Below are 111,992 nucleotides of genomic sequence, written 5' to 3'. Positions count from 1 at the left end.
CGTAGTGACTCTGCAACGGCTGGATCCGCTCGGTGCCGAATCCCGCGCGCCCGGCCAGCCGGGTGACTTCGGCGGCCTGAGGCAACTGCCCGCCGGGGAATATCTCGCGTTTCACAAAGATATGAAACAAAGCGTCTTCACGGGTGACCGGGATGTTCATCCGCCGCATATCGTTGAGCGAATGTCCGATTATGGTGTGCAGTAGCATTCTGCCCTCCTCGGGCAGAATGCGACGACACTTCTCGAAGAAATCCGAATAGCGTTCGTGCCGGAAATGCTCGAAGGCCCCGATGCTGACGATCGCGTCGACATCGTCGTCGAACTCCTCCCACCCCTGGAGCCGCACCTCCGCGTTCTCGAGACCTCGGCGCTCGATCTGACCCACGACGTGATCGCGCTGGTTCCTACTGAGCGTCAGGCCGATCACCCGCACGCCGTAGCACTCGGCGGCGCGCAACATCGTTGCGCCCCAACCACATCCGATATCCAGCAGAAGCATGCCCGGTTGCAGGTCCAGCTTGCCGAGCGCGAGGTCGATCTTCGCCAACTGCGCCTGTTCCAGAGGAAGATCGGGCGGGTCGAAGTAGGCGCAACTGTAGGTCATCGACGGGTCGAGGAACAGTCGGTAGAACTCGTCGGACAGGTCGTAATGCGACTGCACATCCTCGTAGAACGGCTTCAACGCGGCCATAGAAGATCTCCCTGTGATCGAGACAGATTTCTGACTGCAAACAAAGCGGACGAACGGCCGAACTTTCGCACCCGCGGCACCGGACCGGCGTCGGGTCCGAGCCCCCCGTGATCACGGGAAGCGCACGTCGGTACTCGTGGAGGCAGCGTATACGTCGACATCGACGGGCAGGCCGATTTCCGCGAGAAGTTGCGAAACCGCCTGGAAACGCTCACGGAATTGCACAGTGCGCCAGTTCAGGAGCGCGGATCGGACGCAGCCACAGCCGCTGCGCCGGACCGGCAGGGAGTCTTTGTCAGGTCTCGTCCTGATCGACTCGCAGACGATCGTTGTCGGCACTGAGCTCGGCATTGACATCTTCGAGATCGAGGATGCGCCCGATGCCCGCGAGATTGACGCCCTGGGCGACCAGAGCCGTGATCCGGTGCAGGCGCGCGAGATCGTCGCCGCTGTAGCGCCGCGTCCCGCCACCGCTACGCACCGGCGTGATGAGACCGTGCTGCTCGTACAGCCTCAGGGTTTGCACGCCGATCCCGGCCAGCTCGGCGGCCACCGAGATCGCGTACACCGCATGCCCGGGATCGGGCAGCCGAGTCCCTTGCTGCTCACTTGTCATTGCGCCCCTCACTCCTGCGCTGCTATATCAGGTTTCCTATCGTAGCCTCTTGCACTGACCTTCCGACAGTGCTAAAACAAATCTATGCCAGATGGCAGAGGTTATCTGGAACGTACTACTACCGAGAATGGAGTGTGTTGGAGGTGGCGACCATGCTGATGCGTACCGATCCCTTCCGCGATCTGGACCGACTCACGCAGCAGGTGTTCGGCACTGCGGCCAGGCCCGCGGTCATGCCGATGGACGCTTGGCGCGACGGTGACGAGTTCCTCGTCGAACTGGATCTGCCGGGTATAGATCCCGAATCCCTCGACCTCGATATCGAGCGCAACGTCGTGACCGTTCGCGCGACTCGCCCCGCCCTCGACGGCAGCCGGTCGATGATCGCCGCCGAACGCTCCCGCGGGGTCTTCAGCCGTCAACTGTTCCTCGGTGAAGGTCTGGACACGGACAACATTCGCGCCGACTACACCGACGGAGTACTCCGACTGGTGATCCCGGTCGCGGAGAAGGCCAAACCCCGCAAGATCGAGATCGGACACAGCGACAACCGCCACGCCATCACCGTCTGACGCCGACGCCACGCTTCGTCGGACGATGCCCGCGGGTGGGTTCGAATCTTCGGACCCACCCGCTCACCGACGACATCGAAGGCCGTCCGGTCCACCACAGCACCTTTCGAACCCTCATTCCAGGAATGGCCGATCGTGACCACCGATGAAGCGGCGGGCCGCAACCCGACGGCGCCGCCATACAGACGCCTGACAGGCAGCTACCGTTTCTGGTTCGCCGACCAACGATGGGAATGGTCCGACCAGGTGGCGGCCCTGCACGGCTACCGGCCGGGCCAAGCCCGCCCGACCACCGAACTGCTTCTGGCGCACAAACATCCGGACGACCGCGCCGAGGTCGCCGACACTCTCGCCACGGTCGTCCGTACCGGACTTCCGTTCAGCAGCAGGCACCGCATCATCGACACCGCGGGGATCACCAGGCACGTACTGGTCGTGGGCGATCAACTGCGTGACGACGCCGGTGAGGTCGTCGGAACCGCGGGGTTCTACATCGACGTCACCGACAGCGTCCACGACCAACGCCGTGAAACCATCGACGAGATACTGCCCGACCTCGTCGCCGCACGGGAGGTGATCGAACAGGCCAAGGGCGCGTTGATGGCGATCTACGGCATCAACGCCGAACAAGCCTTCGATGTGCTGATCTGGCGCTCACAGGAAACCAACACCAAACTCCGCGCTCTCGCGGAGGAACTCGTCTCGGCGCTTCACGACTTCCACGGCGCGGAGGTCCACACACGCGCGCGCTTCGATCACCTGCTGCTCACGGTGCACGAACACACCGAAACGCACACTCCGCACTCCCAGAGAACACATCGCCACGACGGCCAGCGACGTCGGCAATCGATCGACAGGCAACACCGATAGCCGACAGCACGGGGTACCGGACATTCCGAAGTCGCCGGTGTTCATGCTCGCGCGGCGAAAGTATTTCGCGATTCGGAACCGAAAGTCAGCCCGCGAGGCGGTGCTCGACCGGCGCGGGTTCGCGCTGAGGCATATCGTCCGAACGCTCGGTTTCGAGCCCCATGACCCGTTTCCACCAGGTAGTCAGCGGGCTGGGATCGGGCCACACCACCACCGGGTCGTTCTTCTGGCCTGCGTTCGTGGTGATCTCGGTCGTCTCGCGCATATTCGCGTCCCTCGCTGATACTGGCCGGTGAGCCTCTACCACTCGTATCCCTCACCGATGAAACTTCGGCTGGACTGGCGTTCTACCCGCTCTTTTGGCGCTCAACCAGCATAGGCGGAAACTTTTCCCGCCGGACACGAATTCGCCACGCGCGCGAGGGTCCACCCACTCGTCGCGCCACCGGAACTCTCGTCTCGATACAACAGCGCGTCCGATGATTCATCGAGCCGACAGCGGGTATCCGCCTCGTGCGCGCGGGTCGACGCGGGTACACCGAAAGGTGCCACGCGGGCAGCGCCGCGAAACGCGCCTTTCATGATACCTTGCGTAACACATACTTGCGCTTCGCAATGGAGGTCTTCTGTGCTCGACGGTGTGCACCGGATGTCGCTGGCCCAGTCGGGTGGCGAGGGCGGCGGAGCCGCGTTGGATCAGGTCGCCGCCATGACCGCCGGTGCGGGCGTGATCGCGATCGCGCTGTTGTGGGTGGGCTATCTGCACCGTACCCGGCGGATCACGTGGTTGCGGCGACTCGCGGACGGTCTGGGACGGAAGTTCAACCGGCCCGGGTGGGTGGCGCTGCCGCTGACGATGTTCCTCGCGACGATCATGACCGCGCTGCTCGGCTTCATCTGGGATGTGAGCCTGCACGTCGGCAACGGCCGTGACGCGGGCCCGCTGGCCAATCCGGCGCACTATTTCATTCTCGTCGGGCTGTTCTTCCTCTTCACCGCGGGAATGTCGGCGATCGTGCTGCCGCTGGACGAGAAACCCGGCGCCGCCGCCGTCCGCATCACCCGCACCTGGTACGCGCCGGTCGGCGGAATCCTCCTGGCGGGCGCGGGGCTCTACGCGCTGGTCGGATTCCCGCTCGACGATATCTGGCACCGAATGTTCGGCCAGGACGTCACACTGTGGGGCCCAACGCATCTCATGCTCATCGGCGGCGCGGGACTGTCGCTCGTCGGCGTTCTGCTGCTCGAGTTCGAGGGCAGGAACAACCGGCCCGAACCGGATCGGCCCGACGGACGGTCGATGTGGCTGATCCGCGGGTTCGCCTTCGGCGGTCTGCTGATCGGATTGTCGGTCTTCCAGGTCGAATTCGATTTCGGGGTCGAACAGTTCCGGCTCGTTCTCCAGCCGATGCTGATCGTCGTGGCCGCATCGATCACCTTGGTCGCCGCCCGCATGACCCTGGGCCCGTTCAGCACGCTGGTCGTCGTCATTTTCGCCGTCGCGGTCCGCACCGTGGTCGCGGTACTCGTCGGCGGACCGATCATCGACGCGCCTCGCAATGTCTTCCCGCTCTACGTGGGCGCGGCCGTCGTGGTGGAACTGCTGGCGCTGGCCGCACCGCTGTTGCGTCGCCCGCTGTGGTGGGGCGCGGTGAGCGGACTGGGTATCGCGACGGTCGGGCTGTGGCTCGAATCCCGGTGGGTCGAGGCGATGTTCGTCGATCCGTGGCCCACGGCGATGTGGCCGGAACTGCTCGCCATGGCGGTGCCGGTCGGTATCGCGGGCGGGGTGATCGGCGCATTGCTGGCCACGGTATTGCTCGGACGGCCGTTGCCTCGGCCTCCGGTGCGCCGCGCCCTGGTCGTCGCCGCGGTCCTGATCGCGGCCGCGGCCACCACCAACGGGCTGCTCATCGAGGTGCCGGACAAGGCCGAGGCCACCGTCACGCTCAGCGACACAACACCTTCGGCGGGCGGACGGATGGTGCTCGCCGATGTCAGGCTGTCCCCCGGTGACCTCGTCGGCTCCGATCCCGAATGGATCCAGATCCTGTCGTGGCAGGGCGGGATCGGTGACGACAGTCCGGGTCGCGGTCTGGTCGTCGACCAACTCCGCCGGGTCGACGATGGGCACTACGTCTCCACCGAACCCGTTCCGGTACACGGATCGTGGAAGACCGTGCTGCGCGTGCAGGACGGTCGCCTCCAGGCGGCACTGCCGATCTTCATGGCCGCCGACCCCGGCATCGGGGCGCAGGAGGTCCCCGCGTCGACGACGTTCACCCGTCCGTTCGTCTCCGAGATCACCGTGCTGCAACGGGAACGCTCGTTCGACCATCCGTCCTGGCTGTTCGCCGCGGCGGGGCTGCTGGTGCTGCTGTGCAGCCTGCTGCTGGTGTGGGCGCTGTCGTGGGGCGCCGCCCGGATCAACGAGCGGTATCCGCACAGCGTCGCGACACCGGAACCGGTCGCCGGATGATCGCGGGCGAGGACCACGTCGACGTACTCGCCGATCATTCGGTCCTGCTCGCCATCCCGGCCTTCCTGCCCGCCCTGCTCGTGGTCGGCGTGGTGGTTTTCATCGCCGTACGCGACCGACGCGGCGACCACGACGACGAGCGACCCGACGACGCCGAAGACCGTGACGAGGAACTCCGATGACACTGCGACGCCGAGCCGCGGCGGTCCTGCTGGGCTGCCTGTTGACCGCGGGCTGCGCCGCCGCCGACCCCGCGGGAACCGAGTCCGCGACCACGACGGCACCGGGAGATCCGGCCTCGGTCGTGGTCGACGTGCGGATCGCCGCGGGCTCGGTGAGCCCGGTCGACCAGCGGCGTGAGGCGAAGGTCGGGCAACCGGTGGAGATCGTCGTCGACAGCGACACCACCGACGAACTCCACGTGCACGCGACCCCGGAACACACCTTCCCGATCGCCGCCGCGACCGGACAGCGTTTCCGTTTCACCGTCGACATCCCGGGACGGGTGGAACTCGAACTCCATCGCGCCCATCGCACGGTGGTGACGCTGCTCGTGCGCGGATGACCGTTCTGGCCCACGGGATCGGCGGGGCGAGCGACCTGCCGATCCCCCTGTCCTACGCGCTCGTCGGCGCGGCCTGGGCGCTGACGTTCTCGTTCGCGATCCTGCTCTTCGCGTGGCGGGAACCACGACTGGACCCGCGAAGTCCCGGAATCGCGCTGCCGCGGGTGCTGACGTGGGTCGTCGACGCGCCGATCGTGCGCGCGACCCTCTCCGCGCTCGGTCTGGCCGCCACGGCCGCGGTGCTCGCGGTCGCGTTCTTCGGGTCCTCCGATCCCGCCGACAACCCTGTTCCCGGCGTCGCCTACATCTTCGTCTGGGTCGGTGTCATGGTGGCCTCGCTGCTGCTCGGGCCGGTCTGGAAGGTGCTGTCCCCACCGCGCGCGCTGCACCGGCTCGTCTGCGGGCTGACCGGTCGTCCCCCGGAGCGCGGCCTGCTCCGCTGTCCGCGACGCTGGGGCCAGTGGCCCGCCGCGCTGGGGCTGTTCTCCTTCGTCTGGCTCGAACTGGCCTACGCCGACCCCGGCTCGGTGGCCGCGGTCACGACCTGGCTGGTGGGCTATCTCGTGGTGACCACCACGGGGTTGCTGCTCTGCGGCAGCGCGTGGTCGCGCTACTGCGATCCGCTCGAGGTCTACAGCACGCTGCTGGGCAGATCGAGCGCCATCGGCCGTGGCCGCGACGGCGAATTCGTCCTGCGGTCACCGCTGGACAACCTGGCGGGCACCCCCGCCCGAATCGGTTCGGTCGCCGTCGCCGCGACCCTGCTCGGATCGACCGCCTTCGACAGCTTCTCGACCTTCCCGTCCTGGCGCGCGCTGCTGGCCGACGCGGGCGGCGGTGAATTCACCGCGACCGTGCTGCGCACGCTCGGAGTCCTCGGATTCATCGTGATCGTCGGCGCCGGTTTCCATTTCGCGGCACAGGCCACCGGCGGGGTCTCCCGCGCCGAACGCGCGCGGCTACCCGCCCGGCTCGCCCACAGCCTCACCCCGATCGTCGCCGGATACCTCGTCGCGCACTATCTCACCTTCCTGGTGGAGAAGGGTCAGGCCACGGCCATCCTGTTCGCCGACCCGTTCCAGCGCGGATGGAACCTCGCCGGACTCGCCGACCGCGATGTCGCCTACCTGCTGTCCACGCACCCGGCCGTACTCGGCACGATCAAGGTGCTCGCGGTACTCACCGGCCATATCCTCGGCGTCGCCGCCGCCCACGACCGCTGCCTACGCCTGCTGCCGCCCTCGCATCGCCTCACCGGCCAGCTGACCTTGATGCTGCTCATGGTCGGTTTCACCTTCACCGGTCTCTACCTGCTGTTCGAGGCGTGACGCCGGAACGGGCGGCGCGGTGTGCGCGCTGTTTGCCCCCGTCGGGCCGGGGTAGATCCCCGTTGTCCTCGAAGCAGGTCGAAGGCGGCGCCCGAAGGGTTGAAGGTGATGTCATCTCCGGTCGAAATCTGCGACACCGACGGTGAGCCCGCGCGGCGGTCCGCGCCGACCGCCGTTGTGGTGGTGGTCCCCGCCCACAACGAGGAATCGCTGCTGTCGGGATGCCTGCGCTCGTTGAGACGCGCGGCCGGGGATGTCATGATCCCGGTACACGTCGTGGTGGCGCTCGATTCGTGCGTGGACAACTCCGCGCGACTGGTCCCGCCGACGATGTCACGGGTCTGGACCGAGGCCCGCAATGTGGGCGCGGCGCGTGCGGCGGGTTTCGCCTTCGCGGCCTCGGCATTCGGTAACGGCGGGCTCGAACGGCTCTGGTACGCGACCACCGACGCCGACTCGGCGGTGCCCTCGGATTGGCTGACCGCGCAGTTGTCGCATACCGACGAAGCCGACGTCACGGTCGGCACCGTCGCGGTGCGGTGGCGCGAACGTGACGAGCACGTGCGCGCGGAGTACGAGCGCCGCTACCGCCACCACCGCACCGCGGGCGGTCACCGACACGTCCACGGCGCGAATCTCGGATTCCGCGCCGACTGGTACCACCGCGTCGGCGGATTCCGGCCGATCAGCGACGGGGAGGATGTCGACCTCGTCGCCCGACTGGAGGCGGCGGGCGCGCGGATCGCCCGACCCGAGCAACCGGCCGTCCTGACCTCGGATCGTCTCGGCAACCGTGTTCGCGACGGGTTCGCCGGATACCTGAGCGGCCTGACGAGCGCGCCACCCGACTGCGCGTGAGGAGAACTGTGACCGAAACATCTGTGCACCACGATATTCCCGCCGACGAGGTGTCGCGGTGGCCGCTGCCCGGTTCGGGACGCACCGAAGCTCGATGGCAGGGGCTGACCGACCTCGCCCGCGCCGATGTCGTCACCGGCCGACTGGCCGAGGCGCACGCCGACGCGTGCGCGATCACCCACGAACTGCGTGCCGACTCGCCGCGACCGGGGCAACTGTGGGGCGTGTGGGCAGCCCAACCGCCCGCGCCGGTACTGCGGGCGAAGCCGCACGCCGACATCGCCCTGCTGTCGGGGCGCAAGATGTGGTGCTCGGGAGCGGGGATCTGCACACACGCGCTGGTGACCGCCGAAACCGAGGCGGGCGCGGCGCTGTTCGCGGTCGATCTGTCCGACCCCGGCGTCACCGTCGTCCCCGACACCTGGCACGGCGTCGGCATGAGCGGTACGGCGACATTCACCGTCGATTTCGACCGGGTGGCGGCGACGCCGGTCGCCGCACCCGGCGACTACGTGGCCAGACCCGGGTTCTGGCACGGCGCGATCGGTGTCGCCGCCTGCTGGTTCGGCGCGGCCGAGGCGGTCGCCGACAAACTCGTGAACGCCCCCGGCGCGGATCCCATCCGCGCAGCGCACCGCGGCGCCGTCGATGCCGCCCTGTACGCGGCGCGCTGCGCGCTGCGCTGTTCGGCCGCCGAGATCGATGCCGCCCCGGATGACATGCGCGCCGCCAGGATTCGCGCCAGGCGGGTGCGCGCGGTCGTCGAGGACGCGGCCACACTGACCATCGACCGGGTCGGTCGCGCGCTCGGCGCGGCGCCGCTGGGACAGGACCCCGTCCATGCACGGCGGGTCGCCGACCTCACCGTCTATCTCCGCCAGAGTCACGCCGAATACGATCTCGCCGACCTCGGATCCCTGGTCGGTCCTCGATGAGCAGTCAGCGATTCGCCGCGAGCGAGGTCTCCGATCCCGGCACACCGCTGCACGTGTGGCAGCCGTGGATCCGGCGTCTGCCCACTGTCGACCCCGCCGAATTCACCACGGCGCCTTTGCAGATCATCGCGCCGCATCCCGACGACGAAGTCCTCGGCGTCGGTGCGCTCGCCGCGTACCTCACCGACGCCGACGTCTCGGTATCGATCATCGCCGTCACCGACGGCGAGGCCTCCCACCCGGGCTCCCCCACCCGCACACCGGCCGATCTGGCCGCGGTGCGCCGCCAGGAATCCGAGCGGGCCGCCCGGGTGCTCGGCATCGACGACATCGCCTACCTGGGGCTGCCGGACGGGCGGGTCGGCGAGAACGAGGACCGGCTCGTCGCCCTGCTGAGCGAGCGGATCACGGTCGGAGCGACCGTGGCGGCGCCGCTGCGCGATGACGGGCATCCCGACCACGAGGCGACCGCGCGCGCGGCCGTCACGGCCGCACGCCGTCGTGGCGCCCGCGTCATCGAATATCCGATCTGGATGTGGCACTGGTCATTTCCCGCAGACCCCGCCATCGACTGGCCGCGCGCACGACGACTGGAACTACCGCCGACCACCGCCGCGCGCAAACGCGAAGCCGCCGACCACTTCCGGACCCAGACCCGGCCGCTGTCACCCCACCCCGCCGACCGCGCCGTGCTCCCGCCCCACGTACTCGAACGCCTCCTCGGAATGGACGAGGTCGTACTGCTATGAGTCCGCGCAGCGATCCGGAGTTCTTCGACGCCAAGTACCGGGCCGACCCCGACCCCTGGAATTTCGACACCGACTGGTACGAGATCCGCAAACGCACCCTGCTGCTGGCGATGCTGCCGCACCCCCGCTTCCGCTCCGCGCTCGAGCCCGGCTGCGCCAACGGACACATCACCACCGAACTCGCCCGACGATGCGACCACGTGACAGCGACCGACATCGCACCGCGCGCCGTGGAGTTGACCGGCATCCGCTGCCGTGACCAACCCAACGTCGAGGTCCGCGAGTGGGGACTGGGTCGAATGTGGCACTGGGAGAACATCTTCGATCTCGTTCTCCTCAGTGAAGTCGTCTACTATCTCCCCGCCGACGCGCTCACCCTCGCGATCGAGGACATGGCCTCCCATCTCCGGCCGCGGACCACCGTGGTCCTGTCCCACTGGCGTCACACCGAGAAGGACCACCATCTCGACGGCGACGAGGCGACCGGGATCGCGCTCGCCGCCTTCCCACACCGCTGCGTGGCCCGATATCTCGATGCCGATGTACGCATCGAAGTGGTCACCACGAACCCCTGAATCCGCCATGCGGACACCGACGGTGGGCACCTCACCGAACAGCCGACCGGACAGGTGATAGAACATCTGCGGCAGGTGGGAAGTTCTCGATCCCGACAGCGAACGGTAGGAACCGCGTGGACGATCATGATCTGGCAGCAGCGCTCGCCGATGAGGCCGGGAAATTGCTCTGCGATATTCGCGCGGAAGGTGGCGAGGTCGGCGACCGGCGCGCCAACGCGTTGCTGCTGGAACGGCTGGCTCGGGAGCGGCCCGACGACGCGGTGCTGTCGGAGGAGGCGCCCGACGATCCGATTCGCCTCACCCGGTCGCGGGTATGGATCGTCGATCCGCTCGACGGGACCCGCGAATACGGTGAGCCGCCGAGAGAGGACTGGGCCGTCCACGTCGCCCTCGCGGTCGACGGAGTGCCGGTCGTGGGCGCGGTCGCGCTACCCGCGGTCGGGCTGGTGTTGCATACCGGCTCGGCCCCCGTCGTTCCGGCAGCCGGTCCGGGACCGGTCCGGGTCGCGGTCTCACGGAGCAGACAGTCCGAGCAGGTGAAACACCTGGTCGACGCGCTGGGCGCGACCACGGTGCCGATGGGGTCGGCGGGGGCGAAGGCCATGGCCGTCGTGCGCGGTGACGCCGACGTGTACGCCCATTCCGGTGGCCAGTACGAATGGGATTCCTGTGCGCCTGTCGCGGTCGCGGCGGCCGCGGGGCTGCACGTCTCGCGCCTGGACGGGACGCCGCTGCGCTACAACCGCCCCGACCCCTATCTGCCGGATCTGCTCATCTGCCGACCGGAGTTGGCCGACAACGTCGTGGCGCACGTGCGGAGCCACTGATCCACGGCGACGAACCCGCGCGATGCCCGTTCAGACCAGGCCGCCGTTGATCCGAATATTCTGGCCGTTGACCCAGTGCCCGGCCGGACCGGCCAGGAACGCGACGACTTCGGCGATATCGGCCGGGGTGCCGAGCCGTTCGAGCGGCACCGCGGCGGCAAGTCGTGCCACGGTCTGCTCGTCTTTGCCGTCCAGGAACAGTTCCGTGGCGGTGGGGCCGGGCGCGACCGCGTTGACCGTCACGTCACGGCCGCGCAATTCGCGGGCCACGATCATGGTGATCGCCTCCACCGCGCCCTTGCTGGCCGCGTAGGCGCTGTATTCCGGGAACGAGGTGCCGACGACCGAGGTCGAGAAGTTGATGATCGCCCCGCCCGGGCGCACCCGGCGGGCGGCCTGCTGGTCGACGACGAAGGTGCCGCGGATATTGGTGCGATGCAGGTCGTCGAGTGCGGCCAGGTCGAAGTCGACCAGCGGGCCGAGCGCCATGCGGCCCGCGGCGTGCACGACCACGTCGACGCCGCCGAAGCTTTCCTCGGCGCGGTCGAACACGGCGGCGACGGCGACCTCGTCCGCGACGTCGGCCCGCACGGCGATCGCGGTACCGCCCTCGGCCGCCACGGCGGCGACCGCGTCCTCGGCGCCGGACTTGCTCCCGGCGTAGTTCACCACGACGCGGTACCCGTCCCGGGCCAACCGTTCGACGGTCTGCCTGCCTATGCCCCGCGATCCGCCGGTGACCACGGCGACCCGGTCGACGTACCGATCATCGGTCATCATGCGCCTCGTCTCTGTCGGTCGAACACGCGATTGCGGCCGGTCGATCGGTCCGATGCCCGGTGACCATTCTGCGCGTCGCGTCGGCGTCGGTCCACCTGTCGGGCGGCGAACGTTTCCGGGTCTCGCTCGCGAGTAGGGTCCCCCACGGGGATCACCTGTCCCCCGTGGACCCGGAGGAGGAGTGCCGCATCATGTCGCTGTTCGGGCGTGACTCCGAGCTGAAAGACCTGGCCGCACTCCTCTACGGTCCGCACGACCGCGGTGGCGCCCTGATCGTGGGCGAAGCGGGAATCGGCAAATCCGCGCTGGCGGAGGAGACGGTAGCGGCCGCGGCCGTCGCCGGGGTGCGGGTGCTGCGCACCGCGGGAACCGAAGCCGAGCAGCATTTCGGCTACGCCGGATTGCATCGACTGCTGCACCCGCTGCGCGGCGCGTTCGACACCCTGCCGCAACGCCAATACGACGCACTGGCAGCCGCTTTCGGTCTCTCGGACACCACGGGCGAGCCGAGCGTCTACCTGGTCGCGCTGGCCACGTTGACCCTGCTGGTCGACGCGGGCGCCGAGCGTCCGCTGCTCGTCGTCGCCGAGGACGTGCAATGGCTCGATTCGGCCACCGTCGAGGTGATCGCCTTCCTGTCGCGGCGCATCGACACCGAGCCCGTCGTCGTGATCGCCACACTGCGCGACGGCGGCACCTCGGCCCTCGACGACACCGGATTGACCCCGATACGTCTGGAAGGTCTGTCGGACGAACACGCGAGGACCCTGCTGAACGTCACCGCGCCGGGACTACCGCCGCCCGTCCGTGACCGGCTGCTCACCGAGGCGGCCGGAAATCCGCTCGCGCTGACCGAACTGGCGTCGGCCGCCGCCGATCTCGAGGAACTTCCAGCGGCGACACCCCTCACCGAACGGTTGCGCCGCGCCTTCACCGCCCGAGGTCTCGGACTCCCCGACCCGACCCGTTCGGCACTGCTCGTCGCCGCGCTGAACGACACCGATTCGATCGCCGAGATGCTGGCCGCGACCGCCGTCGTCGCCGGGTCCGCGCCGAGCGAACGCGAACTCCTCGCCCCCGCGATCGACGCCGGAATGGTCGCCGCCGAGGCCGGCGGCGTGACCTTCCGGCACCCGTTGATGCGGTCGGCGATCATCTCCTCGGCCACCGACGAGCAGCGCGGGCGGGTGCACTCGGCGCTCGCGGAGATCCTCGGTCACGCGCCGGACCGCCGCATCTGGCATCGGGCCGCGAGTGTGCCCGGTCCCGACGAACAGGTGGCGATCGAACTGGACGGCGTCGCCGAACGAGCCACACATCCCGGTGCGGCGGTCGCGGCACGGCACAGGGCAGCCGAGCTGAGCGCCGACGCGGGCCGACGCGTCGATCGCCTGCTCGAAGCGGCGGAAGCGGCGGTGCGGGCCGGGCGTCGCGACACTGCCGAACAGTTGGTGCGCACCGCGCGCACACTGTCCCCGACGCCGAGGCAGCAGGCCACCGCGCACTGGCTGCTCAGCGGATTCGAGGACGGCCTGCGCGAAGACCTCTCCCGCATCGGCGAATTGGCCGCACTGGCGAGTTCGGTCGCCGCCGAGGGCTACACCGACGCGGCGATGCGCATCCTGTGGGGCGCCGCCATGCGCTGTTTCTGGTCCGAACCGGGCACCGATATCCGTAGGAGACTGCTCGCTGTCGCCGACGACCTTCCCGTGCCCGACGACGATCCACGCCTGGTCGCGGTCGCCGCCTACGTCGCTCCCGTCGAGCGCGGAGCGCGCGTGCTGGGAAATCTGCGCGGGTTGGCCGCCGAGACCGGACGCGATCCGGAGGTCGACCGGTTCCTCGGCAGCGCGGCGTTACAGGTCGGCGCGTTCGACCTCGCCGCCCGTTTCGCGGCGGCGGCCGCACCGGGACTACGCGACACCGGACAGCTCGGGGCGCTGCCGCGCGCCCTCACCGTGCTGGCGTGGAGTTCGGCGCGCCTCGGCGATCTCGCGACCGCCGCGCCCGTCGCGGCGGAGGCCGAGGGGCTCGCCCGCGAGACCGGCCAACCGTTCATGCACGGGCTCGCCGTCGCGGTGCGCGCCGAGATCGCCGCGCTGCACGGCGACTACGCGCGGTCGGCGGCCCTGGCTTCGGACGCCGAACGAATCGGGCTCGCGGCGGGCGCACGGCCGGTGCTGGCCACTGTCGCTCTCACCCGAGGACTGGCGGCGCTGGGCGAGGGCCGATTCGACGACGCCTTCGCCGAATTGCGTCGGATGCACGACCCCGCCGATCCCGCCTACACACCGGCGCTGCGCTCGTACTTCCTCGCCGAACTGACCGAGGCCGCGGTGCGCGGCGGGCAGTCCGAGGCCGCGCGAGAACTGTTGGCCGAGCTGGAACCGACCACGAGGACGACACCCTCGCCCGCGCTGCACATCGGATTCCGCTACGCGCGCGCCCTGCTCGCCACCGAGGACACCGAGGACTTGTTCACCGCGGCACTGGCCGCCGACCTCACCGGCTGGCCCGCCGAACGCGCCCGGCTACAGCTGGCCTACGGCGAATGGCTGCGCAGGCAGCGCAGGGTGGTCGAATCCCGCGCCCGGCTGCGCGCCGCCAGGCAGACTTTCGACGCACTCGGCTTCGCCGCCTGGAGCGAGCGAGCCCGGCTCGAACTGCGCGGCGCGGGCGAGTCGAGTCCGGACCGCAGCGCCGACGCGGGCGAACGGCTGACTCCGCACGAATTGAGCATCGCGCGACTGGCGGCCCAGGGCCTGACGAACCGGGAGATCGGACAGCGACTGTTCTTGTCGCACCGCACCGTCAGCACCCACCTGCACCGGATCTTCCCCAAACTCGGCGTCAGCTCGAGGACCGATCTCGCCGCAGCGCTTCCCGTCCCGCCCGGCACGCCGCGACGACCTCACGCGGGTGAGGACGGGCGGTGACGCTCGAGGGGTGACGCTCGGGTGTGACTGCGTCATGCGACGTCACCCGTGCGCCCGCCGATGCCGTCGGCCGGTCCGGACCACCGTCCGGCACATCTCCGATGGGCTGAACAGGCACGTCGCCCGATTCCGATACTCGATGTCGACACGCCGGACACGACCGTGCCGTTCATCCGATCGGCCGCGACAGATGGCGAAGATACGTCATCGCTGCGTCATCCGACGGATTCGCCGAGGGGTTCGCGGGAGCGATGCTCGACAGGCATCCGGGCGCACCGCCCGGAATCGCAGACGACACAAGCCCGGTCCGACGACGCGGCCGCGGCCATCATCTCCGAGGAGCACGCCATGACCACCGTCCGTTTCCACCTCGTGTCGACCCTGTCCCCGGCCGAGGTCGTCCAGGTGCTCACCGACTTCGGACCCGCCCGCGCCGACACGTGGCCGACGATCGACGCCGACCATTTCGTCGTCCACGACCGCGGCGAGAACTGGGCCGAGGTCACCGAGGGCACCGCGGCGGCCTGGGAGCGCGCCCGCTACGAATGGGACCTGCCCCGGGGCAGCGTCACCGTCACGACCCTGGACTCCAAACTCTTCGGCGCGGGCGGCGGCTGGACCTTCCTGGCACGCGGCGAATCGGCGGGCACCCGGGTCGACGTCGAACTGACACGCACTCCACGCGCCGTCAAAGGCAAGGTGCTGGCGGCACTGCTGCCCCTGGTCGGCCCGTCCTCTCTGCGTAAATCCTTCGCGGGTCCGCTGCGCGCGGCCTGACACCCGATCGAAACACCCGGACAAGCCATCACCGGTTGGTGGCCCGACGAACGGAGAAAGTTGTGGCGAAAACATGGCTCGTCACCGGCACCTCACGGGGGTTCGGCCGCGAGCTCGCCCGAGCCGTCCTCGCGCGCGGTGACAACATCGTCGCGACCGCGCGGCGGCCGGAAGTACTGACCTTCGTCGGTGACAACGTTCGCACGTTCGAACTCGATGTCACCGACGCGAACGCGGCACACGCGGCCGTCGATTTCACGATTGCCGAATTCGGCGCCTTGGACGTGGTGGTCAACAACGCGGGGTACGCGAACAGCGCGCCCATCGAGGAGATGGACGACACCGATTTCCGGCATCAGATCGAAACGAATTTCTTCGGCGTGGTCAACCTCACCCGCGCCGCACTGCCTGTCCTGCGACAACAGCGCTCGGGGTGGTTCGTGCAATTCTCCTCCGTCGGCGGACGGGTCGGCGGCACACCGGGCATGGGCGCCTACCAGTCCGCGAAATTCGCCGTGGAGGGTTTCTCGGAGGTGTTGGCCAACGAGGTGCGGCCGTTCGGTGTGAAGGTCCTGATCGTCGAACCGGGAGCCTTTCGCACCGACTGGCAGGGTTCGTCGATGCGGTTGCCTGCCGTGGGAGCCGACTACGAGTCCACCGTCGGCGAGATCAACCGATACCGGCGCGACAACGACGGAACTCAGCCGGGCGATCCCGCTCGCGCGGCGAAGGTGATCATCGATGTCGTCGAATCCGACGATCCCCCACGACGACTTCTCCTCGGCGCCGGTGCCGTCGAGATGGCCCGCGAATCGTCCGTCGAACGCGCGGCGGAGGCGCAGAGGTGGGCGGCATCGAGCCGGTCCGCGGACTTTCCCGCCGCACAGTAGCGATCGGCGCGGAACTCGATCTCACCGTCCGCGGGGCGACGGCACCCGGTCCGCGCCGGAGTGCCGAGTTCGGTGGGTCGGTGGCCTCACGATGGGTAGGAGGTGGTAGACCATTGTTCCCCGAGGACTGGCTCCCGACCGAAGGTGATGTACACCTGCGTATCTGGCTGGACGAGATGTGCACCGACTACACGGCCAGTGTCGAGGCGGCCCGACATCTGATCCGCGACTGGTGGCGAAGGCGTTGGTGCACAATCGAATTGGTTCGATCGCCCCACGGCGTCCGTCGACCGTTCCCACGACTGCCGTACGAGCGACTGTTCCTCGAACCATGAGCGCACACCGGGCGGTCACACGGTGAACACGGTGGCGACGCCGGGGGTGGCACTCGCGGTCCTGTGCGCGGTCATGGTCGCGGCGACCGCCGTGGTCTATCGGGTGGCTCGCCTGGGATCGGTCACGGTGGCTCCCGGCGCCGCGCTGCGCGGGGCCGCCCAATTGACCGCGGTGGCGTTGATCCTGGCAGCGGCACTGGGGCAGCTGTGGTCTTCGATCGCGGTGCTGGTGGTGATGTTCGGCGCCGCGGTGGCGACCTCGGCGCGCAGGGCGGAGGCGGGATGGTCGGCGCTGTGGCTGACTCTCGCGCTGGGCGCCGGACTCACGGCCGTGCTACCGGCCATGTTGCTCAGCGGGGTGGTCCCGCTCGAGGGCGTCGCGCTGGTCCCGATCGGGGGAATCGTGCTCGGCGGCACCATGAGCGCGACATCGCTGGCGGCGCGGAGGGCACTGGACACGATCGAACAGCGTTGGGGCGAGGTGGAGGCCGCGCTGAGTCTCGGACTGTCCGAACGCGACGCACGACTGGAGGTCGTCCGCGCCACCGCCGCCGACGCGCTGCTGCCCAGCGTCGATCAGATGCGCACGGTCGGATTGGTCACGTTACCGGGCGCTTTCGTCGGCGTACTCGTCGCCAGCGGTTCCGCGACGCAGGCGGGAGCCGTGCAGATTCTGGTACTCGTCGGCCTGCTGCTCGCCCAGTCCTGCGCTGTCGCCCTGACAATCGAGCTGATCGCCCGAGTCAAGGTTCACCGCTGCGCGGCGCATCCCACCGTCCTACGCTGAGCAGCCCCGAGGAAACCGCCGCCCAGGACGGTGTTTGGGGCGCTTGTCCCCGGGTATCGCAGCGCGACACAGTCGAGCCGATCGGGATGAGCATGGCGAACAGGGAACTCACGGTCACGGTGACCATGGACGAACACGACTGGCTCCTGCTCGAACACGCTGCCGACTGCGCCGGAATGACGGTAGCGGCCTACATCAGTTGGAACGCTCGCCTCCTGGCCCAACAGGCACGGCCCGGTGCGAGCGCGGCGCGGCGATGCCTGCCCGCCCGCGCCCGGCGCGCTCGCACGGTCACCGACGAGACCGAGGGACAAGCATGGGCGCAATCGTTCTCCGAGCGTTTGACCCGCCGCACGGATCTCTACCGCGACGAACCGCACTGCTGATTCCGCCTCGTATATCAGAGCTACGTGGACACCCGGGATTACGCGTGTCACTCCGAAGTTGCCGTCGACAGCACCGTAATGATCTTCACCGAGGCCCGAAGCGCTCCGGCCGCAGTCGCCGACAGTGTGACCACCCACGCCGCCCGGCCCGACCCCTCGGCCGCGACCCACCCCGCTCCGGACGCGAAACCAATTGCCCCCACGGCACGTCGACCGGTCGGGGTGGGCTCCCGAACACGCGAATATCGCGAATGCGCCGCGATATGGGTATCAGTTACGATGATGCATCATGATTCACAGTCGCACAGCTGGCATTTCAGTTGCCAGGTGTTTACGGTGAATGGTGTTGGTATTCCAGCATTGCTCGATCTCTGGAAAGGAGGGCTTCATGGTCTTCACCCTTCGTGTACCGAGTGCCATTGCCCAAAGGCCCACCTGGTCACGTGTCGTCTCGATCCTCGGAAGCGCGTCCGCACCGCGGACTCCGTCGACGGCGAACGAATCCGCCCACGTCACGGTCGGTATTCGCGAGACCGCCGCCCACTGAGGTCGCACCGAGGGCCGCGCACGCGATTCGTCCGTGTGCCAGCCGAACTCGGGAATTCCGCGGCGCAGAGGCCGGGCGAGCCCCGCAACGGTGCGATCGCCGCCACGTCGACACCGCGTGACCTCGTCCCCACGAATCGCGACCCCGCTCGAACGATTCGAGCGGGGTTCGCGCATTTCACCGACCTCCGAACCGGGTTCCCCGCATTCGGCAGCTCCACGCCCCGACCTGTACCCGTACCGACGGCGTCGGTACGGCGCGACAATACGGTCGTACTAGGCGAACTCAGCCCACACGCCCGGATTACCGTGCCGACAGTGCCGTCTCGGAGCGCTCCCGCACATCGTTGCGTTCGATGCATCCACGCGCGCCGTGCCGATATCGACCGCGAAACCGGGCTCACCGAATGTCGAAACGATACCGAGACGTCACGATTCGGCATCGATGTCGTTGGCGCACCACGACATCGATCCGAACACGACCGGCACGACCCGGTTCTCGCTCGAACACCTCCCCGCCACCGGAGGTCGACCGTGCTCGCGGCCGCGGGACCTGTCGCCGCATGATGATTCGCCGCGGTCAGCCCGGACGTACGACTCCGGTTTCATAGGCGTAGATCGCCGCCTGCGTGCGATCACGCAGACGCAACTTGTCCAGGACGCGCCCGACGTGGGTTTTCACGGTCTGCTCGGATATGACCAGTTCCGCGGCGATTTCGGCGTTGGAGAGTCCGCGTGCGATCAGCGTCAGCACGGTGGTCTCGCGCGCGGTCAGTCGCGCGGGCGGGGCGAGCTCCGATCTGCGGCCGGGCGGGCGGCGGGCGATCTCGGCCAACCGAAATCCAGCGCCCCGACTCCCCGAGCAGCGGACCGATCAGATCCGGCAGGATCGGCACGGCGAGCATGATCGCCACCGCCGCGGCCGAGCCGCGCACGAGCGCGGTCGCGATAGCGCCGCCCGCCGACGCGTACCGTGCCCGTGGTCGGACGGTCGAGGTCCAGCATCATTCGCATGGTCGTCGATTTGCCTGACCCGTTCGGACCGAGAAATCCGGTCACCCTGCCCGGACCCACCCGGAACGTCACACCGGACACCGCCGCGGCGCCGCCGAAGACTTTCGTGAGATTGGTTGCCTCGATCACCCGGTCAACGCTAGAAAACCGGGAACGCGAGCACATCCCGCGCGGGAGTGGTTTCGCGGTCTCCCTCTCAGGTATCACGCGTGCCCGGTGCGCCGGTGGCTCGGTTCTCGGTGTCACGACGGGGGTTTCCCGCCCGTCCGGGCGGCACACCGGCGGATCATCGGCCGAAACCATGCCCGGGGACTTCGGTGCGCGCGGTAGCCTGTCTACAAGCGACTCCAGCAGAAGAGGCACTAACTTATGGGCGCCACAACGATTGCGCGACAATGCACTCTGTGTGAAGCACACTGCGGAATTCTGGTCAGCGTCGAAGACGATCGGGTTACCCGGATCGAGGGTAATCCCGACGATGTGCTGTCCAAGGGCTACATCTGCCCCAAGGCGACCGCGATGGGCGGACTGCACCACGATCCCGATCGATTGCGCACCCCGGTGCGCCGGGTCGGTGACGGATTCGAACCGATCGGGTGGGACGAGGCGTTCCGGGAGATCGGCCGACGTCTTCGCCGGGTGCGCGCCGAGCACGGAAACAGCGCCATCGGCATGTACCTCGGCAATCCCGCCGCGCACAGTTCGTCGGTGCTCTACGGCGGGCTGCTGCGCACGGTCCTGCTGACCAAGAATTTCTACACCGCCTCCTCCATCGATCAGTTCCCGCAGGAATTCGTGGCGTGGCGGATGTTCGGATCGAATGTGCTGATGCCGGTCACCGATATCGACCGCACCCACCGCCTGGTGGTGCTCGGCGCGAATCCCGCGGTGTCGAACGGGTCGATCACGACCATGCCCGGGGCCAAACAGCGCATCAAGGATGTCCGAGGTCGGGGCGGGACCGTGGTGGTCATCGATCCCCGGCGCACCGAGACCGCGCGCCTGGCCGACGAACACGTCGCGGTCACCCCGGGCGGTGACCCTTACCTGCTGCTCGCGATGCTGCACGTGCTCGTCACCGAGAAGTTGTGCGACGAGGGCAGGATCGCCGCCATGTGCTCGGGCTGGGGCGATATCAGGGCCCTGGTCGCGGGTTTCACGCCGGAACAGGCCGCCCCGCACGCGGGCGTCGACGCCGACACGATCCGCCGACTGGCACGCGATCACGCCGCCGCGCCGTCCGCGGTGATGTACGGCCGGATCGGGGTCTGCCAGACGGTGACCGGTACGCTCACCCACTGGCTCATCAACACCATCAACGCCGTCACCGGAAATCTCGACCGGCCGGGCGGGCAGATGTTCACCACACCGCCGGTGGACGCGACACGCTTCGGCAAATACCTGCCGGTCGCGCACGGGGCCTGGACCGATGATTCGGGCACGTTCAAATCGTTCCGGTCGGAACTGCCTGTGGGGGCGCTCGCCGATCAGATCCTCAGCGACGGCGACACCAAGATCCGCGCGATGATCACCTACGCGGGCAATCCCGTGCTCTCGACACCTCAGCGCGGGCGCCTCGCTTCGGCGCTGGACACGCTCGATTTCTACGTGGCCGTCGACATGTACGTCACCGAGACCAGCAGGCACGCCGACATCATCCTGCCGCCGATCTCACCCCTGGAACGCGAAGACCTCGACATCCTGATGCCGGTGTTCAGCGTGCGTAACAATCTGCGCTACAACCGACGGGTCTTCGCACCGCCCGCGGACGGCCTGGAGGACTGGGAGATCATGGCGCGGCTGGTGAGCGAGTTGCTGCCGCTGCCCGCCCGCGCGCTGACCACCCGGTTCGTGAACTCGCTGTTCGACAAGGTGAGTCCGCTGCGCCTGTCGGCCCTGGCGATCGCGGCCGGTCCGTACGGGGTATTGCGACGTGGGCGGTCGGGACTCACCGTCGCGAAGGTACGCGAGAGCGCGGGCGGCATCGATCTCGGACCGCTGCTGCCGAGGCTGCGCACGCTCATCGGCACCCGCGATCGCAAGGTGCGCTTGGCTCCCGAGGATTTCGTGACCGCGGCGGCGGCGCTCATCGACGCCGCGAGCGAGGAACCGGGCGCTGTCCACATCGCGGACGGATTCGACCTGAGACTGATCGGCCGCCGCCACCTGCGCAGCAACAATTCGTGGCTGCACAACATTCCGTCCATGATGAAGGGCCGCCCACGCTGCACCGCGCTGATGCATTCCGGCGACGCCGCCGATCGCGGACTCGACGACGGCGCACCCGTGACCGTCGCCTCGAAACACGGCGCCATCGTGGTGCCGCTGGAGATCAGTGACGACATCCGCCGCGGCACGGTGGCGATACCGCACGGGTGGGGTCACGCCGAACCCGGCGTCGGCTGGTCGGTGGCGGCGGCGCAGCCGGGCGCGAACGTCAATCTGCTGCACGATCCCGCGGCCGTGGACACCTTCTCCGGAAACGCGGCGGTCAACAGCACGTGGGTGACGGTGAACGCCGCGCCGTCGGAAACCGCGTCCACCGCCGTGGCCGCGGTGTCGACGATCGGGTGATCGTCACACCGTAGCCACGGTCACCCGGTAGCCGAGGCGGATCTCACGTCCGATATGGGCGCCGCCGAACAGATTCAGCCATCTGCTCGTGCCACCGCGCGGATCGGGCAGGTACGCGGCGCGCACCCATTCGACGCCGAACGGGTACCCGCCGGATGCGGCGGTGGCGGTACCCGTCATCAGTGACGCCTCGGCCCAGACCCGCGGCTCGTCGGCGTCACCGAGGAGCGGCGGCGCGTCAGGCAGGGCGAAACCGAACGAGTCGGCGGGCGCACCCGAGGACTGGAACATGATGCCGGTCACGAACATGCGCACGGTTCCGCTGTACACCAGACAGTCCGGCGTCAACTGGAGAGGCAGGGCGGGCTGCAGTTCGAAACGGAACGCCATGGGCCGACTGTACGACGACCAGCGGCGGCTGTCCGGACGAACACCCGCACCCGAAGCCGAATAGCGCACGGGGGCACGGTAACTCGCGATTCACCGCACCCGCGTGCCGTGGAACTCCAGGATCGCCTGCAACGTCTGCTCCGCGGCCTCCAACTGGGGATAGTGCCCGACCTCGGGCAGTTCGACCACGTCCGGATCCGGGATCAGTTCGCGATACCGCTCGACCATGTGCGCGCCGGATACCGGATCGAGCGATCCGTCGATCAGGCGTAGCGGCACGCTCGTCTCACGCAGCGCGCCCACCCAGCGATCACGATACTTCCTGCGTTCGGCCATGTATCGGATCAACTTGTGCCCGTTACGTTTTCCGCGCTTACTGCACCAGAGAATCCAGAACTGGGCGATGGCCTCGGCATCGGGTTTGGTCTCCGGGCCGAACACACTCGCCAGGCTGCGCGCGAAGGTGCGTTCGGAGCCGAGCACACCCACCAGCGGCCCGGCCGGGCCCGCGAGCAGTCGTTGCACCAGGCGCGGGCGATGCGTCTCCGGGAAGAGGCCGCCGTTGAGCAGGCAGACCGATTCGACGACGAGGGAATCGTCATCGTGGCCCCGGCGGTCCTCGGCGCGAGCGAGCAGTTCCTGCGCCACGGTGTCGCCGTAATCGTGCGCCAGGATGTGGTAGCGACCGATCCCGTGTTCGCGGAGCAACTGTTCGTGCAGGTCGGCCTGATCGGCGATGGTGTAGTCGTAGTTGCGGGGCTTGGCCGACCAGCCGAAGCCGATCATGTCCGCGGCGATCACCCGGGCGAATCGGGTGCACAGTCCCGGCCATATCGCGTGCCAATCCCAGGACGCGGTCGGGAAACCGTGGATACAGAGTAGGACGTCACCGTCGGTTCCGGTGCCGCCGTCACGCCAGAAGATCTGATGGCCGCGATGGGTGAATCGGCGTCCGGTAGCCCGCCAGGATGCGAATTCCTCCATTCTTGCCTCCTTGTATGTACCGACGCCGACTCGCGAAGATCATCGGCTCTGGAAGAATGCGACCGGTGCATGTCGCGATCGAGCTGGTTGCCCTCGTTGCCACGGCGACGGCCTTGGCGGCGCTCGCGCGGCGGTTCGGGATATCCGAACCGCTCGTGCTGACGCTCGCCGGGGTTGCCGCGTCGTATCTGCCGTTCGTCCCCGAGGTTCATCTCGATCCGGAGATAGTACTGCTCGGACTGCTGCCGCCGTTGCTTTATACGGCGGCGATCCGAACCTCGCTCGTCGACTTCCGTGCCGATATGCGCAATATCGCGCTGCTGTCGGTCGGACTGGTGTTGTTCAGCGCCTTCGCGGTCGGCGTCGTCGTGTGGTGGTTGCTTCCGGTGCCGTTCGCGGTCGCCGTCGCACTCGGCGCGGTCGTGGCCCCGCCCGACGCGGTGGCCGCGACGGCGGTGGCCCGACGGATCGGGATGCCGCGACGGATCGTCACCCTGCTCGAGGGCGAATCGCTGTTCAACGACGCGACGGCGCTGGTGACGTTGCGTACCGCCATCGCGGCCGCGGCGGGCACCTACGAGATGTGGCGCGCCGGCCTCGACTTCCTGGTGGCCGCGGGTGGCGGCGCGGCGGTAGGCGTCGCGGTGGCCTATCTGCTCGCGCTGTTGCGGCGGCGGATCTCCGATCCGGTATTGGACACCACGCTGTCGTTCCTCGCGCCGTTCCTGGCCTATCTGCCCGCCGAGGAACTGGGCGCGTCCGGTGTCATCGCGGTGGTGGTCTGCGGCATCATCCTCGGGCACAACGCCCCGGTCTGGCAGAGCGCGGCCTCACGTATCGCAGAACGCACCAACTGGAACACCATCCAGTTCATCCTGGAGAGTTCGGTCTTCCTCATCATCGGCCTACAGGTGCGAGCGATCCTGGAGGGTGCGTGGTCCAGTGGCCTCGATCGCGGCACACTCGTCGTCACGGCGGTCGCGGTGCTGGCGACGGTCGTACTCGCCCGTCCGCTCTGGATCTTCCCGTGGGCGCTGCTGTGGCGCGCGACCGGCAGCGACGACACACCGATGACGTATCCGGCGGTCGTGTCCTGGGCCGGGATGCGCGGGGTGGTCACCCTGGCGGCGGTCCTGCTGCTGCCCGAGGACACCCCGCAGCTTCCCGTCCTGAAGATGCTCGCCCTGGTCGTGGTCGCGGGAACGCTACTGCTACAGGGGACTTCGCTGCCGTGGCTGGTGCGGTTGCTGAAATTGCGCGGTCCGAGCCGGGCCGAGGACGCGCTACAGAAGGCGAGTCTGCTCCAGCAGGCGGTGTCGGCGGGGCTGGCGGAATTGGATCGGCGGATCACCCCGGAGACACCGGAAGCGGTCGTCCTGTCGTTGCGCGAGCGTGTCACCTGGCAGACCAATGCCGCCTGGGAGCGGCTCGGCCGGTCCGAATCCGAACAGGTGACACCGACCGCCGAATACCGTCGCCTGCGGTTGGCGATGTTGCGCGTCGAGCGGGAAACCGTACTGCGGGTGCGCGATTCGGGCACCCTCGACTACGAGATCCTGCAACATGTGCTGGCCAGGCTCGATCTGGAGGAATCCATGATCGACCGGTTCGACGAGGCCGACGAGGAAACCGCCGAGACGCTCAGCGGACCCGGTACGACGGAGAACTGCGAGCACCTGCTCGCCGCGCCGCTGTTCCTGCGCCAGGACGGCCCGGACGAATGCGCCGAATGCCTGGCCGAGGGCCTGGTCTGGGTACATCTGCGCATGTGCCTGACGTGCGGGCATATCGCCTGCTGCGATTCCTCACCCGGAAATCACGCGACCGCGCACTACGGCTCCACCGCGCATCCGGTGATACGCAGCGTGGAGCCCGGCGAAGCGTGGCGGTGGTGCTACGTGGACGAACTACTGGGCTGAACGCCTCGTAACCCGTTGTGCCACATCGATCGTCGTCCGGTCAGTGGCGCGCGTAGGAATAGATGAGCCTGGCGTATTGCGCGAGGAGCTGTTCCAACGACACGTCCTCGCCGCGCGCGGCGAGCTGCTGGTGGCCGACCAGCATCGCCATGCCGAGCGAGGTCACGACGGCGGTGGTCTCGTCGTCGCCCACGACGCCCTTGATCGCCTTGTGCACGGTGCGGCGACGGGATTCGTCGACCCGCTTGAGCGCCAGGCCGACCGACTCGTCGTTACCCGCCCACGCCCTGATGGCGGCCTCGGCCGCGTGGTGCAGGCCCGAGGCCAGATCCGACATCGCGCGGATGTCGTCGTCGGGGTTGCCTTGGTTGAACCGCAGCGTGCGCAGGATCAGGACCTGACGGTTCTCCCAGTGCTCGAGCAGCGCGTCGACGAATCCCTGCCAGCTGCCGAAGTGGTGGTAGAACGACCCGCTGGTGACGCCGAGTCTGCGGCACAGCACCCCGATATTGAGGCCCTTGAAACCGAGTTCGGCCAGCACCGCCAGTGCGGTGTCGAAGTACTGCTCCTTGGTGACCACTCGTGACATTCGGATGCCGTTCTGTGCGTGCGGACGAGGGCAGAGGCCCGAACAGTACCCCATCGTACTGTCCGCGTATTCACACATAACGAAATCGATGGTGCGCCTCGGGTGGGCGCCGAGTTAGCTGTTACCGGATGAAATACGCAGCGCCAGTGGACAAGAGGAGTCAATTTGTATAACAGAGCAATTGCTCTGTTATAGTCGTGCCATGCCACGCCCCCGGATCCACGACCCCGGCGCGGTCCTCGACGCCGCGGAGTCGATCGCCGTGCGCTCCGGACCGGCCGCCGTCACGATTCGCGCCGTCGCCCAGGCCACCGGCATGTCCAACGGCGCGCTTTACCACAACTTCGGATCCCGTGCGGAAGTGCTCGGCCACACCTGGTTACGCGCCGCGCGACGCTTCCTCGACGTGCAGACGGAGCTGGTCGAGCCGGACGATGCCGCCGCGCCTTCCGAGCGGCTGCACCCCGCCGATTCGCCCGACGCCGTCGTCGAGGCGATCGTCGCCGCCGCGCTGGCACCGGCGGTGTTCACCGAGCGATACCCGGATTCGTCCCGCCTGCTGCTCACGGTGTCGCGGGAACAGTTGCTCGACGAGGAACTCCCCGAGGCGCTCGCCGCCGAACTCGCCGACACCGACAAGGCACTGGTGCGACTGCTGGTCCGATTGGCGCGCCGACTGTGGGGGCGCGGTGACCGGCGCGCCGTCGCGGTCGTCACCACCTGCGTGGTCGACCTGCCCACCGCGATCCTGCTGCGCCGCGAACGCCTGGCCGACCCGTTCGCGCTCGAACAGCTCGGCGCCGCCGTGCGCGCCGTACTCGCGGTCGGGCCTCCACCCCGATCCTGAACGACCTGTCCCCCAGCGACTCTCGCCCACGACACGAAGGAGTGCACATGACCGGCCTCGATTACCACGACAAGATCGCCGTCCTCGACCTCGGCGCCGACGAGAACCGTTTCTCGCCGGAATTCCTCGACGAGGTGAACGCCCACCTGGACACCGTCCTCGCCGACGGTGCGACGGGCCTGGTGACGACCGCGAGCGGCAAGTTCTACTCCAACGGACTCGACCTGGACTGGCTCGGCGCCAACGCGGACCGCACCTCCTGGTACGTGAGCCGGGTCCAGGCGCTGTTCGCCCGCGTCCTCACCCTGCCGATCCCGACCGCCGCAGCCCTTCCCGGCCACGCGTTCGGCGCGGGCGCGATGCTGGCCGTCGCCCACGACTACCGGGTGATGCGCGCCGACCGCGGCTACTTCTGCTTCCCCGAGGTCGACATCCACATACCGTTCACCCCGGGAATGGCCGCGCTCGTGCAGGCCAAGCTGTCACCGAAGACGGCCGTCGCGTCCATGACGACCGGTCGCCGCTTCGGCGGCGCCGACGCCTCCGCGGTCGACATCGTCGACGCCACGGCAGGCGAAGGCGAGGTCACCACCGCCGCCATCGCGATGCTCGCGCCATTGGGCGCGAAGGACCAGGCCACTCTCGGCGCGATCAAGAACACGATGTTCGCGTCGGCGGTGGCGGCATTGACCGCCGATTCCTAGCCGCGCGAACAACTGCTCGGGCACGTCATGTCATACCGGGGGAATTCCCCGGCGCCGAGGCGAGGTGGGTGTCGAAGAAGTCGAAGATGCGACGCCATGCGTCCCTGGTCGCGTCTTCGTCGTGGCCCATTCCCACCACCCGGAGCAGGCGGTCACCGGGAAAGACGTTCGCGAATCCGTGCGTCACGCCGGGATAGGTCTTGATGTCGTGGGCGACGCCCTGCGCGGTGAGCACGGCATCGAGGCGGTCCGCGGCCCCGATCAACGACGGGTCGAGCGCGGCGTAACTGGCCACCACCGGGCAGGAGCCCTCCAGTAGCTCGCGGTAGTCGCCGTAGAGACCGGGATAGAACGGGGCCGAGACGTCGAAACCGCGCGGCGCGGTCAGCAGGGCGAATCCACCGCCGAGGCAGAAACCGATGACGGCGGTGCGTCCGGTGCACTGCGGGTCGGCGACGAGATGGTCGCGGGCGCGCAGGATATCGCGGACCGGCGCGCCGTCCCCGGTGAACATCAGGGCGCGCACGATGGCGCGGATACAGCGAACATGTCCGCGCGAGAACAGATTCGGCGCCACCACGAGATAGCCGTAGTCGGCGAGCATCTCGACGGTGCCGCGGATATCCGCGTTCGGCCCCAGGGCGTCGTGCAGCACCACCACCCCCGGAAACGGACCGTCGCCGGTCGGGCGTGCCACGATCGCTTCGATGGGACCGTCGGGCGCGTCGAGCACGATGGTGTTCATATCACCCGAACCTATTGGACTGTCTCAGACGTGTACAGCGCGACATACCGGATTCGATGCGCTGGAAAATCGCTTTGTCCCGGGGGCGGGCCGGCCGTAACGTCCGTGGGGTTTGTCCACCGACCGAAAGGATCGATACAGCATGGAACCCGTCACCGAACGCGACATCAGGTCGTCGTTCGTCAACTGTTCGAAAGGGGACGCGAAGCGACTACCGGTGCCGAGAGATCTGGACGATCGCCCCTGGGACGACCTGGATTTCCTCGGCTGGAGCGATCCTTCGCTGCCGGGCCGCTGCTATCTGGTCACCCCGAGCGACGACGGACTCGTCGGCGTCGCGTTGCGCTACGAAACCGGCGGTTCGGGCCGCACCCAGATGTGCGCGATCTGCCTGACCAGCCACACCGGCGGCGGTGTGTCACTGCTCACCGCGGCCAAGGCGGGCGAATCGGGACGGCGCGGCAATTCGATCGGCACCTACATGTGCACCGATCTGGCCTGTTCGCTCTACGCCCGCGGGATCAAGAAGCCCGCGCTGGGCAACCGCTATCGCGAGGATCTGACGCTGGAGGCCAAGATCGATCGCGTCGTCGTGAATCTGAACGCCTTCCTCACGCGCCTCTACGCCTGAGTCACCCGCGGCCACGCCGCCCACCCGAACGGAGGTAGATGCCATGTGCCGACACTCAGCGACGGCGACGAGCCGCACCCCGGGCCACGAAACACCCGGGGTGCCCACCGGCTCCTCGTCGGTCGAGAATGCCCGGTCGTACCGGACTCTCTCGTGCGCCGAGGATCACCCGAGCCGACGTCGAGCACACCCGCCTCTATCTGCTTGATCGGACCGAGCTGTGGGGAGGGTGGTGTCATCGTCATCGTGGGAGTCCTCGGAAGCTGAGTGTTCGGCGCGAGAGCGGGGGCGGGTCAGCAACTAGGACAAGCCATCTCGATGAAATGTGACATCGCCCCGCGTGCCGCGCAGCCGATCGGCCCGATCGAGCAGGTAACGCCGCTCGGGCAGGCTGGTGGTTCGTTGTGCGGCGGCGAGGTAGGTGTCGTGGGCGCGAGCGTTGTCGCCGCTCAACTCCAGCAGATGCGCGCGGACCGCGTACAGGCGATGATGTCCGGTCATACGGGCGTCGGTCTCCAGACCGTCCAGCAGTTCCAGACCGGCATGCGGTCCGTCCGTCATCGCGACGGCCACGGCGTGGTTGAGCCTCACCATCGGGTTCGGCGCGATGCGGCCGAGGATTCCGTAGAGCGTGCGGATCTGCTTCCAGTCGGTGTCCTCGGCGCGCGACGCCTCGACGTGCAGCGCCGCGATCGCCGCCTGGAGTTGATACGGCCCGAGCGCCGAGCGCCGCATGGCGTCGGTCACCAGCGCCACGCCTTCCTCGATCGCCGCGGTGTCCCAGTGCGAGCGGTCCTGTTCGGCGAGCGGGACCAGACCGCCGTCGGCGTCGACGCGCGCCTTTCGGCGAGCGTCGGTCATCAGCATCAGCGCGAGCAGGCCAGCCACCTCGCCGTCGTCGGGGAGTGCGTGGTGCACCACGCGGGTGAGCCGGATCGCCTCGGAGGTCAGGTCGTCGCGCCGCAGACCGGGGCCGGAGCTGGCGGTGTAGCCCTCGTTGAATATCAGGTACAGCACGTGCAGGACGGCGCCCAACCGTTCGGCGTACTCCGCACCCTCGGGCATCCGGAAGCTCGACCCCGCGGCCCGAATCCGCTGTTTGGCGCGACTGATCCGCGGTCCCATCGTCGCCTCAGGCACGAGAAACGCCCGCGCTATCTCGGCGGTTCCGAGTCCTCCGACCGCGCGCAGGGTGAGAGCGATCCGGGACGCCTCTGTCAACGTCGGATGGCAGCACAGGAACAGCAGGGTCAGGGTGTCGTCGCGGTCGCCGGGACCGGATTCATCGGGCGGTGGGGCGAGAAGGGCTTCCGGGCCGTCGCGGACGGCAGCGACCTCTTCGCGTCGGCGCCGTGCATGTTCGCTGCGGACGTGGTCGACCACGCGGCGGGAGGCGACCGTGACCAGCCAGGCACGCGGGTCCTCGGGCGTCCCGTCGACCGGCCACTGCTTCACGGCCGCCACCAGCGCTTCCTGGACGGCGTCCTCGCAGGTGTCGAACGCGTCGTAGCGTCGCAGCAGCGCCCCGAGGACCCGCGGCGCCAACTCGCGCAGCAGGATTCCCAGATCCTCGGGGGCCACCGTCACATCTCCCAGCCCGCGGCGCTCATCAGCGGCCGTATCTCCACCGCGTGCTGTCGCGTCGCCGGATGCGAGGCGGCCAGTTCCACCGCACGTGCGAGGTTCTCGCAGTCGAGCACGTAGCAACTCGTCGCGTATATCGCCCCGACGTACGGTCCGTCGGAGACGAGCAGAGCGCCGTCGCGGTATCGGACGACCGTGTTCGTCGACGGGTCGGCGAACACGTGCGCGTCGATCAGCTCTCCCGACCTCGCCACCGTGGCGGCGAACTCCTCGTCGTCGGTGGCACGGACACGGTGCGGCACGGCCGGTGCCTCCGGGTCCACCGCATCGAGGTACACGTTCAGCACGAACTTCACGGCGTGTCCAGGTCGGCCCGATCACTGGAGAAGACCACCTGGCGCACCTCTATGCCGAGTCCTTCCACCGCGGCGTCCGGGATCATCGCGGCCAGTTCCAGCGCGCGCTCCCGGCTCTCGCAGTCGACCAGGTAATAGCCGCCCAGATACTCCTTGGCCTCCAGGTAGGGGCCATCGGTCACCGTCCGCACACCGTTCCTGACACCGACCACGACGCTGTCGGAGATATCGGCCAACGCGGCGGTGCCGAGCATCTCCCCGGACTTCTCGATGGTGTCCATGAAGGCTCCGTGCCCGCTCATCACCTCCTGGCGCTCGGCGTCTGTGAGCGCGTCCCAGATCAGCGGGTTCATATGCATGATCAGCATGAACTTCATCGTGTCTCTTCCCTTGCCGATGCGGTGCCCCGACGGCCCCGCTCACCGATGAGTCGTCGCGGCCGCATCGATCTTGACATCTGGCGCGAATTCGATCGGCGCAAATTTCGCGGGTCCGTTCCGACCTCGAGAGGGGCGACGCTCAGGACGCCCACATCCCACTGAATCGGAGAATCACGATGAATGTTCCGAGAATCGGTGTCGGGCTGCCGAGTTTCGGCCCGCACGCCGGTCCCGACGCGATCGCCCTGGTGGCCCGCGCGGCAGAGCGCTCGGGCTATCACGCCGTATCGGTCAGCGAACGGCTTCTCATGCCGGTGTCGCCGACCACGGCGCTCAAAGACGGTCTGCCCGAATCGCACGTGTGGGATCCGCTGGAGGTCCTGACGTGGGCCGCCGCGCACACCGACCGGATCCGCGTGATGTCCGGGGTCGTGAATTCGATCTTCCAGCCACCGATCGTGCTCGCGCGCAGGCTCGCCACCCTCGATCGTCTCTCCCGAGGTCGACTCGACGTCGGTATCGGACAGGGCGGCGGGGGCACGGCCGACTCCTCCTGGATGATCCCGGAGGAATTCGAGGCGGCGGGTGTTCCACTCGGCCGACGCGGCGCCGGGTTCGTCGAGCACGTCGCGGCGATGCGCGCCTGCTGGCGCAGCGACCCGGTGGAGTTCGACGGCGCGTACTACCGCATTCCCAAAGCCGCGGTCGGCCCCAAACCGTGGGCGGACACGATCCCGCTGTATTTCGGCGCGATGGTCCGCTCGACGATCGAACGCGCGGCGACCCTCGCGGACGGATTCGTCACCGTCGCGCTGGACTGGGACGACACCCGCACCAGAGTCGGCTGGTATCGGGATGCCGGAGGTAGCGGAACCGTCGTCGTCAACACCTTCCAGTTCTACCCCGGCGGTGAACCCGACAGCCCGGCCGTGTTCACCGATGCCGTACTCGCGGACTTGGACCGGGCCGCGACGATAGGGGCCGACGAAATGCACATCACGCTCAACCTGGCCTCCGTTCATCCGGAACGCCAGGTGGAACTGCTGGGTGAACTCGCGGACACGCTCGGTCTGGGGGCGCAGCGGTCGCCATCGGATTCCACGCCGATACTCCACGAGGGCACGCGCGCCGGAGAGCCCGCAGGCTGACGGAAACCTCCTTCGAGCGAACTCCGATGCTATACCGGCCATTTCACGTCGTCGGGGGTCTTGTCGATCCGAATCCCGCGCCAGCTCGGGTGACGTAGGCCGTCCCGGCTCGCTTCCCGGTACTCGATATCGGCGACGATGCTGGGGGTCACCCAATGCGCGACGCGGGCAACGGGTTTCGGTGGATCGATATCGAAGGGACTGTCGGATCGGGCGAGCCGGTCCAGGCGCGCTTGCAGGGTGCGGCGATCCGACATCGTCCACCCGGTGCCGACGTTTCCGATATGCACGAGTCGCCCGGCGTCGTCATGGGCTCCGAGGACGACCGAGCCGAATGTCGTCGAGAACCGTCCGGAACCGGGCAGCCAGCCCGCCACGATGGCCTCCGTCGTGCGCCGCAAGGCGGTCTTTATCCACGCGGGCGATCGAGTGCCGGGACGGTATGCGGAGGTGACGAGTTTGCTGACGATACCTTCCAGACCGTGTTCGCTTGCCGTGGTGAGCATGGTCGCTGCGTCGATATCCGACCAGAAGGGCGGGGTGCGCACTCGAGGACCGGACAGTCCGAGGGTGTCGAGGTGTTCGCGACGTGCCAGATACGGCGATCCCATCACCGGATCTCCGTCGACCTCGAGCACGTCGAAGGCCAGATATTCCACGGGAAACTCGCGCAGCAGATCGGGTTTCGGATCCGCGACGTGCATCCGCCGCTGCAATCGCGCGAACGACGGCGCGCCGGTGGCGCGGTCGGGTGCGACGATCTCGCCGTCGGCCAGTACATCGCGTCCGTCGAGCACCGATCCCAGCGCCGCGACCAGTTCCGGGAACGACCCGCTGATATCGCGACCGTTCCTGCTGAAGAACCGGCAGTCTCCCCCGGCCGATCGCACGATCGCCCTGATTCCGTCCCATTTCAGTTCGATCGCCCATCGACCGGGGTCGTCGGGCGGCCGCCCAGCGGTCGCCAGCATCGGAGCCGGCACAGACACCACACCCACGAGCGTATCCACAGCAAACTTCGCTGTCCGCGTTTCCGGGCTTTGCCACATGCTGCCGCCCGCAAGACAGGGACTCGATATCCAGCCATTTCATCCCCGATTATCGGCTCAGATATGCCGCGCTCGGATACCGGCACATCTAAGGCGGCCGGGATTGCCGCCCACAATCGATAAATCTCCGCACTCATCTGGCTATCGCCACAAGCGGGCGACCCGGCCGCGCGCACCTCGGAACGCGATTTCCCGCCCGGCGCGTCTCACATAGGCTGGCCGGGCCATGCTCACTCTCGTTCTGGCCCTCGCAGGCTTCGCCTTCCTCGATTCCCTCGATGTGCTGTTGGTAGGAGTGACGACCGCGGTCGTGGCCGACAGCAGACTGGCGAGACGGTCGCCGATACCGGGCGGAGCCAGTTTCCTCGGCGGGGTGTTCGCGGTCACGACGACCTTCGGGCTGTGCACGGTGCTCGGCATCACCTTCCTCACCGATCTCGTGGACTTCGAACTCACACCGACACTGCGGTACTGGGGTGAACTGGTCATCGGCCTGACCCTGATCGGGCTCGCGTGTGTCCGGGTCGCCGCGAACACCGAACCTCCCGCCTGGGCCAAGGAAGTACGGCGACGGCCGTGGGTGCTCGGATTGATGGGCGTGGCCGTCGGGCTCGCGCAGGCGCCGACCGCCGTCCCCTACCTGGCCGCCCTCGCCATGATCTCGGCCAGACATCCACCGCTGTGGCCGCTCATCATCGTCGTCTACTGCGCGCTGGCCCTGGTACCGCCGCTGCTCGTGCTGCTGCTGTCGGTGCGTCGATCACCGCGCGCCCGCCGCGTCTATCGCGGCGTCGTCCGGTTCTTCACCCGCTTCGGTCCGCTGTCGGTCCGCATCCTGTTCGCGCTGTTGGGCCTGGGGCTGATCATCGATGTGATCCGGCATGCCGGTCGGCTGTGGTGAGGGGCGGTCGCCGCGGGCGTCCTGGAGCCGCGGCCGACGCAGCGGCTCAGAGGCCGATGCCCAGGAGCGCGTCCACCGCGGTGGCGATCGCCCGGGGGGCGTCGGTATCGGGGCCGCCGTATTCGAGTGCCTGCTGGGCCCAGTTGTCCACGGCGGCAAGCGCCTTGGGGGTGTCCAGATCGTCGGCGAGGTGTTGGCGCAGCCTGGCGACGGTGTCGGCGGCCGCAGGTCCGGTGGGTAACGCCGAAGCGCGACACCAGAGGTCGAGGCGGCGCTCGGCGTCGGCGAGCACCTCGTCGGTCCACATCCGGTCCTGCCGGTAGTGGCCCGCGAACAGTCCGAGGCGGATCGCGTTCGGGTCGGTGCCCGCGCGGCGCAGCGTGGAGACGAAGACCAGATTGCCCCTGGATTTCGACATCTTCTCGCCGTCGAGCCCGATCAGCCCGGCGTGCACGTAGTGCCGCGCGAAGCGGCGTCCGGTCTCCAGCGCTTCGGCGTGCGCGGCCGAGTATTCGTGGTGCGGGTAGATCAGGTCGCTGCCGCCGCCCTGGATGTCGAATCCGGTCGAGATCCGGTTGAGGGCGATCGCCGCGCATTCGATATGCCAACCCGGCCTGCCCGCACCGAAGGGGGCGGGCCACGACGGTTCGTCCGGGCGGGCCGCGCGCCACAGCAGGGCGTCGATGGTGTCGTGTTTGCCGGGACGGTCGGGGTCACCGCCGCGCTCGGCGAACAGCCGTTCCATGGTGGCCCGGTCGTAGCCGGACTCGTAGCCGAACTGCTCGTTGGCGTCGACACGGAAGTAGATGTCCGGGTATTCGGTGTCGTCGACGATGTACGCGGCACCCGAGGCGAGCAATTTCTCGACCAGTTCGACGACCTCGTCCACCGATTCGACCGCGCCGATGTACTCGCGCGGCGGGATGACCCGCAGTGCCGACATGTCCTCTCGGAACAGATCGATCTCGCGGGCGCCCAGGTCGCGCCAGTCGATGCCGTCGCGGGCGGCGCGTTCGAACAGCGGATCGTCGACGTCGGTCACGTTCTGCACGTAGTGCACATCGTGGCCCGCGTCGCGCCACAGACGGTTGACCAGATCGAACGCGAGGTAGGTGGCCGCGTGCCCGAGGTGCGTGGCGTCGTACGGGGTGATGCCGCAGACGTACATCGTGGCCGTCGGACCGGGGGTGACCGGGCGAACCTGCCGGTCGGCGGTGTCGTACAACCGCAAGGGCGGACCTGTTCCGGGAACGGACGGGAGGGCGGTATCGGACCAGGACTGCATGATTCGAGGGTAAAGGTGTGGTCGCGGTCATCACCTGCCGCCCCGGCCCGGACGGGCCGGAGCACCCGCGGAACGCCGGTGCGGACCTGCGTGAATGCGCCATGTTTCCGGGATGTCAACTGTTGAGGTCCCGTGGAACCGAAAATCGCGGGACCTGCGGAAATTATCGACCGACCGGTCCGAATCTGCCCGGCACGACGCGCATCGGACAGCATCAAACTGCCGCAGACCCGGGCCACTCGCAACCCCTTCGAGGCGTGACCCGCGCCACGCGAGGGTATCGGGTCGGGGACCGCGCCGATACCCCGGGGTCGCGACGGCGGAATCCCATACGAACCGGTGCGCCCACCGCTGGACCGAACGGCAGCTCGTGCGTACGTGCACGGACTGCCGCGATTCAGAAAGCGGGCCAGGGAATCGGGCGGGCGCTGTGCGGCAACGGCATCGTCGGGTGTTCGAGCAGATCATTGGTGCGCGCGACGAGGGCATCGATCTCGGCGTCGGTGATATGCGGTGACAGCGCGTCCGCGACCGGGCCGGGCAGGATCTCGGCGAAGGTCTCGATATCGGCGAGCAATCCGGCCGGCACCGTGGCGCCCGCCCATCCCCACAGCACCGTGCGCAGTTTGTCCTCGGTGTGCAGGCAGATTCCGTGGTCGACCCCGTAGACCTGGCCGTCGCGTCCTTCTAGCGCGTGACCGCCCTTGCGGTCGGCGTTGTTGATCAGGACGTCGAGCACCGCCATCCGCTGGAGTCGCGGGTCGTCGGCGTGGATGAGCGAGACCTCCTCGCCCGCGCCGTCCAGGGCTCGCAGCACTTCGGTGAAACCTTCGGGGACCGCGCCGGGAGCGCACAGGTCGACCAGGTCGAGGCGGTCGCCGCGGTCGGTGTGATTGTCGACCGATTCGATCCAGCGCTGCACCATGCCCGGCCCGTACGGGCCGTCACGCAGGATCGTCTCCGGGATGACGTCCCAGCCCAGCGCGTCGGAGACCAGATAGGAGCCCACCTCGCGGCCCGCGAGGGTGCCGTCGGGGAAATCCCACAGCGGTCGCTCGCCGCGCACCGGTTTGTACACCACGCGCAGCGGACCGGCGGAGTCGGAGCCGTCTGCGTTATCGGTGATATCGCAGACCAGCGTGACGTTACTGGCGACGTTGACCCGTCCGATCACCGTCATCTCCCCGGTTCGCAGCCGCACCCCGTCAACAGCACCGACGGCGCCCGTCCCCCGTTCGCTTCGCTCCTGCTCGACGGCCACGCACTACTCCTCTAGCTCGGCCGTGCCGAAGATCTCGCCGCGCTTGTACCCGTTGGTGCGCACACACATGTGTCCCCGCGACGACAGCGGCTCACCGCACAGCGGGCACGGCGGACGTCCGGCCGCGATCACGCGGGTCGAGCGCAGCGCGAATTCCCGTGCCTGGATGGGGGTCAGGAAGACCCGCACGGCGTCCGGTCCTTCTTCGGTGTCGTCGAGCACGACCGATTCGTCGACCTCGGTCTCGGTGATGGCGAGCAGTTCCACCACCACCGCGCCCGCGTCGGCGTCCCAGCCCAGGCCCATGGTGCCGACCCGGAATTCGGCGTCGATCGGCGTGACCAGCGGGTCGACGTCGCTGACGTCCTCGGCCTGCGGCGGCACGGTGGCGCCGAAACGGCGCGCGACCTCGTCCAGGAGCAGACCCATCCGGTCCGCGAGTACCTTCACCTGCTGCTTCTCCAGCAGCACGCTCACCACCCTCGGCTCCTGCACGGCTTGGAGATAGAACGCGCGATCGCCCGGCTCACCGACGGTCCCGGCGACGAAACGATCGGGGGTGCGAAATACATGGATTTCTCGTGCCATCTGCACCTCCTGATACGTGACCCTGATCGACTACCCACGGCGCCCGGTGTTCCAACACGCCACTCATACGTTGAGAAGCAATCTCATTGCTTCGCATTCCCATTATCCGCACCGGAGTCGCCGCTTATCTCTCCGCCGGGAACCGGGCCGCTCGTCGCGGCGGGTGCCGAACCGCCGTGGCGTTCCGGTGGAGCCAGCGCGCTCAGATCCGACCCGGTGTCGTTGAGCCGCCACACATAGGGAGCGGTCGGCGTGTAGCGGATCACGCTGATCGACGCGGGTTCGACCACGATGCGCTGGAATCCGTCGAGATGGATCCCGAACGCGTCGGCGAGTACGGACTTGATGACATCGCCGTGCGTGCAGGCCACCCACAGCACGTCACGGCCGTGTTTCTCGGCGTAGGCGCGCTCGCGTTCGCGGATCGCGGCCACCGCACGGGACTGCACCTGCGCCAGACCCTCCCCGTTGGGGAACACCGCGCCGGAGGCGTGTTGCTGCACGACCTTCCACAGCGGTTCGGTGAGCAGATCCGCGATCGGCTTGCCGGTCCAGTCGCCGTAGTCGACTTCGATGATGCGGTCGTCGTACTCCGGTTCCAGCCCGAACTTCTCGGCGAGCGGCCCGACTGTTCGCTGACAGCGCAACAGCGGCGAGTGCACGATGTACTCGATCGGCAGCCCCGCGAGACGTTCGGCGACAGCCCGTGCCTGCTCGCTGCCTCGCTCGGTCAGTTCGACCCCGGCGCTGCGACCTGCGAGAGTGCGGGCGGTGTTCGATGTGGACACGCCGTGCCGCAGCAGGATCACCGTCATCGGTACAGCCTAATCGGCGCGGCGCGGTGCGGTCGGATCGCCGTGGCGGTACTCACGTCGCCGACACCACCCCGCCCGCGAGCAGGCCCATGATGATCAAGCCGAGCACGATTCGGTAAGCGCCGAACCAGTTCAGCGAATACCGCGCGACGAACTTCAGCAGCCATGCCACCGACGCGTAGCCGACCGCGAAGGCCACCAGCGTCGCGACCAGCAACTGCGCGCCACTGGCGTTGAGTCCCTCACCGGCGGGTTCGAAGGCGTCGGGCAGGCTGAACAGACCCGAAGCCGTCACCGCCGGGATCGCGAGCAGGAACGAGAACCGCACCGCCGCTTCGCGTTCGAGCCCGAGGAAAAGGCCCGCCGAGGAGGTCGCGCCGGAGCGGGACACACCCGGCACCAGTGCCAGGCACTGGGCCAGACCCATGACGAGGCCGTCGCGGGTGGTCAACTGCTCGATCGGGCGGGTCTTGCGGCCGTAGTACTCGGCGGCCGCGATCACCAGCGCGAAGGCGATGAGCATGAACGACACCAGCCACAGATTGCGCGCGCCGGTGCGGATCTGATCCTTGAACACGAATCCGATGACGCCGATCGGAATGGTCGCGATGATCACGTACCAGCCGATGCGGTAGTCGAGTTCGCGCTGCGAATCCTCGTCGTTGCGGAAATCGGCCGCGTAGTCGCCGGTGATGACGGGCAATTTCCGCGTCGGCTGCTCCGACAGCGGCACGGTCTGTCCCGACCGCGCCCGCAGCCGCATGGCGATGGTGGTGAACCAGGCGCGCACGATCCGCGCGATGTCCTTGGCGAAGTACACCAGGACGGCGGCTTCGGTGCCGAGCTGGGTGACCGCGGTGAAGGACGCGCCCGCGTCGTCGCCGAAGAACACCGCCGACACGATGCGCAGATGCGCGGAGGAGGACACCGGGAGAAATTCGGTGAGGCCCTGGACCAGGCCAAGTATCAGCGCCTGTACCCAGGTCATCGACTCGCCCACTGGTCTCCTCCGTTCCGCGCGGTACTCGGCCGCCCTCGCGGCCCGCCTCGCACCTGTTCTACCCGGTGCCCGAAATATCTGTTCCGAGTAAGCAATTGGTCAACCGTGTGATCGAGCCGGCGTGAGCACCGGCGCAATCCCGCAGCGACAGTACATGCCGGAGCCCCCCATCCGCCGCCCGGGCGTGTCCTCGGATCCGACGGCCGCGAACACCCCGCGAATATCGGTCGACGGCCGCGCCGGCCGTCATTCGACGCGCGCACCGCCCGATCTCGGCGCGTCGCGACGCGCCCGCCGTCACCCCGGTCGGCGACGAGGCGGTAAAACCGCTGCTCACACTGTGGCTCACTGCCGAACCCTGCCGGGAGTCCCGGTTTCCTCGGCCCGCCGCGCGACAGGAGACGGACTTCGGCGTGCACCGCGCATTACTCTTGGCGCCGTGACGAATGCGCGGACACGGTGATGGAACAGCGGACGGTCGGTTGCAGCGGCCTTCGGGTGTCCCGGATCGGACTGGCGACCCACACCTGGGGTTCGCAGACGGATTCCGACGACGCCGCCGGACAATTGGTCGCGTTCGCGGAAGCGGGCGGCACCCTGGTCGAGACCTCACCCGCCTACTCCGGCGGTATCGCGCAACGAATACTCGCCGATCTGTTCGGCGACGTGATCGGCCGCGACGAATTCGTCCTCAGCGCCAGCGCCGGAGTGGTGGCGCAGATCGACGCGCCCCTGGTGGAGCTGGAATCGGGAGTGCCGACTCCCGAGACCACGCGACCGACGATCGACGCCTCGCGCCGGACCCTGCTGCGCCAATTGGACCGGACCCTGCTCGAACTCGGCACCGACCACCTCGACATCTGGACCGTCGCCGCCTGGGATCCACGCACCCCGCTCGACGAGATCGCCGCGACCCTCGACTACGCCGTGCGATCCGGGCGGGTCCGCTACGCGGGCGTCAGCGGATTCGGCGCGTGGCAGTTGGCGAGCCTGGCGGCGATCGCCCCGGTCGTCGTCGCGCAGACCGCGTACTCGCTGCTGGCCAGGGAGGCGGAGGACGATTTCGTCCCGGCCGCGCGCCACCACGGTGTCGGCGTCATCGCGACCGCGCCGCTGTCGGGCGGCATCCTCACCGGCAAATACCGCAACGGCGTACCCGCCGATTCGCGCGGCGCGGACGAGGCGACCGCCGCCGAGATCCGGCTCCGCCTCGACGATCGCGCCACCCGGGTGGTCGACGCGCTGGTCACCGCGGCCGACGGTCTCGGCACCTCCCCGCTCGCGGTGGCACTCGCGTGGATCCGGGACCGGGCAGGCATCGCGAGCATGTTCGTCGGCGCCCGCGATATCGGGCAGCTGACCGGGGTGATGGCCGCCGAGACCCTGGAACTGCCCAGGGCCATCGCGGCGGCACTGGACGACGTGAGCGCACGCGCGGAATGACGCGGATTAGGCTTGCCTACATGAGTGCGAGTCCAGGAGTTCCGTTCGTTCCGGCGCGGGGCGCCCGCGGCGCCCGATCCGGCCTGCCGAGGTCGCTCGTCGCGGTACTCGCACTGGTCCTGCTCATCGGTTCCGCGGCCTGTGGCACCGACAGTTCGGCGACCGGTTCCGGGCAGACCGGTCCGACCACCGCCGTGATCCAGAACCAGGATCCGGTGCCGATCGGGCCGGAGCCGACGCCGACCCTGCCCGCGACGGTGCGTTCCTTCGACGGCGGAGAAGTCACCGTCACCTCCTCCGATCGCATCATCGCGGCAGACCGCTACGGAACCCTCGCGCAGACGGTGTGGGCGTTGGGGCTCGGTCCCAAACTTGTCGGCCGCAGCACCGCCGCCGCCTTCCCCGCCGTCGCGCAGGTGCCCAATGTCACCGGCGGCAACGGCTCGCTGAATGTGGAATCCGTGCTGGCCCTGCGCCCGACGGTATTCCTCACCGACACGACCAGTGCCGCGCCCGCTGTCCGCGAGCAGTTGAAGGCCGCCGGTGTCACGGTGGTCTACTTCGATCCGCAGCGGACCATGGACGGCGTCGTCCCGCAGATCCAGGCCGTGGCGGGCGCGCTCGGTGTGCCCGCGGCCGGACACGCGCTGGCTCAGCGCACGACCGACGAGATCGCGGCGGCGAGCGCGGCGGTGCCCGAGCAGGACACACCCCCCAACATCGCCTTCCTCTACCTGCGCAGTACCGCCATCACGATGATCGCCGGACCGGGTTCGGGCGCCGATGCCCTCATCGCCGCGCTCGGGGCGAACGACGCGGGCACCGCCGCCGGACTGAAGGAGCCGTTCACCGCGATCACCTCCGAGGCGATGATCAGCGCCGCGCCCGACGTCCTGCTCGTCATGTCCGACGGACTCACCTCGGTCGGCGGTATCGACGGACTCGAGAAGGTCCCCGGGATCGCGCAGACCCCGGCGGGCCGCAACAAGCGGGTCATCGATATGGCCGACTCGGTTCTGCTCAGTTTCGGTCCGAATACCGGCCGCGTCGTCGCCGCGCTCAGCGACGCCGTGTACGGCGCCCGCCCCGCATGATCGAAGCCGCTCCAGCGGGACCCGATCGCGGTAGCCGGGTCGGCGAGACCCCGCGGTCCGAGGCCGCCGCGGTGTCGACGACCGTCACCACCGACCGCGATCCCGACCCCGCCGCGTCACCGCCCGAATCCCGGGGTCGCTCCCGCGTCACGATCGTCTTCGCGGTGTCGGTGACCACCCTGGTGCTGCTGGCGCTGGCCTCGGCCGCGATCGGTCAGGTGCCAACGACACCGCTCGAAGTCGCGGGCAGCGTGCTGCATCGCATCGGGCTGGACTGGGGTCCGATGCCCGCCCATCCCGCGGGCGAGGTGACGCTCTGGGAGGTCAGGTTCCCGCGTGTCGTGCTCGCGATGCTGGTCGGCGCGTCCCTGGCCACCGCGGGCGCGCTGCTCCAGGGCGTCTTCGCGAATCCGCTGGCCGAACCGGGAGTGATCGGCGTCTCGGCGGGAGCCGCGGTCGGCGCGGGAACGGTCATCGTGCTCGGCGGGGCGTTCGTCGCGGCCTGGTCGGTGGCAGCGGCGGCCTTCGTCGCCGGATTGATCACCACCGCGCTGGTCTACGCGCTGTCACGCTCGGGCGGACGCACCGAAGTGGTGACCCTGGTTCTCACCGGTGTCGCGATCAACGCCTTCGCGGGCGGGCTGATCGCGTTCCTGTTGTTCGTCGCCACCCCCGCGGCACGCGATCAGATCGTGTTCTGGCAGCTGGGCAGTCTCAACGGCGCCACCTGGCAGGCGGTGGGCGTGGTCACGCCGCTGGCCTTCGCCGGGGTGGCCGCCGCCGTCCTCGTCGCGCCCAGACTCGACCTGCTCGCCCTCGGCGAATCGGCCGCCCGTCATCTCGGCGTCGACGTGGAACGGCTGCGCCGCAATGTGATCGTCATCGTGGCGGTCCTGACCACGGCGGGCGTCGCGTTCACCGGAATCATCCTGTTCGTCGGGCTGATCGTGCCGCACGTGGTGCGAATGCTCGTCGGACCGGCACATCGCGTGCTCATCCCGCTCAGCGCGATACTGGGCGCGGTCGTGCTGCTCGCCGCCGATGTGGCCGCCCGATCCCTGGTCGACAACGCGGATCTGCCGCTGGGCATGCTGACCTCCCTGATCGGCGGCCCGTTCTTCTTCTGGCTGCTGCGCCGGACCAGGGCACGCGCGGGAGGCTGGGCGTGAGCGTGCTCAAAGGGAGCCTCGGCGTATTCGGCCGGGTGCACGAACTGCCGACAGCGCCGGAACCGGGCACGGTGACGCTGCGCTCGGCCGGGGTCAGCGTCGATCGGCGCGCGGCATCGCGGACGCGGCGGGTACTCGACACCGTCGATTTCGAGGTGGTCGCCGGGCAGGTGGTGGCGCTCGTCGGGCCCAACGGCGCGGGCAAATCGACGCTACTGGCCGCGCTCGCCGGTGAACTCGCCCCCACCGAAGGCGTCGTGGAACTCGACGGCCGCGGGCTCGATCGGTGGACGCCGCTGGATATGGCGCGCCGACGCGCGGTGCTGCCCCAGAGTCACACCGTCGGATTCCCTTTCACCGCCCGCGAAGTCGTCGCGATGGGCCGCGCGCCATGGGCACGCACCGAACGTGACGCGCACGACGACGAACAGATCAGCGCCGCGCTGGCCGCCGCCGATGTCGAACATCTCGCGGCCCGCGCGTTTCCGACGCTGTCCGGTGGTGAGCGGGCCCGTGTCGCGTTGGCGCGCGTACTCGCCCAGGACACCGCGACGCTGCTGCTCGACGAACCGACCGCCGCGCTCGATCTCGGCCACCAGGAGTCGGTGCTGCGCCTGGCGTCGGCCAGGGCCGCGGCGGGCGCCGCTGTCGTCGTGGTGCTGCACGATCTCGGTATCGCGGCCGCCTACGCCGACCGCGTCGCCGTCCTCGAATCGGGCCGTGTCGCAGCCGACGGTCCGCCGCGCGAGGTCCTCACCACCGAACTGCTCACCCGCGTCTATCAGCATCCGGTCGAAGTCATCGACCACCCGGTGACGGGCGCTCAGCTCGTCCTGCCGGTGCGGCGCTGAGGGATTGCGGGCCGGGCTCGGATCACAGCACCTCGGCCGGACGGCGTGCGCCGGTTTCGACGATCAGACTTCCCTCCAGCGCGTATCGGGCGACCGCGTCGACGGCCCACAGCGCGAAGAACACCAGTCCGGCCACGGCGGAGACGGCGACACCCCAGGTGACGGCTCCGCCGCCGAACCAGATGATCTCCAAGGCGATTCGCCATGGACCGCGCAGCCGGAAGCGGGCGTCGCGGGCCGCACCGAACAGCGCCCACATCATGATGAACAGCAGTGGCGCGACCACTCCGGCGACGATCCGCAGCACCGGCGCGCCGTCCAGGGTGAAACCCCAGACCGCCGCGCCCGCGATCACCCCCAGTTCCAGCAGGAACATCAGGAACAGGGCTGCGCCCTTGGCGATTCGCACGGCAGATCTCCTCAGCGCCAGATCAGTTTGAGCACCGCCGGTGTCAGCAGCATGCGGATCACCGTGGCGTCGAGGATCAGCGCGGCGATCATGCCATAGGCGATGTATTTCATCAGCACGAGGTCGGAGAACCCGAACGCGCCGGTGACCACGATGAGAATCGCTGCGGCAGAAGTGATCACGCCGCCGGTGTGGGCGATGCCGTAGCGGATCGATTCGGGCGGATCGGCCCCGCCCGCTCTGGCCTCCGCCACCCGGGACAGCAGGAAGACCTCGTAGTCGGTGGACAGACCGAACACCACGGTGACGATCAGGGCCAGCACCGCGAACATCAGCGGCCCCGGCGTGAAGTGGAAGAGCTCCGATCCGTGCCCCTCCACGAAGATCCAGGTGAGCACGCCCAGCGTCGCGACGAGACTCAACGCGCTCATCGCCACGGCCTTGAGCGCCAGGATGATCGACCGGAACGCCGCGTACATCAGCAGCAGCGCTGCCAGTGCCAACAGCGCCACCAGCAACGGCAGCCCTTCGAGCAGTCCGTTGATACTGTCGCGTTCCAACGCGGGCACCCCGGCGACCATCACCTCGACACTGGGTGGTTCGGGTATCGCGCGCAACGCGTCGATCACGCGGTCGGCGTCGCGTTTGTCGGCGAGCCCGGCGTTGAGGACGTTCACACCGTCCTTGGTCGCGGCACTGGGTTCGAAACGCCCGGTGAGTCCGGGCACCTGGTTGGCCTCGTAGCGGATATCGCTGAGCTGCTGCGGGTTCGCGCCGACGACCACCAGTTTCAGCGGTTCGGTGCGGAAACTCGGGAACAGTTCGTCGAACCGTTCCTGGGCGATTCTGGCCGGGTTCTCGGCGGCCAGGTACTTCTCGCTGATACCGCCGAACTCGATATGCCGGAACGGGATCGCGAGCGCGAGCAGCGCCAGCACGATCGGAATCGCCACCGCCCAGGGCCGCCGCATCGCCCACCGGGCGAGCCGGGAGAAGAATCCGGCGTCGATCTGCTCCTCGGTCTTGGTCCGCGAGAATCGCTTCCAGCCGAGGAAATCGATACGGCGACCGGCGATGCCGAGCGCCGCGGGCAGCGCCGTCACCGAGAGCAACGCGGCCAGCAGTACCGAACTGATACCGCCGTAGGGCACCGATCTGAGGACACCGTTGGGGAAGATGAACAGCGCGGCGAGGCTGATGGCGATGATCCCGGCGGAGAACATCACGGTGCGTCCCGCCGTCGCCACCGTCCGCGCGGTGGCCTCCTCCACGGTGCGGCCCGCGGCGATCTCCTCGCGGAATCTGGTCACCGTGAACAATCCGTAGTCGATCGCCAGACCGAGACTGACCAGGGTCATGACGGTACTGGCGAAGACGTTCACGTCGATGATCCCGGTCAGCACCCGCATGATGCCCGCGGTGCCGAGGATGGTCATCCCTCCGATCAGCACCGGCAGCAGCGCGCCGACCATGCCGCCGAAGACGAAATACAGCAGGATCGCCACCAAAGGCAACGCGATGAGTTCGGCCCGGTGGATATCGTTCTGCATCCCGGTGTTCAGACCGGCCAGGATCGGCTGCAATCCGGCCGTCTGCACGGTGGTGCCGCCCGGGCCGGTGCCGGGACCGCCCGCGCCCAGATCGTCCTTGATCGCGGCGTAGTTCTCGACGGTCGCGGTGCCTTCACCGCGCAGTCCCACGCTCGCGAAGGCGTGCTTGCGCGTGGCGTCGGTGGCATTGGCCGCGAACGGGCTGTCCCAATAGCTGTCGATCTTCAGGATTCGATCTGGATACTCGGCGAGCAATCCGGCCAGCGCCCCGGTGACCGCCGCGCGGACTTCGGGATCGTCGACCGTCGCGCCCTCGGGCGCGGTGTAGAGCAGGATCAGGTCGCTGTCGGTATCGCGGCCGAAGGTGTCGTCGGCGATCTTCGACGCGGCCACCGACTCGCTGCTCTCGTCGAACCAGCCCTCCTGCGTCAGCCGTCCGGCCAGGTCACGTCCGTACCAGCCCGACAGCAACACCGCGAGCACGAAGACGGCCAGCACCAGGTAGCGGTGGCGGTAGACGAAATATCCCCAGCGCAGGGATGTCGAATCCGGTCCCGCCGACGACGAGGACTCCGAACGCGACCGAACCCGTAGATTCACCATCGCTGGGCTATCCGCAGGCCGGGGTGCGGTAGTCGGCCGAACGCAGGATGCCGCACAGATCGGTCCTCGAGATCTTCCACTTGCCGTCGATCAGCACGAAGTGCACGACGGTGGTGCGGATGACGGTGCCGCTGCCGTCCTTGTCCAAACGCATGGTCGCGGTCAGCGTGCCGTCGCGATTGTCGAACACCGGATCGGTCACGCCGTAGATGGCGCGCGGATTGTCCTGCAACGCCTTGTACATGTCGGGGATGGCGTCCTTGAAGACGTTGCCGTCCTCGATCAGATCGGTGCGTTCGCTGTCGGGCAGCGCCGGATCCAGCGCCCGCTTGATCTGCGCGTCGAGTTGCGCCGCCGACGGCAACGGCGGGTGCGCCGCGCTCGACGACGCCGCCACCGACGAGGACAGCGATTGGTTGGCGCGCGAACGCGCGGCGTCGACGGACGCCTCGTCCGAACTGGAGTCGCAGGCCGAGACCACGGCCAAGACGCCGGCCACGGCGAGGACGATTCGAGCGAGTCGTGTGGGTCGCATCACTTCCTAGATACCATCTATGACGGATCCGATCCGCCCGAGCAGGGCGCGCACGGTCGTGACGTCCCGGTCCGCGACGGATTCGACCGGCGCGGCGTCGGGGATCATATCCCGGACCAACGCCACGACACTGCGTTCGTCGTCGAGATCGACGTCGGTGACCCGCACCGCGGCCACCGCGACCACGTCCTCTGGCCCCGGCACATCGGTGGTGAGGTCGGCCCGGTAGATCTCGAGTGTGAGCGTGGACCTGACCGTGCGGAACGCGTAGGGCCTGCCGTCGGCCGTGGTACCGAATCCGTGCGCGTACCGGCCGACGGTGATGTCGTCGACGGCGAATTCCGGGTGGTGGTCGGATTTCAACCGTGGCTCCCTCTCGGTGGCGTCGCGTGACGGTGGCTGGTGCTCGGTTCGGACCGGTTATGGGTCGTTCGGGTGTTCCAACTTTAAGGTAACGCGGGTCACCGACAATCCGTGCCCGCCCCGACCCCGGTCCGCCACGGTGTCGCCCCGACATGGTCAGATGGTGTCGGTTCGGGATGTCACCTCGGTAGTTAGGAGTCGGTGGATGCGCCGTCGCGGCTCGGTTCCCTGTGCGCTGGTGGGCGTGGCGGTACTGGCTTTGCTGGCCGGATGCTCCACCGACGGGGACACACCCGACCTGCCCACCCGCGATCCCGCCGTCGCCGCGGTCGCCCCCGCGACGACGGTGAAACCGGCTGGCCAGGTGACGGCCCGCACCGGTCCGGTCGGCGCGCTGCTGACCGAATCGGGTACCGGACAACTCGTCGCACTCGATGCCAACACGCTCTTCGTGCTCGATCGGGCGAATTTCCAGGGTGGCGCCCAGGCGGGCAGACCGCTCGCGCTCCCCGCCCCGGGCACGGCACTGGCGCAGGGGAAACCGGGCGAAGTCCTGATTCCCGCCCGTGACCGCGTCCTGCGCGTGGACCTCGCGACCGGGGTGAGCACCCAGATCACCGTCGACGGCGACGTCAGGTCGGTCGCGTACCGGCCCGACGGCACCCTGGTCGTCGGCACCGCCGACGGGAAGGTCCGCACCCTCGCCGCCACCGGGGAGGTGCTGGGGACCGTGTCGGGTCTGGTATCGGCCGACGTCCTCGCCCAGACCGCCGACCACCTCACGGTTCTCGACCGACGCCAGACCTCGATCACCGAGATCGACCCGGGCGAGGACCGGCTCGGACTGGCCCTGCGCGCGGGCGACGGCGCCACCCAGATGATCGCCGACCATTTCGGCCGGATCATCGTGACCGATACCGCGGGCGGCGAACTCCTGGTCTACACGACCGGACCTCTCGTACTGCGTCAGCGTTTCCCGGTAGGATCGTCGCCTTACGCACTCGCCTACGATCGACGGTCCGAAACCGTGTGGGTGACGTGCACGCAGAGCAACGAAGTCGTCGGATTCGATCTGTCGACGGGTATACCGAAGGAAGTGGGCCGCTTTCCGACCGTGCGCCAACCCGATTCGGTGACCGTCGACGAACGCACCGGTGATCTGTTCGTCGGATCCGCGACCGGTGACGGTCTGCAGCGGATTCCCGCGGACGAGCGGAAGAGAGGGCAGTAGATGGCGCCGAACACCTCCCGCGGGGCACTACCGGCGAGCTGGGAGACCACCAGCGACGATTACGAGTATGTGCCGCTGCGACTACCCAAGGACGTGAACCGGGTCACCGCGTCGATGCGCCTGGCGATCCAGGCCGAATTCGGCGGCTGGGAGCTCTCTCGGGTGCGCGCGTACACCGACGGGAGTCGTCGGGTGTTGTTGCGCCGCCGAAAATCGGCGACGCAACCTCAGTCAGAGCCGGGGATGTGACGCGGCCGATGTACACACTGGTGCTTCGCTTGATGTTCCTGTTTCCGCCGGAGCGGATCCATCATCTCGTCTTCGCCGCGATGCGCCTGGCAGCGCGTTTCGCACCCGCACGCTGGGTACTGAACCGGCTGTTGGTTTCCGACGACCCGATTCTGCGCAACACCGCGTTCGGTGTCGACTTCCCCGCGCCGCTCGGTCTGGCCGCCGGTTTCGACAAGAACGCCGACGGCGTCGACGTGTGGGGTCCGCTCGGCTGGGGTTTCGCCGAGGTCGGCACCGTCACGGCGCAGGCGCAGCCGGGTAATCCGGCGCCGCGACTGTTCCGGTTGCCCGCCGATCACGCGCTCATCAACCGGATGGGGTTCAACAATCACGGTGCGGCGCGCGCCGCCGGACAGCTGCGGGCGCGGACGAGCACGGTGCCGATCGGCGCCAATATCGGCAAGACCAAGATCGTCGAACCCGCCGACGCGGCCGCCGATTACGCGACGAGCGCGGCGCTGCTCGGACCGCTCGCCGATTTCGTCGTCGTGAACGTCAGCTCGCCCAATACGCCCGGCCTGCGCGATCTACAGGCCGTCGAATCCCTGCGGCCGGTACTGCAGGCGGTACTCGACGAGGTCCGGGTTCCCGTCCTGGTCAAGATCGCCCCCGATCTGTCCGACGACGATATCGACGCCGTGGCCGACCTCGCGGTCGAACTCGGGCTCGCAGGCATCGTGGCCACCAACACCACGATCCGCCGCGACGGTCTGCGCACCGACGCGGCCGAGGTCGCGGCGATGGGCGCGGGCGGTCTGTCGGGCGCGCCGGTGGCCGACCGTTCCCTCGAGGTCCTGCGCCGTCTCTACCGCCGGGTCGGTGACCGCGTCGTCCTGGTCTCGGTGGGCGGCATCGAAACTCCCGATCAGGCTTTCGAGCGCATCCTCGCCGGGGCCACCCTGTTGCAGGGTTACACCGGTTTCATCTACGGCGGACTCTTCTGGACCCGCAAGGTCCACCGCGGGATCGCCGACCGCCTGCGCGAGCGTGGTTTCTCCTCGATCGCGGAGGCGGTCGGCGCCGAGCACGTGACGCAGGCCTGAGAGCCCGACTCCCCTATCCGCGCACTCGCGGTGGTTCGATCACCCGGCGTCCGAACCCGGGGCCGCCGCCCGCGCGTCGACGGGGCGACTGCTCGTTCATCTCGTCGTGCATCCGCCCCAGGATCTGTGTCGCCAGCAGGATCAGCGCCTGTTCCACGGTCAGACCGAGCGCGGCAGCACGTATCTCGGCGGCGGCGTGCAGGGCCGGATCGTGCACCCTGGCCAGATCGCTGAGCATTTCGTCGAGTTCCATGCCCGCCAGCGCCTGGTCCCGGGTGAGCTCACGGTCGGGCAGCCAGCTCAGCCGCCAGACCTCCTCGTCCGATCGCGTTGTCCGGCGTGCCGATTCGGGTGTCACGCCGCTGATCATCATTCGTGTGGTGATGTGTAACTTCATCACTGCCTTCGGGTCTCACAGCAGAACAGGAACTGCTCGAGGGAATTCGTGGTCGTCCGGCACTGCCCGGTGACCGCGCGAAGGTCATCGGTGTGTGCCGGAATGCCTGGGTGCTGACGGTTTCGCGGAACCGTCCCCGCGGGTGCTCGAGTGCTGTCGCCGGTGGCATATCCACCGGTCGCTTCGGCGGCCACGAATGTCCTGGTCGATCCTGATCCCGTGGCACCGGCCCGCCCGCGTCGACGCGCTCGGTGCACCGTGGATCACGGCCCTGTGGATCACGGTGATCACCAGATCCTCCCTGACTGGTGGACGACGTAATCGCCTGACTCCCAGTGTGTCCGGTGCCGCGGCGAGATGCCACCGATTTCCGGGCAGTTGCCGCGGCCGTTTCGGGCAATTGCCCCCGCCACGTGGGTGTTTGCCGGAAAAGGTGTGGCCTAGCCCCCTTACGCGGAATATCGTGGGGGCAGGCGCATATCGGCCGAACGCCAGAAAGGCGGATCGCGCGCATGACCTCGCAGGACGCCCGAACCGTGATGATTCGCGACATTCTCACGCGCCTGTGTACCTACTACGGCCTCAAGCCGGAACGCCTCGGCAGCACCGAGATCGACGTCGGGCCGCTGCTGGAACTGGCCGTGGTCCGGGAATACGCGCGCAGGACCGGGACATCACCCGGCGCCTCCATGCTGCCGGTGGTGCGCGACACGGCCAGAATGCTGCCGCCGACCGATCTGCTGATCGCCGACGCCACGCTCTCGCTGGGCCATTTTCGCGGAAACCCGCCCGAGGGCATCGATCTGGACCGGCTCTACGCCGACCGACTCGGCACCCGCCGGGAATACCTCGTCCAGCAGTGGCGGCCCCTGCACGAGGCATTGCACGCAGAAGCCATCCCGGCGACACCGACGGTCAAACGACTGCGGACCACGACCGAGAGCGACACGTTCACGGCACTGGCGACACTGCTGGCGAGCGGCTCCGGTCACGTTCCCGCCACCGCCGCAAGCGGCAAAATTCTTGTGTCCCTGCCGGATTCGATGCCGCGCGCGGGACAGGTCACCGTGATCGGCGACACCGTCATCGACGACATCTACCGCGTGGACCGCTTTCCCTCGGTCGAGACACCCGCCGAGGCCGACTACATCGGTCATCCCGGCGGCAAGGGACTCAATCGCGCGGTGGCCGCCGCGCGGCTCGGACTCGACGTGCACCTGCTCTCGGTACTCGGCGACGACGACAGCGGCCGCGATATCCTCGACTACCTGGCCCGCGAGGGTGTGCGCCGGGATCTGATCAAGATCGCGCGCGGCGGGGCGACGGCAAGGACGGCCGTGATCATGAACGCCAGCGGCGACACCCTGCTCATCGGCTCCCGCGACGAACGAAGCACCCTGGAGTTCGCCGACGTCGACACTTCGGCCACCGTCGCCGTCATGGAAAGCTCCGATGTCGTCCTGCTGACCTTCGAACATCCCAGGGGCATCACCGGACGTGTACTCGCGCTGTTACGCCGGATGCACCCCACACCACAGGTGATCCTGTGTCCCACACCGAGTGTGGCGGTACCGCAGGACCTCTATCGCTACCTCGACGCGGTCGACTACATCGTCGCGACCCCGACCGAACTCGCCCGAATGCTGCCCGACCAGCCCGCGGCGACCAGCGCCGACAGCGCGCGCAGACTGCGCGGCCTCGGCGTACGGGTGGTCTGCGCCATCGAGGAATTCCGGTGCGCGGTCTGGTCGGACGATGTCACCCTCGACATCGCGCATTTCCAGGGCGCGCTGAAACAGGCGCCGGGGGCCACCGCGGCCTTCGCCGCGGCCCTGGCCTATCGCATCGCGGTCTCGGACGGACCGCTCAGACGCGACGACATCGTCTGGGCGACCGCGGCCATGATCCCGACCCAGAAACTGGGCCCGGCGGCGGCGACCATGCCGGAGAAGAGTCAGGTCGACGCGATCGTCGCCCTGGCGGGCGATCGCGGCTGACACCCGCTGCCTCCGCGTTCGGGCGGGTCACGCGAACGGGCTCGCCCGAACGCGACCGCGCCGAAATCCCTGACAGCTAAGCGACTTCCGCTGCGCGCAGTCGGGCGACCATCCGCTCGGTCAGCAGCAGCAACGCGTCCTGCCAGCCGATGTCGAGGACGTCGGCGCGATCGGTGATCGCGGCGTGCGCGATCGAATCGTGGACCAGATCGGGGTCGCTGAGGAATTCGTCGAGTTCCATGCCCGCCAGCGCTTCCTCGCGGAGCAGCAGTCGGCCGGGCAGCCAGCTCAGGCACCAGGGACGACTGGACCGGAGGGGTCGACGGTAGGCGTATTCGGGGGACACATCGCTGGTCATCTTCCAGGCGGTCGCGTGCACGGTCATTACTGCTCCGGTATCAGGTCCAGCTGCTCCAGTGGGATGCCGAGTTGTCCGGCGGTGTGGACGGCCCGTAGAAACGTGGCGTTGTCGTACCGGAACGATCGGGTGCTGACGATCTCGGCGAGATCCATCCCCGCGAGGGCTTGCTCACGGGTGAGCAGGCGATCCGGCAGCCAGCTGAGCCGCCACGATTTGAGCCACTTGTCGGCGACGCGATGCGCCCCGTGCTCGGTGATATCGCTGGTCATCGACCAGTCGGTGACGAATATGGTCACGAATTGCTCCTATCGAGCATCCGCAGGTAAGCGATCATTGTCCGAATATCCACGCCGACAGGACTTTCCGGCGGGAGAGCGTTCGAGTTGCCGCGGCCGGGAATCCGGCCGGACGTTCCGCGTCGACGGCATCGGCGAGCGATCGGCTCAGCCTGGGAAGTTCGACTCCGCTTCGCTGCCGGGGCGGTGCTGTCCACGCCGCCGATTACGTCGCTTCACGAGACTCATTCTGATCACCAGACCCTCCCGAGCTGCTGGTGGGCGATGTTCCGCTGATACCAGTGTGGCTGGTTCCGCGAACATTCGCTACTCCCTATTTGCCAATTGACATCTCAACTATGTCAATTGGCATCACACACCCCGGGTATTCACCGTCAATAGTCTGGATAAACCAGCAAATGCCGCCTATGGTGGGCGCGGACACAGAATGAACGCTTCGCCACGGGGAGGAGTCGATCGACCGATGGCGGCCCAGGACTCGGCGACCGTCGCCGTACGCAACGTCCTCGCCCGGCTCGGCAAGCACCGAGGTCTCGCGGAGGGCGCCGACCGGCTCCGCACCACGCAGGTCGACATCGCTCCCCTCTTGGAACTACCGGTCGTCGAGGACCGCGCGCGGCGCGACGAATTGCCTCCGAACGAGGTCGTGCTGTCGGTTGTGCGAGAATTCGCCCGGCGACTGGCGCCCACGGACCGGCTCATCGCCGACGCGGCGCTGGCGTTGGGCCTCCTTCGCGAAAACCCCCCGGTAGGTATAGATTTCGACCGCCTCTACGCCGCCGATCTCGGAGCGCGCCGGGAGTATCTGACGCAACAGTGGCTTCCACTGCACGAAAGTCTGGGCGCCACAGCGATTCCGACCCGTCCGACCGTCCGGACGCTGCGCGCGACACCGGAGCGGCGGGCGTTCACCGCCCTGGCCGCATTGCTGGCCGCCGGCATCGAGGTCGAGCCCGAAGATCCTGCTCCGCGCTCCGATTCGGCGTCGACGACCTTGGGAACGGTCACGGTGATCGGCGCCGCGGTGATCGACCACACCTACCGCACCGATCACATTCCCACCGCCGACGGCAGACCCGCGCTCGGACGGTTCAAGGAACAGATCGGCGGGAAGGGTCTCAACCGGGCCGTCGCGGTGGCGCGTCTGGGTTTCCAGGTCAGGCTGATCGCGGCCGTCGGCGACGATCCCGCGGGCAGGCGTATCCTGCGCTATCTCCGCAAGGAGGGCGTCGATACCGAACTGGTCAAGATCGTGCCCGGCGAATCGACCCCGGTGGCCGCGGTCATCATGGCGGGCAACGGGACCAGCGCCGTCATCGGCAATGCGGACGACGCCGTCCGGATCGATCGGGAAGATCTGAACGCGCCCGCGGCGCGGCGAGCGATCACCGAGGCCGACGCGGTGCTGATGACCTTCGAACAGCCGATGACGATCATCGAACACACGCTGGAAATCTTGCGATCGGTCCCGGACGGACCGTGGCTGCTGGTTCAGCCGACGCCATCGATCTCGTTTCCGCAATACCTCTACGAATACTTCGGTCGCATCGACTACCTGATCGGCAGCGAGCAGGAGTTGCGCGCTCTGTTGTCGAAATCCCGTACCAAATCCTATGATTCGGGAAACTCACCGGACATTCCCGAGCAACTGCTGACACTGGGCATCGAAACAGTCTGCACCGTACAGGGATTCGAGTGCACGGTACATTCCACCGATAAGAACGTCATCGACATCCGACGTTTCGCCGCCGCCCAACTCGACGAATCACTGGGCGCGCGAGCCGCGTTCATGGCGGCCCTCGTGCACCGACTGATCACCCGGGACCGGCGTGCCGACCGCGAAGCCTTCCGGTGGGCGACCGCCGCCATGGTCGCGACCCAGTCGTTCGGCGACATCCCGGGCGCGATGCCCGACACCGGCCGCATCGATCGCATCGCGCGATCACCGATGGACGACGACAGCGGCGGCTGAGCGCCCCGGCGGCGCACCGCGCGAATCGGAAACCTCCGCATGCTCAGTCGGTCACAATGTCGTCACAATCTGGCAATATCGTCTCGCCCAACCCATCCGGGAGAACTCCCGTTCACGATTCGGAGGAGCATTGACCATATCCGGGTGCAGTCTCGGAGATACCGAACACCGGTTGACGCGCAAGGGGCGCGAGATGGTGGTTCGGGTCGCGGAACTGCCCGACCCTCACGACGGCGGGCATGTTCTCGTGATCGGCGATATCGCCGACAATTGCCTGGTACGGATACATTCTCGATGCCTCTACGGAGACGCGCTACAGTCCGACGACTGCGACTGCGGGCCCGAACTGGACTTGGCCATGGACCTCATCCAGACCGAGGGTTCCGGCGTGCTCATCTACCTCGAACAGGAAGGTCGCGGCGCCGGGCTGATTCGCAAGGCGATGGGCCTGCACACCAGCGAACAGGCGGGACTCGACACCTACGAGAGTTACGCGCGGCTCGGCATTCCGCGGGATTCCCGACGCTACGACGCCGCCGCCAAGCAACTGTTCGATCTGGGCCTGAGTCGGATCCGTTTGCTGACCAACAATCCCGCCAAGGTGGACGCCCTGCGGGCGTCGGGCGTGCGCGTGTCGGTCGTGCCGCTGGTGACCGAACCCCGGAGCGAACGGGCACGCCGGTACCTGCGCGCCAAACGCGACTTCGGGCTGCACTGGTTGCCGTGAGGATCTCCGGTCGCTCTACGTACTTCCGCCGCCCGATTCGCGAATAACGGACACCATTTGTCCCATTCTCTGGCTACGATAAGTGAGCCGCGCCACTCGATGACGCGCCGACCCGCGAGACGATGACAAACGCACCGCCACATTCTGTCGTGGTTGCGGGTCCAGCCGGCACACTGCGGGCGCATCGAGATCGGCTCACGACAGAGTTACCGGGACAGGGAAGATGAGCACAACAGAAATCGGTTTCGCACACGAGTCCGGCAAGACGGTGTACACCGTGCCCGAGGCATTCCAGGAGACAGCGAGATTGCGGCCGGATCAGGTCGCGCTGCGCACGGTCGGCGGCACCCTGGAGATCACCTGGAAGCAGTACGCGGAGCGGGTCGAGGCGCTCGCCACGGGGCTCGCCGCCCTCGGCGTCGGGCCCGGCGACACGGTCGGCATCATGCTCACCAACCGGCCCGAATTCAACCTGATCGACACCGCCGCGCTGCACGTGGGCGCGACCCCGTTCTCGATCTACAACACCAGCTCACCCGAGCAGATCACCCACCTGTTCACCAACGCGGAGAACAAGGTCGTCATCACCGAGAACGCCTTCCTCGACGTGATCAAGGCCGCCGGGGTGACCCTCGAACACATCGTGCTGGTGGACGGTCAGGCCGAGGGGACGGTGTCGCTGGCCGATCTGGAATCGACTCCGGCCGCCCCCGACTTCGACTTCGCCGCGGCCTGGCAGGCGGTGAAACCGGAGGATCTGGCGACCCTGATCTACACCTCGGGCACCACCGGCCCGTCGAAGGGTGTCGAGATCACCCACCGCAATGTGCTCGCCCAGATCATCGCGCTCGTCAAGGGGCCGTTGCCGGTCGGACTGGACGACCGCGCGATCTCCTATCTGCCCGCGGCCCATGTCGCGGACCGGATTTCCGGGCATTCGATCAGCCTGCTGACCGGCATCCTGATCACCACGGTGCCCGATCCTCGCGAGATCGCCGTCGCGCTGCCCGACGCCCGCCCCACCGTGTTCTTCGGTGTTCCGCGCGTGTGGCAGAAGATCAAAGCCGGTATCGACGGCAAGCTGGCCACCGAGGCGAGCCCGGTCAAGAAGGCGCTCGCGCAATGGGCCGTCGAGACCGGCGTCGCCGCCGCGCGGGCCGACCTCTCGGGCAAGGGTCGTGGCCTCGTGCTGGGAGCGCAGTACAAGATCGCGGACGCGCTGGTGCTTTCCAAGCTGCGGCACGCGCTCGGCCTGCAGAACCTCAAGGTGGCGGCGTCGGGTGCGGCGGCGATCCCGCCGGAGACACTCGAATACTTCCTCGGACTCGGATTCGCCGTGAGCGAGGTCTGGGGCATGTCGGAGACGACCGGCGTCGGCACCTTCACCGAATTGGACAAGCCGCGACCGGGTTCGGTCGGCCGCGCGGTCGACGGTCTCGAGATCCGACTCGGCGAGGACGGTGAACTGCTGGTACGCGGCGCGATCGTCACCCCGGGTTACCGCAAGCAGCCGGACAAGACCAAGGAGGCGCTCGACTCCGACGGCTGGCTCGCGACCGGTGACGTGGCGACCATCGACGCGGACGGCTACGTGCGCATCGTCGACCGCAAGAAGGAACTGATCATCAACGAGGCCGGGAAGAACATCTCCCCGACCAATATCGAGAACGCGGTCAAGGCCGGGTCGTCGCTGGTCGGCCAGGTGGTCGCGATCGGCGAGGCCAAGCCCTACATCTCGGCGCTCATCGTGCTCGACCCGGATACCGCGGCCATCCGCGCCAAGGAATTCGACGCCCCCGCCGACGATCTGGTCGCGCTGGCGGGTCGCAAGGAGATCATCGACGAGATCCTCGCGGCGGTCGTCGCCGGGAACAAGAAGTTGTCGCGGGTGGAGCAGATCAAGCGCTTCACGGTGGTCGGAAAGCCGTGGGAGCCGGGCGGGGACGAGTTGACCCCGACCATGAAGCTCAAGCGCAATCCGATCGCCGCGAAATACGCCGAGGAGATCGTCTCCCTCTACGCTGATCCGTTGCCCGAGACCGTGATCAACGTCTGAGCCGACGACGAAGGGCGGTGGCACCGAGCGCTCGGTGCCACCGCCCTTCGGTCTACTACTTCTGTTCGTAGGTGGCGACCAGGACCGCGCGCGCCAGGGTGTGGGAGAACAGATTGAACCCGAGGAATGCGGGCGTGGCCGACGCCTCGACACCCAGGCTCTCCACGTCGACCGCGTGGACGACGATGAAATACCGGTGCGGGCCGTGTCCGGGCGGCGGCGCGGCGCCGACGTAGCCTGCGAAACCGCCGTCGTTGTTCAGGGTGATCGCGCCGGCCGGCAGCGTGCCGCCCTCCGAACCCGATCCCGCGGCCAGCGAGGTGACATCGACCGGGATGTCGGCGACGGCCCAGTGCCAGAAACCCGAGGCGGTCGGCGCGTCGGGATCGTAGACGGTGACCGCGAAGCTCTTGGTCCCCTCGGGGAATCCGGCCCAGGACAGCTGCGGCGAGATGTCCTTGCCACCCGCACCGAATACTCCGCTGACCTGGTCGTTGCTCAGCGCGCTTCCGTCGGTCACGTTCTCCGAGGTCAGGGTGAAACTCGGGACCCGCGGGAGTGCGTCGTAGGGATTGTGGCGGTTGTCGGTCATCTTCTCTCTTCCGGGTTGTCGGTCGGCGGTGATGGTGGGGGCGAACTCAGCTGTTGAGCAGGAAATGTTCGAGGACGCGGGTGCCGAACTCGAGCGCGTCCACCGGGACGCGTTCGTCGACGCCGTGGAACAGCGCGCTGAAATCCAGATCGGGCGGCAGCTGCAACGGGGCGAACCCGAAGCATCGAATTCCCAAGCGGGCGAACGCTTTCGCGTCGGTACCACCGGACAGCATATAGGGCACGGTGCGGCCCTGCGGATCGTTGGCGAGGATCGCGGCGTTCATCGCGTCGACCAGGTGGCCGTCGAAAGTCGTTTCGTAGGAATCGAGTTTGGTGATCCACTCGCGTTCGACATCGGGGCCGATCAGTTCGTCCACCTCGCGTTCGAACGCCTCCTGCCGACCCGGCACCACGCGGCAGTCGACGACCGCCTCCGCGGTCTGCGGGATGACATTGGCCTTGTAACCGGCCTGGAGCATGGTCGGATTCGCGGTATCGCGCAGGGTGGCGCCGATGATGCGGGAGATGGTGCCCAGTTTCGCCAGTTGGCCTTCGATATCGGGGCTGTGCGGATCGAATTCCAGTCCGGTCTCCTCGGCCACCGCGGCCAGGAATTCGGCCACCGAGTCCGAAAGCACCAGCGGGAAAGTGTGTTTACCCAGGCGCGCCACCGCGGCGGCCAGGATGGTCACGGCGTTGTCCTCGTGCAGGAACGAGCCGTGACCGGCACGGGCCTTGGCCCGCAGGCGCATCCAGCCCAGCCCCTTCTCGGCGGTTTCCACCAGGTAGAGCCTGCGTTCGGTGCCGTCAGGACGCGGCACCGTCAACGAGAATCCGCCGACCTCACCGACCGCCTCGGTGACGCCGTCGAACAGATCGGGGCGATTGTCGACCAGCCACTGCGAACCCCATTTGCCGCCGTTCTCCTCGTCGGCGAGGAAGGCGAAGACGATATCGCGCGGCGGCACCGTCCCCTCGATCTTGAACTGGCGCGCGATCGCCAGTGTCATGCCGACCATATCCTTCATATCGATCGCGCCGCGTCCCCACACGTAACCGTCGCGCACCGCTCCCGAGAAGGGATGCACACTCCAGTCCGACGCCTCGGCGGGTACCACATCGAGGTGACCGTGCATCAGCAACGCGCCCCGCTCGGAATCGGCTCCCTTCAGCCGCGCGAACACATTTCCGCGGCCGGGGGCGCCCGATTCCACGTATTCGGTGGTGTAGCCGACCTCTTGTAACTGTTCGGCGACCCACTCAGCGCATTCGCGTTCCCCTTTGGTCGTCGCGAGCTCGCCGGTGTTGGAGGTGTCGAATCTGATCAGCGTGCTGACCAACTCGACGACCTCGTCCACCGCGCGCGACCTGCTGCTGATCTGACCTGATCCTTCGCCAGTAACGGACACGCTCCCTTTCCTACCACTGCGGGCGGTCGGACGGCACCACCCCACCCGCCGCCGGGGCGCGCGAGCGGCGCTGGCGTGGCAGTTCACGCCACCGCGTCTCAACATCACACTGATCGCAAAGCCACGACGGCACGGGTTGCCGAAATCCTCCGATCGGCGCATGGTCGGAGCTATCCCAGCGGTGCGAGGAGGTGCCATGCGGCTCGACCCGGTCCGGGCGCGTGATCGTTTCGAGGGCGAATCCGTCGCCAGGCTGGCGACGGTCTCCCCCGACCTGACACCGCATATCGTGCCCATCGTCTTCGCGGTGTCCGACGACATCGTCTACACCGCCGTCGACGCCAAACCCAAGACCACCACGGCATTGCGCCGACTGGCCAATATCGCCGCCAATCCCGCGGTGGCCGTCCTCGCCGACCGCTATGCCGACGACTGGACGCAACTGTGGTGGGTCCGCGCCGACGGTCGCGCGCGACTCGCGGACGAGGCCGAGTCCGAGCACGCGCTCGTGCTGTTGACTGCCCGGTACCGCCAGTACGTCAGCCAACCTCCGCCCGGACCCGTACTCGCCATCCGGGTCACCCGCTGGACCGGCTGGGCCGCCGCCTGACAGCCGAGAGGCATTGCGGGATCGCGCTTTTCCGCCGTGTAGAGCCGACGAATGCCGGGCGATGAATTCTTCTCACCGTCGCGCCCCGAATCCGGCCACCCGGCACCGCCCCGACCGGCATCGGGCGATCCGGGCGTCGTCGGGCGTCCTCACCCGGCGGACGGCCCGCCGCGCGGGGAATCGGCGACGCAGGCTTCGGCGATGGCGGCGACGTGGCGGTGGTCGGTGCCGCAGCATCCGCCGACCACCACCAGGTTCGGGTATTCCCGGCGCAGCGCCGCGTACCGCGCGCCGAGTTCGGCCGGATCTCCGGCGTCGAGTTCGGTGGCGTTGTCGAGCTCCTCGTGGCTCTGCCGCGACGCGTTCGCGCGCAGCAGTCCGATCCGGTCGGCCCAGTCTTCGTGTCGCAGAACGGGTTCGAAGTGGTCCGGGTGGGCGCAGTTGATGCCGTAGTGCAGGGGGTAGCCGTCGGTGGCCCGCTCGACCGCTTCGATGGCATCGGCCAGCGATTGCCCGGAGGGCAGCGTTCCGTCCGTCTCGACGGTGAACCCGACCGCGACGGGTACCGACTCGGTCAGCGCGGCCAGCGCCACGCCGATCGCCTCGTCGGAGTAGGTCATGGTGAGCACGGTGACGAGGTCGGCGCCCGCGGCGGCCAGCGCGGCGATCTGTGGACGGTGATAGTCGCGCGCTTCCTCGATCGACATCCGGGCGCCGACGTCGTAACCGTCGCCGCGCGGCCCCACGTTGCCCGAGATCACCACCGCGGTCTCCGGTGCGTATTCCGCCCTGATCCCCCGCAGCAGTTCGACCGCGTCGGTGTTTGCCGCCCGCAATCGGTCGCCGTCGTAACCGAGCCGTGCGCCCCAGTCCGACGACGCGCGCCAGGTGGGGGTGTCGAGCACGATGCCGATGCCGTTGCGGTGGGCGATCTCGGCGTAGCGGCGGTAGTAGCCGCGCAGGAGATCGCGGCCGGACTCGGCCGCGAGCAGCGGGAACGCCGCGAAATCGGGCAGATCGATACCGTCGTGGAAGACGAGTGTCGTCTCCAGGCCACCGTCGGTGAGCAGCAGTCGGCCTGCGGGCAACGGCGAAGTCGAGCGGGAGGCGTTCATCACGGATCCTTGTCCAGGGGTCGTCGGGTGGACGGTCTTGGATGAAACGGGGAACTCGGTACTTCGGTTCGAACCCGCGCGAACCGGCCCCTGTACGATTCCTGGGCGAACGCGCGCGATCGAGGAGCGAGCATGCTGAGGCAGTTGTACTCGACCGAAGGACTGTTCGAGGCGTCACTGGTGGAATCCGATGGCAGCGTGGTCTTCTCGAATGTGACCGGAGGCGGAGTCCACCGGCACCGTGACGGCGACACCGGGGGCGTGATCGAACGCCGCCGCGGTATCGGCGGACTGGCCGCACACGCCGACGGCGGCTTCGTGATGACCGGGCGCGAAGTCGTGCGGAGCACACGGGTGGGTGTTCGGGGACGCCCGATTCCGGCCGCCCGAGTTCCCCTGCCTCAGCCCGGCGGCCTCTGGCGAAAGTATTGCGCGCGAACGGGAGACGCCGCGAACGCGACAGTCGAACAGGTCTCGATCGGACCTCGCGACTTCGGCTCCTCGGGTACCGGGGGCCGAATGTGGGTAATGCCGTGGAGTGAGCGATGAGGAGAACACTGTCGACCCGACCACGCCCACGCCCGAGTACGACCGTTCGCGGGCCGTCGTCGAACAGGTGAAAGGTGTGGTGATGCTGGTGTACGGGATCACCGCCGAGCGGGCCGCCGACCTGCTCCGCACCTGTTCACAGGACAGCAATATCAGCACCGCGCAGCTGGCCGAACGGATCGCGACCTGCTTGCCGACCCTGTCCGATTCGTCCGCCCTGTGGGACACACGGGTGCAACTGAACCGGATTCTGCTGGTCCCGGACGCGCACGGCGCGGGCCGCGCGCGCTGAACCCGCGACGCCGCCGCGCTACCGCACCGAGGCCACCGACGTCCCTACCATGGGACAGATGGACAACGACAGCTCGGAAATCAGCGTCGAGGATCCCGATGGCACGCCGGAGTCCGGCCCGGCGTGCTGCGACCCGGCAGAGACCTCGACTGTTCGCGACGTGGCGCGCTGGGTCCTCGCCTCGGCGATGATCTTCGCGGGCCTGAGCCATCTGTTCTGGGCCAGGAAGGATTTCCAGGCCCAGGTGCCCGATTGGGTGCCGCTGGACAAGGACGGTGTCGTCATGGCCTCCGGGGGCGTCGAGATCGCGCTCGGCGCGAATCTGGCGCTCGCGGATCGGGACCGCGCCAGGACCGGACAGGTGCTCGCCCTGTTCTTCCTCGCCGTCTTCCCCGGCAATCTCGCGCAATACCTCGGACGACGCGACGCCTTCGGCCTCGACACCGACCGCAAACGCCTGATCCGACTGTTCTTCCAGCCGGTCCTGATCGGGTGGGCGCTGTGGTCGACCCGCGCACCGCGTTCAGGTCGATGACAGGCCGGAACCCACCCCGCGCGACACGTCGGTACCCGACCGTCCGGGCCACCTGACCTCGTCGACGATCGCCGCCGACGCCGCCCGGCCTTCCGGCGCCGCCACCAGCGGGTACACGTGGATCGCCCCTTCGCATACGGTGACCCTGATGTCGGTGCCCGCCTCGGCGGCGCGGCGACGCAGGCGCAGCACATCGGGGTAGAGCAGATCCCTGGTCCCGATATAGACGTGGGTCGGCGGCAGGTCCGCGAGCGGGCCGTTGAGCGGGCTCAGCAACGGATCGCCGAGGTCGGTGCCGTGGGCCCACGCCCGGCCCGCCTCGATGAGCCCGGTCCGGCTCAGCCACGGATCGTAGATGTCGCTCTGCTCGGACATGGTCAGGTCCAGCCACGGCGAGAGGAGTATCAGCCGGTCCGGCCGTCGGGATACCGGCAGCGTCTGGACGAAGCCCAGCGCCAGCCCGCCACCGGCCGAATCACCGATGATGGTCACCGTCGCGTCGGGATGTTCGGACAGCGCCTGCTCGTAGGCGGCGGTCAGCATCGGGTAGGCGTCACGATAGGAGTACCTGGGCGAGAGGCCGTAGATCGGCACCTCGACGGCGACTTCCGCGTCGGCCAGACGCGAGATCAGTGTCCAATGCGGGCGCGCGATCTGCCGGTAATAGCCACCGCCGTGCACGTACAGCACCAACCGCGCCGCCGGGCCCGCCGCGGGCAACACGCTGTAGCAGGTGAATTCACCGACCTGCCGAGCCCGGATCGCGTGGCGGGCGCGGAGCTTGCGCGGCGGCACCCCCGATTCCTTCGGCGCCGTGATCTGCGCCCACGCCCGCGGTGCGGTCGCCATCTGCGGTTTGGCCACCCGCTGCATGTACAGGCTCGCCATCCTCATCGCGAAACTCATGGTCGAACCCTTCGTCGTGGCGCGAGTCGCGGGCTCGGGTACCTCGGCGACCGACCCGGCCGCCGCGACGGCGACAGCCGTGAACCGCGACGCAACCGCGATACCCGGGTATCGGCGGATCACACCTCACGGCCCGAAGAGTGAAGCCGACCTGTATCGACCGTGTAAGGGGACCATCCGTTCTCCTTCGCCCGCAAGATCTCCACCCTCGATCACCTGTCCGGGGGGCGGATCGGCTGGAACGTCGTCACCAGCGCCCTGCGGAATTCGGCACGCAATTTCGATCTCCCGGACCGGGTCGACCACGACGGCCGCTACGAATGGGCCGAGGAGTACACCGAGGTCGTCTACAAGTTGTGGGAGGGCTCCTGGGACGACGGCGCACTCCTTCGTGACCGCACCCGGGGTGTGCACGCCGACCCCGCCAAGATCCACAAGATCGATCACCGCAGTGCCAGGTATTCGGTCGGGGGTCCGCACCTCTCGGCCCCGTCCCCGCAGCGGACACCGGTTCTGTTCCAAGCCGGAACCTCCGCCGCGGGACGCGCTTTCGCCGCACGCCACGCCGAAGGTGTGTTCATCAGGTGGTATCGGCGTCGACCTCGGCGGCTTGCCCACCGACACCCCGATCGGGGAACTCGCCGAGGGTGTCCAGGGCACCCGCAGTTCGATCGAGGGCCTCATCCGCGCCGCGGGCGGCCGCACCGATGTCACCATCGCGGATTTCATCCGCCACAAACAGGAAGCGACACGGATCGTCGGCGCACCCGAACAGGTCGTCGACGAACTGGAACGCTGGCAGGACGCCGGTGTCGACGGCATCAACCTCCAATACCTGCTCACCCCGGGCAGTTTCAGCGATTTCGCCGACCACGTGGTGCCCGAACTGCGCGCCCGCGGCCTCGTCCCGCACGAACCGGTGACGGGGACGCTGCGCGACAAACTCACCGGCAAGGGCGACCAACTTCCCGACAGCCATCCGGCACGTCGCTGGCGCGGCGCGTTCACTCCGACAGCGACGAAGTCCGGATGAACGTCGGATGCACGGGCTCGGCGTCCACCGGGTGCGCACCGAGCCCGGTTAGACTCCCGGCGTGACCGATCTCGCGGATTTCACCCGGCTGACGGCAGGCGATCACGGGCTGTGCGTGGTCTCGACGTTGCGCGCGGACAACACGATTCAGTCGTCACTGGTCAACGCGGGTGTGCTGCCGCATCCGGACACCGGCGCCGAGGTCATCGGCATGGTCGTGCGTGGCGGCACCCGCAAACTGGACAATCTCCGTCTCCGGCCGCGCATGACGGTCGTGGTCCGGGTGGGGTGGGAATGGGCGGCTGCCGAAGGGCCGGTCATTGTCGTGGGTCCCGACGATCCCGAGCCCGGATTCGATACCGAACGGCTGCGGATATTGCTCCGTGACGTGTTCGGCGCGGCGGGCGGCACGCACGAGGATTGGGACGAGTACGACAGGGTGATGGCGACCGAACGGCGCGCGGCGGTGCTGGTCGTTCCCGATCGCGTCTACGGTAACGGCTGACGGCACGGCCGGGACTTCGAATCATCGCGAGCAGGACCGGTAGTCCTCGACTCCGACGGTATTAACGTCGGGGCAATGGATCTGCAACTGAACGGCAAGCGCGCCATCGTCACCGGCGGAAGCCGCGGTATCGGCTACGCCATCGCCAGGGCGCTGGCGTCCGAAGGTGTCGACGTGGTGATCGCGGCGCGCGACGCCGAAACCGCGGAGGCCGCCGCACGCACGCTCTCCGAGGAGACCGGGCGCAGAGTGCTCGCCGTCCCCACCGACACCGGTGACGACGACCGCGTCCGGGAACTGGTCGCGCGTACCGTCGCAGAACTCGGCGGAGTCGATATCCTGGTCAACTCGGCCGCGACCCCGTGGAGCGCCGGTGCGCCCACCGATCTGGCGGCGACCAGTGACGAGATCGTCCGCCGCGAGGTCGAGATCAAGGTTCTCGGCTATCTGCGCACCGCCCGCGCCGTCGCTCCGCATCTCGTCGAGCAGGGCTGGGGCCGGATCATCAATATCAGCGGACTCGGTGCGCGCCAAGCCAATTCGATCGCCCAGACCATCCGCAACATCAGCGTCTCCGCGCTGACGAAGAATCTGGCCGACGAACTGGGCCCCTCCGGCGTCAACGTCACCGTCGTCCACCCCGGCGTGACCAGGACCGAACGCCTCACCGCCCGACTGACCACCGAGGCCGCGAACTCCGGCCGCACGATCAGCGACCTCGAATCCGACCTCGCGCGCAATACGCTGCGCCGCGTCATCGATGCCGACGAGGTCGCCGACGTGGTCACCTTCCTCGCCTCCCCGCGCAGTATCGCCATCACCGGGGACGCCATCGCCGCCGGTGGCGGTGTGCCGGGTCCGGTGTACTACTGACAGGGCGTCGGGAGTCGCGTCGGCGTCCGGGTAGGACGGTCGCCGACGCGAAGCGGACCACCTCGATGTAGCTTCCCGCGCCGCCGGTGCCGCCGAGTCGCGTTCGGAGTGCGGCCAGGTCAGCTCGCGTGATCACCGTCGTCTCGCTCGGCCCAGTCGTTGCTCCAGTCCGCGACCGCGGCGAGCACCGGCGCCAGCCGCATCCCGACCGGCGTCAGGGCGTAGGTGATCTGAACGGGTCGCTGGTCGGCCACCACCCTGACCGCGACCCCGGCGTCTTCGAGTTCTCGAAGTCGCTGCGACAGCATCGCATCGGTCAACCGAGGCACACCCCGGCGGATCTCGGAGAAGCGCATCGGTCCCGCCAGCAACCGCTGAATGATCACGCCGTTCCACCGGCGCCCCAGTAGTTCTATCGCGGCATGGAACCGAGGGCAGTGCCCGAGATCGCCGTCCGGCTCGTCCCGATCTTCACGCGTCACCTCGCTTGTCACACCGCCAGCATAGCTACTACTGTTTTCATAGTGACTAATTATTTCATAGCTATATGCGCGGCCGCCCGTGCGACCGGAGTCTGACGATGGACATCGGCATCGCGACTCTCGGCGACCTCCCTCAGACGCCCGAAATCACCCACCCGACCGACGTGCGCCGTGCGACCGAACGCAGGCTGGCGCTCATAGTGCGAGAAGCCGAGACAGCCGAAGCCGCCGAGCTGCAACACTTCAGCGTCGGCGAACACCACACTCCGGATTTCGCCGTGTCGTCACCGGCGGTCGTACTCTCGGCTATCGCGGCACGAACCGACCACATTCGCCTGACCAGCGGAGTCACCGTACTCAGCGTCCACGACCCGGTCAGGGTGCTACAGGACTTCGCCACCGTGGACCTGATCAGCGCCGGCCGGGCCGAGATCACCGTCGGACGCGCCTCCCGATCTGGCTCGGTGTCGGATCAGCCTCCAGCGCTCATCGAGCGGGCGACCTCGGCCTGCCCATGATCGTCGGATACCTCATCGGCCCGCCCGACCGACCTGCCGCTCTGGCCGAGATCTACCGAAAGGCCATCGCCGGAGCCGACATCACCACCGACCCGCGCGTCGGGATCGCACTGCACCTGCTGATCACCGACACCGACGACCAGGCGCGCGCGGCCTATCCCCACTATCGAGAATTCTTGCGTCCCAAGCGTCCGGGAGGGTCCGGCTATCACGTCACCCCCCAGGCCTATGCCGAAGGACTCGCACCCGACGGAGCCCTCATGATCGGCACGGTCGACACGGTGACACGCAAACTGCGACGACTACACGACGCGACCGGATTCGATCGCCTCCAAGTCCTCACCGACTGGGGTGGGCTGCCCGAACAACTCGTCCTCGAATCGATCACCCGCCTCGGCGAGGAAGTCGCACCCCGACTTCGAGCGCCACACTGAGACGACAGCCGCCGCGACGGGCTCGCGGTCAGGGAATACGGCATCCGACGTTCGCGGTGATGGTCACCGTGCCGGGGACGGCGGTGATGTGCACCCTGGTCTGGTTGTGCCAGGAGCGGCCTTCGGATCCTTCGAAGCCCACGTAATATTCCGGTGGCTCACGGAAGCCGCGCTGCACCGTGCGCGCTCCGATCTCGGCGGCGAGTTCACGCGCGGTCTGCTGGAACGCGGGCCACTCGGCATCGGGCAGGGTGCCTTCGGCTCGATGTTCGGGCAGTTGGACGAGGACACCGCCCGCTTGCTCGAAGGGCCCGGAACAGGGGCCTTGGTCGCGGTCGCCGTGTCGGCTCCACCGCAGTTGCGGCGCGACGGCAGAGGCCGCGGCGACGATCTGTTCCACTACCGTCCGCAACGCCTCCTCGGATGCGGTCAGACTCGGCAACGTCGCCAGCTCGGCGGCAGCGGATTCGATCTGCTCCGGAGACGGTGGATCCTCGAAACCGAGCAGCGTCGCACACGCGCTCGAGACCGACGCCACCGCCGACACGGCGATCGCGCGCCGGATCCGATACGACATATTCCTCCCCGTCCGCGAAGCCGCTCTCGTCAGTCCCGGTCCTGCCACGTGCACACGCAGACCTCGTTGCCCTCGGCGTCGGCGAGCACCCAGAACGCTCGCGCCGCCGCGTCACTGATCATCGTGCCGCCCGCTTCGAGCGCGGCACGGATCCGGCGATCGGCCTCGTCGTGCGGCACCGAGATATCGAGGTGGATCCGATTACGCTGCGGCCGTGGCTCATCCATGTGCTGGAACCACAGTGCCGGTCCCTGACCGACCGGATCGACGATGGCGTTCGGGTCACCGGTTCCCGGAGCGTCGACATAGGCCAGTACCGCCTTCCAGAACGGTCGGATGACGGTGCGGTCCTCGGTGTCGATGGCGATCTCCATGGCCTGCACCGCCCGGCCCGGTCCCTCGCGGCGCGGCAGGGCGATTTCGAAGCCGAGGGCGGACACCGATTCGGAGATTCGGTGCGCGAGAACGACATCGCGTTCGAGGACGCGCCCCGTCGTCCTGGGCTGCAATACCAATTCGACGCGGTCACCGCGCACATCGATACGCAAATGCTCGTCCGCGTCGTCGGCGCAGGCGCGCGCGGCAGCGTCCGCGATGTCGAGCCCGCACCGCAGAGACGGAACAGCGACGGTCGCGGCGAGACTCCCCAGCAGGAAACGCCAGCCGAGTGACTCCACGGCGACGGAAGCGCGGGAACCGGAAAGATGTTCGTCGACCACGAAGACAATCCTGCCGTGTTCGGCCGGGCCGCGTCGCGACTCCGAGGCAGACGCATCCTGAATTCGGTCGGCCGACGACCTCACCACCACCGTGTGAGCGCGTACCGACTCAGTTCAGCGATCCGTCGGCGACCAGGGCTCGCAATCCTCGGCGATCGAGTTTGCCGCTGGGCAGCGTGGGGACGTGATCGCCGCTGGTCACGATCCAGCGCGTCGGGACCTTGTAGCCGGACAGCTCCCGTCGGGTGTGCGCGGCGATGTCGTCGAGATCGAGCGAACCGTCGACTTCGGGCGACGGCACGATGACCGCGCATACCTGTTCGTCGCGTTCGGGATGATCTATGCCGACGACGAGGCATTGCTGGACACCGTCGCATTCCTCGACCACAGCCTCCACCTCGCGCGGGGAGACATTCGCTCCGGCGACCTTGATCAGTTCGCTGGTCCGGCCGACATAGAACAGGCGCGGGTCGTCCGGGAGCCGATAGACCCGGTCGCCGGTGTGGTACCAGCCGTCGGCATCGAAGACATCGTGACGTTCGCGCTTGTTGTAACCGCTCATCACTCCGATCCCGCGAATGAGGAGTTCGCCGGTGGTCCGGTCCGGCACCGGAACACCCTCGGCGTCCACGATCCGGATATCGGTGTGGGCGAAACTGCCCGCGGTCTCGGACAGACTGCGATGGACAGGGAACTCGTCGGGCACGTTGTACATGGCGATATCCAGGGGGCCGTCGCGCAACAGTGGCGCGGCGCTCAGATCGCGGTCGGCGAAACTCGGATGCTCGCGCATGCGCCGGGTGAACGCGGGCCATCCGACGATGCCCTCGCCGCCCTCGCGCTCGATGAGGTCCAGTGCCGCACCGGGTTCCGGACGCGGCATCACCAGCAGCGTCACCGGTTCGTGCAGGGCTCCGGTCGCGGCGAGGACCCCGCCGATCCAGAAGAACGGCATCGAGGACAGGATCCGCGGCGCTGCCGACCCACCGCACAGCCCTCGGATCGCCGCGGGCCAGCCCGCCGTCTGGCGAACCAGGGTGCCGTGCGTGTGCAGCACACCCTTCGGGTCGGCGGTCGATCCGGAGGTGTGGATCATGATGGCGAGATCGGCCGGGCTGACCTCTTTTTCGACGGCGGCGAGGATCTCCGTTCCCGGCACGGTGTCCTCGTCGGGTGTCGTGGTGTCGGCCCAGGCGCGGTCGGTTTCGCCGAGAAGCGCGATGCGCCGCAGATAGGGCGCGGCGGGCAGCGACAGTGTCGATGTCGGCGCGGTGGCCAGTCCCGGCAGTGCCGCCTCCAGCCGCTCGGCGGTGTCGTTGCCGAGGATCTGCGCGGGGGCGACGAGGACGCCGATATCGGACAGCCGGATCACCTTGCCGAGTTCGGCCGGGGTGTACAGCGTGCTCAGCGGTACCGCCACGGCGCCGATCCGGGAAACCGCGAGCCACCAGACGATCCAGTCGACGTCGTTGGGGAACAGCAGCCCGACCCGGGCCCCTTTGCCGATCCCGTCCCGCAACAACCGGCGCGCGGCGAGCCCGGAGCGGCGTTGCGCCTCGGCGTAGGTCAGCCGGTCGGTCGGAGAGACCAGATAGGTGTGATCGCCGTGTTCGTCGACCGCGCGAGCGAGCAGATGCCCGACGGTGGGTCCGGTGGTCGAGGGCTGCATATCTCCAACTCCGTTCTGCCCGGCCGGTCCGGCATTCCGGCATGCGCGCCGAACTGCCCTGTCGTCCACTCACCCGGCGGCGAATACCACCGCGGAGCCGACGACCGACCTGCACCGACGGATATCGTAGAGCGCGTGCCACCGACCACGGCACTCGCCTCGACGGCCCGAGTTCGTGCGCCGACCGCGATCCGCGCCGAGGCCGCTTCGAAACGGCCCGGTCGGTTCGATCCCGGTCGCCTCCGGAATGATTCGCGCGCGCCGCGCTCAGCGGCGACGGAGCCTGCGGAGCTGTCCGCGGATGTCGAAGCGACGCGGCGACGCGGGAGTCTCGTCGTCGACGACCTCCAGCACCGACTGCGCTCGCGCCAACCGCTCGTGTAGTTGGTCACGAACCTGCTCGGGCGTGTACGCGCGGCGTCGCCGTTCGGCCTGCACCACGACCACTCCGGTCGCCACTACACCGGCCGCACCCGCCAATCCCACTGCCTTCCACCACCTCATACCGCATAGGCTACGGCCATGACGGGTAAGAGCATCAGTCTCGACCGAGCGCTCGAGGTCACCAGGACCGGCGACATCTGGCTGTTCCGTGGACATTCGACCGCTGACCGGGTGATTCGCATGACGACGAACAGTCCGGTCAACCATGTCGGCATGTCCGTGGTGATCGATGACCTACCGGCGCTGATCTGGCACGCGGAACTCGGGCGGTCGCTGCCGGATATGTGGTCGGGAACCGAACACCGCGGGGTCCAGTTACACAATCTGCGCGACGCGGTGCTGGTGTGGGCGCAGCGTTACGGTCAGCAGGCTTGGTTGCGTCAGTTGAACCAACCCGCGACGCGGGAGATGGAAGACGGTTTGCTGCGCGCGATCGCCCGACTCGACGGCACCCCGTTCCCGTCGACGGCGAGTCTGGCAGGGCGCTGGCTGCGCGGCCGCGCGGCACGGTTGCCCCGCCGCAGAAGATCGAGCGAGAAGGCCGCGCGCGAACTGGAGAGCGCCTACTGCGCCGAGATCGTCGCGGCCACCTATCAGTCGATGGGACTGCTGCCGGAGAAGCGCAGCCCGAACTGGTATGACCCGGGCCGATTCTGGAGCGGGGACGGTCTCGAACTGGCCGAGGGCTACGAACTGGGCGGCGAGATCGCCGTACGAACCCCGCCAGCGGATCCTTCGAACTGACCGGTCCCGGACAGTATCGTCGCGAGAACACGGACGAGTTCGGCTTGCCGATGCGTGCCCGTCTTCTCGAACGCGCGCTGTAGGTGCGTGCGGACGGTGTTCACCGAGATCGCCAGTTCGTCGGCGATGGAACGCAATCCCGCACCGCGCAGCGCGGCGGCGGCCACCCTCGCCTCGGCCGCGGTGAGGCCGTACAACTGCCGCAGTTCGTCCACGCCGCCCGGGATCGGCTCGTCCGGGTCGACGATGACGACCAACGCGGACGGCGCGACCTCGGCCCGAGGCTCTGCGCGGCCGTCGATATCCGGGTCCAGCGGCGATACCAGCAGCGCGTAGGCCCCGGTTCCGCTGCGCCGAGGCACGAGTGTGCGCCCGCCCGCGCGCCGACCGGTCTCCCGGATCGCTGCGTCGATCAGGGGACGCAATCCGACCACGGTGCCCGACGCTTCGAGATGGCCGCGGCGGCCGATCGCCAGACCGTCGCCCGAATCGAGGATGGACCTGGCCGCCGGGTTCGCGTAGCTGACCACCCCCTGCCCGGACACGATCACCAGGCCGTGCCGATAGGCGTGCAGCACGGCCACCGCCCGGTCACGCTCGGCCGCCGCGTTCCCGAGACGGGACTGCACGGTCAGCGCGTGACGCAGATGCGGAAGCAGCAAGCCCATCGTCGATCTCACGTGCGCGAGGTCCAGATCCCCTCCGCCGTGCGGGTATACCCCCAACCACGAGGTCTCGGACCCGCTGCCGATCAGGGCCAGCACCCCGTTACCGAGACCGTTCGGCGCCATCCAGTCGCTGAAGAACCGGTGCCGCCGCAGATATTCGGGGCCGAGCAGGTCCGCACAGGTGGTGATCACACCGGCCGGTTCGTGTTCGAGCGCACCCGCGATCGGATCGATCCGCCAGAACCGGGAATTGTAGCTGCGGCGCAGTTCGTCCGCGCCGGGTGAGCACACGGTCATTCTTCGGCTACCCGCGCCGGACACGACCACGCCGCCGTGGTAACCACCCAGCGCCGTGACGATTTCGTGCATCGCCCGCGGCCACTCGGCCGGATACAGCGCCGCGCGATCGATACGCGCGACGATCGCGGAAAACCTCTCGATTGTCATAGTCATAGGAGATGTCCTGCGGCACAGTAGCTCTGGTCGTCGAGCGGGCAGACCGTAGATGTTCGAGAAGTTCCACACACGAGTAGCGGGGTACTCGATCGTACTCTGCCACATGCCATCAACAGATTCGGCGTCCTCATCGATTCGGATGAGGAACCGTGACCGGATGCCTGTTCTACTCGATAGAGCAACCCATTCGCTACAGCACGTCGAAAGGCGCCGACCGTCGCATCCCCTCCCCCGAACCGTGATCCCTCGATCGCACTGCGAGACAAGGAGAGAACATCGTGAACGCCCCCGCATACACCGAACTCGACAGGATGGGTAACTCACGCTCGGAGCGGTGGGGAGCCCGCGTCACGAACTTCCTGATCCACACCCAGGAAGGCAACGGCACGGCAGAATCGCTCGCCGCGTATCTGAACAATCCCGCCAACGGCGTCTCCTACCACTACACGCTCCGCGGTGGCGTCGTGTGCGATGTCGTCGACACCGACTACGCGTCGTGGTCGGTCCTGGATGCCAACAGCCATACGATCAATCTCTGTTTCGCGGGCAGTCGCGCGTCCTGGTCGCGCAACCAGTGGCTCGCGATCGAGGCCGACCTGCGGATCGCGGCGTGGCTGGCCGTTCAGGACGCCGGGAAGTACGGTTTCGCCAGTGACGTGATCGCGCCACCGTATTCGCGCAGGGACGGCATCTCCGACCACAGGTACGTCACCGAGTGTCTCGGCATCGGAACCCATACCGATGTCGGGTGGAACTTCCCGTGGGCAGTCTTCGAGAGCCATGTCCGCGAGTTCGCGGGTGGCGCGCCGGTGGCGGGTGAGATCGATATCAAGGCCGCGTCCTCACCGTGGCTGGGCAAGCGCCTCGGCAGCGGAGAGGAGATGCGGACCGCCGACGGGGTCGGGAGGTTCGTGCAGTTCGAACACGGCTACATCTATTGGCATCCGTCCACCGGCGCGCATCCGATCCCGGCGTCACTGTTCGAGAAGTACGCCGAAACCGGCTGGGAGGCGGGGCCGCTGGGCTACCCGATCACCGATCACACCGTGCTTCGCGACCCGGCGAACCTCGAATGGGGAGAAGTGCAGGGATTCCAGAACGGCGCTCTCTACCGACGCACCGGCAAACCGGCCTACCGGGTGCACGGCGAAATCCGTGAACGGTGGAACCGCACCGGATTCGAGAACGGGGCGCTGGGCTGGCCGATCTCCGACGAGATCGCCTACGACACCGCGACCTACCAGGAATTCGACAACGGCCGCATCTACTGGACCCCGAAACCCACACTCGCCCTGCGCACCACCTCGGGCCGCGACGAACCGTTGCGCGACAGCGCCTGAACCCCGGCTACGGCAGTCCCACCTGGACCACGGGAACACCGAGGATATCGGTGACGATCCCCTCCAACGCGCCGACCACATCCGTGGTCTGTTCGGCGGGAGTACCTCGGGTTTGCGCGGCCACCGAGAATCCGGGCCCGAACGAGGCGGAGGCGACCTCCTGCGGCGGCAGATCCGACCAGCCCCATTTGCTGCCCTGGACGCCGGGCAGTTCGGAGGTGCCCCAGTCCTGCACGGTGCCGTCGGCGGCGACCGGCGACGCGGTGGCCATCCAGTCGAGTATCGGCGAATCCGGGTCAGCGGTCTGCTTGGCGCGGAGGAAATCGGCGATATCGGCGGTGCTGGTGGTGGAGGTGCCCCAGTCGGCGGTCTGTTGCGTGTCCTGTAGACCGTATTCCGCGGCGGTCGCGCCGATGGCCTGCGGATACTTCGTCGCGATGACGTCCGCGGCGGAATCGTCGGAGAAGCGGATCATGCGTTCGGTGTAGGCGCGGTCCTCGGCGGACCCGTCACCGTGGCGCAGGGCGTAATCGGCCAGATAGAGCTTGGCCATCGACAGCGCGCTGCGCGATTCGTGTTCGTTGGCCGTGCCCCATTCCATCCCCATCGGGGTGCGCAGCGATATCGCGCTACGCGGTGGAACGGATCCCGGTGCCGTACCCGGCTCCGGAATCGGTTGCGCGGATGCCGGAACCGGCGCCGCGCCGAAAGAAGCGGAAGCGATCAGGATCGCCATCGCCACCGTCCGGTAGCCCATGGTCTTCTCCCTCGATCATGTGTATGTCCAGCGCCGGGACGATGCTCCGGGAGCATTCGCGCGGCGGCGCATACATTCGAGGCTACTTCACAGCTAACGGTCGTGTACTCGGAAAAGCTCGACCGCACGGAGTGCCGGCGACATCCGGCCCCGTGCGGTTCGGTCTTCACGACGGGATCGCCGCCGTGAGGACCGCACCGTACTCAGCCCTTGACCAGCTGCGGGGCCGTGGCCTCGGACTCGTCGACCGGTTCGGGCGCCGCGGCCCGGTTCGGGAGCAGCACCGCCGTGACGATCACGACGAGTGCCATTGCCGCGCAGACCAGGAAGGCCAGGCGCATACCGTCGAGGTGCGCGCCGACCGCGTCGACACCGTCCGCGACCAGCGCGGTGCTGCGCGCCGACATCACCGTCACCACCAGGGCCGTACCGAAGGCGGCGGCGACCTGTTGCAGGGTGCCCAGCATCGAACTGCCGTGCGCGTACAGGTGCTGTGGGAGCGCACCGAGGCCGAGGGTGAAGACCGGGGTGAAGGTCGCGGCCATCGACACCATCATGACGATGTGCAGGATCAGCAACTGCCAGTACGGCATGGTCATCGAGATCTGAGTGAACCCGGCCAGTGACAGGGCGATTCCGATCGAGCCGGGAATCACCAGCGGACGTCCGCCGAACCGATCGAACAGCCTGCCGACCGACGGTCCGAGTAGACCCATCACCAGGCCGCCCGGCATGACGAGCAGGCCGGTCTCCAGCGCGCTCAGGCCGCGCAGATTCTGCAGGTACAGCGGCAGCAGGATCATCGATCCGAGCATCGCCATGAACGCGACGGACATCAGGATCAGAGCCTTGGTGTAGGTGCCCGCCAACAGCACGCGAAGATCCAGCAGGGGCGTACCCGTGCGCTGCAGTCGCAGCTGACGGAACACGAACGCGATGATGAGCGCCGCGCCGCCGGCGGCGATCAGCACCGGACCGGTGACGTTGCCGGTCTCGAATTTGCTGAGGCCGAACACCAGGCCGCCGAAGCCGAACGCCGCCAGCACCACGCTGGCCCAATCGATGGCTCCCGCCTGCGGTTCACCGACGTTCTCGAGCTGACGCAGGCCCAACCAGGTGATGATTCCCGCGATCGGCAGGACGAGGACGAACAGCCAACGCCACGAACCGACCTGGAGCACCAGGCCCGAGACGACCGGCCCCATCGCGGGCGCTACCGAGATGGCGAGGGTGACGTTGCCCATCACCCGGCCGCGATCCTGTTCGGGCACCACCGTCATCAGGGTGGTCATCAGCAGCGGCATCATCACCGCGGTGCCGCCCGCCTGGATGATCCGCCCGATGAGCAGTACCGCGAACGACGGCGCGACCGCGGACAGCGCGGTACCCGCCATGAACACCCCCATCGCCACCGCGTACGCCCGTCTGGTGGTGACACGCTGGAGAAACCAGCCGGTGGTCGGGATGACCGCGGCCATCGTCAGCATGAAGGCGGTGGACACCCACTGCGCCGCGCGCTCGGTGACCTCGAGATCCGCCATCAACCGCGGGATCGCGTTGATCATGATGGTCTCGTTCAGGATCACCACGAACGTCGCGAGCACCAGGATCCGGATGACGGTCGGTGTCCGCCCTCCCGATACGGGAGCGGATGGTTCGGCGGACATCGAATACCTCCGGGGTTGACACATTGACAGAAGGGGCGCGGCACCCGGACCACGGATCGTGTTCCGGCGCCACAGCGATGAAGACGGGCCGAGCTACTCGAACTCATCGGGCGCGGGCCAGTATTCCGGGTGCCACCGACAGGAATCACGCGATTTTCCACCTGCCGACCGGGCGCGCTACCGGTTCCTTCCTGGTAGTCAGCGGTTTTTCGGCGCAATCTGCATCGGACAGTGACCCTGGTCACGATCGCGATTCATGTTTTGATGCGCATATGAACGTATCGGTATGGGTTGGTTGAGCGTGATCAACAGCGCAGTGGTGACCGTGTCCGACAACACCGGTCGGTCGATCACCACGAGACGCGACGACCGACCACTCCCCTACCGCCGCACCAGGGCCCGAACTTGCGTGCTGCGGCACCCGGGCCGGTCTCCCCTACCGCGGTGCCTCCGGTCGACGCACATTCCACCCGCCGGTGAACGCGGTCTCGCGCTTGTCGGTGAACGCCGCATAGGCTTCCGGGACGTCGGTGGTCGCGAAATTGACGGCCTGGACTCGTGATTCGCTGGCGAGCGCCTCGCGCATCGTGCGGTCGGCCCCCTCGTTGAGCAGCGCTTTCGTCTGCGCCATCGCGATGGGAGGGCCCGCGGCCAGCCGCCGCGCCTTCTCGGCGACGAACTCGTCGATCTCCTCGGACGCCTTGATCCAGGTGACCAGGCCCAGTTCACGCGCCTCCTCGGCATCGATGAACTCGGCGAGCAGCGCCAAACGTTTGGCCTGCTGGACTCCGACGAGTTTGGGCAGCAGCCAGGAACCACCGCAGTCGAGCGAGAGCCCCCGGCGGGCGAACACCTGCGAGAACTTCGCGTCGGGCGTGGCGACCACGAGGTCACAGCCCAACGCCAGATTCCATCCCGCGCCCACCGCGACGCCTCGCACCTTGGCGATGGTCGGCAGCGCGAGGTCGTGTAGCCGCTGCGCGACTTCGGATATCGCCTGCAGTTTGACGAAAGGGGGCGCGTACGGGTCACTGTCGACGACATCGGCGCCGGAGCAGAAAGCGTCGCCCGCACCGGTGACGACCACCGCGCGCACCGTCGGATCATGGGCGATATCGTCCAGCGCGGTTCGCAGGGCGGCCCACAACTCGAGGGTGATCGCGTTCTTGCGATGCGGGCGGTTCAATATCAGTGTGCTGACGCCGTCGTCGCGCAGATGCCGCAGCACGGTCTGTTCGGTCATCGATTCGAATCCGTTCGTCGCCGCTACAGGAACATGTCCGCGTTGAGCGGGCCGTCGCCGGGTGTGACCCGATAGCTGTCCAAGTCGGTGATCCCGTGCTCGGCGAGCACGTCGTCGTCGATGAAGAAATTGCCGGTCGTGTCTTGGCCCGGCGATGTGAGAACGAGGTAGGCGGCGTCCGCGCAGATCCGCGGGGTGCGCGACCGCGCGAAGCGCTGCGCACCGCCGGGGCGATTGCGGATGGCCGCCGTGGCGATCGTGGTCCGCGGCCACAGCGAGTTCACCCCGATGCCGTCGGCCCGCAACTCCTCGGCCAGGCCGAGGGTCGTCAACGACATGCCGTATTTGGCGATGGTGTAGCCGAGTTGACCGCCCGCCCATCGCGGATCGAGGTTCAACGGTGGCGACAGGGTAAGGATGTGCGGGTTTCGCCTGTTCCGCGCCGATTCCCGCAGCGCCGGAATACAGAGTTTCGACAGCAGGAAGCTGCCGCGGCAGTTGATGTCCTGCATCAGGTCGTACATCTTCATCGACAGCGCGTCGGTGGACGAGCGGTCGATCGCGGACGCGTTGTTCACCACCATGTCGATGCCGCCGAAGCGTTCGACGGTCTGCTCGACGGCACGGGCGACGGCGTCGTCGTCCCGGACGTCCCCGACGAATTTCAGCACCGCCCCACCGGCGGCTTCGATCCGCTCGCCCGCGGTGTGGATGGTGCCCTCCAGTTTGGGATGCGGCTGATCCGTCTTCGCGATCAGCGTGATGTTCGCACCGTCCTCGGCGGCCCGCTCGGCGATCTCGAGGCCGATGCCCCGGCTACCGCCGGACATGATCATGGTCCTGCCCGCGAGCGGTTTGTGGTCGTCCGGCATCGTCCGGGGGCTCCCCTCTGTGCGTCCCGGACCGGCCGACCGAGGGGGCGACGAACCATGACCGGGACCTATACGGCGCGCTCGCCGACCGGCAGGTCGTTACCGCAAGCTTTCCCGTTCACCTTACAGTATGTCACTGCGCCATAGTGGGCACACCATGTCCGACTTGCCCGCGACCGAGCGTGTCGGGCATGATCTGGGCAGTCGGCAATCGAGTATCGGCGGCCGACCGCGCAGCAGCGAACAAGGACCATGTATCACGCTGCGAGACTGGGCATTTCGAGCGGATCGAGTCGTCCCGACCGCCGCTCGGCGATCACACCCGCTCCGAAACTCCCGCACTGCCGTCGCGGCGCCGGTGGATCACGTCGCGAAGGCATTTCGACGATTCTCGTGGAAAGGCCCGCTGTCGACGATGCCCTACGCACCCGAGCGCCGCGCTTTCGTTCACGCGAACAGCAGACTGGCCGAACATCTGTGTGGCCTGCACGTCACCGACCTCACCGTCGCGCGCGCACGGCGATTACAGAAGATCCACGGCGAACACCATCCCGACGACTGCCTGATCCATCTGGCGGCCGCCGCGATGCTGCTCGAGCACCGCTCCCGTTGACGCACCGCGCGATCGCCGGGGACCGCACCGTCCCCGGCAACCGCGCCGCGGTCCCACCGATCACCGGTTGGTCTGCGGGATTTCGATGCTGATCGTCGGCTGGAGTTCGTTCAGGTAGAACAGCGCGAATCGCCGAAGGAACTCGTCGAACAGCCAGTAGGTCTCCTTCGCCAGCGGAACGATGGGCAACGCACCCTCGCGCACCGCGATGAACGGCCCCCACGCCACCTGGAGCAGTGGACTCCACACCGGCTCCCTCGGGATATAGAGCGAGTCGGCGATCTTGTCCCCCAACAGGAAACGCGTGAACGCGCCGAGCACGCCCCTGCTCAGGATGGTGAGGTCGATATTCGCGCCGAGATCGAGCAGGATGTCGGCGAGTTTGATGCCTTCCGGGGTCGCCATGAGGATGGGGTCGAGCACCTGGGTGGCCTGGGAGTTCGCCTCGCCCCACGAGTTGGGGATGTACTCGTCGCGGACGCCGAGCATATGCGCGGCCACCTGCCACGAGTGCAGGAAGCCCTCCGACTCGTTGGCCGGAATCGGCACCTTCCACGCGGTGAGATGCCGCATGACCGTGGTCGGCAGACTGTGCCAGGTCACCATGATGTCGTTCTGACTGATCGGGATGCCCTCTTCGGCGACCCGGGTCCAGTGCGGCGACTGCGGCAGCAGGTGACGCACGGCGGCGTGGACCAGCCGGGTCTTGACACAGGTGACGACCATTTCCCCGTCGGGCCCATAGGCATTGGCCGCACCGATGTCGTAGCCGAGTTTGGCGGTCTTGGAGATGCGGTCCTTCATGTCCGCGCCGCCCTTGGAGTAGTAGACCGACCGCGCCTCCTTGGGGATCACCGTGCTCATCATGCCGCTGGCGAGGCCGTACAGCACACCGAGGTAGAGACCGCGTTTCTCGTTGAACGCGATCGCGGACCCCAGTTTGCCCTGGTCGGTCCACGACGGGAGTTGGCGGGCGTACTCCATGAAATCCCGCAGCTCGGTGGGCAATCCGGCGGGCAGCGGCTGGCCGTTACGGGTCCAGGTCCGCAGGAGATTGTTGATATCGGCGACATTGTGATTGTCGAGCAGGTTGGCGACGACGGGGTCGGCCTCCTCGTCCCACACACCCAGCGGGTCGGCGCCCTCCCCCGCGCCCGCGACCGAACCCTGCGGTGACCACGTCCACGGCTCCGCGCGCGCGGGCGTGACGAGGGCCAACGCACCCATCGCGCCGAGCGCGGCCCCGCCGATCTTGAAGGCATTGCGCCTGTTCAATTCGTCCATCGTTCGAACACTCCTCATTGAGCAACATCTCTTCGCACGACAGAGCCCTGATACTCGGCCGCACTGTGAGAACTATCAGTAACTTAACAGAGTCTCTGAGACAGCGCGCGGTATCCGAGTAAATTTTTCCCGCTCCGTCATCGAGACGATCGAGCGGCGGTGGGACGCTGCGCTCCGATAGATCAAAGAGCCTGCTGATCAGCTGTTTCAATCAACAGGCGGGGGCGCGGGCGGCAGTGCCACCGATGCCGGGACTCGACATATCCCCGGCGCCGAAGCTATCACCATACGAAAGAATCAGTGATCACTTATGAGCTCCGGTGGCGTCGCTGTACCGGACAGCTGCGCCATCTCCAGTTCGATCGCCGCGGCAGGCTCGGACAGTCCCACCCCGCGAAGGTCCGCGACGCGCCGGAGCACCGCCGCTGCGCCGTATTCGCGAACGATGTCCGCGAGGCCGATCCGATGCGGTCCGCGACGGGCCGTCGACTTTTCCATCGAACCTCCTGACGCCGTACGCGGTTCACACGGTCGAGTCCGCACACGGGGACGAACCGTGCACGCGGCTCTCCCTTTTGCCGGTCGACCCGAAGCGCCGAGCCGGATCCGGTAGCTATATGTTACTCAAAATTCCAGCAATGGAAACGGGTGGACGGGAACATGCCACCGAGGTCGCACGGTCGGCGACAGGCAAGAAGGAGGGGATACGCGTGGTGCGATGCGTGCGTCGCGCACGACGTCACGAAAAGTCGATCCGAGTTCCCGTCCGTCCGGTAAGTTATCAGCTGTTCCAGGTTTGTTCGGGCACGATATCCACCCTGCTCCGCCCGAGTTCGCGGTGCTCGGGCCCGGCACCAGTACACGAAACGGCAACCCATGAGCATCGAAGAAGCCCGCCGAATCACGACGGGCACCCAGGTCAACGAGATCATCAACTACTTCGGCAAATGCCTACGGTGCGGATATCCCGCCACGGCGTCGATCCACGTCACCACCTACAGCGACGGCACCGAATCGACCCGGGCACTGGCGACATGCGCGTCGCCCTGCGGCTGGACCGGCCCCGCGTCCCCGACCACCATGAGCGGACAGCCGCCGGTCATCGGGAGGCGACGCGATACCGCGTGACCTCGAGCGGAGAATCGCGGCGATTTCGTCCCTCGGTACACGGGCGACGCATACCGTGGCAGGTGTGTGCGGCAGTGGTGAGGCGAGATGAGTCGCCCCCGCGTGGTGATCGCCGGGCTCGGCGACACCGGCGTCCTGACCGCGATCCGAGCGGCGGCTCATGCCGACGTCGTGGGTATTTCGGACAAACCCGCGCTCGTCAGCGGTCAGGAATTGGGTGTGCGGCTCAGCAGGCCCGAGGTCTGGGCGCGCGACTATTGGATTCCGTTCGACAGGTTCCGCGGTCTCGATCGCGTGCAGACGATCCACGCCACCCTCACCGGAGTCGACCTCGCCGCGCGAAAGGTGTTCCTGCGCGGTGACGCGGCGGGCACGATCGCGCAGCCCTATGACGCGCTGGTCATCGCGACCGGTGTGTCCAACGGATTCTGGCGCAGACCGGGTGTGCGGACCGCCGAGCAGATCGGCGCCGAACTCCGCGACGCCAACGACCGTCTGCGTGGCGCGTCGTCGGTACTGGTGATCGGCGGCGGAGCCGCGGCGGTGAGCAGTGCGGCCAATCTGGCGCGTGCCTGGCCGGACAAGCGAGTCGACCTGTACTTTCCGGGTGAGCGGGCGCTGCTCGGACATCACCCTCGAATCTGGCGCCGGATCCTGCGGCGTCTCGACGAATTCGGCGTGGGCGTCCACCCGGGACACCGTGCGTTGATTCCCGACGGTTTCGCCTGCGACGAGATCACCGCCGAACCGGTCGAATGGTCGACCGGCCAACCGGCCACGACCGCCGACGCCGTCGTGTGGGCGACCGGCCGTGTACGCCCCAATACGAACTGGCTGCCCACCGAACTGCTCGACGACCACGGTTTCGTCCGGGTCACCCCCGAACTGTGCCTCCCCGACCATCCCGAGGTCTTCGCGATCGGCGACGTCGCCGCCACCGACCCGCTGCGGACCTCCGCGCGCAACAGGGCCGACACCCTGCTCGCGCACAATCTCCGAGCACTCTTCGAGAATCGCGCGCCGCGCGGATATCGCCCGCCGCAACGGAAGTGGGGCTCGGTCCTGGGCGCGCAACCGGACGGGCTGGAAGTCTTCACACCCGGCGGCCGGGCCTTCCGATTCCCCGCGTGGTCGATCGACCGAGTGCTGATGCCGTGGATCGTCCGCCGCGGCATCTATCGGGGCGTCCGCCGCAACGACCCGTTCGGCTGACCCTCGGGACACCATCGCGGTCGCCGGCAGATCCTGTCGGTCCCGCCTGTCATCCTGGGATCCAACGGTCGACGACACGGGAGGCGACGGTGAGCGAAGACGCATTCGACACGGGCGAATTGATGCCGGTGCGGATCGCGGCATCTCCGATCCTGACCGGATTCACCGCCTCCCTCGCCAGCCGGGACGACCTCGGTCGCGAGGACCGCGGAACGTACGGCGATCGCGCCGGTCACTTCCTCGCCTGGCTACGCGACACCGGCGGATACGACGACGCGCTGCACTCCCCGCTCGGCCGGGACCGCGCCGTCGACGCCTATCTCACCACCGCCGTGCACGATCACGGTATCGCCGCCCGCACCGTCGCCACCGCGTTCACCGTCCTGACCGCGTTCTACCGGTGGCTCGGACTCGGCACGCCTGCCACGCCCCGCGCGATACTCGACCCACTCGCCCCGAACACGCTGTCCCCCATCGACCAGCGGGCGGTACTGCGGGTCGCGGCCGCGCGCGGGCCGCGAACCTTCGCCATGATCGCCCTCGGACTCGATGTCGGACCACGCAAGACCGAACTCGCCGCCCTCGATCTGACCGGGCTCGATCTGGCCCGCTGGCCCGGCACCGTCACCCTCACCGATTCCACCGGCGCGACCAGACGGATGCCGATCCAACCCGGCACCCGCGCCGCGATGACCGCCTGGCTCAGTGAACGCCACCGCCTGCTACGCGGCCATCCCGAACAGCGTGCGGTATTCCTCGCCGAACACGCACCCCACCACCGATTGGCCATCCGCACCGTAGACGACGCGATCCGTGCCGTCGGCGTCGACGCGGGGATCGATATCTCGCCCGCCACGCTGCGCGCGACCGTGGAACAGCGACTACGCGGCCAGGGGCTGCCGCTCGCCACCATCGCCACGCGCCTGGGTCATCACAGGTCCGAGCCGTGGCGCGACCACCCCGCCGCGAGGCCGCGTCTGCGGACCCGACTCCCCGATCACGAACAGCTCGACCTCTTCGGCGACCCCGATCCGTGACCGGTCGACCTCCGTGGTCAGGACCGGGTGATCGAGTCGCGCAGGATCGCCGGATCGACGAACGAGTGATCGCGCGGGATCACCGTGTGGTACGGCGCAACTCCGTCGTGGTCTTCTTCCGCTTCGGCGAGCTGATCGACCATTTCGAAGAACAGCGCCTCGGCGGGACGCAGACCATCGATCGTCGCTTTCAGATCGGCGTCGGCGGTGAAACGCGCGCCCTCACCCCCGATGGTCAGCACCGAGAGCCACCCCTCCCCTCGCGCATCGGGCAACGTGGCACCGGTTTCCGCCCAGAACAACGCCGTGTCCGGCGCGGGATCGGATTTGAACCGCGCGGTGGCCGCGAGCATACGCAGTGCCGTGAGTACGAAGGATTCGAGGAATCCGAGGCACATCGAATAGATTTCCAGCGCGTCGTCACGATGGACGACGACACACGTGGTGACGCCACCGTCACATGCGTCCTCGACGTGATCGGCGAAGAACTCCCGTGGTGACAGCCCGATTTCGGCCCGTGACCAATCCGCTCGCTCCCCGTCCCAGAACCAGCCGTCGAACACGGTCTCCTGATCGGCGATGACAGCCGGATCGGTGACCGGGGTGTCGAGCCAGCGCTCGAATCCCTCCCGGCTCATGGGGATTCGGGCCGCCACCAAAAAGCTGTCCGACACGACACGACTCCTGTCTTCCGCCGCGACCACCTCTGCCGCGATGCCGGAATACTAGGACCGTCGCAGGGGCCACGCTCGTGCGTCTCCGGCTCGGATCCTTCGAGTTCCCGGGAGTGGGCGCACCTGTGCGCGGTATGCACCGAGGCACACCGCGCACCGCGACATCGGATCCGACGGCACCGCTCGCGACTCGGAACGACGAAATCCCCGCCGCGCCCGAGCGTGACAGCGAGGCGGTCAACCTACCCGTGCCGCCTCGCGAGCCAGGATCCGAGCCCGCTGCTCCTCGAACTTGGCCACATCGCGGGTCAGTTTCTCGATATACACGCCGAGTTCGTCGCGGGCGCGTTCGCCGCGCGCGGTGAAGTCGGTGCGTTTGAAGACATTCCAGATCCGCAGTACCGGCAACAGGACCTCGTCGAGATGCTGACGCAGATCGTAGATTCCGTGTTTGACCATCAGCACACCGTTGCGACGCCAGTTGGGCATACCCGTGCCCGGCATGGCGAAGGTCTTCGCGATCCTGGTCACCGATTCCATCGACTGATCGGGTGCGATGTCGAACGCCGCGCCCGCGACGTTGCGGTAGAACATCATGTGCAGGTTCTCGTCGGCCGCGATGCGCTGCAACATACGTTCGGCGATCGGATCGTCACAGACGGTTCCGGTGCTGCGATGACTGACCCTGGTCGCCAATTCCTGAAAGGTCACGTAGGCGACCTGGTCGAGCACACCGCCGAAACCGGCGGGCGCGTGCACACCGCGTGTCATGTGCACCATCCGGTCGTTCTCCAGCGCGACGGGGTCGACCGCGCGGGTGCACACCAGATAATCACGCATGGCGATGGAGTGGCGGTTCTCCTCGGCGGTCCAGCGCCCGACCCAGGTGCCCCACGCGCCGTCTCGGGAGAAGTTCTCGGCGATCACCCGGTGATAGGACGGCAGATTGTCCTCGGTGAGCAGATTCGTGATCATCGCGACCTTGGCGACCTCCGACAGGCGCGACTGGTCGGGGTCCCAATCCCGCCCGCCCATCGCCGCGAAATTGCGGCCTTCGTCCCACGGGACGTAGTCGTGCGGACACCAGTCCTTGGCCGTGGCCAGATGTCGGTCGATATTCTCCGCGACGACCGGCTCCAATTCCGCGAGGAGGTCGAGTTGCGTCAAGTCCTTTGTCATGCAGCGCCTTTCGATTCGGTGGAGAAAACCACGGAACGTACCGCTGTTCACGCATAACTGACTGTGCGGCCTCGCCGCCCCCACACCATAGACGAACCGCATGGGTTCGGCGCGTACCGTCGACCTGCTGCTCTGTTCCGGGAATCGCCCCGTCCCGCGATCGACGGACGGCAGCTATTCCGAGTGAACGAACGAAGGCTGTTCCGGAACACCGCCGCCGTCACGCGAGGTTTCGGCAGCGATGTTGCGGCGGTGCTGGATTCGATTCAGACGCGCACGAGCGCCATATCCCACTGGCCGTGCGGATCCTCCCAGACGGTGACGACCTCGCCGTACGCGATCGGGTTGCTCCCCGGGGCGTCGTCGCGGTCCAGGTCGGCCTCCTCCTCGAGGCGTGCGGCCACCTCCAGGGCGTTGTCCAGGGTGCCATCGGTGACGATGTTGAGGTAGCCGACACGCCAGCCTCGCGGCGGTGTGCCCAGTTCGCGGCCGAGGACGTATTCGTCGTTCTCGACGATGTAGAAGGATTTGCTTCCGTCGATACGGAGTTCACTCTCGTACATCGTCAGGTCGTCGCGTTCGACCGTGCGCGCGCCGTTGAGGACATCGGAATCCAGCCATTCGTCGAGCCGATCGAGACCGACCTCGTAGAACCAATTGCCCCAGGCGTAGAGGGCGTATCTGTCTGCTTGCGTCACGACGGAGATAGTACGGTCACCGTACGACATCCCGGCGACGGGATCGTGGCACAATGCCACCGTCGCAGGATATTTCGCGCGCCATTCAGCTGCCGGAGCCCGAGACCGCGCGCCCCGGATCGCGGTGTCCGGCCGACCGGATCACGACGCGGCCGACCGTCACGCTGCCGGCGCCGGAACCGGCAGGTGCGGGACCGCGGCACGTGGGTCGAATCCCCCGAACACGAGTCCGATGACGAAACCCGCCGCCTCCTCGAGTTGTCTGGCGCGATCGAGTCCGCCCAGTACGGCAGGATCCGCGCCCGCGTCGCGAATCAGCGTCGCGGTGACGCGCAGCGCGTCGGGATCATCGCCGCAGAGCGGCACGGTGGCCCGGACGGCCGCCGGCTCGCTCCAGTGCGCGGCGGGGAACATGTGGAACGCCTTGACGACGTGGGCGTCGGGGGCGAGGCCCGCGATGTGCTGTGCGGCCGATGTGCCGGTCGGCAGCCGGTGCAGGCCGATGCCGTGCTCGACCGCGTTGGTCGGGTCGATCAACGTCGTACCGAACAGTGTCCCAGCGGATTCCGCGACACGCAGTATCTCGTCGACGCCGTCGAAGGCCACCGCCAGCAGTACCGCGTCCGCCCCGTCGACCGCTTCGCGCACCGTGGCCGCTCGCACACCGCGACCGAGTTCGCCGGCCAGCGCGCGGACCTTGTCCGGCGAACGTCCCGCCACCGCGATGTCGTGGCCCGCCGCTGCCCAGCGCCCGCCCAGCGCCGCCGCCATCATTCCCGTACCCAGAATCCCGATTCGCATCGTGGTTGCTCCCTGTCGTCTGTCCCGGACCGGGTTTACGGTAGGCGGACCGATTCGCACCGATCGGTGCGAAACAGACGGGTGATCATGGGGCGATGAGCGAATTCGGACGCGGTGACGAAGTGGGCGATCACCGGCATGAACTGGTCGCCGACTGCCGGTTGCGCGCGGCCACGGACCTGTTCGCGCACACCTGGGATCCGGTGGTGCTCGCCGCGTTGTACGAGGGGCCGCGCCGTCGAGGCGACCTGCGCTCCGACATCGGCGGAATCAGCGACAAGGCGTTGAGCGAGGCCCTTCGCCGCCTACTCGGCCACGGCCTGATCGAGCGCTCGGGCTACCGGCAGGCCCCGCCCCGTGTCGAATACGCGCTCACGGAACTGGGTGCGAGCCTGGTCGACGGGCCGATGAGAGCGCTCGGCGCGTGGATCGACGATCACGGCGACGAACTCCTCGCCGCCCAGGACGACGCTCCCCGACGACTCCGCGGTTCGGGCGGCCGGGCATCGGCGTGACATCGTCTCACCACCGGCCACTACCGGAGGCTGTGAATTCGCCCGTGTGCCTGAACATTTCGTCGCGAGTCTTGCATCGCTGCCTTCGCGCCCACCATCGCGCGTGACCGTCCCGCGGGGCGGCGGGCCGGTTCCGCCGGTGACGATCGTCATCGATTTCCGGACGGTGATAACCTCGACCGCACCGGTCGCCCGATGTCCATAACTCGCCGATACCGACGCGGGGACGCAGGTAGAGGGTAAAAATTGGCCTGACCCAAACCCTCTGGGAGCCACCGGGAATATGTCAGAGTTGCCCGATTATGACCGATGCGTTCCGTTCGGCTGCAGCTGGGGCCGATTCTCTGATCTCCACCACTACCGGTCGTCGCGGCTTCCTGGCACTCGCCGGAGCCGTCGGCGGCTTGCTGCTCGTTGGCTGCAGCGCCGACGGCAACTCCGCCGTGAACACGACGAGCGGGGGCACCCCCGTCAGGGGCGGCACCCTGAAGTTCGCCTGGCTCGGCGCGCCCGAGTCCATCGACCCCCAGGTCAACAGCAGCTTCGCCGGTGCGAACTTCTCCAACAACATCGTGGACCGGCTCCTGTTCCAGGACCGCGACACCGGTGCGCTGAGCCCGTGGCTGGCCACCAAGTGGGAGTACAACGACACCATCACCGAATACACCTTCACCCTGCGTGAGGATGTGACCTTCAGCGACGGAACGAAATTCAACGCGACCTCGGTCAAGAACAATCTCGACCAGTTCTACTTCGGCGACGAGGCGCTGAGCATCAAACCCAACGGCAAGAGCTATCTGGGCCCCTACAAGGAAACCCAGGTCGTCAGCGAGTTCGTCGTCAAGGTGTTGTTCAACGCGCCCAACGCGAGTTTCCTCCAGCTCACCGCCCACAGCGGAACGGGCAATATCAGCTTCCTGGCCGACCGCACCCTGAAATCCTCCGCCAAGGATCGGCTGAATCCGGCCAATGTGATCGGCACCGGGCCTTTCGTCGTCACCGAGTACGTCCCGAAGGAACGCACCGTCATCGTCCGGCGCGAGGACTACAAGTGGTCCCCGCCCGCGCTGAAGCACGAGGGACCGGCCTACCTGGACAGGATCGAATTCATCACGATCCCCGAGGCGAGTGTGCGCGTCGGGGCACTCCAGTCCGGAGACGTCCCCGCCTCGTTCGACATCCTGCCCACCGACGAGAAGGTCGTCACCGCACAGGGTTTCGAACTCACCTCGAGGACGGTCCCCGGCTTCACGCTGGGCTGGCAGTTCAACCTCAGCCTGGCGCCGACCGACGATATCAACGTCCGGCGCGCGATCGTGGCGGCCACCAACCGGGCCGGATACAAGAAGTCGCTGCTCTCGCCGTCGGAGGGCGAAGCCCATTCGGTTCTCACCGACAAAGTGCCCGGATTCGTCGACTACAGCCAGGGCGCGCTGAAATACGACCCGGAGCGGGCCAAGAAACTGCTGGACGACGCGGGGTGGAAACCGGGCGCCGACGGGATTCGCGAGAAGAACGGCGTCAAACTGAAACTCAAAGGCACCGGCAATATCCTGGTGCCCGACGCGCGGGTGACCTACGAGGCGACCCAGGCCGCGCTGAAGGCCATCGGCATCGACGTCGAGATCGTCTTCGACTCGCAGAACATCCCGGCCAAACAGATCACCGCCGAATTCCACCTGGCGAATATCAATCGGGCCCGTAACGACGTGGCGGTGCTCAACACCCAGTTGAATCCCGATCGGGGCAACGGCTCGGTCATCCCGGAGAACCACCCGGACCGCGCGCGGATCGTGAAGACCTTCAACGCGCTCGACACCGCCATCGGCGCGGCGCAGATTCCGCTGGCCAAGGCCGTGCAGGATCTCATCCACGAGGAATTCGTTCTGGTCAACCCGCAGTTCCAGACCTCGCAGGTCGCCGCGACCAAGGGTGTGGGAAATATCTATCTCGACGGTTCGGGCCGACTGCTGTTCGTCGACTCCTGGGTGAGCGGAAAGTGACGTGCTGCGCTACGCCTCGCTGAAACTCGGCCGCGCGCTGATCGTGGTGTGGGGGGCCTTCACGGCCTCCTTCATCCTGCTCTATCTCCTGCCGACGAGCCCGATCGAATTGCTGTTCCCGCCGGATGAGCGCGCCACCATCGATCCGCAGGCGTTCGCGCAGATGGAGCGCGCCTACGGTTTCGACGAGCCGGAATGGCGACAGTATCTCGACCGTCTACTGGCGGCGCTGCGCGGCGATTTCGGGACGTCGGTGAGCACCGATCAACCGGTCGTCGACGCGATCGGTGACGCACTGCCCAAAACCGTCGTCCTCGCGGCGGCCGCGCTGGTGGTGGCGGTGTTGTTCGCACTCGCCGTCGCCTGGGTCGCCACCTATCTCAGGTCGGCGTGGCTGCGGAACCTGATCGCCAGCGTCCCGCCGCTGCTGGTGTCGTTCCCCAGCTTCCTGCTCGGGCTGATCATCATCAAGGTCTTCTCCTTCCAGCTCGGCTGGTTCCCGCCCATCAGCAGCCAGGGCTGGAAGGGTTTGGTGCTTCCCGCGGTGGCACTGGCGATTCCGGTCTCCGGACCGATCGCCCAGCTGCTGCTGCGCAACTTCCACACCGAATACGCCTCGCCCTATGTCCTGACCGCCTACAGCAAGGGCCTGCGCAAAGGCACCGTGATCAACACCGAGGTGCTGCGCAACGCGAGCCTGCCCGCACTGACCCAGGGCGGCATCATCGTCGGCGAACTGCTCGCGGGCGCAGTGATCACCGAGACGATCTTCTCCCGCGCCGGCATCGGCAGGCTGACCGAACAAGCCGTTCGGGCACAGGACGTTCCGGTCGTCCAGGGCATCGTCATGTTCGTCGCGCTCTGCTTCGTGACGGTGAATTTCCTCGTCGACATCTCCTATCCGTTGATCGACCCGCGGCTGCGAGCGGTGCCCGAGAGGGGCGTGACCACGTGACCATCAGTCTCGAGAAACCGACGCGGGCCGATCGGCAACCGACCGAGCCCGACACCGGACCCACCGTCGAGGTCTCCGCGCCCGCCGAACCGCCGCGGCGTCGGTTCGGGGTAATGCACCCCGTCCTGGCCCAGCCCGGCCTGACGCTGGCCGTCGTCGTGGTGCTCGCCACCCTGGCCTTCTGTGTCGTACCGGGTGTTCTCACCTGGAACGATCCGTACCTCCCCGACACCGATGTCATCCTCGTCGGGCCCAGTGTCGAGCATCCGTTCGGCACCGACCGACTCGGTCGTGACATCTACACGCGCACGGTGTACGGCACCGTCATCACGATGTCGGCCACACTGCTCGCGGTATCCATCGCGTTCTTCATCGGGACGGCGTTGGGGCTGGTCGCGGGTTATGTGCGCGGGATCATCGATCCGATCGTGATGCGCGTGGTCGACGTGCTGCTCTCGGTGCCCGGCCTGCTGCTGACGATGGTCGTGGTGGCCGCTCTCGGCTACGGCACCACCAATGTCGCTGTCGCGGTCGGCATCTCGTCGGTGGCGAATTTCGCCCGGGTGATGCGGGCCGAAGTTCTCAAGGTGACCCAGGCGGAGTTCGTCGAGGCCGCGGCCAGTATCGGCACGCCCCGACTCGCCATTCTGCTGCGTCATGTGCTGCCGAATTCGCTCAGTTCGGTGGTCGCGCTGATTCCCCTGCAATTCGGTTCGGCGATTCTCGCGATCGCGGCACTGGGCTTCCTCGGATTCGGCGCGCCACCACCGGAACCCGAATGGGGTCTGCTCGTCGCCGAGGGGCGTGACCTGCTCGCCGTCGCGCCGTGGATCTCGCTGTTCCCCGGCGCGGTCATCCTGCTCGCGGTACTCGCCAGCAATCGGATCAGCCGTGCCTTGCAGCCGGACAGGGAGTCCTGATGTCGCTACTGTCCTTCACCGATGTGGAGATCTGGTACAAACGCCGCGGTGAGCAGCCCCACCGCGCGGTCGCGGGTATCTCGCTGACCGTCGAACCGGGCGAACTGGTCACCATTGTCGGCGAATCCGGTTCGGGTAAGTCGACATTGATCCGTTCGGCGATCGGCCTACTGCCCGCCACCTGCCGGATCAGCGGACAGATCCGTCTCGCGAGCGCCGATGTCGCGGGCTGGTCGCACAACAGGTTCGCGCGCTATCGGGGCAGCTATGTCGGCTACATCCCGCAGGATCCCGGCGTCTCGCTGAATCCGGTCAAACCCATCGGCCGCCAGATCGAGGACGCGCTGCGCAACCGGCTGCGCGGACGTCGGTTCCTGCCTTTCGGCAACGGAGCCCACAACCAGCGCATCCGCTCCGAGGCCTTCCGTTTCCTCGAACTGGCCGGACTCGCCGCGCCCGAGGAGATCTACGCCAAGTACCCGCACGAACTCTCCGGCGGGATGAAGCAGCGGGTGCTGATCGCGATCGCGCTGTCCGGTGAGCCGAAACTGCTGCTCGCCGACGAGCCGACGAGCGCGCTCGACGTCACGGTGCAGAAGCAGATCCTCGACCACCTGGATTTCCTGCGCGCGGAACTCGGTATCGGAATCCTGCTGGTGACCCACGACCTCGGTGTCGCTCTCGACCGCGCCGATCGCATCGTCGTGATGCGCGACGGGTCCACCGTGGAGGAGGGCACCGGCGGTGAGATCCTGCGCGACGCACGCCACGACTACACCCGTCGGCTGCTGGACGCGGCCCCCGGGCTGCACACCGGACGGCTGACACCGCGCCCGATCGATCTCGACACGGCGCGCCTCGCACGGGCCGCGACCGGCGAGCACGTGCGCGGCACCGCCGAGTACGCCATCGAGGTCACCGATATCTCGAAGGCCTTCACCACCCACCGCGGCGGCGTGGAGCGGTCGGTCCGGGCCGCCGACAAGGTGTCGTTCCGCGTCGCTTCCGGCACCACCCACGCGTTGGTCGGCGAGTCCGGCGCGGGCAAGTCGACCATCGCCCGCATCGTCGGCGGGCTGGCCGCGGCCGACAGCGGACAGGTGCGCCTGCTCGGTCAGACCGAGCAGTGGAGCCGCAAACGGCTCAGCCGCAGCCTGCAATTCGTCTACCAGAATCCGTATTCGTCGCTGAACCCGCGCTTCGACGTGGCCGATCTGGTAACCGAGCCGATCCGGGTGCACCGCAAGGACATCGGGCGGCGCGAGCGGCGCGAGATCGCGCTGGAACTGCTCGACGGCGTGCGACTGCCGCGCCGACACGCCGAGCGCAAGGCCGGTGAACTCTCCGGCGGGCAGGCCCAGCGGGTCGCGATCGCGCGGGCCCTGTCACTCGAACCGGAGATCGTCATCCTGGACGAGGCGGTCTCGGCCCTCGACGTCTCGGTCCAGGCCGAGATCCTGCAATTGCTCGCCGACCTCCAGGCGGCCTATTCGCTGACCTATCTGTTCATCACCCACGACCTCGGCGTCGTGAAACTGTTCGCCGACACGGTGTCGGTGCTCAGGGGCGGGCAAGTGGTGGAGTCGGGGACCGCCGAGCAGGTCCTCGGTGATCCGCGGGTGGACTACACCAGGCGCCTGATCGAATCGGTCCCCGGCTCTCACCTGACGGTCTGAGCCCGGACGATCACCCTCACGATACGGAGTAGTCGCTGTGACAACACATCTGAGCCATCCCGTGACCGCGACGCGCACCGATCGTGTGCCGCCCGCGCTCGATTCCGACGAACTCGCGGCGGTGATCGAGGAGATCGCCGTCGACGCCGCGCGCAGGCGAGCAGAGGGCGGCGGACGCCCGGAGCGGGCGCTCCAGCTGGCCAGGGAACATCTGCTCGGCGCGGTGCGCGTACCGAAGGAGGCGGGCGGGGCCGGGTACAGCCTGCGCGATTTCTTCGTGCTCGCCATCCGCCTGGCCGAAGCCGATCCCGATGTGCCCCATATCCTTCGGGGACACTGGGGCACCACCGAGGAGGCCTTGCGGACACGCGATACCGATCGCGGCGCCTGGCTGCTGCGATCGATTCTCGACGGCAAGATCTTCGCGGGCGCGCAATCGGAGCTATCGGGTCAGCCCGGCGTCTACACCTACGACACCACGCTCACCGCCGACGGCGCGAATTTCCGGCTCAACGGCCGAAAGTTCTACAGCACCGGCAGCTCCTACGCCGACTATCTGCGGATCTCGGCGAACAACGAAGCGGGCCAACAGATCAGCGCGACGGTACCGGCCGATCGTGACGGTGTGATCCATGTCGACGACTGGGACGGCGTCGGTCAGCGCGAGACCGGCAGCGGCACCACGATATTGGAGAATGTGCTCGTCCATCCCGAGGAGATCGGCGAATTCCGGCGCACACCGGTGTCGGGCAAGCCGAGGGCGCCGCAGGCGCACCTGCTGATGCACGCGATCGGCGCGGGCGTGCTGCGCGCGCTGACCGCCGAGACCGCGACGCTGTTGCGCACCCGCACACGGTCGTATTCGTGGGGCAATACCGAACTGGCGCGCGAGGATCCACAGTTGCTCGCGGTCGTCGGGTCGCTGTCGAGCACCACCTTCGTGGTCGAGGCCGCCGTACTCGCGGCCGCCGACGCGCTCGACACGGCGACACTTCATCTCTGGGAGCACGGGGTGGCCGACGACGCGCTGGAATTCGCGGCGTCCTTCCAGACCTCACAGGTCAAGGTGGCCGTCGAACAGATCGCGCTGCGGGCGGCCTCGGAGGCATTCGACGCGGGCGGTGCGTCGTGGACGCGCCAGTCGGTGCACCTGGACCGGCACTGGCGCAATCTGCGGACGCTGTTCTCCCACAATCCCACGGTCTACAAGGCCCGTGTCGTCGGCGACGTCGTCGTCAACGACGCGGATCTCCCGAGCGTCGGATTCTTCTGACGCTCGGGAGGTTTCGCCCCACCGGGGGTGCCGTCAGCCTCGGACGTACGGCACCCCGAACCGCTCGCGCAGCGTGTTCTCGCCGTATTCGCGACGGAAGATCCCCTTCTTCTGCAACAGCGGGACCACGTGCTCGACGAACAGTTCGAGACCGCCCGGCAGCGTGTCGAATTGGATGACGAAGCCGTCGGCCGCGCCGGTCCGGAACCAGTTCTCCAGGTCGTCGGCGACCTGTTCGGCGCTACCGACCAGATTGCGGTGCCCCTGGCGGCCGTCGGCGGCGAGTTCGCGGACGGTGCGGTGCCGGTTGCGCTCCAGGTACAGCCTGGTGGCGGTGTCGAAGCCGACCGAACTGTAGGTGCCACCGGTCGGTTGGAGCAGTTCCAGCGGGAAGGGCCGATCCGGGTCGAGTGCGCCGGGGTCGACGCCGACCCATTTGGCGAACTTCTCCAACTGCCCGCCGACCGGTCCGACGATCTCGTCGTGTTCGGCGATGCGGCGACGCGCTTCTTCCTCGGTCGAGCCGATGACGGGGTTGATCCCCGGCATGATCGCGATCCTGTCGGGTGAGCGACCGTAGCGGGCGACGGCGGCCTTGAGTTTCGCGTAGTACTCGCGGGCGGGCTCGATGTAGAGCGCGGAGGTGAAGACCGCGTCGGCGAACCGCGCCGCCAGGTCGAGGCCGCCTTCCGAGCCGCCGGCCTGGGTGATCAGCGGACGTCCCTGCGGCGACGGCGGGAGTTGCAGTGGTCCGGCGACCGAGAAATGTTCTCCGACATAGTCGATCGGCTTGATCAGGTCACGGTCGACCGCGATTCCGGTCGCGGGATCGAGGACGAGCGCGCCCGGCTGCCAGCTGTCCCAGAGCGCGGTCACGATCTCGACCGCTTCCAGCGCGCGCCCGTACCTCGTCTCGCGGTCGGGCAGGTCGCTGAAGCCGTAGTTCAGACCTTCCGGCTTGTTGCGGCTGGTCACGACATTCCAGCCGATCCGTCCGGCGGAGAGGTGATCGAGCGAGGCGAAGGCCCGCGCGATGCCGTACGGGTGGTGGAAGGTGGTCGAGTACGAGCCGACGAGTCCGATCCGGGAGGTCGCCGCGGCCATCGCCGACAGCGTCACGATCGGGTCGAGGCCCGAATTCGGGTAGCCGTCCGGATGGAGGAACGAGTTGTCGGCCATGAACGCGGTGTCGAAGAGTCCCGCCTCGGCGATCCTGGCGACGTTCGCGTAGTGGGCCGGATCGAAGAAGGCACGCCGATTGGCCTCGGGCAGCCGCCATGCGGCCGGATGCGCGCCGGAGGCGATCACATTGACATTGAGATGCAGTGTTCGTTCGGACATGGTGATCGACCTCAGTTGACGTATTGCTCGAAGCGGGCGGCACGGACTCTCGGAGAGAGCCCGCGGACCTGGAGGAACAGCGCGGCGCGGGCACGCACCTGCGCGATGTTGTCGGTCAGCAGCCCCTGTCCTCCGCTGGCGACCAGACCGGCGGCGGTCGCGCGCACCGCGAGCGCGTCCAGCTGGGCGCGCCACTGCGGTTCGGGTCGAGGGGTGCTGGCGGCGTGCTCGAGTTCTTCGCGCAGCCGGATCAGCGACGGGTCGCCGGGATGTGCGGTGAGCGCGTCGATCAGAGCGGCCCTGGCCAGCCCGATCGCGCCGATCGACGGCAGCTGCGGGTCCTTCTCGCCCACGGGCTTTCCGCGTTCGTTCGGGTGCACGGAGCCGTCGAGCGCGTTCCACGCCGCGATATCGACCACCTCGGTGACGTATTCGTCCGGGAGGAGGTAGTCGCGCAGTGTCAGGGTGACGGTGCGTGAGCCCTGGACCGCGGCCAAACGCAATGGCACGGCCTCGACTCCGGGCGCGGTCAGGTCGCCGACGCCGAAGACATAGGTGGAGTTCTGTTCGTCGACCGCGCCCAGCCAGGCGGTGTCGACGAACCCCCAGCCGGACAGCCAGCGCACGACACCGTCGATGCGGTATCCGCCGGGCACCCTCCTCGCGATCGTGCTCGGCCGGTGCGGCCACTGGCGGATCTGAGCGAATCCGGCGCCGCCTATCCGTTCGCCCGCGGCGAGTTTCGGCAACAACGCCAGCGCCTGCGGCGACGTCGATTTCAATATCTGGCCGACCGGTCCGCCGTGCTGGGTCAGCGCGAGGGCCGTCGACGGATCGGCGCCGAACAACAGGTCGTCCGCGGCGTTCTTGACCGCGGCGGGAATTCGCGTTCCGCCGTGTTCCTGCGGCACCGACCAGGCGAAATAGCCGATCTCGCGCAGCGCGTCGAGGTGGGAACGCGGGACTTCGGTGGCGTCGACCTCCACCGCGCGCGGCGCGATGACCGCGCCGACCAGTTCGGCGAATTCCCGGTAGGCGGGGTGTTCGGTCGGCGCCGTGACCTGATCGACGCTCATGGCGTCTGCTCTCGGAGGTCGGTCACGGCTCCCCTTTCGGGCGAACGAGCGCCTCCGGCCCCGACATGTCGTCGGTGCGAGCGCTGCGATGGATCGAATGCGACGGCAGCACCGAACGGGCTGCCGATATCGCGCCTGCAAATGTAGAGCGGCGCGGGCATTCCGGCACGGTTTATTCTCTCCGCAAATTTAAAGCTCATCGCAGCCACGTCATCGACTTACGATCGGCGAATCCGCTCGAAGTTTGGTTGGAGTCATGGTCGATATCGTCGAATTGGGCCCGGTGTATGCCGAGGCGACCAGTACCGAGTTCCATCTGGTGAATCGCGCGGGCGGCTGGGGCGCCCGCGATATCGCCGAACGGCTCGCGCACGAGCGCGGACACCGTTACCGCCGCCCGGCCGACGGCGGTGTCACCGAGGCCGAACTGGACCGACTCGTCGCCGAGGCGGACGCGGTGATCCTGTCACCGTCGCTCAACGGCGGTGCGGGCGTGATGCGCCAGCCCGCCGACGGGCCGACGGCCGGTCGTACGATCGGCCACCGGATCCTGGACCGGCTCAGCACGGATCGGCCCGACGTCCATGTGGTGCTGCTGTCGCATTTCCTCACCGGTCACGGTGTGAACCACCGCAATCGCAGGATCCACGCACTCGCGTTGCGCGCGTTGGAGGCCCACCTGCGTGCGGGACGCAACCCGTGGACCGTGCTGCGCGCCACCTGGCTCTCCGCCACCCACGACCCGTCCTATCAGATCCGTTTGACTCAGGACCAGTACGCCGACGGTCTGGTCAGCACCGAATCGCTCGCGCGCGCGGTTATCGCGGCCATCGAGAATCCCGAGGTGTCGGCCGGGCGCACCGCCGCGGTGTTCAATCTCAGCATCCCCGGCGCCGCACCCGCCGACCTCGCGGGCCAATTCGCGGAACTCGTACCCGATTTCGAGGCCCGGTTCGTGCGAGAGCCCGTGGCGGGATGAGCTGTCTACCCGAGGGGCAGCACGAATGGGAGGCGACATTCGGACGCGACGACATCGGCCGTCCGGTGCCGCCGCGCTACCACCACCTGATCCTGGTCGACCTGGTCGAGAATCCCGACGCGGACGCCGCACGGCTGCTGGAATCACGCCTGGCCGAACTGGAGCGGCGTCACACCTACGGTCCGGACGGTCTGTTGACCACGCTGGGCTGGGGCCCCACCTGGTGGGACCAGTACACCGAGCACACCGCCCTGATCGGCGTCCCGTCGAAGATGTCGCGGTGGGAGGATCCCGTTCTGGAGACGCCACACGCGATCTTCCACCTCGCCACCGATCACCCCGAGATTCTCGAGTCGGCCGGTGATGTCCTGTTCGGCGACGACGGTGTCGGTCAGCACCTGAAGGTGCGCGAGATCCGCACCGGTTTCGTCGGCGCGGGCCTGGCCAGTGACGCGCTGCCCCATCTCGACATTCCGAGATCGGCGCCCCTGCTGTTCGGTTTCCATTCCGTGCTCCGCGGCAACCAGGCCCCCGAGGAATCGCTCAGGATCCCGTCGGGACCGCTGGCGGGCGGCACCACCCAGCACGTCAGCCGGATCGAACTCGACGTGGACCGGTGGCACGCCAGGAATCGCGACGAACAGGCCGCGTTGCTCTACGCGCCGACGGTGAGCGCGGCGGAGGCGGAGACGCTCAACGACGACGCGCCCAGTGACTACGCGTCCTACGAACAGACCGTGCGCGAACACGGCATCGTCGGCCACGCGCAGGCGGCGGCCCGCGCGCGGGTCGACAACGTGCCGGTGATCAATCGTCGTGATTTCGCCACCGTCGACGACGGCAAACCGGGGACGCATTTCATCTCGTTGCAGCGCGAGTTGCGCGATTTCAACAACACGCGCGCGATCATGAACGCCGCGGACGGCACCGGATACCACCGCTCGGTCGGCGCGCGGCGACGCAACGGCATCAACGCGTTCTTCGATGTCACGCGTCGGGCGACATTCGGGATTCCGCCGCGCGAATCCCGTGCCTACCCGCACCTTCGGAGCTGAATCCATGACCGGAACCACCGACCTCGCGAGCGCGACGGCCCTCGACGAGGACTCGATCGTGGCCTTGCGCGAAATTCTCGACGACCCGTCCCTGCCTGTCGGCACCACCGTCGAAGGCCCCGACGGGCAACGGATCTCGCGGCTTCGGGAAGCACTGGACCACCTGGTGACGGTGCGCGCCGGAGCCGACGTGCTCGAGTCACCCGAAGCGGGCGCACACCTGGTGCGCGCGCTGACCGTCCTGGACACCGATCTCGCCGACGTGCTCGACCGACATGTCGGCGCGGTGCGAGCGCTGTCGGGCGTGGAGGCGGGCCGTGCGCGCAACGCCGTGCTCGGCGATGTCGGACGCGGCGATCTGATCGCCTTCGCTTCCACCGTCCGACACTGGGATTGGGACGAGGCCGCACCGGACTCGGTCCAGCCGTTGCGGCGTGCGCACGGCGAGATCGTCGTCGACGATTTCCCCGGTCTCTACGACACGGTGCTCGCGTGGCATCCCGGCATCGGCGGGCTGGTCGCGATCTCGACCCATCGTCAGGGGTTGAGTTGGGAACCCGCCGACGGTGCGGCCGGATCGGCCCACGCCTGGGTTCTCACCCTCGACGCGGTGACCTTCCACGCCGACGACCTGATCCCGCTCGACCACGATCCGCGCCGAACATCCTGACGCGCGGAATCCGCTTCGACGCAATACCTTCCCGGCGCGACAATCGCTGCCGGGCAGGCCCGTGTACGCCCTGGATCGGTGACCGACGACGGTCGCCGGAGACGGAGGATCTGTGAACGCACCGAGTGACGCGCACACGCTGCGCCCCCTGTGGGAGGGCGGGCCGCCGGTCACCTTCCTCGGTTTCGGCGCGATGGAATTGCGCGGTGGCGCCGATGTGCACCGCCGTCCGCGGCCGTTGGCCAGGGAGGTCGCCCACGAGGCGCTCACCACCGTGCTCGACGAGGGCATCACCTTCATCGACACCTCGATCGACTACGGGCTCTCCGAGGAGATCATCGGCGAAGCCGTTTCCGGCAGGCGTGACGAATTCATCCTGGCGACGAAGGCGGGGTGCCCGCTGGAACACCGTCCCGACGCGCCGCCGGGGCTGCTCCCGCACGATTACAGCCCCGAACACATCCGTCGTGGCGTCGAGCAGAGTCTGACGCGGTTGCGCACCGACCGTGTCGATCTGCTCCAGATCCACGGCAGCCCGTCGCCGGAGGTCCTCGAATCGCACGGCACGCTGGAGACGTTGATCCGGTTGCGGGACGAGGGCAAGGTCAGGGCCATCGGCATCTCGTCGGCGCTCCCGCATCTGCCCGCCCACCTGGCGATCAAGGAACTCCAGACCTACCAGCTCCCGTACTCGCCGTTCGAGCGGGCGCTGGAATCCTTCCTCGACGTCGCCGGAGAGCGTTCGGCGGGCGTGATCGTCCGCGGCGGGGTCGCGCAGGGGTTGAGCAGGCCCAAGCCGACCGCCTCCGGTGCCGATGTCGAGCCGTCGTCGGTCTCGCTCGAGGATCTGGCCGACGGCGATTCCGTTCCGGGTTTGCTGCTGCGCCTGCAACTGAGCAATCCGAATATCAGCACCGTGATCGCCGGATCGGCGAACCCGGACCATATCCGCGCGAACGCGCGGGCGGTGCGCCGTGGGCCGCTGCCGGAAGATGTGCGGGCCGAAGCCTGGCGGCGAATCGCCGCGGCGGGATTCACGCCGGATCGGTAGGCGTCGGACCGGACCTTCGGTCGGGGCGTGAATCACGCTCCGACCGAAGTCGACTCGGACCGCTCTCGCGCTCACGTGTGTGCGGGCACAACCGCGCGGGCGTGTACCGGACCGATTCCGAATCGTTCCCGCAGTGTCGTCTCGGTGTATTCGTGCCGGAACAACCCGCGCCGCCGCAGGATCGGCACCACCTCGTCGACGAAGATCTCGAGCCCGGACGGAAATCCGTCGGGCATCAGGTTGAATCCGTCCGCCGCGCCGGCACGGAACCACTCTTCGATGGTGTCGGCGACCTCCTCCGGCGATCCGATGACACGCCGATGTCCGCCGTTGCCGAATTCCAGGAGCGCTTCGCGCAGCGTGTACCTGCCACCGGTCGCCGCGACACGGTCGGCGACCCCACGCACCACCGATTCGCGGAATCCGAGTGAGGCGGAGAACGCGTCCGGGTCGTCCAGATCCTCCAGCACGTGCGGCGGGAACGGGTCGTCGAGGTCGTACTGTCCCAAGTCGTGCGCGAGTACCGCACCCAGGCGCGACAATTCGTGGCCGGGTTCCTGTAGTTCGCGGGCCAGCGCGTACCTGGCCTCGGCTTCGGCGTTGGTGCTTCCGATGATCGTGATCAGTCCGGGCAGGATGGCGATATCGTCGCGCGATCGGCCGAATTCGGTCGCGGTCCGCTTGACCTGCTCGTAGTGTTCCAGTCCCGCGCTCAACGACAGTTCCGCACTGAACACCGCGTTCGCCGTGCGCCCGGCCAGGGCACGCCCCTGGGGTGAGCCGCCCGCTTGGACGACCAGCGGGTATCCCTGCGGTGACGGGCCCAGCGGCAGCCGTCCGTCGACCTGGAAATGCGCGCCCCGATGGTTCACCGCGGTGCCGTCGACCGCCGCCTGCCACAGTGCGACGACGACATCGATGAATTCGTCGGCCCGGCGATAGCGGGCACCCCGATCCGGGATCGCGGCGAGACCGAAATTGCCGCCCGCCGCCAGGTTGTAGGTGGTCACCGCGTTCCACGCGGCGCGGCCCGCGCTGATGTGATCCAGGCTCAGCAGCCGTTCGGCAAGCTCGACCGGATCGTTGAAGGTGGTCGACAGGGTGCCGATCAGGCCGAGGTGCGTCGTGGCGGCGGCTACCGTGGCCAGGATCGTGGTCGGTTCCAGTGCCCGGCCCGGACGCAGGCGCGGGTTCTCCCGCAGCGCGGGATTGTCGGCGAGGAAGAACGCGTCCAGGGTCCCGCGTTCGGCGATACGGCCGATCTCGGCGAAATAGTCACCGCAGACCACCGCGTCCTTGGGCAGTCCGGACAGTTGCCAGGCGACCGGGCTGATACCCAGGTCGAGGACGTTCACATTGAGGATGACGTGCTTGTCGCTCATGACATTCCCTCACGATCCCGCGAAGACCGGCCGGTGACGGCTCAGGTCGGGTTCGACGCGTCGTGGCGTCCGGAGATGTTCGCGCAGTATCGGGTGCGCGCCGGGTTTCGTTGTGCCCGAGCGGATTCCCTCGTGATCGGCGCGAAGTCGGACGATGCCGGATCGTGCGAGCGCGGTCAGCGGGCCCGTGAGAAATCCGCGCAGGTCGAACAGATCCGTCCGGACGAGTACGCCGTGCACCCGGGGATCGGTGGCTGATTCGGTGATCCGCGAACGCAATCCGGGATCGGATCGGTCGAGCCGTACGTGCACGCGCACCGATTCCGGCAGTTCGGCCACCGCCGCCAGCTGCTCGGGGGCGACGATCACGATATCGGCGGACGCGACGTCACGCGGATCGTCGCCCGGTTCGTAGCGCCACCACACCACGGGCTCACCCTGCGGTGTCGTCGGCACGTTGAGCGGACCCGTGGTGGAGAAGAATCCGGTGTGGTCGGCGTAGCGCACCGGGGTCGTGTCGGGGACACCGATGTCGCCGGTGCGCAGCGATTCGATCGGCCAGGTCCGCCACAGAGCGCGAGCCGCCGCGACCGCGTCGGCCAGCCGTGGCGCGTCCGACGGCCCCGGCGCCCAGCCGCCGCGGCCGTCCAGTCCGAGCGCGGCGGCGCGATCCTGGCGCAGGGCCAGCCACCCGGCTCTGCCGTGGGTCAGGTGATCGAGCGAAGCGAGCCGCCGGGCGACATTGAACGGGTGATCACGTTGCGGGGACGCCGCGGCGACGATCCCGAGTCCGGCGGTGCGGCGACCGAAGACGGTGGCCACGATCGTCGGGCTCAGCGAGGCGCCCGGTATCCCGTCGGCTCGGTCCGCGCCGAGCACGACATAGCCGACCCCCGCCGCGTCGATCGATTCCGGCACCCTGTCGAATCCGGCGGCCGCCAACTGTGCCAGCTGCCCGTCCGGGATTTCCACGCCGATGACAACGGCCATTCGTGCCCTCCAGATTCCAGACATTCGGTCGCCGAACGACAGTCGGATAGCGACGATTTGCGGAAGCCTCCCGAATACGATCCATTCGCCGTACGAGCGTGTTCGTCGAATCGTACGGGCCGAGGTCGGGCGCCCAGGAATGTTTTCCTCTTCACGAATCGAACGAAAACGGTGAGAAAACCTGGACGTTCACCGCTCCAGCGGATCGATGGACGCCGTCCTGGCCCCGTGGCCGAGAGCTCGCCCGACCCGCGAACGGGACAGCGCGCATTTAAGTTCAGCGGTCGACGCAACCCTGGTGAGGCACCTCGGGCTGCGGCATGATCCAGCCATGGGCGCTTCCGCGTACTCCGGATCGGCTGTGGGAAAGCCGATCACGGCTCGTCGCACGACCTTCGACGGGGTGACGGTCGCCCCCACCGGCAGGACTTCCTTTTCGAAGCCAGGGAGCGCGTGATGCTCAATTTCCGTCGTCTCATGCTGTTGTGCGACCTCACCGAATTGGGCACGCTGACCGCCGTCGCCGAACGCCGCAATATCACCAGTTCGGCGGTGTCGGCTCAATTGCGCATTCTCGAGGACGAAGTGGGCGCGGTACTGTTCCGCCGCAACGGCCGCACGCTGCGCCTGACACCGGGTGGCGAGGTACTGGTCGAGCACGCGCGCACCATCTTGCGCGTGGTCGACGAGGCGATCGGCGCCGTCGCCGTCACGCACGAGAAATCGGCCGCGCGCGTGTCCATCTCGGGTTTCGAGACGAGTATCGCGAGTCTGGCCGCGCCGCTGCTGGAACAGCTGGGCCGCGAACAACCCGAACTCCAACTGCGCATCCTGCAGGCCGACAGCCCGAATTCACTGCGTTCACTGCGTCAGGGCGATATCGATATCGCCCTGACCTCGCGGTTGAGTTTCCGAGCCGACACGGCGACGGGTGGACTGCACAGCCACGACCTCGGATACGACCCGCTCGTGTTGCTCGCCCCGCGCAAATTCCACATGCACATCCGCACCGTGGGCGCGGCGGCGCTCGCGCAGGAATCGTGGATCACCGGTCCGCAGGATTCCGGGCTGGCCGAAGCGCTGGTTCGACTGGGTGAGAAGTCCGGCTTCGTGCCGCAGATCGAACATCGCGTCGTCGGTGCTCCGAATATGTGCCAGCTGGCCGCGACCGGTGTCGGTGTCGCACTGGTACCTCGACTGTCGGTTCCGCCGACGATGCGTCAGATCGTGGTGGAGGGCGTCGGTTTCGGCGGCCGGACGGTCACCGCCGTGCACCGGGAGGGGGCGCTGCGCAATCCGGCGGTATCGCTGGTGATGCGCACACTGCGCGAATTGGCACGGGACCGGATCGAGAATGTCACCGAGGATGTGCTGACCACCGGCCTGGACGCCGCTTCCTGATATCGCGCTCGAAATCGGCCGTGCGGCAGGGTTTCCCTGCCGCACGGCCGAATCTCAGGAGACGACGACGAGCGCGGGAGCGGGATCGTCGGCGGCGGGAGCCAGACCGGGCGCTTCGCCGACCGAAGGCTGATTCAGCGGTTCGGTGCCGTTGAGCAGATAGTCACCGAGCTGACGTTCCCGATAGATCACCGGATTGTGGGAAGCCAGCGTTCGGGCGTTGCGCCAGTGTCGATCCAGGTGCAGGCTCTCGTCCAGCGCCGACGCGCCGCCGACTTCGAAGATCTCCGTGGTCGTGCGCAATACCAGGTCGATCACCGTCGTCTGGGCACGGTAGACGTTCAGTTCCGCGTCGAGTTCGAGGGCACGCACCCGCGCTTCGGCCTCGGGAGTGCGCTGCTCCCGCGGCGCGGTGCGCAGGTCGAACCGGGCGTCCGAGGCACGATCCAGGGCGGCGGCGACGCCGAGCACGATCTCGGCGGCGGCGTGGGCCACCGCGTCGGCGCGGCCGAGAACCTGCTGGACCTGGGGATCCTCGCGGGGCAGGTCGGCGCTTGCCTGGCTGTAGGACCGGCGGCGACGACGAACGAATCCCGCGGTCTCGTCCACCGCGCGGCGCACGATCCCCGCCAGTGTCGCCAGGTGTACCAGTTGCACGATCGCCACCTGCCCGGCGAAGACCCGGTCGAAGGCGATGACGGCGTCGGGGTCGACCTCGACGTCGGTGAACGTCGACGTGCCACTGGCGCTGGTGCGCTGGCCGAAACCGGAGTAGTCGTCGAGCAGCTGGACGCCTTCGGCGGTGCTCGGGACCAGTGCCGTGACCCGTTCACCGTCGCCCTGGACGACCGCGACCGAGATGTAGTCGGAGTACAGACTGCCGGTGCTGTAGTACTTCACGCCGTTGAGCAGGAGTTTGTCGCCCTGCTTCCGGAGGGTGGTGTTGGTCTGCCCGCGGACGTTGCCCGACCGCTCGCTGCTGGCGTTGCCGACGATCGCGCCCTCGCCGATTCGGCGCAGCCACAGTTTTCCGCGCTCGGTGTCACGTTCGCGCCACCTGTCCTCGGTGAATCGGAAATGCACGCGCAACGCCTGCACGAGATTGGATTCCGCGGCGCCGAGTTCGATGAGCAACAGGAACAGCTGGCGCAACGTGACGCCGGAACCACCGAGTTCGCGCGGCACCCGCAACGCACCGAAACCCCGGTCTCGAAGCCATCCGGCCTCTTCGAGGGGAATTCTGCGGGTGGTCTCGCGATCCAGCGCGCCCTCGGCGATCCTGTCGAAGACGGGCCGGAATCGTTCGAGGAGTTCGGTATCGGTCACCGCGCCCGTATCGGTGACCACTGCCGTATCGGTGACCGCCGCCGCGGCCGCGGCTGTCGCGCCGTTCGTATTCTGTACTGACATCGTCATCTCCTGCTCTGGGTGTTTCGGCCGTGTTCAGACCGGGACCGCGACGCGGCCCTCGGCGGCGGACCATCCGGGAACCGACTCGATCAGGTCCCGCGTGTAGTCATCGGTGGGTGTGGCGAAGATCGTGGCGGCGGAACCGGATTCGACGACGACGCCGTGACGCAGCACCGTGACGGTGTCGGCGATCTGGCGCACGACACCGAGGTCGTGCGAGATGAGCACATAGGTCGATCCGAGTTCGCGTTGCAGGTCGACCACGAGCTCGAGGATCCGCGCCTGCACGGACACGTCGAGCGCGCTGGTCGGCTCGTCGAGCACCAATACCTCGGGTTCGAGCGCCAACGCCCGGGCGATCGCGACCCGTTGCCGCTGTCCGCCCGAGAGCCGCTCGGGCAGCGACTCGTGGGTCCGGTCGGCCAGGCCGACCAGGTTCAGCAGTTCCCTGGCCCGTGCCGCCCGGGAGGCGCGGGTGCCGATTCCGTGTCGCAACAGCGGTTCGGCCACCGACCGCGCCGCCGTGTAGGTGGGATCGAGTGAGACGAAGGGGTTCTGGTAGACGAGTTGGATCCGTCGTCGCGCGGCGCGCAGGGCGCCGGGGTCGGAATAGTCCAGCGGGGTGCCGTCGAGGAGCACCTCGCCTGCCGACGGCCGCTCGAGGCCGAGCATCAACCGCGCGATCGTGGTCTTGCCCGAACCGGATTCGCCGACGATGGCGTGTGTCGTTCCCTTCGCCACCGACAGGCCGACACGGTCCAGCGCGACCAGATCACCGCCCGGCCGGTGGAAGACCTTCGTCACGCCGGACAGTTCGATGACCGGCGTCGGGTCCGCCGACCGGGCGTAGGTCCCGGCCGTCGCCGAGACGGTGGCGTTCGCGAATTTGTCGGCATTGAGCGCGGGTACGTCGGCGAGCAGCCGTCGCGTGTATTCGCTGCGCGGACGGTGTAGTACGACCTGCGCCGGACCGGCCTCACGGACCCGTCCGCGTTCCAGAACGACGAGTTCGTCGCACCGTTCTCGCGCCAACGCGAGATCGTGGGTGATCAGTAGGACGCTGAGGCCGAGTTCGGCGCGTAGCCGATCGATGAGATCGAGCACCCTGCGCTGCACCGTGACATCGAGCGCTGAGGTCGGCTCGTCGGCGACGAGCAGCGCGGGCCCGGCCGCGATAGCGGACGCGATGAGCACCCGCTGCAACATACCGCCCGACAGCTGATGCGGATACTGGCGGGCGACCTCGTCCGGTCGCGGGATTCCGACATCGGCGAGCAGTCCCGCGGCGCGGTCGGTGATCTCGTCGGCCGGTACGGCGGCGGTGACGCGCAAGGTCTCGCGCAACTGACTGCCGATGGTGCGCACCGGATTCAGCGAATTGGCGGGATCCTGTGGTATGTAGGCGATTTCGTTGCCACGTAACGCGCGCAACCGTCGATTGCGTGCTGTCAGCAGCGATTCGTCGCGGTAGCGGACATCGCCGGACTCGACCACCGCGTTGGGTGGGGCCAGGCGCAGAACGGTGTTCGCGATGGTCGACTTGCCGGAACCGGACTCCCCCACCAGCGCTGTCGCCGAGCCCTCGGGTACGACGAAGGACACCTCGGCGACGGTATGGCGCACCTGTCCCCGCTGGCGATATCCCACGCTGAGACCGTCGACCGAGAGCAGCGCGGCCGTGTGCGCACCGGGATCACTCATCGGTACTCAACTCCTTGATGAAAGCGCTCAGCCGGTTGAACGCGACGACGGAAACGACGACGGCGACACTGGGCACGGCCACCATCCACGGGGCCGAGAACACGTAGTTCTTGCCCTCGGCGACCTGCACGCCCCACTCGGGAGAGGGCGGCGAATCGCCGTAGCCGAGGAACGCCAGCGACGCGATCGACATGATCGCCGCGCCGAATTGCAGCACCGACAGCGCGAGCACACTGGCCCACGCGTTGGGCAGGATGTGGGAGACGATCAGGGACCGGCCGCGCGCGCCGACCAGTTCGGCGGCCTCCAGATACGGCAGATTCTCGATCCGCAGTACCTCCGACCGCATCAATCGCGCGAAGACCGCGACGGAGGACACTCCGACGGCGATGGCCGCGTTGATCGTCGAGAAGCCCAGCGCCACCACGATCGCCATCGACAGCAGCAGCGAGGGGATGGCGATGAGCGCGTCGACCAGCCGCATCAGGAAACCCTCCAGCGGTGTGCCCGAGTAGTGGCCCGCCACCAAGCCGACGCCCGAGCCGACGAGCAGACCGATCACCACCGCGAGTAGCGCGCTCACCACCGACATTCCGGTGCCGTGCACGACGCGCGAGTAGATATCGCGTCCGAGATAGTCCGTCCCCAGCCAGTACGTGCCCGAGGGTTCGAGCAGTACCTCGTTCAGGTGCTCCCGATACGGGTCGTGGGTGCTCAACAGTCCGGGCGCCACCGCGGCGAGCAGGATCAGCGCGATGACCACGCCCGCGACCACCGCGGTCGGTGTGAGCCGACTCCGGATCGCGGTCCCCCGCCCGGGACGGGCTGTCGCCGCCCCGGGATCGTCGGCGACGGAGCCGGCGTCGTGTTCTTCGAGGGTGGGAGCGCTCATGACGGCACCTTCGGTTCGGAACCCGTGATCGAGGTGGCGGATCTGCCGCGCAGTCGCGGATCGAGCAGCGGGTAGGTCAGGTCGACGGCGAGATTGACCAGGACGATCGCGCCCGCCGCGAGCAGGATCACCCCGAGCAGTACCGGGGAATCCTGACTCGACACCGCGGATTCGATCACCGATCCGACGCCGTGTCGGTTGAAGATGGCTTCGACGATGACCGAGCCGGTGATGAGTTCGGCGACCGCCAGACCCAGCATGGTCACGCCGGGCAGCGCCGAGGGCCTGGCCACGTGCGCGAAGAGAATACGCAGTCCGGCGAGCCCTTTGGATCGGGCGAAGGTGACGAACGGCTCCCCCTGGACCTCCTGCGCGTTCTCGATGATCACCCGCGCCACCGGGGCCGACACCGGCAGGGCCAGGACGGCGGCCGCCGGTATCGCCCCGCTCCAGCCGTCGGCCTTCAACGTGCTGAACAGGCCGAGGTTGTAGGAGAACACCTGGAGTACGAGCAGTCCGACGACGAAGGTCGGGACCGAAAGCAGCGCGGCGGGAATCGCGGTGGTGAAACGGCGGACCCGCTCCCAGGGCGCGCCGGTGGCGATCGCGGCCAGTCCGAGCGCGAGGACCACCGAGAACACCAGGGTGATCGTGGCCAGTTCGACGGTGGACGGGAGCGCGTCGAGAATTCGGCTGCCGACGGGTTCGACGGTGGTCAGCGAATAGCCGAGATCACCCTGTGCCAACCGCCGGACCGCGTGCCACAGCTGCACCCACAGCGGCTGGTCCATGCCGTAGTAGGTCAGGAGCTGTTCGATCTGTTCGGGGGAATAGTTCGAATCGGGGTCGTTGAGGCGGGCGCTGATCGGATCTCCCGGCAGGAAGAACAGCAGCAGGAAGACCACCAGGTAGGACAGCGCGAGCACCACCAGGCCCTGGCCCGCTCGGGCCAGGACGTAGCGCGGATACGAGGACGGGATCGGTCTGCTCATGGCTGACCACTGCCTCCCGAACCCGACCGTGCGCCACTACACGTCGCGGCGGTCACCGTCAGCGCGGCTACGACGAGCGCACCGGCGAAGCGCCGAAATCGCGTGGTTGCGGTCATGGTCGGGTTCTCCTCGAATGGGTGGAAGGCGTCGGTGGGCGATGCTGTCGAATGCCTAGCGCGGTGTCACTGGTCGAGCCAGGCGTCGTAGAAGTACGACCGGCCGAGGGTTTCGGGGATGAATCCCTGGAGGCCGGGGGCGGTGACGAAGGACTGCTGGGTCTCCTGCAACGGCACGATGAGAGCGTTGTCGAGCAGGTAGCGCTGTGCGGCGCCCACCGCCTCGGTGCGCTGCGGACCGACCGGGATGGTCTTGATCGTGTCGAGCAGCTTGTCGAAGGCCGGATCGTTGAGTCCGCCGACCCCCTTGGAGCGGTAGCGGTTCCACAGCTGATTGATGTCGGTGGCCGTGGTGTGCCCCCAGGAGAACGGATTGTCGGGCTTGGCGACCTGGGCGGTGTAGGTGGCGCGGTCGACCTTGACGATCTCGAATTGGATGCCGATGCGGGCGAGTTGGATCGCGATCAGCTCGGCGTCCGGAATCGGTACCACCCACTGCGATTCGGGATACACCCGGAACGAGAGCCTGGTGCCGTCCTTGGTCCGGATCCCGTCGGCGCCCGTGGCCGTCCAGCCCGCCTCGTCGAGCAGGCGGTTCGCGCGTGCCGGATCGAAACCGTATTGTTCGCCGATATCGACGAACCCCGGGGTGTTGGACTGGACGAGTCCCTTGGCGGCGATCCAGTTGTCGTTGTAGAGGCCCTCGATCAGTTCGGCACGGTTGATGCCGTGCAGAATCGCCTGCCGGACACGCAGGTCGGCGATGAGCGGGTTGGCGGTCGGGTTGATCTCCAGATCGCGGACGCCGCCGAACGGACGCGCGCCGAAGTAGTGGAAACCGCGCTTCTGCAACTGCTTCTCGTCGGTGATGAGCACGTCGCGCGCGGCGTGCTCATCACCGGAGAGCAGCAATCCCGTACGCGAGGCTCCCTCGCTAGAGATGATGTAGGTGATCGAGTTCAGATAGGCCTCGCCGGTGTGGTCTGCGGCGCCGGGCGGCCAGTTGTATCCGGCCCGCCGGACGATCTTGATCTCGCTGCCCGGTTTCTCGGAGGCGAAGGTGAAAGGACCGCTGCCGATCGCGTTCTCCAGTTCCGAGGCCTGTTCGTAGCCGAGATCGATCGTGGACTGCGCCACGATCGAATGCCGCAGGTCGGCGAGATTGTTCAGGAATCCGGTGTCGGGTTCGCCGAGCCGGATGCGCACCTTGTCCGGGCCGATCGCCTCCGACCCGGCGTAGCGGGCGAACTGCGGCCGCGACGGGGTGATGCCGCGTTTGGTGTCACCGAACCCGAAGTGGTTCAGATTCGCGACGACCACCGCCGGGGTCAGCGGCGTTCCGTCGCTGAAGGTGACGTCGGTGCGCAGCGTCAGTTCGATCTCGGTGAAGGCGTTGTTCACCGTCCATGCCGTCGCGAGCCACGGCGCCAGCTCGCCGGTCTCGGGGTCGAGGTAGAGGAGCCGGTCGAACAGATTGACCGCGACCGAGGAGGTCTGCCACGTCCGCAGGTCCTGCTGCGCGAAGCCGGTGAACTCGCCGTTCTCCAGGAAGATGATGTCGCCGCCGCGGCGCGGTTGGCCGCCCGCCGCGGCGCCCGGTCCCCCGTTCGATCCGCAGGCGACCGCCGTGGTGACCAGGACGAGTCCGGCCACGGCCGCCGCGAGCCGTCGAACGAGTTTCGGTGCGGGCATGTCAATGAGCTCCTTCTGAGGTCGGTGCGGGGTGGATCGGCTCGCGCCAGCTCGTGAGTTCGCGCGGGTGCCGGTCGAGCGGGATCAGATCGTCGACGTGGAACGTGGTGCGGGCCAGACGGACCACCCAGGTGGCCGGTCGCCCGGACGCCGGAACGGTCTGCTCCCAGGAGATCCGGTCGCGATAGGTCGGTACCGCGATCAGCGACCCGCCCGTCGGCTCCCACACGAGCAGGTAGTCGTAGAGGCCGGGATAGTGATCGATCTCGAGTTCGCCGTCGGCGTGACCGATCGTGGCGTCGCCGCTCGGCGGGGCGCCCTCCGACCACGACCAGCCCCGCACGGTGTGCGCCCACGTCAGCACATCACCGCGACCGATATTGCCGAGCAGTGTGTTGCGGGCCCGGCCCGGTTCGAGACCGGCGAGTACGCCGGACAGCGCGATATGCCATCGCACGGCGTCGGCGAGCCCGGCGTCGATGTCGGCGAGTGTGGACAACAGCCGTTCGCCCGCCGCAACGGAATGCGCGGCCACCGCGAGCGCGCCGACCGTGGTGAGGTGATCCACGGCTTCGCGCACCGCGCCGATCCGCGCTCCGGGCCCGACC

General features: G+C 67.9%; 115 protein-coding genes and 2 pseudogenes (2 of these 117 cut by a window edge). 61 read left to right on the top strand and 56 right to left on the bottom strand.

Annotated features, from left to right (window positions below; all coding sequences use genetic code 11):
* Together DAT37_RS18345 and DAT37_RS18340 are read right to left on the bottom strand one after the other, a co-directional pair.
* Window positions 1-691 carry the 5' portion of a cyclopropane mycolic acid synthase family methyltransferase gene (locus DAT37_RS18345; protein WP_109525974.1) on the bottom strand. The gene continues 167 nt to the left of window position 1, outside the view, so the window shows 691 of its 858 coding nt (coding positions 1-691); it begins with the start codon at window positions 689-691; its stop codon lies beyond the left edge, outside the window.
* Between the two features lie 295 nt (window positions 692-986).
* The gene (locus DAT37_RS18340; protein WP_109526084.1) at window positions 987-1,307 is read right to left on the bottom strand and encodes a MerR family transcriptional regulator; all 321 of its coding nucleotides are present in this window, start codon (window positions 1,305-1,307) and stop codon (window positions 987-989) included.
* A gap of 152 nt (window positions 1,308-1,459) precedes the next feature.
* Between DAT37_RS18340 and DAT37_RS18335 the strand changes: the two genes are divergently transcribed.
* The gene (locus DAT37_RS18335; protein WP_109526083.1) at window positions 1,460-1,879 is read left to right on the top strand and encodes an Hsp20/alpha crystallin family protein; all 420 of its coding nucleotides are present in this window, start codon (window positions 1,460-1,462) and stop codon (window positions 1,877-1,879) included.
* A gap of 135 nt (window positions 1,880-2,014) precedes the next feature.
* Entirely contained in the window at window positions 2,015-2,749 is a 735-nt protein-coding gene (locus tag DAT37_RS18330) for a PAS and ANTAR domain-containing protein (RefSeq protein WP_232839826.1), read from the top strand.
* Window positions 2,750-2,834: 85 nt separating this feature from the next.
* Here DAT37_RS18330 and DAT37_RS18325 read toward each other — a convergent pair whose 3' ends face one another.
* Entirely contained in the window at window positions 2,835-3,014 is a 180-nt protein-coding gene (locus tag DAT37_RS18325; protein ID WP_109525972.1) for a hypothetical protein, read from the bottom strand.
* Window positions 3,015-3,398: 384 nt separating this feature from the next.
* Between DAT37_RS18325 and DAT37_RS18320 the strand changes: the two genes are divergently transcribed.
* The 9 genes from DAT37_RS18320 to DAT37_RS18280 all read left to right on the top strand — a co-directional run bounded on the left by DAT37_RS18320 (window position 3,399) and on the right by DAT37_RS18280 (window position 11,068).
* Window positions 3,399-5,228 (top strand): hypothetical protein, encoded by a 1,830-nt coding sequence (locus tag DAT37_RS18320; protein WP_109526082.1) that lies wholly within the window; start codon window positions 3,399-3,401, stop codon window positions 5,226-5,228.
* Window positions 5,225-5,410, top strand: a complete 186-nt coding sequence (locus DAT37_RS18315) for a hypothetical protein (protein ID WP_109525971.1) — start codon at window positions 5,225-5,227, stop codon at window positions 5,408-5,410. Before DAT37_RS18320 ends, DAT37_RS18315 begins: the two co-directional genes overlap by 4 nt.
* Window positions 5,407-5,793 carry a hypothetical protein gene (locus DAT37_RS18310; RefSeq protein ID WP_109525970.1) on the top strand — a complete coding sequence of 129 codons (387 nt, stop codon included), beginning with the start codon at window positions 5,407-5,409 and terminating at the stop codon, window positions 5,791-5,793. The genes DAT37_RS18315 and DAT37_RS18310 overlap by 4 nt, the downstream gene beginning before the upstream one ends.
* On the top strand, window positions 5,790-7,121 hold the full coding sequence (locus DAT37_RS18305) for a hypothetical protein (protein WP_109525969.1): 1,332 nt from the start codon (window positions 5,790-5,792) through the stop codon (window positions 7,119-7,121). Before DAT37_RS18310 ends, DAT37_RS18305 begins: the two co-directional genes overlap by 4 nt.
* A gap of 108 nt (window positions 7,122-7,229) precedes the next feature.
* On the top strand, window positions 7,230-7,979 hold the full coding sequence (locus DAT37_RS18300) for a glycosyltransferase (protein ID WP_109525968.1): 750 nt from the start codon (window positions 7,230-7,232) through the stop codon (window positions 7,977-7,979).
* 35 nt (window positions 7,980-8,014) lie between these two features.
* Window positions 8,015-8,914, top strand: a complete 900-nt coding sequence (locus tag DAT37_RS18295; RefSeq protein ID WP_408637419.1) for an acyl-CoA dehydrogenase family protein — start codon at window positions 8,015-8,017, stop codon at window positions 8,912-8,914.
* Window positions 8,911-9,663: a PIG-L deacetylase family protein gene (locus DAT37_RS18290; protein WP_109525966.1), complete on the top strand. Its 753-nt coding sequence runs from the start codon at window positions 8,911-8,913 to the stop codon at window positions 9,661-9,663. The genes DAT37_RS18295 and DAT37_RS18290 overlap by 4 nt, the downstream gene beginning before the upstream one ends.
* Window positions 9,660-10,238 carry a class I SAM-dependent methyltransferase gene (locus tag DAT37_RS18285; RefSeq protein ID WP_109525965.1) on the top strand — a complete coding sequence of 193 codons (579 nt, stop codon included), beginning with the start codon at window positions 9,660-9,662 and terminating at the stop codon, window positions 10,236-10,238. The genes DAT37_RS18290 and DAT37_RS18285 overlap by 4 nt, the downstream gene beginning before the upstream one ends.
* 116 nt (window positions 10,239-10,354) lie before the next feature.
* Window positions 10,355-11,068 (top strand): 3'(2'),5'-bisphosphate nucleotidase CysQ, encoded by a 714-nt coding sequence (locus DAT37_RS18280; RefSeq protein WP_109525964.1) that lies wholly within the window; start codon window positions 10,355-10,357, stop codon window positions 11,066-11,068.
* 30 nt (window positions 11,069-11,098) lie between these two features.
* Here the strand turns inward: DAT37_RS18280 and DAT37_RS18275 are convergent, their stop codons facing one another.
* Window positions 11,099-11,845, bottom strand: a complete 747-nt coding sequence (locus DAT37_RS18275; RefSeq protein WP_198654324.1) for an SDR family oxidoreductase — start codon at window positions 11,843-11,845, stop codon at window positions 11,099-11,101.
* A gap of 62 nt (window positions 11,846-11,907) precedes the next feature.
* Between DAT37_RS18275 and DAT37_RS18270 the strand changes: the two genes are divergently transcribed.
* The 5 genes from DAT37_RS18270 to DAT37_RS18245 all read left to right on the top strand — a co-directional run bounded on the left by DAT37_RS18270 (window position 11,908) and on the right by DAT37_RS18245 (window position 17,959).
* A complete protein-coding gene (locus tag DAT37_RS18270; RefSeq protein ID WP_232839824.1) occupies window positions 11,908-14,784 on the top strand; it encodes an AAA family ATPase in 2,877 nt (958 codons plus the stop codon).
* A gap of 348 nt (window positions 14,785-15,132) precedes the next feature.
* The gene (locus DAT37_RS18265) at window positions 15,133-15,561 is read left to right on the top strand and encodes a hypothetical protein (protein ID WP_109526080.1); all 429 of its coding nucleotides are present in this window, start codon (window positions 15,133-15,135) and stop codon (window positions 15,559-15,561) included.
* Window positions 15,562-15,623: 62 nt separating this feature from the next.
* Window positions 15,624-16,451 (top strand): oxidoreductase, encoded by an 828-nt coding sequence (locus DAT37_RS18260; RefSeq protein WP_109525962.1) that lies wholly within the window; start codon window positions 15,624-15,626, stop codon window positions 16,449-16,451.
* Between the two features lie 357 nt (window positions 16,452-16,808).
* Window positions 16,809-17,573, top strand: coding sequence for an ABC transporter permease (locus DAT37_RS18250; protein WP_269814781.1), 765 nt, complete (start codon window positions 16,809-16,811; stop codon window positions 17,571-17,573).
* Between the two features lie 86 nt (window positions 17,574-17,659).
* On the top strand, window positions 17,660-17,959 hold the full coding sequence (locus DAT37_RS18245) for a hypothetical protein (RefSeq protein ID WP_157978535.1): 300 nt from the start codon (window positions 17,660-17,662) through the stop codon (window positions 17,957-17,959).
* Between the two features lie 1,126 nt (window positions 17,960-19,085).
* On the opposite strand, the pseudogene DAT37_RS18240 reads toward DAT37_RS18245, so the two are convergent.
* Both DAT37_RS18240 and DAT37_RS46430 read right to left on the bottom strand, forming a co-directional pair.
* Window positions 19,086-19,280 (bottom strand): annotated as a pseudogene (locus tag DAT37_RS18240) (response regulator transcription factor); the annotation flags it as partial.
* Window positions 19,277-19,684: an ATP-binding cassette domain-containing protein gene (locus DAT37_RS46430; protein ID WP_408637415.1), complete on the bottom strand. Its 408-nt coding sequence runs from the start codon at window positions 19,682-19,684 to the stop codon at window positions 19,277-19,279. The pseudogene DAT37_RS18240 and the gene DAT37_RS46430, both read right to left, overlap by 4 nt.
* Window positions 19,685-19,888: 204 nt before the next feature.
* Between DAT37_RS46430 and DAT37_RS18230 the strand changes: the two genes are divergently transcribed.
* Window positions 19,889-22,093: a molybdopterin-dependent oxidoreductase gene (locus tag DAT37_RS18230; RefSeq protein WP_109525958.1), complete on the top strand. Its 2,205-nt coding sequence runs from the start codon at window positions 19,889-19,891 to the stop codon at window positions 22,091-22,093.
* 3 nt (window positions 22,094-22,096) lie between these two features.
* On the opposite strand, the gene DAT37_RS18225 is transcribed toward DAT37_RS18230, so the two are convergent.
* On the bottom strand, window positions 22,097-22,483 hold the full coding sequence (locus DAT37_RS18225; RefSeq protein WP_109525957.1) for a hypothetical protein: 387 nt from the start codon (window positions 22,481-22,483) through the stop codon (window positions 22,097-22,099).
* 90 nt (window positions 22,484-22,573) lie between these two features.
* Window positions 22,574-23,467 (bottom strand): alpha/beta fold hydrolase, encoded by an 894-nt coding sequence (locus tag DAT37_RS18220; protein WP_109525956.1) that lies wholly within the window; start codon window positions 23,465-23,467, stop codon window positions 22,574-22,576.
* Window positions 23,468-23,523: 56 nt separating this feature from the next.
* Here DAT37_RS18220 and DAT37_RS18215 point away from each other — a divergent pair, with 56 nt between their 5' ends.
* Window positions 23,524-25,386 carry a Na+/H+ antiporter gene (locus DAT37_RS18215; protein ID WP_198654322.1) on the top strand — a complete coding sequence of 621 codons (1,863 nt, stop codon included), beginning with the start codon at window positions 23,524-23,526 and terminating at the stop codon, window positions 25,384-25,386.
* 40 nt (window positions 25,387-25,426) lie between these two features.
* Here the strand turns inward: DAT37_RS18215 and DAT37_RS18210 are convergent, their stop codons facing one another.
* Window positions 25,427-25,975 (bottom strand): TetR/AcrR family transcriptional regulator, encoded by a 549-nt coding sequence (locus tag DAT37_RS18210; RefSeq protein ID WP_109525955.1) that lies wholly within the window; start codon window positions 25,973-25,975, stop codon window positions 25,427-25,429.
* Window positions 25,976-26,177: 202 nt separating this feature from the next.
* On the opposite strand from DAT37_RS18210, the gene DAT37_RS18205 reads away from it, so the two are divergent.
* Window positions 26,178-26,822, top strand: coding sequence for a TetR/AcrR family transcriptional regulator (locus DAT37_RS18205; protein WP_109525954.1), 645 nt, complete (start codon window positions 26,178-26,180; stop codon window positions 26,820-26,822).
* A gap of 47 nt (window positions 26,823-26,869) precedes the next feature.
* The gene (locus tag DAT37_RS18200; RefSeq protein WP_109525953.1) at window positions 26,870-27,526 is read left to right on the top strand and encodes an enoyl-CoA hydratase-related protein; all 657 of its coding nucleotides are present in this window, start codon (window positions 26,870-26,872) and stop codon (window positions 27,524-27,526) included.
* 25 nt (window positions 27,527-27,551) lie between these two features.
* Here DAT37_RS18200 and DAT37_RS18195 read toward each other — a convergent pair whose 3' ends face one another.
* A complete protein-coding gene (locus DAT37_RS18195; RefSeq protein WP_109525952.1) occupies window positions 27,552-28,271 on the bottom strand; it encodes a dienelactone hydrolase family protein in 720 nt (239 codons plus the stop codon).
* Between the two features lie 142 nt (window positions 28,272-28,413).
* Between DAT37_RS18195 and DAT37_RS18190 the strand changes: the two genes are divergently transcribed.
* Window positions 28,414-28,902 (top strand): FBP domain-containing protein, encoded by a 489-nt coding sequence (locus DAT37_RS18190; protein ID WP_109525951.1) that lies wholly within the window; start codon window positions 28,414-28,416, stop codon window positions 28,900-28,902.
* A gap of 300 nt (window positions 28,903-29,202) precedes the next feature.
* On the opposite strand, the gene DAT37_RS18185 is transcribed toward DAT37_RS18190, so the two are convergent.
* The 3 genes from DAT37_RS18185 to DAT37_RS18175 are packed head-to-tail and all read right to left on the bottom strand — an operon-like array spanning window position 29,203 to window position 31,219.
* Complete coding sequence (locus DAT37_RS18185; protein ID WP_408637414.1) at window positions 29,203-30,489, bottom strand: RNA polymerase sigma factor; 1,287 nt, start codon at window positions 30,487-30,489, stop codon at window positions 29,203-29,205.
* Window positions 30,486-30,842, bottom strand: coding sequence for a YciI family protein (locus DAT37_RS18180; RefSeq protein WP_109525950.1), 357 nt, complete (start codon window positions 30,840-30,842; stop codon window positions 30,486-30,488). Before DAT37_RS18180 ends, DAT37_RS18185 begins: the two co-directional genes overlap by 4 nt.
* Window positions 30,839-31,219 carry a YciI family protein gene (locus DAT37_RS18175; protein ID WP_109525949.1) on the bottom strand — a complete coding sequence of 127 codons (381 nt, stop codon included), beginning with the start codon at window positions 31,217-31,219 and terminating at the stop codon, window positions 30,839-30,841. Before DAT37_RS18175 ends, DAT37_RS18180 begins: the two co-directional genes overlap by 4 nt.
* 179 nt (window positions 31,220-31,398) lie before the next feature.
* Here DAT37_RS18175 and DAT37_RS18170 point away from each other — a divergent pair, with 179 nt between their 5' ends.
* Window positions 31,399-32,370 (top strand): TIGR03619 family F420-dependent LLM class oxidoreductase, encoded by a 972-nt coding sequence (locus tag DAT37_RS18170; RefSeq protein ID WP_109525948.1) that lies wholly within the window; start codon window positions 31,399-31,401, stop codon window positions 32,368-32,370.
* Window positions 32,371-32,399: 29 nt separating this feature from the next.
* Here the strand turns inward: DAT37_RS18170 and DAT37_RS18165 are convergent, their stop codons facing one another.
* A complete protein-coding gene (locus DAT37_RS18165) occupies window positions 32,400-33,341 on the bottom strand; it encodes an ATP-dependent DNA ligase (RefSeq protein ID WP_109526076.1) in 942 nt (313 codons plus the stop codon).
* 304 nt (window positions 33,342-33,645) lie between these two features.
* Between DAT37_RS18165 and DAT37_RS18160 the strand changes: the two genes are divergently transcribed.
* A complete protein-coding gene (locus DAT37_RS18160; protein WP_109525947.1) occupies window positions 33,646-34,320 on the top strand; it encodes a GAP family protein in 675 nt (224 codons plus the stop codon).
* A gap of 46 nt (window positions 34,321-34,366) precedes the next feature.
* Here DAT37_RS18160 and mshC read toward each other — a convergent pair whose 3' ends face one another.
* From mshC to DAT37_RS18135, 5 genes are all read right to left on the bottom strand, one after another.
* Entirely contained in the window at window positions 34,367-35,605 is a 1,239-nt protein-coding gene (gene mshC / locus DAT37_RS18155) for a cysteine--1-D-myo-inosityl 2-amino-2-deoxy-alpha-D-glucopyranoside ligase (protein ID WP_109525946.1), read from the bottom strand.
* Window positions 35,606-36,002: 397 nt separating this feature from the next.
* Entirely contained in the window at window positions 36,003-36,806 is an 804-nt protein-coding gene (locus DAT37_RS18150; RefSeq protein ID WP_269814785.1) for an SCO1664 family protein, read from the bottom strand.
* 63 nt (window positions 36,807-36,869) lie between these two features.
* A complete protein-coding gene (locus DAT37_RS18145; protein WP_109525945.1) occupies window positions 36,870-37,454 on the bottom strand; it encodes a DUF3090 domain-containing protein in 585 nt (194 codons plus the stop codon).
* 83 nt (window positions 37,455-37,537) lie between these two features.
* Window positions 37,538-38,269 carry a histidine phosphatase family protein gene (locus DAT37_RS18140; protein WP_109525944.1) on the bottom strand — a complete coding sequence of 244 codons (732 nt, stop codon included), beginning with the start codon at window positions 38,267-38,269 and terminating at the stop codon, window positions 37,538-37,540.
* A 52-nt stretch (window positions 38,270-38,321) separates the two neighbouring features.
* Window positions 38,322-39,257: an undecaprenyl-diphosphate phosphatase gene (locus DAT37_RS18135; protein ID WP_109526074.1), complete on the bottom strand. Its 936-nt coding sequence runs from the start codon at window positions 39,255-39,257 to the stop codon at window positions 38,322-38,324.
* A 474-nt stretch (window positions 39,258-39,731) separates the two neighbouring features.
* Between DAT37_RS18135 and DAT37_RS18130 the strand changes: the two genes are divergently transcribed.
* Genes DAT37_RS18130 through DAT37_RS18115 form a run of 4 tightly spaced genes read left to right on the top strand, consistent with a single transcriptional unit; the run spans window position 39,732 to window position 43,826 of the window.
* Window positions 39,732-40,712: an aldo/keto reductase gene (locus DAT37_RS18130; protein ID WP_109525943.1), complete on the top strand. Its 981-nt coding sequence runs from the start codon at window positions 39,732-39,734 to the stop codon at window positions 40,710-40,712.
* A gap of 20 nt (window positions 40,713-40,732) precedes the next feature.
* A complete protein-coding gene (locus tag DAT37_RS18125; protein ID WP_109525942.1) occupies window positions 40,733-41,806 on the top strand; it encodes a heme/hemin ABC transporter substrate-binding protein in 1,074 nt (357 codons plus the stop codon).
* The gene (locus DAT37_RS18120) at window positions 41,803-42,975 is read left to right on the top strand and encodes a FecCD family ABC transporter permease (RefSeq protein ID WP_232839823.1); all 1,173 of its coding nucleotides are present in this window, start codon (window positions 41,803-41,805) and stop codon (window positions 42,973-42,975) included. Before DAT37_RS18125 ends, DAT37_RS18120 begins: the two co-directional genes overlap by 4 nt.
* Window positions 42,972-43,826 (top strand): heme ABC transporter ATP-binding protein, encoded by an 855-nt coding sequence (locus DAT37_RS18115; RefSeq protein ID WP_109525941.1) that lies wholly within the window; start codon window positions 42,972-42,974, stop codon window positions 43,824-43,826. The genes DAT37_RS18120 and DAT37_RS18115 overlap by 4 nt, the downstream gene beginning before the upstream one ends.
* Before the next feature lie 22 nt (window positions 43,827-43,848).
* Here DAT37_RS18115 and DAT37_RS18110 read toward each other — a convergent pair whose 3' ends face one another.
* Genes DAT37_RS18110 through DAT37_RS18095 form a run of 4 tightly spaced genes read right to left on the bottom strand, consistent with a single transcriptional unit; the run spans window position 43,849 to window position 47,286 of the window.
* Window positions 43,849-44,235, bottom strand: a complete 387-nt coding sequence (locus DAT37_RS18110) for a YrdB family protein (RefSeq protein ID WP_109525940.1) — start codon at window positions 44,233-44,235, stop codon at window positions 43,849-43,851.
* A gap of 11 nt (window positions 44,236-44,246) precedes the next feature.
* A complete protein-coding gene (locus DAT37_RS18105) occupies window positions 44,247-46,388 on the bottom strand; it encodes an MMPL family transporter (RefSeq protein WP_109525939.1) in 2,142 nt (713 codons plus the stop codon).
* A gap of 7 nt (window positions 46,389-46,395) precedes the next feature.
* On the bottom strand, window positions 46,396-46,923 hold the full coding sequence (locus DAT37_RS18100) for a hypothetical protein (RefSeq protein ID WP_109525938.1): 528 nt from the start codon (window positions 46,921-46,923) through the stop codon (window positions 46,396-46,398).
* A 6-nt stretch (window positions 46,924-46,929) separates the two neighbouring features.
* The gene (locus DAT37_RS18095) at window positions 46,930-47,286 is read right to left on the bottom strand and encodes a hypothetical protein (protein WP_109525937.1); all 357 of its coding nucleotides are present in this window, start codon (window positions 47,284-47,286) and stop codon (window positions 46,930-46,932) included.
* 205 nt (window positions 47,287-47,491) lie between these two features.
* Here DAT37_RS18095 and DAT37_RS18090 point away from each other — a divergent pair, with 205 nt between their 5' ends.
* Genes DAT37_RS18090 through DAT37_RS18080 form a run of 3 tightly spaced genes read left to right on the top strand, consistent with a single transcriptional unit; the run spans window position 47,492 to window position 49,851 of the window.
* Window positions 47,492-48,517: a hypothetical protein gene (locus tag DAT37_RS18090; RefSeq protein WP_109525936.1), complete on the top strand. Its 1,026-nt coding sequence runs from the start codon at window positions 47,492-47,494 to the stop codon at window positions 48,515-48,517.
* Complete coding sequence (locus DAT37_RS18085; RefSeq protein WP_109525935.1) at window positions 48,518-48,766, top strand: DUF5703 family protein; 249 nt, start codon at window positions 48,518-48,520, stop codon at window positions 48,764-48,766.
* A gap of 8 nt (window positions 48,767-48,774) precedes the next feature.
* Entirely contained in the window at window positions 48,775-49,851 is a 1,077-nt protein-coding gene (locus DAT37_RS18080) for a quinone-dependent dihydroorotate dehydrogenase (protein ID WP_109526072.1), read from the top strand.
* 13 nt (window positions 49,852-49,864) lie between these two features.
* Here the strand turns inward: DAT37_RS18080 and DAT37_RS18075 are convergent, their stop codons facing one another.
* Window positions 49,865-50,209, bottom strand: coding sequence for a hypothetical protein (locus tag DAT37_RS18075; RefSeq protein ID WP_198654321.1), 345 nt, complete (start codon window positions 50,207-50,209; stop codon window positions 49,865-49,867).
* 551 nt (window positions 50,210-50,760) lie between these two features.
* Here DAT37_RS18075 and DAT37_RS18070 point away from each other — a divergent pair.
* Window positions 50,761-52,245 carry a PfkB family carbohydrate kinase gene (locus DAT37_RS18070; RefSeq protein ID WP_109525934.1) on the top strand — a complete coding sequence of 495 codons (1,485 nt, stop codon included), beginning with the start codon at window positions 50,761-50,763 and terminating at the stop codon, window positions 52,243-52,245.
* A 76-nt stretch (window positions 52,246-52,321) separates the two neighbouring features.
* On the opposite strand, the gene DAT37_RS18065 is transcribed toward DAT37_RS18070, so the two are convergent.
* Window positions 52,322-52,630 (bottom strand): hypothetical protein, encoded by a 309-nt coding sequence (locus DAT37_RS18065; protein WP_109525933.1) that lies wholly within the window; start codon window positions 52,628-52,630, stop codon window positions 52,322-52,324.
* Window positions 52,630-52,902, bottom strand: a complete 273-nt coding sequence (locus tag DAT37_RS18060; RefSeq protein ID WP_109525932.1) for a hypothetical protein — start codon at window positions 52,900-52,902, stop codon at window positions 52,630-52,632. The genes DAT37_RS18065 and DAT37_RS18060 overlap by 1 nt, the downstream gene beginning before the upstream one ends.
* Before the next feature lie 463 nt (window positions 52,903-53,365).
* Between DAT37_RS18060 and DAT37_RS18055 the strand changes: the two genes are divergently transcribed.
* From DAT37_RS18055 to DAT37_RS18045, 3 genes are all read left to right on the top strand, one after another.
* The gene (locus DAT37_RS18055; protein WP_109525931.1) at window positions 53,366-54,874 is read left to right on the top strand and encodes a PfkB family carbohydrate kinase; all 1,509 of its coding nucleotides are present in this window, start codon (window positions 53,366-53,368) and stop codon (window positions 54,872-54,874) included.
* 193 nt (window positions 54,875-55,067) lie between these two features.
* Window positions 55,068-55,601: a GTP cyclohydrolase II gene (locus DAT37_RS18050; RefSeq protein ID WP_109525930.1), complete on the top strand. Its 534-nt coding sequence runs from the start codon at window positions 55,068-55,070 to the stop codon at window positions 55,599-55,601.
* Window positions 55,602-55,824: 223 nt separating this feature from the next.
* Window positions 55,825-57,657, top strand: a complete 1,833-nt coding sequence (locus DAT37_RS18045; protein WP_109525929.1) for an AMP-dependent synthetase/ligase — start codon at window positions 55,825-55,827, stop codon at window positions 57,655-57,657.
* A gap of 55 nt (window positions 57,658-57,712) precedes the next feature.
* Here the strand turns inward: DAT37_RS18045 and DAT37_RS18040 are convergent, their stop codons facing one another.
* Window positions 57,713-58,249, bottom strand: coding sequence for a YbhB/YbcL family Raf kinase inhibitor-like protein (locus tag DAT37_RS18040; RefSeq protein WP_109525928.1), 537 nt, complete (start codon window positions 58,247-58,249; stop codon window positions 57,713-57,715).
* Between the two features lie 46 nt (window positions 58,250-58,295).
* Window positions 58,296-59,660 (bottom strand): M20/M25/M40 family metallo-hydrolase, encoded by a 1,365-nt coding sequence (locus DAT37_RS18035; protein ID WP_198654320.1) that lies wholly within the window; start codon window positions 59,658-59,660, stop codon window positions 58,296-58,298.
* Window positions 59,661-59,856: 196 nt separating this feature from the next.
* Between DAT37_RS18035 and DAT37_RS18030 the strand changes: the two genes are divergently transcribed.
* On the top strand, window positions 59,857-60,270 hold the full coding sequence (locus DAT37_RS18030) for a TIGR03668 family PPOX class F420-dependent oxidoreductase (protein WP_109525927.1): 414 nt from the start codon (window positions 59,857-59,859) through the stop codon (window positions 60,268-60,270).
* A gap of 149 nt (window positions 60,271-60,419) precedes the next feature.
* Here DAT37_RS18030 and DAT37_RS18025 read toward each other — a convergent pair whose 3' ends face one another.
* The gene (locus DAT37_RS18025) at window positions 60,420-61,385 is read right to left on the bottom strand and encodes a homocysteine S-methyltransferase family protein (protein ID WP_109525926.1); all 966 of its coding nucleotides are present in this window, start codon (window positions 61,383-61,385) and stop codon (window positions 60,420-60,422) included.
* Between the two features lie 132 nt (window positions 61,386-61,517).
* On the opposite strand from DAT37_RS18025, the gene DAT37_RS18020 reads away from it, so the two are divergent.
* From DAT37_RS18020 to DAT37_RS18010, 3 genes are read left to right on the top strand one after another with little or no spacing between them, the layout of a single operon-like run.
* Complete coding sequence (locus tag DAT37_RS18020) at window positions 61,518-61,934, top strand: hypothetical protein (protein WP_109525925.1); 417 nt, start codon at window positions 61,518-61,520, stop codon at window positions 61,932-61,934.
* Window positions 61,924-62,226: an ANTAR domain-containing protein gene (locus DAT37_RS18015; protein ID WP_109525924.1), complete on the top strand. Its 303-nt coding sequence runs from the start codon at window positions 61,924-61,926 to the stop codon at window positions 62,224-62,226. Before DAT37_RS18020 ends, DAT37_RS18015 begins: the two co-directional genes overlap by 11 nt.
* Before the next feature lie 58 nt (window positions 62,227-62,284).
* Window positions 62,285-62,761 (top strand): DoxX family protein, encoded by a 477-nt coding sequence (locus DAT37_RS18010; RefSeq protein WP_232839822.1) that lies wholly within the window; start codon window positions 62,285-62,287, stop codon window positions 62,759-62,761.
* Here the strand turns inward: DAT37_RS18010 and DAT37_RS18005 are convergent.
* The gene (locus DAT37_RS18005) at window positions 62,750-63,667 is read right to left on the bottom strand and encodes an alpha/beta hydrolase fold domain-containing protein (protein WP_109526069.1); all 918 of its coding nucleotides are present in this window, start codon (window positions 63,665-63,667) and stop codon (window positions 62,750-62,752) included. The two genes, DAT37_RS18010 and DAT37_RS18005, sit on opposite strands and share 12 nt — an antisense overlap.
* A 198-nt stretch (window positions 63,668-63,865) precedes the next feature.
* Here DAT37_RS18005 and DAT37_RS45510 point away from each other — a divergent pair.
* From DAT37_RS45510 to DAT37_RS17990, 4 genes and pseudogenes are all read left to right on the top strand, one after another.
* Window positions 63,866-64,189 (top strand): annotated as a pseudogene (locus tag DAT37_RS45510) (LLM class flavin-dependent oxidoreductase); the annotation flags it as partial.
* 49 nt (window positions 64,190-64,238) lie between these two features.
* Complete coding sequence (locus DAT37_RS45505) at window positions 64,239-64,700, top strand: LLM class oxidoreductase (RefSeq protein WP_232839821.1); 462 nt, start codon at window positions 64,239-64,241, stop codon at window positions 64,698-64,700.
* Between the two features lie 61 nt (window positions 64,701-64,761).
* The gene (locus DAT37_RS17995) at window positions 64,762-65,205 is read left to right on the top strand and encodes a pyridoxamine 5'-phosphate oxidase family protein (RefSeq protein WP_109525923.1); all 444 of its coding nucleotides are present in this window, start codon (window positions 64,762-64,764) and stop codon (window positions 65,203-65,205) included.
* 75 nt (window positions 65,206-65,280) lie between these two features.
* On the top strand, window positions 65,281-66,078 hold the full coding sequence (locus tag DAT37_RS17990) for an SDR family NAD(P)-dependent oxidoreductase (RefSeq protein WP_109525922.1): 798 nt from the start codon (window positions 65,281-65,283) through the stop codon (window positions 66,076-66,078).
* A 119-nt stretch (window positions 66,079-66,197) separates the two neighbouring features.
* On the opposite strand, the gene DAT37_RS17985 is transcribed toward DAT37_RS17990, so the two are convergent.
* A complete protein-coding gene (locus DAT37_RS17985) occupies window positions 66,198-66,572 on the bottom strand; it encodes a winged helix-turn-helix transcriptional regulator (protein WP_198654319.1) in 375 nt (124 codons plus the stop codon).
* A gap of 86 nt (window positions 66,573-66,658) precedes the next feature.
* On the opposite strand from DAT37_RS17985, the gene DAT37_RS44925 reads away from it, so the two are divergent.
* Both DAT37_RS44925 and DAT37_RS44920 read left to right on the top strand, forming a co-directional pair.
* The gene (locus DAT37_RS44925; RefSeq protein WP_198654318.1) at window positions 66,659-67,078 is read left to right on the top strand and encodes an LLM class flavin-dependent oxidoreductase; all 420 of its coding nucleotides are present in this window, start codon (window positions 66,659-66,661) and stop codon (window positions 67,076-67,078) included.
* Entirely contained in the window at window positions 67,015-67,512 is a 498-nt protein-coding gene (locus DAT37_RS44920) for an LLM class flavin-dependent oxidoreductase (RefSeq protein WP_332873338.1), read from the top strand. Before DAT37_RS44925 ends, DAT37_RS44920 begins: the two co-directional genes overlap by 64 nt.
* Window positions 67,513-67,540: 28 nt before the next feature.
* Here the strand turns inward: DAT37_RS44920 and DAT37_RS17975 are convergent, their stop codons facing one another.
* From DAT37_RS17975 to DAT37_RS17960, 4 genes are all read right to left on the bottom strand, one after another.
* The gene (locus DAT37_RS17975; protein WP_109525920.1) at window positions 67,541-68,089 is read right to left on the bottom strand and encodes an LppA family lipoprotein; all 549 of its coding nucleotides are present in this window, start codon (window positions 68,087-68,089) and stop codon (window positions 67,541-67,543) included.
* A 29-nt stretch (window positions 68,090-68,118) separates the two neighbouring features.
* Window positions 68,119-68,808, bottom strand: coding sequence for a VOC family protein (locus tag DAT37_RS17970; RefSeq protein WP_109526068.1), 690 nt, complete (start codon window positions 68,806-68,808; stop codon window positions 68,119-68,121).
* Window positions 68,809-68,917: 109 nt separating this feature from the next.
* Complete coding sequence (locus tag DAT37_RS17965) at window positions 68,918-70,477, bottom strand: class I adenylate-forming enzyme family protein (RefSeq protein ID WP_109525919.1); 1,560 nt, start codon at window positions 70,475-70,477, stop codon at window positions 68,918-68,920.
* 267 nt (window positions 70,478-70,744) lie between these two features.
* The gene (locus DAT37_RS17960) at window positions 70,745-70,981 is read right to left on the bottom strand and encodes a hypothetical protein (protein ID WP_109525918.1); all 237 of its coding nucleotides are present in this window, start codon (window positions 70,979-70,981) and stop codon (window positions 70,745-70,747) included.
* Between the two features lie 18 nt (window positions 70,982-70,999).
* On the opposite strand from DAT37_RS17960, the gene DAT37_RS17955 reads away from it, so the two are divergent.
* Window positions 71,000-71,665: a hypothetical protein gene (locus tag DAT37_RS17955; protein WP_109525917.1), complete on the top strand. Its 666-nt coding sequence runs from the start codon at window positions 71,000-71,002 to the stop codon at window positions 71,663-71,665.
* Here the strand turns inward: DAT37_RS17955 and DAT37_RS17950 are convergent.
* Window positions 71,608-72,780 carry a helix-turn-helix transcriptional regulator gene (locus DAT37_RS17950; protein WP_157978534.1) on the bottom strand — a complete coding sequence of 391 codons (1,173 nt, stop codon included), beginning with the start codon at window positions 72,778-72,780 and terminating at the stop codon, window positions 71,608-71,610. The genes DAT37_RS17955 and DAT37_RS17950 overlap by 58 nt on opposite strands.
* Before the next feature lie 287 nt (window positions 72,781-73,067).
* Here DAT37_RS17950 and DAT37_RS17945 point away from each other — a divergent pair, with 287 nt between their 5' ends.
* Complete coding sequence (locus tag DAT37_RS17945; RefSeq protein WP_232839820.1) at window positions 73,068-74,129, top strand: N-acetylmuramoyl-L-alanine amidase; 1,062 nt, start codon at window positions 73,068-73,070, stop codon at window positions 74,127-74,129.
* 7 nt (window positions 74,130-74,136) lie between these two features.
* On the opposite strand, the gene DAT37_RS17940 is transcribed toward DAT37_RS17945, so the two are convergent.
* The 4 genes from DAT37_RS17940 to DAT37_RS17925 form a co-directional block, all read right to left on the bottom strand.
* Window positions 74,137-74,886: a serine hydrolase gene (locus tag DAT37_RS17940; RefSeq protein WP_232839819.1), complete on the bottom strand. Its 750-nt coding sequence runs from the start codon at window positions 74,884-74,886 to the stop codon at window positions 74,137-74,139.
* A gap of 203 nt (window positions 74,887-75,089) precedes the next feature.
* Window positions 75,090-76,553, bottom strand: coding sequence for an MDR family MFS transporter (locus DAT37_RS17935; RefSeq protein WP_109525915.1), 1,464 nt, complete (start codon window positions 76,551-76,553; stop codon window positions 75,090-75,092).
* 436 nt (window positions 76,554-76,989) lie between these two features.
* Window positions 76,990-77,796, bottom strand: coding sequence for an enoyl-CoA hydratase/isomerase family protein (locus DAT37_RS17930; protein WP_109525914.1), 807 nt, complete (start codon window positions 77,794-77,796; stop codon window positions 76,990-76,992).
* Between the two features lie 23 nt (window positions 77,797-77,819).
* Window positions 77,820-78,668 carry an SDR family oxidoreductase gene (locus DAT37_RS17925; RefSeq protein WP_109525913.1) on the bottom strand — a complete coding sequence of 283 codons (849 nt, stop codon included), beginning with the start codon at window positions 78,666-78,668 and terminating at the stop codon, window positions 77,820-77,822.
* A 415-nt stretch (window positions 78,669-79,083) separates the two neighbouring features.
* Between DAT37_RS17925 and DAT37_RS17920 the strand changes: the two genes are divergently transcribed.
* Complete coding sequence (locus DAT37_RS17920) at window positions 79,084-79,281, top strand: hypothetical protein (RefSeq protein ID WP_109526065.1); 198 nt, start codon at window positions 79,084-79,086, stop codon at window positions 79,279-79,281.
* Window positions 79,282-79,341: 60 nt separating this feature from the next.
* Here DAT37_RS17920 and DAT37_RS17915 read toward each other — a convergent pair whose 3' ends face one another.
* A complete protein-coding gene (locus DAT37_RS17915) occupies window positions 79,342-80,565 on the bottom strand; it encodes an oxygenase MpaB family protein (protein ID WP_109525912.1) in 1,224 nt (407 codons plus the stop codon).
* Between the two features lie 297 nt (window positions 80,566-80,862).
* Window positions 80,863-81,063: a hypothetical protein gene (locus tag DAT37_RS17910; RefSeq protein WP_109525911.1), complete on the bottom strand. Its 201-nt coding sequence runs from the start codon at window positions 81,061-81,063 to the stop codon at window positions 80,863-80,865.
* Window positions 81,064-81,441: 378 nt separating this feature from the next.
* On the opposite strand from DAT37_RS17910, the gene DAT37_RS17905 reads away from it, so the two are divergent.
* From DAT37_RS17905 to DAT37_RS17895, 3 genes are all read left to right on the top strand, one after another.
* Complete coding sequence (locus DAT37_RS17905; RefSeq protein WP_109525910.1) at window positions 81,442-81,693, top strand: hypothetical protein; 252 nt, start codon at window positions 81,442-81,444, stop codon at window positions 81,691-81,693.
* A gap of 87 nt (window positions 81,694-81,780) precedes the next feature.
* Window positions 81,781-82,905, top strand: a complete 1,125-nt coding sequence (locus DAT37_RS17900; protein WP_109525909.1) for an FAD-dependent oxidoreductase — start codon at window positions 81,781-81,783, stop codon at window positions 82,903-82,905.
* Between the two features lie 89 nt (window positions 82,906-82,994).
* Window positions 82,995-83,942, top strand: a complete 948-nt coding sequence (locus tag DAT37_RS17895; protein WP_109525908.1) for a tyrosine-type recombinase/integrase — start codon at window positions 82,995-82,997, stop codon at window positions 83,940-83,942.
* Between the two features lie 17 nt (window positions 83,943-83,959).
* Here the strand turns inward: DAT37_RS17895 and DAT37_RS17890 are convergent, their stop codons facing one another.
* The 4 genes from DAT37_RS17890 to DAT37_RS17875 all read right to left on the bottom strand — a co-directional run bounded on the left by DAT37_RS17890 (window position 83,960) and on the right by DAT37_RS17875 (window position 87,294).
* The gene (locus tag DAT37_RS17890) at window positions 83,960-84,616 is read right to left on the bottom strand and encodes a hypothetical protein (RefSeq protein WP_157978533.1); all 657 of its coding nucleotides are present in this window, start codon (window positions 84,614-84,616) and stop codon (window positions 83,960-83,962) included.
* A gap of 237 nt (window positions 84,617-84,853) precedes the next feature.
* The gene (locus DAT37_RS17885) at window positions 84,854-85,795 is read right to left on the bottom strand and encodes an acyl-ACP desaturase (protein ID WP_109525906.1); all 942 of its coding nucleotides are present in this window, start codon (window positions 85,793-85,795) and stop codon (window positions 84,854-84,856) included.
* A 266-nt stretch (window positions 85,796-86,061) separates the two neighbouring features.
* The gene (locus tag DAT37_RS17880) at window positions 86,062-86,493 is read right to left on the bottom strand and encodes a hypothetical protein (protein WP_157978532.1); all 432 of its coding nucleotides are present in this window, start codon (window positions 86,491-86,493) and stop codon (window positions 86,062-86,064) included.
* A gap of 159 nt (window positions 86,494-86,652) precedes the next feature.
* Window positions 86,653-87,294, bottom strand: a complete 642-nt coding sequence (locus DAT37_RS17875; protein ID WP_109525904.1) for an NADPH-dependent F420 reductase — start codon at window positions 87,292-87,294, stop codon at window positions 86,653-86,655.
* A gap of 95 nt (window positions 87,295-87,389) precedes the next feature.
* Here DAT37_RS17875 and DAT37_RS17870 point away from each other — a divergent pair, with 95 nt between their 5' ends.
* The 6 genes from DAT37_RS17870 (at window position 87,390) to DAT37_RS17845 (ending at window position 94,636) form a co-directional block, all read left to right on the top strand.
* Entirely contained in the window at window positions 87,390-87,809 is a 420-nt protein-coding gene (locus tag DAT37_RS17870; protein ID WP_109525903.1) for a winged helix-turn-helix transcriptional regulator, read from the top strand.
* A gap of 302 nt (window positions 87,810-88,111) precedes the next feature.
* Complete coding sequence (locus DAT37_RS17865) at window positions 88,112-89,812, top strand: ABC transporter substrate-binding protein (RefSeq protein WP_109525902.1); 1,701 nt, start codon at window positions 88,112-88,114, stop codon at window positions 89,810-89,812.
* A gap of 1 nt (window position 89,813) precedes the next feature.
* A complete protein-coding gene (locus DAT37_RS17860; protein WP_109525901.1) occupies window positions 89,814-90,767 on the top strand; it encodes an ABC transporter permease in 954 nt (317 codons plus the stop codon).
* Window positions 90,764-91,687: an ABC transporter permease gene (locus DAT37_RS17855; protein ID WP_232839818.1), complete on the top strand. Its 924-nt coding sequence runs from the start codon at window positions 90,764-90,766 to the stop codon at window positions 91,685-91,687. The genes DAT37_RS17860 and DAT37_RS17855 overlap by 4 nt, the downstream gene beginning before the upstream one ends.
* Window positions 91,687-93,363 (top strand): ATP-binding cassette domain-containing protein, encoded by a 1,677-nt coding sequence (locus DAT37_RS17850; protein ID WP_109525900.1) that lies wholly within the window; start codon window positions 91,687-91,689, stop codon window positions 93,361-93,363. The genes DAT37_RS17855 and DAT37_RS17850 overlap by 1 nt, the downstream gene beginning before the upstream one ends.
* Window positions 93,364-93,400: 37 nt before the next feature.
* Window positions 93,401-94,636 (top strand): acyl-CoA dehydrogenase family protein, encoded by a 1,236-nt coding sequence (locus tag DAT37_RS17845; protein ID WP_232839817.1) that lies wholly within the window; start codon window positions 93,401-93,403, stop codon window positions 94,634-94,636.
* A 33-nt stretch (window positions 94,637-94,669) separates the two neighbouring features.
* Here DAT37_RS17845 and DAT37_RS17840 read toward each other — a convergent pair whose 3' ends face one another.
* Together DAT37_RS17840 and DAT37_RS17835 are read right to left on the bottom strand one after the other, a co-directional pair.
* Entirely contained in the window at window positions 94,670-95,977 is a 1,308-nt protein-coding gene (locus tag DAT37_RS17840; protein WP_109525898.1) for an NtaA/DmoA family FMN-dependent monooxygenase, read from the bottom strand.
* An 11-nt stretch (window positions 95,978-95,988) separates the two neighbouring features.
* The gene (locus DAT37_RS17835) at window positions 95,989-97,053 is read right to left on the bottom strand and encodes an acyl-CoA dehydrogenase family protein (RefSeq protein WP_109525897.1); all 1,065 of its coding nucleotides are present in this window, start codon (window positions 97,051-97,053) and stop codon (window positions 95,989-95,991) included.
* A 256-nt stretch (window positions 97,054-97,309) separates the two neighbouring features.
* Between DAT37_RS17835 and DAT37_RS17830 the strand changes: the two genes are divergently transcribed.
* The 4 genes from DAT37_RS17830 to DAT37_RS17815 all read left to right on the top strand — a co-directional run bounded on the left by DAT37_RS17830 (window position 97,310) and on the right by DAT37_RS17815 (window position 100,808).
* Window positions 97,310-98,032: an NAD(P)H-binding protein gene (locus DAT37_RS17830; RefSeq protein WP_109525896.1), complete on the top strand. Its 723-nt coding sequence runs from the start codon at window positions 97,310-97,312 to the stop codon at window positions 98,030-98,032.
* Window positions 98,029-99,087, top strand: coding sequence for a DUF7405 family protein (locus DAT37_RS17825; RefSeq protein WP_109525895.1), 1,059 nt, complete (start codon window positions 98,029-98,031; stop codon window positions 99,085-99,087). Before DAT37_RS17830 ends, DAT37_RS17825 begins: the two co-directional genes overlap by 4 nt.
* 4 nt (window positions 99,088-99,091) lie before the next feature.
* On the top strand, window positions 99,092-99,757 hold the full coding sequence (locus DAT37_RS17820) for a hypothetical protein (protein WP_109525894.1): 666 nt from the start codon (window positions 99,092-99,094) through the stop codon (window positions 99,755-99,757).
* Window positions 99,758-99,869: 112 nt separating this feature from the next.
* Entirely contained in the window at window positions 99,870-100,808 is a 939-nt protein-coding gene (locus tag DAT37_RS17815; protein WP_109525893.1) for an aldo/keto reductase, read from the top strand.
* Between the two features lie 71 nt (window positions 100,809-100,879).
* Here the strand turns inward: DAT37_RS17815 and DAT37_RS17810 are convergent, their stop codons facing one another.
* Together DAT37_RS17810 and DAT37_RS17805 are read right to left on the bottom strand one after the other, a co-directional pair.
* A complete protein-coding gene (locus DAT37_RS17810; protein ID WP_109525892.1) occupies window positions 100,880-102,190 on the bottom strand; it encodes an NtaA/DmoA family FMN-dependent monooxygenase in 1,311 nt (436 codons plus the stop codon).
* Window positions 102,191-102,199: 9 nt separating this feature from the next.
* Complete coding sequence (locus tag DAT37_RS17805; protein ID WP_198654316.1) at window positions 102,200-103,180, bottom strand: LLM class flavin-dependent oxidoreductase; 981 nt, start codon at window positions 103,178-103,180, stop codon at window positions 102,200-102,202.
* 456 nt (window positions 103,181-103,636) lie between these two features.
* Between DAT37_RS17805 and DAT37_RS17800 the strand changes: the two genes are divergently transcribed.
* Entirely contained in the window at window positions 103,637-104,581 is a 945-nt protein-coding gene (locus DAT37_RS17800; protein ID WP_109525890.1) for a LysR family transcriptional regulator, read from the top strand.
* Between the two features lie 54 nt (window positions 104,582-104,635).
* On the opposite strand, the gene DAT37_RS17795 is transcribed toward DAT37_RS17800, so the two are convergent.
* The 6 genes from DAT37_RS17795 to DAT37_RS17770 all read right to left on the bottom strand — a co-directional run.
* Window positions 104,636-105,991: an acyl-CoA dehydrogenase family protein gene (locus DAT37_RS17795; RefSeq protein WP_109526063.1), complete on the bottom strand. Its 1,356-nt coding sequence runs from the start codon at window positions 105,989-105,991 to the stop codon at window positions 104,636-104,638.
* 33 nt (window positions 105,992-106,024) lie between these two features.
* A complete protein-coding gene (locus DAT37_RS17790; RefSeq protein ID WP_109525889.1) occupies window positions 106,025-107,692 on the bottom strand; it encodes a dipeptide ABC transporter ATP-binding protein in 1,668 nt (555 codons plus the stop codon).
* Complete coding sequence (locus DAT37_RS17785; RefSeq protein ID WP_109525888.1) at window positions 107,685-108,584, bottom strand: ABC transporter permease; 900 nt, start codon at window positions 108,582-108,584, stop codon at window positions 107,685-107,687. Before DAT37_RS17785 ends, DAT37_RS17790 begins: the two co-directional genes overlap by 8 nt.
* Complete coding sequence (locus tag DAT37_RS17780) at window positions 108,581-109,576, bottom strand: ABC transporter permease (RefSeq protein ID WP_109525887.1); 996 nt, start codon at window positions 109,574-109,576, stop codon at window positions 108,581-108,583. Before DAT37_RS17780 ends, DAT37_RS17785 begins: the two co-directional genes overlap by 4 nt.
* A 182-nt stretch (window positions 109,577-109,758) precedes the next feature.
* Window positions 109,759-111,384 (bottom strand): ABC transporter substrate-binding protein, encoded by a 1,626-nt coding sequence (locus tag DAT37_RS17775; protein ID WP_109525886.1) that lies wholly within the window; start codon window positions 111,382-111,384, stop codon window positions 109,759-109,761.
* 1 nt (window position 111,385) lies between these two features.
* Window positions 111,386-111,992, bottom strand: partial view of a hypothetical protein gene (locus DAT37_RS17770; RefSeq protein ID WP_109525885.1) — the 3' portion only. 107 nt of this gene lie beyond the right edge of the window; the window shows 607 of its 714 coding nt (coding positions 108-714); its start codon lies off the right edge, out of view; the stop codon is at window positions 111,386-111,388.

The sequence above is a fragment of the Nocardia aurea genome (assembly GCF_003123685.1).
GTDB lineage: Bacteria > Actinomycetota > Actinomycetes > Mycobacteriales > Mycobacteriaceae > Nocardia > Nocardia aurea.
Note: the sequence above shows the minus strand (reverse complement) of the source record. Positions and strands in the feature narration are given on the sequence as shown.

Coding starts and splice junctions, on each gene's coding strand:
- DAT37_RS18200 (WP_109525953.1), top strand. CDS start 26,870: ATGACCGGCCTCGATTACCACGACAAGATCGCCGTCCTCGACCTCGGC.
- DAT37_RS17830 (WP_109525896.1), top strand. CDS start 97,310: ATGGTCGATATCGTCGAATTGGGCCCGGTGTATGCCGAGGCGACCAGT.
- DAT37_RS18190 (WP_109525951.1), top strand. CDS start 28,414: ATGGAACCCGTCACCGAACGCGACATCAGGTCGTCGTTCGTCAACTGT.
- DAT37_RS17960 (WP_109525918.1), bottom strand. CDS start 70,981: ATGAGGTGGTGGAAGGCAGTGGGATTGGCGGGTGCGGCCGGTGTAGTG.
- DAT37_RS17780 (WP_109525887.1), bottom strand. CDS start 109,576: ATGAGCAGACCGATCCCGTCCTCGTATCCGCGCTACGTCCTGGCCCGA.
- DAT37_RS17820 (WP_109525894.1), top strand. CDS start 99,092: ATGACCGGAACCACCGACCTCGCGAGCGCGACGGCCCTCGACGAGGAC.
- DAT37_RS18085 (WP_109525935.1), top strand. CDS start 48,518: ATGGCGCCGAACACCTCCCGCGGGGCACTACCGGCGAGCTGGGAGACC.
- DAT37_RS18310 (WP_109525970.1), top strand. CDS start 5,407: ATGACACTGCGACGCCGAGCCGCGGCGGTCCTGCTGGGCTGCCTGTTG.
- DAT37_RS18205 (WP_109525954.1), top strand. CDS start 26,178: ATGCCACGCCCCCGGATCCACGACCCCGGCGCGGTCCTCGACGCCGCG.
- DAT37_RS18300 (WP_109525968.1), top strand. CDS start 7,230: ATGTCATCTCCGGTCGAAATCTGCGACACCGACGGTGAGCCCGCGCGG.
- DAT37_RS17835 (WP_109525897.1), bottom strand. CDS start 97,053: ATGAGCGTCGATCAGGTCACGGCGCCGACCGAACACCCCGCCTACCGG.
- DAT37_RS18290 (WP_109525966.1), top strand. CDS start 8,911: ATGAGCAGTCAGCGATTCGCCGCGAGCGAGGTCTCCGATCCCGGCACA.
- DAT37_RS18090 (WP_109525936.1), top strand. CDS start 47,492: ATGCGCCGTCGCGGCTCGGTTCCCTGTGCGCTGGTGGGCGTGGCGGTA.
- DAT37_RS17920 (WP_109526065.1), top strand. CDS start 79,084: ATGCCCTACGCACCCGAGCGCCGCGCTTTCGTTCACGCGAACAGCAGA.
- DAT37_RS17790 (WP_109525889.1), bottom strand. CDS start 107,692: ATGAGTGATCCCGGTGCGCACACGGCCGCGCTGCTCTCGGTCGACGGT.
- DAT37_RS18065 (WP_109525933.1), bottom strand. CDS start 52,630: ATGACCGTGCACGCGACCGCCTGGAAGATGACCAGCGATGTGTCCCCC.
- DAT37_RS17810 (WP_109525892.1), bottom strand. CDS start 102,190: ATGAGCGACAAGCACGTCATCCTCAATGTGAACGTCCTCGACCTGGGT.
- DAT37_RS18100 (WP_109525938.1), bottom strand. CDS start 46,923: ATGCGACCCACACGACTCGCTCGAATCGTCCTCGCCGTGGCCGGCGTC.
- DAT37_RS18225 (WP_109525957.1), bottom strand. CDS start 22,483: ATGGCGTTCCGTTTCGAACTGCAGCCCGCCCTGCCTCTCCAGTTGACG.
- DAT37_RS18230 (WP_109525958.1), top strand. CDS start 19,889: ATGGGCGCCACAACGATTGCGCGACAATGCACTCTGTGTGAAGCACAC.
- DAT37_RS18055 (WP_109525931.1), top strand. CDS start 53,366: ATGGCGGCCCAGGACTCGGCGACCGTCGCCGTACGCAACGTCCTCGCC.
- DAT37_RS17800 (WP_109525890.1), top strand. CDS start 103,637: ATGCTCAATTTCCGTCGTCTCATGCTGTTGTGCGACCTCACCGAATTG.
- DAT37_RS18125 (WP_109525942.1), top strand. CDS start 40,733: ATGAGTGCGAGTCCAGGAGTTCCGTTCGTTCCGGCGCGGGGCGCCCGC.
- DAT37_RS17930 (WP_109525914.1), bottom strand. CDS start 77,796: ATGACCGAACAGACCGTGCTGCGGCATCTGCGCGACGACGGCGTCAGC.
- DAT37_RS18175 (WP_109525949.1), bottom strand. CDS start 31,219: ATGAAGTTCATGCTGATCATGCATATGAACCCGCTGATCTGGGACGCG.
- DAT37_RS18080 (WP_109526072.1), top strand. CDS start 48,775: ATGTACACACTGGTGCTTCGCTTGATGTTCCTGTTTCCGCCGGAGCGG.
- DAT37_RS17965 (WP_109525919.1), bottom strand. CDS start 70,477: ATGCAGCCCTCGACCACCGGACCCACCGTCGGGCATCTGCTCGCTCGC.
- DAT37_RS17885 (WP_109525906.1), bottom strand. CDS start 85,795: ATGACAAAGGACTTGACGCAACTCGACCTCCTCGCGGAATTGGAGCCG.
- DAT37_RS18315 (WP_109525971.1), top strand. CDS start 5,225: ATGATCGCGGGCGAGGACCACGTCGACGTACTCGCCGATCATTCGGTC.
- DAT37_RS18285 (WP_109525965.1), top strand. CDS start 9,660: ATGAGTCCGCGCAGCGATCCGGAGTTCTTCGACGCCAAGTACCGGGCC.
- DAT37_RS18030 (WP_109525927.1), top strand. CDS start 59,857: ATGCGGCTCGACCCGGTCCGGGCGCGTGATCGTTTCGAGGGCGAATCC.
- DAT37_RS18165 (WP_109526076.1), bottom strand. CDS start 33,341: ATGCTGGCGACCGCTGGGCGGCCGCCCGACGACCCCGGTCGATGGGCG.
- DAT37_RS18210 (WP_109525955.1), bottom strand. CDS start 25,975: ATGTCACGAGTGGTCACCAAGGAGCAGTACTTCGACACCGCACTGGCG.
- DAT37_RS17915 (WP_109525912.1), bottom strand. CDS start 80,565: ATGGACGAATTGAACAGGCGCAATGCCTTCAAGATCGGCGGGGCCGCG.
- DAT37_RS18265 (WP_109526080.1), top strand. CDS start 15,133: ATGACCACCGTCCGTTTCCACCTCGTGTCGACCCTGTCCCCGGCCGAG.
- DAT37_RS44925 (WP_198654318.1), top strand. CDS start 66,659: ATGGACATCGGCATCGCGACTCTCGGCGACCTCCCTCAGACGCCCGAA.
- DAT37_RS18045 (WP_109525929.1), top strand. CDS start 55,825: ATGAGCACAACAGAAATCGGTTTCGCACACGAGTCCGGCAAGACGGTG.
- DAT37_RS17990 (WP_109525922.1), top strand. CDS start 65,281: ATGGATCTGCAACTGAACGGCAAGCGCGCCATCGTCACCGGCGGAAGC.
- DAT37_RS17940 (WP_232839819.1), bottom strand. CDS start 74,886: ATGGGCTACCGGACGGTGGCGATGGCGATCCTGATCGCTTCCGCTTCT.
- DAT37_RS17955 (WP_109525917.1), top strand. CDS start 71,000: ATGACGGGTAAGAGCATCAGTCTCGACCGAGCGCTCGAGGTCACCAGG.
- DAT37_RS17795 (WP_109526063.1), bottom strand. CDS start 105,991: ATGTCAGTACAGAATACGAACGGCGCGACAGCCGCGGCCGCGGCGGCG.
- DAT37_RS18025 (WP_109525926.1), bottom strand. CDS start 61,385: ATGAACGCCTCCCGCTCGACTTCGCCGTTGCCCGCAGGCCGACTGCTG.
- DAT37_RS17950 (WP_157978534.1), bottom strand. CDS start 72,780: ATGACAATCGAGAGGTTTTCCGCGATCGTCGCGCGTATCGATCGCGCG.
- DAT37_RS18325 (WP_109525972.1), bottom strand. CDS start 3,014: ATGCGCGAGACGACCGAGATCACCACGAACGCAGGCCAGAAGAACGAC.
- DAT37_RS17825 (WP_109525895.1), top strand. CDS start 98,029: ATGAGCTGTCTACCCGAGGGGCAGCACGAATGGGAGGCGACATTCGGA.
- DAT37_RS18305 (WP_109525969.1), top strand. CDS start 5,790: ATGACCGTTCTGGCCCACGGGATCGGCGGGGCGAGCGACCTGCCGATC.
- DAT37_RS18120 (WP_232839823.1), top strand. CDS start 41,803: ATGATCGAAGCCGCTCCAGCGGGACCCGATCGCGGTAGCCGGGTCGGC.
- DAT37_RS18340 (WP_109526084.1), bottom strand. CDS start 1,307: ATGACAAGTGAGCAGCAAGGGACTCGGCTGCCCGATCCCGGGCATGCG.
- DAT37_RS17870 (WP_109525903.1), top strand. CDS start 87,390: ATGAGCGAATTCGGACGCGGTGACGAAGTGGGCGATCACCGGCATGAA.
- DAT37_RS18070 (WP_109525934.1), top strand. CDS start 50,761: ATGACCTCGCAGGACGCCCGAACCGTGATGATTCGCGACATTCTCACG.
- DAT37_RS18005 (WP_109526069.1), bottom strand. CDS start 63,667: ATGAGTTTCGCGATGAGGATGGCGAGCCTGTACATGCAGCGGGTGGCC.
- DAT37_RS17875 (WP_109525904.1), bottom strand. CDS start 87,294: ATGCGAATCGGGATTCTGGGTACGGGAATGATGGCGGCGGCGCTGGGC.
- DAT37_RS18020 (WP_109525925.1), top strand. CDS start 61,518: ATGCTGAGGCAGTTGTACTCGACCGAAGGACTGTTCGAGGCGTCACTG.
- DAT37_RS17865 (WP_109525902.1), top strand. CDS start 88,112: ATGACCGATGCGTTCCGTTCGGCTGCAGCTGGGGCCGATTCTCTGATC.
- DAT37_RS18105 (WP_109525939.1), bottom strand. CDS start 46,388: ATGGTGAATCTACGGGTTCGGTCGCGTTCGGAGTCCTCGTCGTCGGCG.
- DAT37_RS17935 (WP_109525915.1), bottom strand. CDS start 76,553: ATGTCCGCCGAACCATCCGCTCCCGTATCGGGAGGGCGGACACCGACC.
- DAT37_RS17775 (WP_109525886.1), bottom strand. CDS start 111,384: ATGCCCGCACCGAAACTCGTTCGACGGCTCGCGGCGGCCGTGGCCGGA.
- DAT37_RS18050 (WP_109525930.1), top strand. CDS start 55,068: ATGGTGGTTCGGGTCGCGGAACTGCCCGACCCTCACGACGGCGGGCAT.
- DAT37_RS17900 (WP_109525909.1), top strand. CDS start 81,781: ATGAGTCGCCCCCGCGTGGTGATCGCCGGGCTCGGCGACACCGGCGTC.
- DAT37_RS46430 (WP_408637415.1), bottom strand. CDS start 19,684: ATGTGCTCGCGTTCCCGGTTTTCTAGCGTTGACCGGGTGATCGAGGCA.
- DAT37_RS18220 (WP_109525956.1), bottom strand. CDS start 23,467: ATGGAGGAATTCGCATCCTGGCGGGCTACCGGACGCCGATTCACCCAT.
- DAT37_RS18010 (WP_232839822.1), top strand. CDS start 62,285: ATGGACAACGACAGCTCGGAAATCAGCGTCGAGGATCCCGATGGCACG.
- DAT37_RS18160 (WP_109525947.1), top strand. CDS start 33,646: ATGCTCACTCTCGTTCTGGCCCTCGCAGGCTTCGCCTTCCTCGATTCC.
- DAT37_RS17805 (WP_198654316.1), bottom strand. CDS start 103,180: ATGGCCGTTGTCATCGGCGTGGAAATCCCGGACGGGCAGCTGGCACAG.
- DAT37_RS18195 (WP_109525952.1), bottom strand. CDS start 28,271: ATGAACACCATCGTGCTCGACGCGCCCGACGGTCCCATCGAAGCGATC.
- DAT37_RS18245 (WP_157978535.1), top strand. CDS start 17,660: ATGAGCATGGCGAACAGGGAACTCACGGTCACGGTGACCATGGACGAA.
- DAT37_RS17925 (WP_109525913.1), bottom strand. CDS start 78,668: ATGCCGGACGACCACAAACCGCTCGCGGGCAGGACCATGATCATGTCC.
- DAT37_RS18320 (WP_109526082.1), top strand. CDS start 3,399: ATGTCGCTGGCCCAGTCGGGTGGCGAGGGCGGCGGAGCCGCGTTGGAT.
- DAT37_RS17840 (WP_109525898.1), bottom strand. CDS start 95,977: ATGTCCGAACGAACACTGCATCTCAATGTCAATGTGATCGCCTCCGGC.
- mshC (WP_109525946.1), bottom strand. CDS start 35,605: ATGCAGTCCTGGTCCGATACCGCCCTCCCGTCCGTTCCCGGAACAGGT.
- DAT37_RS17910 (WP_109525911.1), bottom strand. CDS start 81,063: ATGGAAAAGTCGACGGCCCGTCGCGGACCGCATCGGATCGGCCTCGCG.
- DAT37_RS18275 (WP_198654324.1), bottom strand. CDS start 11,845: ATGACCGATGATCGGTACGTCGACCGGGTCGCCGTGGTCACCGGCGGA.
- DAT37_RS18140 (WP_109525944.1), bottom strand. CDS start 38,269: ATGACGGTGATCCTGCTGCGGCACGGCGTGTCCACATCGAACACCGCC.
- DAT37_RS18170 (WP_109525948.1), top strand. CDS start 31,399: ATGAATGTTCCGAGAATCGGTGTCGGGCTGCCGAGTTTCGGCCCGCAC.
- DAT37_RS18335 (WP_109526083.1), top strand. CDS start 1,460: ATGCTGATGCGTACCGATCCCTTCCGCGATCTGGACCGACTCACGCAG.
- DAT37_RS17975 (WP_109525920.1), bottom strand. CDS start 68,089: ATGTCGTATCGGATCCGGCGCGCGATCGCCGTGTCGGCGGTGGCGTCG.
- DAT37_RS17905 (WP_109525910.1), top strand. CDS start 81,442: ATGAGCATCGAAGAAGCCCGCCGAATCACGACGGGCACCCAGGTCAAC.
- DAT37_RS17850 (WP_109525900.1), top strand. CDS start 91,687: ATGTCGCTACTGTCCTTCACCGATGTGGAGATCTGGTACAAACGCCGC.
- DAT37_RS18145 (WP_109525945.1), bottom strand. CDS start 37,454: ATGGCACGAGAAATCCATGTATTTCGCACCCCCGATCGTTTCGTCGCC.
- DAT37_RS18040 (WP_109525928.1), bottom strand. CDS start 58,249: ATGACCGACAACCGCCACAATCCCTACGACGCACTCCCGCGGGTCCCG.
- DAT37_RS18215 (WP_198654322.1), top strand. CDS start 23,524: ATGCGACCGGTGCATGTCGCGATCGAGCTGGTTGCCCTCGTTGCCACG.
- DAT37_RS18135 (WP_109526074.1), bottom strand. CDS start 39,257: ATGACCTGGGTACAGGCGCTGATACTTGGCCTGGTCCAGGGCCTCACC.
- DAT37_RS17785 (WP_109525888.1), bottom strand. CDS start 108,584: ATGAGCGCTCCCACCCTCGAAGAACACGACGCCGGCTCCGTCGCCGAC.
- DAT37_RS18130 (WP_109525943.1), top strand. CDS start 39,732: ATGGAACAGCGGACGGTCGGTTGCAGCGGCCTTCGGGTGTCCCGGATC.